Annotated in this window: 96 protein-coding genes (1 of these 96 running past the window's edge); 54 read left to right on the top strand and 42 right to left on the bottom strand. The window is 58.7% G+C overall.

Translation table 11 applies throughout. The features are described from left to right. Together SLH49_RS18050 and SLH49_RS18045 are read left to right on the top strand one after the other, a co-directional pair. On the top strand, positions 1-1,012 hold the 3' portion of the coding sequence (locus tag SLH49_RS18050) for a biopolymer transporter ExbB (protein ID WP_320270641.1). Its footprint begins 71 nt before the window's first position; 1,012 of the gene's 1,083 nt are visible here — the last part of the coding sequence; its start codon lies off the left edge, out of view; its stop codon occupies positions 1,010-1,012. A gap of 3 nt (positions 1,013-1,015) precedes the next feature. Then, positions 1,016-2,710: a peptidoglycan -binding protein gene (locus tag SLH49_RS18045; RefSeq protein WP_320270551.1), complete on the top strand. Its 1,695-nt coding sequence runs from the start codon at positions 1,016-1,018 to the stop codon at positions 2,708-2,710. 177 nt (positions 2,711-2,887) lie between these two features. Here SLH49_RS18045 and clpA read toward each other — a convergent pair whose 3' ends face one another. Continuing rightward, on the bottom strand, positions 2,888-5,215 hold the full coding sequence (gene clpA, locus SLH49_RS18040) for an ATP-dependent Clp protease ATP-binding subunit ClpA (RefSeq protein WP_320270550.1): 2,328 nt from the start codon (positions 5,213-5,215) through the stop codon (positions 2,888-2,890). A gap of 180 nt (positions 5,216-5,395) precedes the next feature. Then, positions 5,396-6,169, bottom strand: coding sequence for a hydroxyacylglutathione hydrolase (gene gloB, locus SLH49_RS18035; protein ID WP_320270549.1), 774 nt, complete (start codon positions 6,167-6,169; stop codon positions 5,396-5,398). Positions 6,170-6,234: 65 nt separating this feature from the next. Between gloB and SLH49_RS18030 the strand changes: the two genes are divergently transcribed. Further along, positions 6,235-7,011, top strand: coding sequence for a class I SAM-dependent methyltransferase (locus tag SLH49_RS18030; protein WP_320270548.1), 777 nt, complete (start codon positions 6,235-6,237; stop codon positions 7,009-7,011). Positions 7,012-7,038: 27 nt separating this feature from the next. Here SLH49_RS18030 and SLH49_RS18025 read toward each other — a convergent pair whose 3' ends face one another. Together SLH49_RS18025 and SLH49_RS18020 are read right to left on the bottom strand one after the other, a co-directional pair. Then, positions 7,039-7,551 (bottom strand): CAP domain-containing protein, encoded by a 513-nt coding sequence (locus SLH49_RS18025; protein WP_320270547.1) that lies wholly within the window; start codon positions 7,549-7,551, stop codon positions 7,039-7,041. A 148-nt stretch (positions 7,552-7,699) separates the two neighbouring features. Further along, positions 7,700-8,221 carry a hypothetical protein gene (locus SLH49_RS18020; protein ID WP_320270546.1) on the bottom strand — a complete coding sequence of 174 codons (522 nt, stop codon included), beginning with the start codon at positions 8,219-8,221 and terminating at the stop codon, positions 7,700-7,702. A gap of 202 nt (positions 8,222-8,423) precedes the next feature. On the opposite strand from SLH49_RS18020, the gene SLH49_RS18015 reads away from it, so the two are divergent. Together SLH49_RS18015 and SLH49_RS18010 are read left to right on the top strand one after the other, a co-directional pair. After that, positions 8,424-9,821: a hypothetical protein gene (locus SLH49_RS18015; RefSeq protein ID WP_320270545.1), complete on the top strand. Its 1,398-nt coding sequence runs from the start codon at positions 8,424-8,426 to the stop codon at positions 9,819-9,821. A gap of 41 nt (positions 9,822-9,862) precedes the next feature. After that, the gene (locus SLH49_RS18010) at positions 9,863-10,951 is read left to right on the top strand and encodes a class I SAM-dependent RNA methyltransferase (protein WP_320270544.1); all 1,089 of its coding nucleotides are present in this window, start codon (positions 9,863-9,865) and stop codon (positions 10,949-10,951) included. Between the two features lie 28 nt (positions 10,952-10,979). Here SLH49_RS18010 and dxs read toward each other — a convergent pair whose 3' ends face one another. From dxs to SLH49_RS17945, 13 genes are all read right to left on the bottom strand, one after another. After that, positions 10,980-12,905 carry a 1-deoxy-D-xylulose-5-phosphate synthase gene (dxs, locus tag SLH49_RS18005; protein ID WP_320270543.1) on the bottom strand — a complete coding sequence of 642 codons (1,926 nt, stop codon included), beginning with the start codon at positions 12,903-12,905 and terminating at the stop codon, positions 10,980-10,982. Between the two features lie 175 nt (positions 12,906-13,080). Further along, positions 13,081-13,314 carry an RC-LH1 core complex protein PufX gene (pufX, locus tag SLH49_RS18000; RefSeq protein ID WP_320270542.1) on the bottom strand — a complete coding sequence of 78 codons (234 nt, stop codon included), beginning with the start codon at positions 13,312-13,314 and terminating at the stop codon, positions 13,081-13,083. 10 nt (positions 13,315-13,324) lie between these two features. Next, positions 13,325-14,251 carry a photosynthetic reaction center subunit M gene (pufM, locus tag SLH49_RS17995; protein ID WP_320270541.1) on the bottom strand — a complete coding sequence of 309 codons (927 nt, stop codon included), beginning with the start codon at positions 14,249-14,251 and terminating at the stop codon, positions 13,325-13,327. A gap of 14 nt (positions 14,252-14,265) precedes the next feature. Beyond that, on the bottom strand, positions 14,266-15,096 hold the full coding sequence (gene pufL, locus SLH49_RS17990; protein ID WP_320270540.1) for a photosynthetic reaction center subunit L: 831 nt from the start codon (positions 15,094-15,096) through the stop codon (positions 14,266-14,268). A gap of 126 nt (positions 15,097-15,222) precedes the next feature. Continuing rightward, positions 15,223-15,378 (bottom strand): light-harvesting antenna LH1, alpha subunit, encoded by a 156-nt coding sequence (gene pufA / locus SLH49_RS17985; protein ID WP_320270539.1) that lies wholly within the window; start codon positions 15,376-15,378, stop codon positions 15,223-15,225. Between the two features lie 12 nt (positions 15,379-15,390). Beyond that, positions 15,391-15,546: a light-harvesting antenna LH1, beta subunit gene (gene pufB / locus SLH49_RS17980; RefSeq protein ID WP_320242013.1), complete on the bottom strand. Its 156-nt coding sequence runs from the start codon at positions 15,544-15,546 to the stop codon at positions 15,391-15,393. A gap of 147 nt (positions 15,547-15,693) precedes the next feature. Next, complete coding sequence (pufQ, locus tag SLH49_RS17975) at positions 15,694-15,918, bottom strand: cytochrome PufQ (RefSeq protein WP_320270538.1); 225 nt, start codon at positions 15,916-15,918, stop codon at positions 15,694-15,696. Next, complete coding sequence (gene bchZ / locus SLH49_RS17970; protein ID WP_320270537.1) at positions 15,915-17,375, bottom strand: chlorophyllide a reductase subunit Z; 1,461 nt, start codon at positions 17,373-17,375, stop codon at positions 15,915-15,917. Before bchZ ends, pufQ begins: the two co-directional genes overlap by 4 nt. 73 nt (positions 17,376-17,448) lie before the next feature. Continuing rightward, positions 17,449-19,053: a chlorophyllide a reductase subunit Y gene (bchY, locus tag SLH49_RS17965; protein WP_320270536.1), complete on the bottom strand. Its 1,605-nt coding sequence runs from the start codon at positions 19,051-19,053 to the stop codon at positions 17,449-17,451. Positions 19,054-19,169: 116 nt separating this feature from the next. Then, on the bottom strand, positions 19,170-20,174 hold the full coding sequence (locus tag SLH49_RS17960) for a chlorophyllide a reductase iron protein subunit X (RefSeq protein WP_320270535.1): 1,005 nt from the start codon (positions 20,172-20,174) through the stop codon (positions 19,170-19,172). Then, positions 20,171-21,109 (bottom strand): chlorophyll synthesis pathway protein BchC, encoded by a 939-nt coding sequence (bchC, locus tag SLH49_RS17955; protein WP_320270534.1) that lies wholly within the window; start codon positions 21,107-21,109, stop codon positions 20,171-20,173. Before bchC ends, SLH49_RS17960 begins: the two co-directional genes overlap by 4 nt. Before the next feature lie 110 nt (positions 21,110-21,219). Further along, complete coding sequence (locus tag SLH49_RS17950; RefSeq protein WP_413785309.1) at positions 21,220-22,209, bottom strand: methyltransferase; 990 nt, start codon at positions 22,207-22,209, stop codon at positions 21,220-21,222. A 158-nt stretch (positions 22,210-22,367) separates the two neighbouring features. After that, positions 22,368-23,243, bottom strand: a complete 876-nt coding sequence (locus SLH49_RS17945) for a polyprenyl synthetase family protein (protein WP_320270532.1) — start codon at positions 23,241-23,243, stop codon at positions 22,368-22,370. 88 nt (positions 23,244-23,331) lie between these two features. Between SLH49_RS17945 and crtD the strand changes: the two genes are divergently transcribed. The 3 genes from crtD to SLH49_RS17930 all read left to right on the top strand — a co-directional run bounded on the left by crtD (position 23,332) and on the right by SLH49_RS17930 (position 26,788). Beyond that, positions 23,332-24,894: a 1-hydroxycarotenoid 3,4-desaturase CrtD gene (crtD, locus tag SLH49_RS17940; RefSeq protein WP_320270531.1), complete on the top strand. Its 1,563-nt coding sequence runs from the start codon at positions 23,332-23,334 to the stop codon at positions 24,892-24,894. After that, entirely contained in the window at positions 24,849-25,718 is an 870-nt protein-coding gene (gene crtC, locus SLH49_RS17935) for a carotenoid 1,2-hydratase (protein WP_320270640.1), read from the top strand. Before crtD ends, crtC begins: the two co-directional genes overlap by 46 nt. A gap of 89 nt (positions 25,719-25,807) precedes the next feature. Beyond that, positions 25,808-26,788, top strand: a complete 981-nt coding sequence (locus SLH49_RS17930) for an OmpA family protein (protein WP_320270530.1) — start codon at positions 25,808-25,810, stop codon at positions 26,786-26,788. A gap of 97 nt (positions 26,789-26,885) precedes the next feature. On the opposite strand, the gene SLH49_RS17925 is transcribed toward SLH49_RS17930, so the two are convergent. From SLH49_RS17925 to SLH49_RS17900, 6 genes are all read right to left on the bottom strand, one after another. Further along, on the bottom strand, positions 26,886-27,605 hold the full coding sequence (locus SLH49_RS17925; protein ID WP_320270529.1) for a GGDEF domain-containing protein: 720 nt from the start codon (positions 27,603-27,605) through the stop codon (positions 26,886-26,888). Positions 27,606-27,716: 111 nt separating this feature from the next. Beyond that, on the bottom strand, positions 27,717-28,352 hold the full coding sequence (locus SLH49_RS17920) for an ATP-binding cassette domain-containing protein (protein WP_320270528.1): 636 nt from the start codon (positions 28,350-28,352) through the stop codon (positions 27,717-27,719). Next, positions 28,345-30,069 carry an ABC transporter permease subunit gene (locus tag SLH49_RS17915; protein WP_320270639.1) on the bottom strand — a complete coding sequence of 575 codons (1,725 nt, stop codon included), beginning with the start codon at positions 30,067-30,069 and terminating at the stop codon, positions 28,345-28,347. The genes SLH49_RS17920 and SLH49_RS17915 overlap by 8 nt, the downstream gene beginning before the upstream one ends. A gap of 48 nt (positions 30,070-30,117) precedes the next feature. Further along, the gene (locus SLH49_RS17910; protein WP_320270527.1) at positions 30,118-31,317 is read right to left on the bottom strand and encodes an ABC transporter substrate-binding protein; all 1,200 of its coding nucleotides are present in this window, start codon (positions 31,315-31,317) and stop codon (positions 30,118-30,120) included. 12 nt (positions 31,318-31,329) lie between these two features. Continuing rightward, positions 31,330-31,938 carry a CDP-alcohol phosphatidyltransferase family protein gene (locus SLH49_RS17905; RefSeq protein WP_320270526.1) on the bottom strand — a complete coding sequence of 203 codons (609 nt, stop codon included), beginning with the start codon at positions 31,936-31,938 and terminating at the stop codon, positions 31,330-31,332. 99 nt (positions 31,939-32,037) lie between these two features. Next, on the bottom strand, positions 32,038-34,038 hold the full coding sequence (locus tag SLH49_RS17900) for a hydantoinase/oxoprolinase family protein (RefSeq protein WP_320270525.1): 2,001 nt from the start codon (positions 34,036-34,038) through the stop codon (positions 32,038-32,040). Positions 34,039-34,139: 101 nt separating this feature from the next. On the opposite strand from SLH49_RS17900, the gene SLH49_RS17895 reads away from it, so the two are divergent. Beyond that, positions 34,140-34,820 (top strand): class I SAM-dependent methyltransferase, encoded by a 681-nt coding sequence (locus SLH49_RS17895; protein WP_320270524.1) that lies wholly within the window; start codon positions 34,140-34,142, stop codon positions 34,818-34,820. Here the strand turns inward: SLH49_RS17895 and SLH49_RS17890 are convergent. From SLH49_RS17890 to SLH49_RS17880, 3 genes are all read right to left on the bottom strand, one after another. Beyond that, the gene (locus tag SLH49_RS17890; protein WP_320270523.1) at positions 34,792-35,196 is read right to left on the bottom strand and encodes a GtrA family protein; all 405 of its coding nucleotides are present in this window, start codon (positions 35,194-35,196) and stop codon (positions 34,792-34,794) included. The two genes, SLH49_RS17895 and SLH49_RS17890, sit on opposite strands and share 29 nt — an antisense overlap. Further along, entirely contained in the window at positions 35,193-36,986 is a 1,794-nt protein-coding gene (locus tag SLH49_RS17885) for a hypothetical protein (protein WP_320270522.1), read from the bottom strand. Before SLH49_RS17885 ends, SLH49_RS17890 begins: the two co-directional genes overlap by 4 nt. A gap of 167 nt (positions 36,987-37,153) precedes the next feature. Further along, positions 37,154-38,908: a hypothetical protein gene (locus SLH49_RS17880; RefSeq protein WP_320270521.1), complete on the bottom strand. Its 1,755-nt coding sequence runs from the start codon at positions 38,906-38,908 to the stop codon at positions 37,154-37,156. Positions 38,909-39,149: 241 nt separating this feature from the next. Here SLH49_RS17880 and SLH49_RS17875 point away from each other — a divergent pair, with 241 nt between their 5' ends. Together SLH49_RS17875 and SLH49_RS22400 are read left to right on the top strand one after the other, a co-directional pair. Continuing rightward, positions 39,150-40,307 (top strand): glycosyltransferase family 2 protein, encoded by a 1,158-nt coding sequence (locus tag SLH49_RS17875; protein WP_320270520.1) that lies wholly within the window; start codon positions 39,150-39,152, stop codon positions 40,305-40,307. A gap of 370 nt (positions 40,308-40,677) precedes the next feature. Next, positions 40,678-41,043: a Stf0 family sulfotransferase gene (locus tag SLH49_RS22400; RefSeq protein ID WP_413785308.1), complete on the top strand. Its 366-nt coding sequence runs from the start codon at positions 40,678-40,680 to the stop codon at positions 41,041-41,043. Positions 41,044-41,330: 287 nt separating this feature from the next. On the opposite strand, the gene SLH49_RS17870 is transcribed toward SLH49_RS22400, so the two are convergent. The 5 genes from SLH49_RS17870 to SLH49_RS17850 are packed head-to-tail and all read right to left on the bottom strand — an operon-like array spanning position 41,331 to position 54,908. Beyond that, positions 41,331-42,266: a hypothetical protein gene (locus SLH49_RS17870; protein ID WP_320270519.1), complete on the bottom strand. Its 936-nt coding sequence runs from the start codon at positions 42,264-42,266 to the stop codon at positions 41,331-41,333. Next, positions 42,259-42,888: a 4'-phosphopantetheinyl transferase family protein gene (locus SLH49_RS17865; protein WP_320270518.1), complete on the bottom strand. Its 630-nt coding sequence runs from the start codon at positions 42,886-42,888 to the stop codon at positions 42,259-42,261. Before SLH49_RS17865 ends, SLH49_RS17870 begins: the two co-directional genes overlap by 8 nt. Further along, the gene (locus tag SLH49_RS17860; RefSeq protein WP_320270517.1) at positions 42,888-47,471 is read right to left on the bottom strand and encodes a MupA/Atu3671 family FMN-dependent luciferase-like monooxygenase; all 4,584 of its coding nucleotides are present in this window, start codon (positions 47,469-47,471) and stop codon (positions 42,888-42,890) included. The genes SLH49_RS17865 and SLH49_RS17860 overlap by 1 nt, the downstream gene beginning before the upstream one ends. Positions 47,472-47,474: 3 nt before the next feature. Further along, a complete protein-coding gene (locus tag SLH49_RS17855) occupies positions 47,475-48,464 on the bottom strand; it encodes a glycosyltransferase family 2 protein (RefSeq protein WP_320270516.1) in 990 nt (329 codons plus the stop codon). Beyond that, positions 48,465-54,908, bottom strand: a complete 6,444-nt coding sequence (locus SLH49_RS17850; protein WP_320270515.1) for a type I polyketide synthase — start codon at positions 54,906-54,908, stop codon at positions 48,465-48,467. A 284-nt stretch (positions 54,909-55,192) separates the two neighbouring features. Between SLH49_RS17850 and SLH49_RS17845 the strand changes: the two genes are divergently transcribed. Next, positions 55,193-55,993, top strand: a complete 801-nt coding sequence (locus SLH49_RS17845) for a YdcF family protein (RefSeq protein ID WP_320270514.1) — start codon at positions 55,193-55,195, stop codon at positions 55,991-55,993. On the opposite strand, the gene SLH49_RS17840 is transcribed toward SLH49_RS17845, so the two are convergent. From SLH49_RS17840 to SLH49_RS17830, 3 genes are read right to left on the bottom strand one after another with little or no spacing between them, the layout of a single operon-like run. Continuing rightward, positions 55,983-57,188 (bottom strand): glycosyltransferase family 4 protein, encoded by a 1,206-nt coding sequence (locus tag SLH49_RS17840; protein WP_320270513.1) that lies wholly within the window; start codon positions 57,186-57,188, stop codon positions 55,983-55,985. The genes SLH49_RS17845 and SLH49_RS17840 overlap by 11 nt on opposite strands. Then, positions 57,185-58,246 (bottom strand): glycosyltransferase family 61 protein, encoded by a 1,062-nt coding sequence (locus SLH49_RS17835; RefSeq protein ID WP_320270512.1) that lies wholly within the window; start codon positions 58,244-58,246, stop codon positions 57,185-57,187. The genes SLH49_RS17840 and SLH49_RS17835 overlap by 4 nt, the downstream gene beginning before the upstream one ends. Next, a complete protein-coding gene (locus tag SLH49_RS17830) occupies positions 58,243-59,355 on the bottom strand; it encodes a DegT/DnrJ/EryC1/StrS family aminotransferase (protein WP_320270511.1) in 1,113 nt (370 codons plus the stop codon). Before SLH49_RS17830 ends, SLH49_RS17835 begins: the two co-directional genes overlap by 4 nt. Before the next feature lie 385 nt (positions 59,356-59,740). On the opposite strand from SLH49_RS17830, the gene SLH49_RS17825 reads away from it, so the two are divergent. Beyond that, the gene (locus SLH49_RS17825; protein WP_320270510.1) at positions 59,741-60,586 is read left to right on the top strand and encodes a glycosyltransferase; all 846 of its coding nucleotides are present in this window, start codon (positions 59,741-59,743) and stop codon (positions 60,584-60,586) included. Here the strand turns inward: SLH49_RS17825 and SLH49_RS17820 are convergent. After that, on the bottom strand, positions 60,583-61,023 hold the full coding sequence (locus SLH49_RS17820) for an NUDIX hydrolase (protein ID WP_320270509.1): 441 nt from the start codon (positions 61,021-61,023) through the stop codon (positions 60,583-60,585). The two genes, SLH49_RS17825 and SLH49_RS17820, sit on opposite strands and share 4 nt — an antisense overlap. A gap of 77 nt (positions 61,024-61,100) precedes the next feature. Here SLH49_RS17820 and SLH49_RS17815 point away from each other — a divergent pair, with 77 nt between their 5' ends. From SLH49_RS17815 to SLH49_RS17780, 8 genes are all read left to right on the top strand, one after another. Next, entirely contained in the window at positions 61,101-62,093 is a 993-nt protein-coding gene (locus SLH49_RS17815; RefSeq protein ID WP_320270508.1) for an Hsp33 family molecular chaperone HslO, read from the top strand. After that, positions 62,086-62,670 (top strand): CoA pyrophosphatase, encoded by a 585-nt coding sequence (locus SLH49_RS17810; RefSeq protein WP_320270507.1) that lies wholly within the window; start codon positions 62,086-62,088, stop codon positions 62,668-62,670. Before SLH49_RS17815 ends, SLH49_RS17810 begins: the two co-directional genes overlap by 8 nt. Beyond that, positions 62,667-63,797: a CCA tRNA nucleotidyltransferase gene (locus tag SLH49_RS17805; protein ID WP_320270506.1), complete on the top strand. Its 1,131-nt coding sequence runs from the start codon at positions 62,667-62,669 to the stop codon at positions 63,795-63,797. Before SLH49_RS17810 ends, SLH49_RS17805 begins: the two co-directional genes overlap by 4 nt. After that, entirely contained in the window at positions 63,790-64,371 is a 582-nt protein-coding gene (locus tag SLH49_RS17800) for a LysE family translocator (RefSeq protein WP_320270505.1), read from the top strand. Before SLH49_RS17805 ends, SLH49_RS17800 begins: the two co-directional genes overlap by 8 nt. A 45-nt stretch (positions 64,372-64,416) precedes the next feature. Further along, entirely contained in the window at positions 64,417-66,261 is a 1,845-nt protein-coding gene (locus tag SLH49_RS17795) for an ABC transporter ATP-binding protein (RefSeq protein ID WP_320270504.1), read from the top strand. After that, the gene (locus SLH49_RS17790) at positions 66,258-68,090 is read left to right on the top strand and encodes an ABC transporter ATP-binding protein (RefSeq protein ID WP_320270503.1); all 1,833 of its coding nucleotides are present in this window, start codon (positions 66,258-66,260) and stop codon (positions 68,088-68,090) included. The genes SLH49_RS17795 and SLH49_RS17790 overlap by 4 nt, the downstream gene beginning before the upstream one ends. Next, a complete protein-coding gene (locus SLH49_RS17785) occupies positions 68,091-69,290 on the top strand; it encodes a class I SAM-dependent RNA methyltransferase (RefSeq protein WP_320270502.1) in 1,200 nt (399 codons plus the stop codon). Positions 69,291-69,395: 105 nt separating this feature from the next. Continuing rightward, positions 69,396-69,866: a L,D-transpeptidase family protein gene (locus tag SLH49_RS17780; protein ID WP_320270501.1), complete on the top strand. Its 471-nt coding sequence runs from the start codon at positions 69,396-69,398 to the stop codon at positions 69,864-69,866. Here SLH49_RS17780 and SLH49_RS17775 read toward each other — a convergent pair. Then, positions 69,863-70,414, bottom strand: coding sequence for a CAP domain-containing protein (locus tag SLH49_RS17775; protein WP_320270500.1), 552 nt, complete (start codon positions 70,412-70,414; stop codon positions 69,863-69,865). The genes SLH49_RS17780 and SLH49_RS17775 overlap by 4 nt on opposite strands. Positions 70,415-70,589: 175 nt before the next feature. Here SLH49_RS17775 and SLH49_RS17770 point away from each other — a divergent pair, with 175 nt between their 5' ends. Further along, positions 70,590-71,171, top strand: coding sequence for a L,D-transpeptidase (locus tag SLH49_RS17770; protein WP_320270499.1), 582 nt, complete (start codon positions 70,590-70,592; stop codon positions 71,169-71,171). A gap of 73 nt (positions 71,172-71,244) precedes the next feature. Here the strand turns inward: SLH49_RS17770 and SLH49_RS17765 are convergent, their stop codons facing one another. The 4 genes from SLH49_RS17765 to SLH49_RS17750 form a co-directional block, all read right to left on the bottom strand. Further along, positions 71,245-72,558, bottom strand: coding sequence for a serine/threonine-protein kinase (locus SLH49_RS17765; protein WP_320270498.1), 1,314 nt, complete (start codon positions 72,556-72,558; stop codon positions 71,245-71,247). 305 nt (positions 72,559-72,863) lie between these two features. Next, on the bottom strand, positions 72,864-74,588 hold the full coding sequence (locus SLH49_RS17760; RefSeq protein WP_320270497.1) for a hypothetical protein: 1,725 nt from the start codon (positions 74,586-74,588) through the stop codon (positions 72,864-72,866). 110 nt (positions 74,589-74,698) lie between these two features. Further along, a complete protein-coding gene (gene hemH, locus SLH49_RS17755) occupies positions 74,699-75,784 on the bottom strand; it encodes a ferrochelatase (protein WP_320270496.1) in 1,086 nt (361 codons plus the stop codon). A gap of 53 nt (positions 75,785-75,837) precedes the next feature. Beyond that, positions 75,838-76,662, bottom strand: a complete 825-nt coding sequence (locus tag SLH49_RS17750; RefSeq protein ID WP_413785306.1) for a methyltransferase domain-containing protein — start codon at positions 76,660-76,662, stop codon at positions 75,838-75,840. A 22-nt stretch (positions 76,663-76,684) separates the two neighbouring features. Here SLH49_RS17750 and SLH49_RS17745 point away from each other — a divergent pair, with 22 nt between their 5' ends. From SLH49_RS17745 to SLH49_RS17590, 32 genes are all read left to right on the top strand, one after another. Then, on the top strand, positions 76,685-77,407 hold the full coding sequence (locus tag SLH49_RS17745; protein WP_320270494.1) for a double zinc ribbon domain-containing protein: 723 nt from the start codon (positions 76,685-76,687) through the stop codon (positions 77,405-77,407). Between the two features lie 32 nt (positions 77,408-77,439). Then, entirely contained in the window at positions 77,440-77,697 is a 258-nt protein-coding gene (grxC, locus tag SLH49_RS17740; RefSeq protein WP_320270493.1) for a glutaredoxin 3, read from the top strand. Further along, on the top strand, positions 77,694-78,524 hold the full coding sequence (locus SLH49_RS17735; protein ID WP_320270492.1) for a carbon-nitrogen hydrolase family protein: 831 nt from the start codon (positions 77,694-77,696) through the stop codon (positions 78,522-78,524). The genes grxC and SLH49_RS17735 overlap by 4 nt, the downstream gene beginning before the upstream one ends. Beyond that, positions 78,524-78,967 (top strand): MarR family winged helix-turn-helix transcriptional regulator, encoded by a 444-nt coding sequence (locus tag SLH49_RS17730; RefSeq protein WP_320239721.1) that lies wholly within the window; start codon positions 78,524-78,526, stop codon positions 78,965-78,967. Before SLH49_RS17735 ends, SLH49_RS17730 begins: the two co-directional genes overlap by 1 nt. Before the next feature lie 352 nt (positions 78,968-79,319). Next, on the top strand, positions 79,320-80,600 hold the full coding sequence (gene urtA / locus SLH49_RS17725) for an urea ABC transporter substrate-binding protein (RefSeq protein WP_320270491.1): 1,281 nt from the start codon (positions 79,320-79,322) through the stop codon (positions 80,598-80,600). A gap of 67 nt (positions 80,601-80,667) precedes the next feature. Further along, on the top strand, positions 80,668-82,608 hold the full coding sequence (gene urtB, locus SLH49_RS17720; RefSeq protein ID WP_320270490.1) for an urea ABC transporter permease subunit UrtB: 1,941 nt from the start codon (positions 80,668-80,670) through the stop codon (positions 82,606-82,608). Positions 82,609-82,700: 92 nt separating this feature from the next. Then, a complete protein-coding gene (urtC, locus tag SLH49_RS17715; RefSeq protein WP_320270489.1) occupies positions 82,701-83,867 on the top strand; it encodes an urea ABC transporter permease subunit UrtC in 1,167 nt (388 codons plus the stop codon). After that, positions 83,864-84,613 (top strand): urea ABC transporter ATP-binding protein UrtD, encoded by a 750-nt coding sequence (urtD, locus tag SLH49_RS17710; RefSeq protein WP_320270488.1) that lies wholly within the window; start codon positions 83,864-83,866, stop codon positions 84,611-84,613. The genes urtC and urtD overlap by 4 nt, the downstream gene beginning before the upstream one ends. Next, a complete protein-coding gene (urtE, locus tag SLH49_RS17705; protein ID WP_320270487.1) occupies positions 84,606-85,301 on the top strand; it encodes an urea ABC transporter ATP-binding subunit UrtE in 696 nt (231 codons plus the stop codon). Before urtD ends, urtE begins: the two co-directional genes overlap by 8 nt. A gap of 528 nt (positions 85,302-85,829) precedes the next feature. After that, the gene (locus SLH49_RS17700; RefSeq protein WP_320270486.1) at positions 85,830-86,645 is read left to right on the top strand and encodes a hypothetical protein; all 816 of its coding nucleotides are present in this window, start codon (positions 85,830-85,832) and stop codon (positions 86,643-86,645) included. Continuing rightward, positions 86,646-87,209, top strand: a complete 564-nt coding sequence (locus SLH49_RS17695; RefSeq protein WP_320270485.1) for a phosphotransferase — start codon at positions 86,646-86,648, stop codon at positions 87,207-87,209. Between the two features lie 18 nt (positions 87,210-87,227). After that, complete coding sequence (locus tag SLH49_RS17690; protein ID WP_320270484.1) at positions 87,228-89,180, top strand: type VI secretion system Vgr family protein; 1,953 nt, start codon at positions 87,228-87,230, stop codon at positions 89,178-89,180. A gap of 9 nt (positions 89,181-89,189) precedes the next feature. Next, on the top strand, positions 89,190-89,768 hold the full coding sequence (locus SLH49_RS17685) for a DUF6931 family protein (RefSeq protein WP_320270483.1): 579 nt from the start codon (positions 89,190-89,192) through the stop codon (positions 89,766-89,768). Position 89,769: 1 nt separating this feature from the next. Next, complete coding sequence (locus SLH49_RS17680) at positions 89,770-90,066, top strand: PAAR domain-containing protein (protein WP_320242904.1); 297 nt, start codon at positions 89,770-89,772, stop codon at positions 90,064-90,066. A gap of 284 nt (positions 90,067-90,350) precedes the next feature. Continuing rightward, complete coding sequence (locus tag SLH49_RS17675; RefSeq protein ID WP_320270482.1) at positions 90,351-91,145, top strand: hypothetical protein; 795 nt, start codon at positions 90,351-90,353, stop codon at positions 91,143-91,145. Beyond that, positions 91,142-93,226 carry an MFS transporter gene (locus SLH49_RS17670; RefSeq protein WP_320270481.1) on the top strand — a complete coding sequence of 695 codons (2,085 nt, stop codon included), beginning with the start codon at positions 91,142-91,144 and terminating at the stop codon, positions 93,224-93,226. Before SLH49_RS17675 ends, SLH49_RS17670 begins: the two co-directional genes overlap by 4 nt. Next, positions 93,219-94,226 carry an ABC transporter substrate-binding protein gene (locus tag SLH49_RS17665; protein WP_320270480.1) on the top strand — a complete coding sequence of 336 codons (1,008 nt, stop codon included), beginning with the start codon at positions 93,219-93,221 and terminating at the stop codon, positions 94,224-94,226. The genes SLH49_RS17670 and SLH49_RS17665 overlap by 8 nt, the downstream gene beginning before the upstream one ends. Then, positions 94,223-95,602 (top strand): ImpA family type VI secretion system protein, encoded by a 1,380-nt coding sequence (locus SLH49_RS17660; RefSeq protein WP_320270479.1) that lies wholly within the window; start codon positions 94,223-94,225, stop codon positions 95,600-95,602. Before SLH49_RS17665 ends, SLH49_RS17660 begins: the two co-directional genes overlap by 4 nt. Before the next feature lie 50 nt (positions 95,603-95,652). Then, positions 95,653-96,174: a type VI secretion system tube protein Hcp gene (locus SLH49_RS17655; RefSeq protein WP_320270478.1), complete on the top strand. Its 522-nt coding sequence runs from the start codon at positions 95,653-95,655 to the stop codon at positions 96,172-96,174. A 19-nt stretch (positions 96,175-96,193) separates the two neighbouring features. After that, positions 96,194-96,703 carry a type VI secretion system contractile sheath small subunit gene (gene tssB, locus SLH49_RS17650; protein ID WP_320242916.1) on the top strand — a complete coding sequence of 170 codons (510 nt, stop codon included), beginning with the start codon at positions 96,194-96,196 and terminating at the stop codon, positions 96,701-96,703. Beyond that, complete coding sequence (gene tssC / locus SLH49_RS17645) at positions 96,703-98,184, top strand: type VI secretion system contractile sheath large subunit (RefSeq protein ID WP_320270477.1); 1,482 nt, start codon at positions 96,703-96,705, stop codon at positions 98,182-98,184. Before tssB ends, tssC begins: the two co-directional genes overlap by 1 nt. Positions 98,185-98,194: 10 nt before the next feature. Then, positions 98,195-99,604, top strand: a complete 1,410-nt coding sequence (locus SLH49_RS17640) for a type VI secretion system contractile sheath domain-containing protein (RefSeq protein WP_320270476.1) — start codon at positions 98,195-98,197, stop codon at positions 99,602-99,604. Beyond that, a complete protein-coding gene (locus tag SLH49_RS17635; protein ID WP_320270475.1) occupies positions 99,605-100,009 on the top strand; it encodes a hypothetical protein in 405 nt (134 codons plus the stop codon). Between the two features lie 3 nt (positions 100,010-100,012). Further along, positions 100,013-101,812, top strand: a complete 1,800-nt coding sequence (locus tag SLH49_RS17630; RefSeq protein ID WP_320270474.1) for a type VI secretion system baseplate subunit TssF — start codon at positions 100,013-100,015, stop codon at positions 101,810-101,812. Next, positions 101,803-102,759: a type VI secretion system baseplate subunit TssG gene (locus SLH49_RS17625; RefSeq protein WP_320270473.1), complete on the top strand. Its 957-nt coding sequence runs from the start codon at positions 101,803-101,805 to the stop codon at positions 102,757-102,759. Before SLH49_RS17630 ends, SLH49_RS17625 begins: the two co-directional genes overlap by 10 nt. Before the next feature lie 12 nt (positions 102,760-102,771). Then, entirely contained in the window at positions 102,772-105,345 is a 2,574-nt protein-coding gene (gene tssH / locus SLH49_RS17620; RefSeq protein WP_320270472.1) for a type VI secretion system ATPase TssH, read from the top strand. A gap of 1 nt (position 105,346) precedes the next feature. After that, on the top strand, positions 105,347-106,069 hold the full coding sequence (locus SLH49_RS17615) for a transporter substrate-binding domain-containing protein (protein ID WP_320270471.1): 723 nt from the start codon (positions 105,347-105,349) through the stop codon (positions 106,067-106,069). Continuing rightward, positions 106,066-106,956, top strand: a complete 891-nt coding sequence (locus tag SLH49_RS17610; RefSeq protein ID WP_320270470.1) for an FHA domain-containing protein — start codon at positions 106,066-106,068, stop codon at positions 106,954-106,956. Before SLH49_RS17615 ends, SLH49_RS17610 begins: the two co-directional genes overlap by 4 nt. Beyond that, complete coding sequence (tssJ, locus tag SLH49_RS17605; RefSeq protein ID WP_320270469.1) at positions 106,953-107,501, top strand: type VI secretion system lipoprotein TssJ; 549 nt, start codon at positions 106,953-106,955, stop codon at positions 107,499-107,501. Before SLH49_RS17610 ends, tssJ begins: the two co-directional genes overlap by 4 nt. Then, positions 107,498-108,820, top strand: a complete 1,323-nt coding sequence (gene tssK, locus SLH49_RS17600; protein ID WP_320270468.1) for a type VI secretion system baseplate subunit TssK — start codon at positions 107,498-107,500, stop codon at positions 108,818-108,820. The genes tssJ and tssK overlap by 4 nt, the downstream gene beginning before the upstream one ends. Before the next feature lie 2 nt (positions 108,821-108,822). Beyond that, positions 108,823-109,695 carry a type IVB secretion system protein IcmH/DotU gene (icmH, locus tag SLH49_RS17595; protein WP_320270467.1) on the top strand — a complete coding sequence of 291 codons (873 nt, stop codon included), beginning with the start codon at positions 108,823-108,825 and terminating at the stop codon, positions 109,693-109,695. After that, positions 109,692-113,357: an ImcF-related family protein gene (locus SLH49_RS17590; protein WP_320270466.1), complete on the top strand. Its 3,666-nt coding sequence runs from the start codon at positions 109,692-109,694 to the stop codon at positions 113,355-113,357. The genes icmH and SLH49_RS17590 overlap by 4 nt, the downstream gene beginning before the upstream one ends. A 286-nt stretch (positions 113,358-113,643) precedes the next feature. Here the strand turns inward: SLH49_RS17590 and SLH49_RS17585 are convergent, their stop codons facing one another. Together SLH49_RS17585 and SLH49_RS22395 are read right to left on the bottom strand one after the other, a co-directional pair. Then, positions 113,644-114,933: a serine hydrolase gene (locus tag SLH49_RS17585; protein WP_320270465.1), complete on the bottom strand. Its 1,290-nt coding sequence runs from the start codon at positions 114,931-114,933 to the stop codon at positions 113,644-113,646. Positions 114,934-115,177: 244 nt separating this feature from the next. Continuing rightward, on the bottom strand, positions 115,178-115,343 hold a 166-nt coding region (locus SLH49_RS22395; protein WP_413785311.1), incomplete at its 5' end, for an antibiotic biosynthesis monooxygenase family protein.

Below are 115,343 nucleotides of genomic sequence, written 5' to 3'. Positions count from 1 at the left end.
CTCCAACCCCTACCTGAACGGCGTCATTCTGGCCGTGTTCGTGCTGGGGGTCCTGTCGTGCATCAATCAGGTGTTTCTGCTGATCAAATCGGTCCGCTGGATCGAACGTTTCGCCAATGAGGCGGGTGGGCACAGCTACGTCGCCGCACCGTCCTTGCTCGCGGCACTTGCGACACTCTTACGGTCGCGCGGTGCGCGGACTCAGATTTCGTCCACCTCGGCGAGGTCGATCCTTGATACCGTTGGACAGCGGATCGACGAAGACCGCGAGATCACCCGATATATCGGTAACGTTTTGATTTTCCTAGGTCTTTTGGGTACGTTTTACGGCCTCGCGACCACGGTACCCGCACTGGTCGAAACGATCCGGTCACTCAATCCCGGCGATGGCGAAGATGGCGCCGACATCTTCGCGCGCCTGCAATCGGGGCTTGAAAGCCAGCTTGATGGGATGGGCACCGCCTTTTCAAGCTCGCTTCTGGGCCTGGCCGGGTCGCTGATCGTCGGCTTGCTGGAGCTTTTTGCAGGCCACGGCCAAAACCGGTTCTATCGCGAGCTCGAGGAATGGCTGTCAACGATCACCCGCGTCGGCATTGACGGAGATGAAGGGGCCGGTGCCGATAGCGGTGTGATGGGCGCTTTTGTCGATCAACTGGGTGAGTTGATGGACACGATCCAGATGATGATGGGCCAGAACGACGCGGACCGCGAGGATACGGACAAGCGCTTTGCCACGCTGGCCGCGGCGGTCGAACGGCTCGCGCAGGCCAATGTGACGCAAGGCAGTCATGATCTGCTGACGCGCGTGGCCGAGGGCCAGGAGGCGTTGATCAAGAAACTCGACGATAGCGGGATGGACGGGATCGATGCGGAAAGCCGCATGCGCCTGCGCTCGATTGACGTGCAGCTTTTGCGCATTCTCGAAGAACTCTCCGCTGGGAGGCAAGAGACCATTGGCGATCTGCGCGGCGATATCGCCACGCTTGCCAGCGCCATTCGTGAACGGGGCTAAGCCATGGCACTAAGCCGCAGGTCATCGAACAGGTTCCAGAACGCGATCTGGCCAGGTTTCGTGGATGCGATGACGGGGCTTCTGCTGGTCCTGATGTTCGTGCTGACGATCTTTATGGTGATCCAGTTCGTCCTGCGCGAAACGATTACGGGGCAAGAAAGCGAGCTGGACCTTCTGACGAATGAAGTGGCGGCACTGACCAGCACTTTGGGGTTGGAGCGGGCGCGCTCTGCCGCTCTTGACTCGGATCTGGACGCGGCCAACGCGCTGGCCCAGCAGCAATCCGGGCGCATCGCTGCATTGATCGCCGAACGTGATGCGCAAGGTCAGGCACTCGCTGAGGCTCGCAGCCAGATCACGGAATTCGAGGCCCAGGTGGCTGGGTTGCTGGCCGAGCGGAGCGACGCGCTGGCCAACATCGCCGGGCTGGAGGCTGAACAGGAACGCCTGTTGTCTGAGCAAGAGGCGCTGAACCTCGCTTTAGCGCAGGCGCGTACCGAAATCGACGAAGGTACTGAAGCCGCCCGCCTCGCCGCCGCACGGCGAGAGGCGCTTGAGGCATTGATTGCCGATCTGGAGACCGAGAACGACGCAAATACCGCAAGGATCACCGAATTGGAGGCAGGGCAGCTCGCCGATGCGGCCGCCGCAGAGGCTTTGCGCGAACGTCTGGCTAATGCCGATACGGAATTGACCGCCATGACGCTGAACCTGGAAGAACAGAGGCAAGAGGCAGAAGAGACACTGACGCTACTTGCAGCGGCGCGGGCAGCGCAAGCCGAACTCGAAGCGCTGCAAGGAACGCAGGATGCCGAAAATGACGACCTCTTGCGGCAATTGGCAGAAGCGCGGGCGGCTTTGGCGACGCAAACCGCCAATGCCAGCGCTGCCGAGGAGCAGGCCGTACTATTGGCGCTGGCAAATGAACAACTCGCCGCGCAAGAAGCTGTTTCAGCCGAAAGCCAGCGGCAGGTTGCGTTGCTGAACGCTCAGATCACAGAATTGCGCGGTCAGGTCGGCAATTTGCAATCCCTACTGAACCTCGCCGAGGAGTCAGATCGTGAAGCACAGGTGCAAATTGAAACCTTGGGCGCGCAATTGAACACCGCGCTAGCGCGGGTCGCATCAGAGGAACGTCAACGCCGTGCGTTGGAAGAGGCTGAACGCCTCCGGCTGGAGGCCGAGGCGGCGCGGCTGGAAGAGGAGGCGGAGCGTCTCGCGGCTGAGGCCGAGAATCTGTCGCGCTTTAAATCCGATTTCTTCGGACAATTGCGTGATGTGCTCGAAGGGCAAGACCGGGTGCGCATCGAAGGGGACCGGTTCATTTTCGCATCCGAAGTGCTGTTCCAACCGGGCCGCGCGCAATTGTCGCCTGCCGGCCAAGCCGAGATTTCCAATATCGCAGATATCCTGCGCAGCATCGCCGACGATATTCCACCCGGCATCGACTGGGTGATCCGCGTTGACGGTCATACCGACAATATTCCGGTCGGCGCAGGCGGACGCTATCAGGATAACTGGGAACTGAGTCAGGCCCGCGCACTGTCGGTCGTACGGTTCATGTCTGAGGAGCTGGGTATCGCGCCTGAACGCCTTGCGGCGAATGGTTTCGGTGAATACCAACCGCTCAACCCCGCCAATACACCTGAAGCACGCGCACAGAATCGGCGTATTGAACTCAAACTGACCGAACGCTGACGCAGATTTCCCGTCTCTTCGAGGGGGGAGCAGATTTTTTAGAAAAATCTGGGCAAAATCCTTTCAAGGATTTTGACACCGCTGGGCCAACAAGGTGCACAACATCAATTGCATGGCCAGCCACATCACCAAAAAGCGGCGCTAGTTACGCGCCGCTTTCTTCAATTCGAAGGTCGCTTAGTCCGCCGTCAGTAGTGGTGGCTTGTCACCACGATCCGTGATCTTGCCCTGCTCAGGTTCGACATATTTTAGGTCGAGCGCACCTTTCTTCACGCCAACCTTCACGATGCCACCTTTCACCAGCTTGCCAAAGAGCAACTCTTCCGCCAGCGGCTTTTTGATGTTTTCCTGAATGACACGGCCCAGCGGACGCGCACCCATCTTTTCATCATAGCCCTTATCGGCAAGCCATTCGGCGGCGGCAGGCGTCAGTTCGATATGCACATTGCGGTCAATCAGCTGTGCCTCAAGCTGCAGCACGAATTTCTCGACCACCTGCATGATCACCTCTTTCGGCAGAGAGCCGAACGAGATGACCGCGTCCAGACGATTGCGGAACTCCGGTGTGAAGGTCCGTTCAATGGCGGCGGTATCCTCGCCCTCGCGGCTTTCGCGGCCAAAGCCCAGCGCGTTCTTGGACATCTCTGCGGCACCCGCATTAGACGTCATGATGATGATCACATTGCGGAAATCGGTTGTCCGCCCATTATGGTCGGTCAGTTTCCCGTGATCCATGACCTGCAGCAGGATGTTGTAGACATCCGGATGCGCCTTTTCCATCTCATCAAGCAGCAACACGCAATGCGGGTTCTGATCAACGCCATCGGTCAGCATGCCGCCCTGATCGAAGCCGACATAGCCCGGAGGCGCGCCAATCAGACGGCTGACCGCGTGCTTCTCCATGTATTCCGACATGTCGAAGCGCAGCAGCTCAACACCCAATGTGCTGGCGAGTTGTTTGGCCACTTCGGTCTTACCAACACCGGTTGGCCCGGCGAAGAGGTAGTTGCCGATAGGCTTTTCGGGCTCACGCAGGCCCGCGCGGGCCAGTTTGATGGCCGATGACAGCGCTTCAATCGCGTTATCCTGGCCAAAGACAACCCGCTTGAGCGTCTTTTCGAGATCCTTCAGAACTTCGGCGTCATCCTTGCTGACATTCTTGGGCGGAATGCGGGCGATCTTGGCCACGACATTCTCAATCTCTTTGGCACCAATCGTCTTTCGGCGCTTGCTTTCGGTCACCAGATGCTGAGCCGCGCCTGCCTCATCGATCACGTCAATGGCTTTGTCTGGTAGCTTGCGGTCATTGATATAGCGCGCAGACAGTTCCACAGCCGTCTTGATCGCATCAGCCGTGTATTTGATGCTGTGATGCTCTTCAAAATATGGCTTCAACCCTTGCAGGATCTTGATTGCATCCGGCACCGAAGGCTCGGTCACATCGATTTTCTGGAACCGGCGCGACAACGCCCGGTCTTTCTCGAAATGCTGGCGGAACTCTTTGTAAGTGGTTGACCCCATGCAGCGCAGCTTGCCGCCCTGCAAGGCCGGTTTCAGCAGGTTGGATGCATCCATCGCACCGCCCGATGTCGCACCTGCACCAATGACAGTGTGAATCTCATCGATGAAAAGGACGGCATCCTTGTGATTTTCCATCTCGGTCATCACAGCCTTCAGGCGTTCCTCAAAGTCGCCGCGGTAGCGGGTTCCGGCCAGCAAAGCACCCATATCGAGACTGTAGATGGTCGCTGAAGACAGCACTTCGGGCGTTTCGCCATTCACGATCTTGAACGCAAGACCTTCGGCAATCGCCGTCTTGCCCACGCCGGGATCACCGACCAAGAGCGGATTGTTCTTGCGGCGGCGACACAGAACCTGAATGCAGCGTTCCACTTCGTGCGCGCGACCTATCAGTGGGTCAACATCGCCCTTGGTAGCTTTTGCGTTCAGATCGACGCAGTATTTTGCAAGCGCGCTCTCTTTTTCATCGCTCTCACTGCCGACATTCACCGTCTCAGAGTCTTCGGGCGTGCCAGTCACGGGGCGCGATTCCCCGAACGCTGGGTCTTTTGCCACGCCATGGGCGATGAAATTGACGGCGTCATAACGGGTCATATCCTGTTCTTGCAGGAAATAGGCCGCGTTGCTTTCGCGTTCTGCAAAGATCGCAACCAGCACATTGGCACCGGTGACTTCATTGCGACCGGAGGATTGTACATGGATCGCCGCACGCTGAATAACGCGCTGGAAAGCGGCAGTCGGCACAGCCTCGGACCCTTCGACATCTGTAATCAATGTCGACAGATCATCGTCAATGAACTCTTCCAGATCCTTACGCAATTCATCGAGATTGACCGAGCAGGCGCGCATCACGCGGGCCGCGTCTGGTTCATCAATCAGCGCAAGAAGCAGGTGTTCCAGTGTCGCCAGCTCATGACGACGTTCGTTCGCAAGCGCCAGGGCCCCATGAATGGACTGCTCGAGTGTTGTCGAAAATGATGGCACGTCTTGTGCTCCTTCATATCGGGGGTCAGCCTGTGATCTGCACACGCCAACCGTGGCCTCTTATCCTTAAGGTTTGGTTTTCTACACAAACCTTCAAGGACTTTTTTCCGTTTGCGCATCACAAATCGCGTGATGCCTTGCATTTCATCTGCTTTTGAACACGTTGACACGACATCGTGGTCAAAATTTGTCTTTCGCGGCGCGAACATGGGCAAAGACATCTTCGTCCGATGCATCCGCCATACCCAAAACACCCTTAAATGCAGGGTCATCCGCACGCAGAAATGGGTTTGTCAGCATCTCTTCACGCAAGGTGGAGGGGATTGTCGGTTGGCCATCCGCGCGGGCCTGAGTGATGCCTTCAATACGTGAGATAAGCTTTGGATTGTCCGCGTCAACCGACAGCGCAAAGCGTGCATTTGCCGCGGTGTATTCATGGCCGGAACAAATCTGCGTGTCTTCGGGCAGCGCGCGCAGTTTTTTCAGGCTTTGCCACATTTGCGCGGCGTTCCCTTCAAACAAGCGGCCACAGCCCAGCGCCATCAGGCTGTCGGCCGTAAACGCATAGCCAGCGTCGGGCATGTGAAAGGCGACATGGCCAATCGTGTGGCCCGAGACATCGATGACATGAGTTGTCTGCCCACTGACCGTGATCGTATCGCCCTCGGCCACCTGCAAATCCAGCGGCGGCAGGCGGTGTGCATCAGCCTTGGCCCCAATCACGCGCGCTCCGGGGCGCAGTGCGTCGACCGCACCGATATGGTCATGGTGATGATGCGTGATCAGGATGTCGCTTAGCGTCCAGCCACGTTTGCGCAATGCCTCTCTGATCGGGCCTTCTTCCGGGGCGTCGATAAGGGCGGTCTCGCCCGTCGCGTCATTATGGACCAAAAAGGCGTAGTTGTCGGCAAGACAGGGCACCACGACGAGTTCGGCGGATGGGGCGTTTGCCATGGCATTTTGGCCTTTTCTGTTGATATGGTCGCGGCACAGCTTTGCCCAAGGGACCTAAAACCGCAATGCATCTTGATGTGCTTGATCTGCGAAACTTCTACTACCGCAGCGCATTGGGCCGGGCCGCGCAAAAGGTGATCCGGGATGAGTTGGTGAGGCTCTGGCCCGATTGCAAGGGGCAGATGGTTGTCGGCTTTGGGTTTTCTGTCCCCCTTTTGCGGCCATTCCTGAAGGATGCACGGCGGGTTGTCGGCCTGATGCCGGGGCCACAGGGTGTGATGCCCTGGCCGCCCGATGGACAAAATGTCAGCGTATTGTGCGAAGATACGCTCTGGCCGATCGAGACGGGCCATGTGGACCGGCTGGTCTTGATGCACGGGCTGGAAACGACAGAGCATCCCTCTGCCCTTCTTGATGAGGCATGGCGTGTTTTAGGGCCGGGTGGCCGCGCGGTCTTTATCGTGCCCAACCGGGCCGGGCTTTGGTCGCGGTCTGATGCAACACCCTTTGGCTATGGGCGGCCCTATTCGCTGAGCCAGTTGGATGCGCAGTTGCGGCGACATCAATTCGTGACGGAACGAACCATGTCTGCGCTTTATCAGCCGCCATCGTCACGCAGGCTCTGGCGCAAATCAGCAGGATTCTTTGAAAAGGTGGGGCACAACATCCCCATGGTTGCTGCAGGCGGCGTGCTGATCGTTGAAGTCAGCAAGCAGATGGTCGCACCAACGCGCCCGGGCTTGGGCGAGGCTGTCAAGAAGCCGTTGCGCGCTCTAGAAGGGATGGCGAAACCGCAGCCGAAACCTGAAACAGCGCGCACCAGCAGATCGTCTGAGACGTAAGGTCCGGCCGAATTTGCCGCTGAACTACTACCGTTCTGTTGCGAAGACCAAGGCCCAGTATTGGTTTGAGCCCGACCCAGCTTTAGCCAAAGCGAAATCCTCAAAGTTCGGGTTCACATTGTTGGCCTGATGTCCGGGTGAGTTGACCCAGGCATTCAGAACGGCCTCTTCATTGCGTTGGCCGCGGGCGACGTTTTCACCCCAGGTGATCCAATCATAGCCTTCGCGGCGGATGCGCTGACCTGCATTTGACCCATCACTGCCGGTATGCGTCAGGCGGCCCATCGAAAGCATGTCATTGGCATGCGCTTGCGCTGCTCGGCCCAACCGAGCGTCATATGTAAGCGGCGCTGCCCCATTCGACGCACGCACGCCGTTCAGCATACTTTGAAAAGACCCATCGACCGAAGGTGTATCCGGTAAAGATGGTGTTGAAGGGCCGGTACCGGAGGACGACACATCAACCGGTGAACCGCCCCCGCCGCCACTACTGCAGGCAGCGATAGCAAAGGCGCAAAATGCGATGGCGATGGTACGCATGAAACTACTCCTTGATCAGGCCCCCACCATTACGTCAGGAAAAATTCAGTCAACAAGACCAATGCTTTGGCAGGGTGCAATCCAGCAAGAACATGCCAGCGACCGCATTGGCTCACGCAAGCAATCGCCGATGCAGCCTGCATGCGTTTTAGTCAGGATTTACCAGCACAAGCACCCAACGTTGATCCGATCCTGAACCAGCTTTGGCGAGACCAAACAGTTCAAAGTCCTCGAATGTCAGGTCTTCTGCATCGCTTCCGTCCCCCTGACTCCCGTTGGTTGCCCATTCATCCAGAACGGTGGTCGTCGTGAAGTCGCCCTGCGCAATGAATTGGCCGATATCCTGCCAAGTCAGCCCAAGTTCATTAAGGGTATCCCCAATGTCCTTTTCGCCACCCATCGGCGCCGTGGTCCCTTGCAAAAAAATGCTCAGGTAATCCTTTTCGAACATGTCGTTTGCGTGAATCTGGGCCGCCCGTCCTGCAGTGGCGTCATAGTCCACCTCAGTACCGGCCATGCGCATACCGTTCAGTTGAGTCCCAAAATCCATATTCATCGACACGTCCGGGGTATCCGGTGTCAGATCAACGCTTGAATCAGATGAGGAGTCCCCGCCACCGAGGCAGGCAGACAGGCCAATAAGCGCAGCAATAGAAAGGATCTTCTTCATACGGTTCTCCCTTACCCCCGAACATGAGTGCTAAAGGCTTAAGAGCCTTTGGAAAATAGAAAGTAAAATGAGCTACGGGTGAGGCGATTATCCGCCGATCCATCCGCGCGCGGTTGCGGATTTGTTTGCAAATCATCGTCGCACTTGCGTCAGGCAGATTTCACGCTAAGCCGGTCTATCAATTCAGGAAGGTAAGATCAGCGTGCTGGAACAGTTTCGTTTTTGGGTCTTTTGTTGCGCTGCGATGCTGATCGGGTTTTCAGGGCCAGTAACCGCGCAGGCAACATCCGCCGCAACACAGGCAGAGGCTGAGGCCGCTTTGGTCGGGGGTAACCCAGCGCGGACAGTTATTCTGGCGAACCAGCTTTTGGAGGACAATCCTGACAGTTTCGCAGCGCTCTTCCTTTTGGCGCTTGCCCAATCGGACTTGGATCTACCGCGCGAGGCTGCCGCAAGTGCGGGCCGGGCCTATCGTGTGGCATCCAGTGAAGAAACCCGGCTGCAAACCGCGCGCCTTGCAGCAACCGCGCATTTCAGGGCCAAACAGTACGCCCGCTCGGAATTCTGGTTCCGCCGTGCGGCCAACCATATAGCGACCGAGGATGATGCCGAAGCCATCGTGCGTGGCTTCCAGCGCGCCCGTGAGGCCAACCCGATTACCACGCAATACACCGCCTCCATCGCGCCATCGGACAATATCAATGACGGATCCGACGCTGCGCGGCTATGTTTTGAGAACCTAGATGGCACCTGCTTCATCGAGCTTGATCTGCGCGAGGACCAACTTGCCCTCTCCGGTCTTGAATACAACGGCAGTGCCAGAATCCAATACGAGCTCAGCAAAACACCTCGCCAAACGACAACCATCGGCGGTTTGATTTTCGGACAAGGTGTCGTTTTTTCGGATGAAACCGAAACGCTGCTTTCCGAATCTGAAAGCGAAATTGTCCGTGACTTGCGGCCAAGTGACTTTGCGGCCTTTCTGGCTCAGTTTTCGCTGGAACAGCAGCAAGCCGACTTCAGCCCGCTCGGGCCAACGCGGATCGCTTACAATTATGGTAGATACTGGAGAGGTGGCGACCTCTTGGTGGACTACCACGACCTGATCTTGGGCCAGATCGTACCGTTCGAAGGCGGTCGTTCTTTTGCCCTTGAAAGCTCCGTGCGGCAACAACGCGCCCAAGCGCCCGGATTGATTGATAGCACGATCTACAACCTCAGTGGCTCTTATCAGTGGCGTTTTGACAACCGGGATGTCACGACGCTCACTCTGGCCAGCAAATACAATGATGCGAGCGAAGAAAGCACATTTGTCGAATATCGACTGCGATCGGATTACGCCCTTGGTCGGCAGATCTTCCAGACCCGCTGGTCGACCTTTGCCGAAATCGGATATCGCTCGTTCGACGAATTTTCGAGCACGCTTGACGGTCGCCGGGATCGGTTTGCAAGCGCTGGAGTGACAGCGGTGTTCGAGGAGGTCTCTTACTTCGGCTTTTCGCCTAGCATGTCTTTGTTCGCAAGCCGAACAGACTCGGACGTGTCTTTCATCGATTCCAGCAAGGCATCGCTCAGCTTCGGGATCGCGTCGAATTTCTAGGCCGGTTGCGTCCGCCCGTTGATCCCGCTTATGGACGGGCGATGACAGACCGTCTTGAGATTTTCCTTGTGGGCACGCCGGGGCTTGAGCATGTCCTGCGGGCCGAGGCTGTTGCAAACGGGTTTGCCGGTGCCACGGTCACAGCGGGCGGCGTGACCCTCACAGGGGGCTGGCCCGATGTGTGGCATGCGAACCTTGTGATCCGTGGCGCGACAAGGGTGCTGGTGCGGATCGGGTCCTTTATGGCATTTCATCTAGCGCAACTCGATAAACGGGCGCGTAAATTTCCTTGGGCCGAGGTGTTGTGCGCGGACGTCCCCGTGCGGGTTGAGGTCGCGACCTCGCGCAAGTCCAAGATTTATCATGCCGGGGCCGCGACCCAACGGATTGAGGGCGCTCTGCGCGTGGCAGGCTACGAGGTCAGCAACAATGCACCCGTGACCATCAAAGCACGGATTGACGACAATCGCGTCACCATCAGCGTCGATACCTCCGGCGAGAGCCTGCATAAGCGCGGCCATAAAGAGGCGGTCGGCAAGGCCCCGATGCGTGAAACACTGGCGAGTCTCTTTCTGCGGGAATGCGGTTATGACGGCAGCGAGCCGGTGCTCGACCCTATGTGCGGGTCGGGGACCTTTGTGATTGAGGCGGCAGAGATCGCTGCAGGTTTGCTGCCAGGCCGGTCCCGCGATTTTGCCTTCATGCATCTGGCAACGTTCGACCCTAGTTGGCGTTGGGTGGGTGAAACCCACGCGCCCAATATGCATTTGCACGGCTCTGACCGGGATGCCGGCGCCGTGCGCATGGCAGCGGAGAATGCCGCAAGGGCGGGTGTCGGTGATCTGACCACATTCACCAACCTCAACGCCGCCGATATCCAGCGCCCCGACGGGCCGCCCGGCCTTGTGATCTGCAACCCGCCTTATGGTGGACGGATCGGGAACCAAAAGATGCTCTACGGCGTCTATGCTGGACTTGGGGAGGCGCTGAACGCGCGGTTTGGCGGCTGGCGTGTCGGTATCGTGACCAGCGATACGGGGCTGGCGCAGGCGACGGGCCTCACGCTGACCAAAGGTCCGCCCATCCCGCATGGCGGGCTGAAAGTGCGGCTCTTTCAGGCCCTGTTATGAGCAGTCTCAATGGGTGCAAGCACCCATCCTACGCCACACCGACCGGTGAACGTTTCAGTTTCACGCCTGCGGCCTGCATCGCGGTGGCTGCGATGTCCACCGCTGTCAGCCCGGCATCGGCATACATCGCCGCAGGGTTGGCCTGATCGATGTAACGGTCCGGCAGCGTCATCGTGCGGAGCTGGCAGCGCCCGTCGAGCAGGCCGTCATTCGCGAGATCATGCAACACCATGGCGCCGAACCCCCCGCGAGCGCCCTGTTCGACCGTCACCAACGCCTTGTGGTGGCGCAGAAGCTGCCGGATCAGGTCGCGGTCGAGCGGTTTGGCAAAACGGGCATCGGCGATGGTTGCGGTGATACCTTGCGCGGACATCTCATCGGCCGCTTTGCGGCACTCTTCGAGATGCGCGCCGAAGGACAATAAGGCGATATCCGACCCCTCTTGGACGATGCGGCCCTTGCCGATGGGGAGGATTTCGCCGCGTTCGGGCAGGTCGATGCCGACGCCCTCACCCCGTGGATAGCGGAAGGCGATGGGGCCCTTGTCATAAGCCGCAGCAGTGCGGACCATATGCATCAGTTCAGCCTCGTCGGCGGCGGCCATCACCACCATGTTTGGTAAGGCAGAGAGGTAGCCGATATCAAAAGCCCCGGCATGGGTCGGGCCATCCGCCCCCACCAGCCCGGCCCGGTCAATCGCGAAACGCACGGGCAGGTTCTGCAGGGCCACGTCGTGGACCACCTGATCGTAGCCGCGCTGCAGGAAGGTTGAATAGATCGCGCAAAACGGTTTCAGCCCGCTCGCGGCCATGCCTGCGGAGAAGGTCACTGCGTGCTGCTCCGCGATGCCCACATCAAAGACGCGATTCTCAAACCGCGCGCCCATAATGTCGACACCAGTGCCGGATGGCATCGCGGCGGTCACGGCGACGATACTTGGGTCGTGCTGCGCCTCGGTCGTCAGGGCATTGCCGAAGACCTTCGTGTAGCTTGGCGCATTTGGTTTGGATTTCGACTGCGCGCCGGTGGCCACGTCAAATTTCGTCACGCCATGCCCGCAATCGGCGGCGCCCTCAGCGGGCGCATAGCCTTTGCCCTTGGTCGTGCAGACATGGATCAGAACGGGGCCTGTCGCCCGTGTCCGTGCGGCGCGCAGAACCGGCAGAAGCTGTGACATGTCATGCCCGTCGATGGGGCCGACATAGGAAAAGCCCAGCTCTTCAAAGAGCGTCCCCGAGCCGCCCGATTGCATGCCCGTCACCAGACTGCGGGCGCGGCGTGCGTGGTCGCGTAAGGGACCGGGCAACGCTGCCTCGAACCCCTCGGCCATCTTGTGTAACTCGCCCATGGGCGACGCATAGAGGCTTGAGAGGTATTTCGACATCGCACCGGTTGGCGGCGCAATCGACATCTCATTGTCGTTCAGAATGACGAATAGACGACGCCCCTCTGCCCCGGCATTGTTGAGCGCCTCATAGGCCATGCCCGCACTGATCGACCCATCCCCGATCACCGCAATCGCATCGCCCGTGGGCATGCCCATGTCTCGGCCCACGGTGAAGCCCAATGCGGCTGAGATTGATGTGCTGGAATGGGCGGCACCGAAAGGATCATAGTCACTCTCAGCGCGTTTGGTGAAGCCAGACAACCCGCCCTCTTGCCGCAAGGTGCGGATGCGGTCCCGGCGTCCGGTGAGGACCTTATGCGGATAGCATTGGTGGCCCACGTCAAAGATTAGTTTGTCGCGCGGCGTGTCAAAAACCGCGTGAATTGCCACGGTCAGTTCAACCACGCCCAAGGACGAGCCCAGATGCCCGCCAGTTTGCGAGACGGCCGAGATTACCTCTGCCCGCACATCATCGGCCAGATTGGCAAGGGCTGTATCGTTCAACCGTCGTATGTCGGCAGGACCCGCGACAGTATCAAGAAATGGGGTTTCAGGGCGATGGGTCATGACGGCACCTTTGGAATGAAAAAGCGTCGCAAATGGGCGAACCCAGATGCGACGCTAGTCTCCTGTAGCCAACAGGAAGGGAACTGGAGCTCTAGGCCCCAAGTGACGGACCAGCCAGGGAGGGAGGTCCGACGGCGAAGAACAGGGCGGCAGCGTCGCGCGCCGCCCCGTTCAATCAGGTTAACTGCACCAGCGGTGCTTCAATCGTCAGCGATGACCGGTTGATCGGGTCCGGCGTATCGCGACTTTCCTCTGGCAAGGCGCGCCCGATCCAGGCCATCACGGCAATCAGGAACCAGACCGCCAGCAGGAATACCGCTGCATAGCCCGCGCCCTTGAGCATCAAGAGCGTGACATCGGCGGTCAGCCGCGACTTTTCACTGACATCGAGGATGTTTTCGTTTTTCATCTCTCTCTCCTTAATCGAGCGGTGCGTAGCCGTGCTCTTGCGCCCAGACGAACCAGTTATCCACAACCGTGCCGGTCAGAAGGATGCCGATGCCGCCGGTGAGCGTTGTCAGCACCGCAAACCACCAGGCCCAGCGGTGGATACCCTCCATCGTGGCGTTAAAGCCCATGGTCCAGCGCCAGAACAAAGCTGCCCGCTCGGTCGCGGTACCCCGGTCCACGATCTGTTCAATCTCGCGCTCACCACCGAAGCGGCTGACCGCGAGGATCGTGGCACCATGCATCGCGAACAGCAGGGCAGAACCATAAAGGAAAGCGATGCTCAAAGCATGGAACGGGTTGTAGAAGAGGTTGCCGTATGTGATCGAGAAGAGGTTCGTCCAGTCGAGGTGACTGAAGACTCCATATGGCACCATCTCGGACCAGTCGCCCATCAGGATCGGGCGGAAGAGCCCCAGCACCAGGAAGAGCCAGATGGCAGAGGCAAAGGCCCAGGCCACATGTTTGCCCATGCCCAGCGCCTCGGCCCGCAGATAGGTCCGCACCCACCATGTCAACACCGAGACCAAAAGGAAGAACGACGCGATCATGAAGTAACCGCCGTCATCCATCGGAGGCATGCCAAGGCCATAGCCGGGCGAAGGCGGATCGAGCGAGAGCCAGAACAGATCCCGCATGAAGATCGCCGGGTTGTAATCGGCCTGCGCCCAGAAGGACATGCCGACCATCACGAACCAGATCAGACCGGTCGCAAGCGAGATCACCCCGAACGAGCCCAGATAGATCGGCCCCAACTGCGCATTCCCGAACCAGCCGAAGAGCTTTGAGAAACGTGCATTCTTGCTGCGGTCGATCCCGCTGCCGTCATATCCGGCGACCCCCATTTCCGGAGGGCCCTGGACCTGAACCTGGGTGAAGATGTTTTGATATTCAGCCATTGTTCATACCCTCCTTAAAGGTCAACCCACCAGGGCAGCTCATAGTACCAATCCCACCAGACGATCCATTCCTCGAACCAGACCGTGCCGGAAATCACGATGCAGACCGCGCTCCAGAAACCTGCATTCAGCGCCAGGAACAGGCCCAGCCGGTGAATGCCCAAAGGCCCGATGGAGTAACCGATCAGATCACGAAAATAGGTGTCTTCATGATCAGGTGATTTGATCTCCTGCCCCTTTGGCGGGTTCACGGCGGAGAGAACCAAGGAGCCATGCAGAGCGAGCGCCAGACACGTTGTAAAGAAGAACGTGATCGCGACCATGTGGGCGGGGTTGTAGTGGAAGTTACCATAGGTGTAGCCCACGTTGTTCACCCAATCGAGATGGCTGAAGATGCCATAGGGGAATGCGTGGCCCCACGCGCCCAACAGGACGGGGCGGATCACCACAAGCGTCACATAGGCGAAAATCGCCACGCTGAAGGCAAAGGGCACATGATAGCCGATCCCGAGCTTGCGACAGATCTCAACCTCGCGCATCGCCCAACTAACAAAGGCGCCGATGGCACAGATCGTGATGATCTGCCACAACCCGCCTTCCATGAGTGGTGCCGGACCCAGCCCGTATTCAAGGGGCGGCGGATCGATTGAGATCAGCCAGGGGTTCCAGGTTGGGCCCTGGCTCGCCCCGTAAAATATCAATATCGTCCCAAGGACGGCGAAAAAGAACGTCGTGACCCCGAAGAAGCCAACATAAAATGGCCCCACCCAGAAGTCGAACAGATCACCGCCTACCAATGTCCCGCCACGGACCCGGTATTTTCTTTCGAAGCTGAGCTGCGCCATCTTCCTACTCCATTTCCGACAGGCCCTGCATCCCCGTTCGGGTGCGCCCTGTCATCATCTTGCGTCGGTGTTTGCCACGGGCGGAAACGGGCCCGCCCGTAGCGAATTTATGTCGACAAAAGCCGGTTACTGTCCGCCAAAGGCGAGCGAGAACCAGTTTGTCGTTTCGTTGCTGAGCAGCACGAGGTGAATCATCGCTGCCAGCAGGAACAGGAAAACGCCCTGCGCCACGAAAACACGGCGTGGGTCGAAGACCAGCCAGATTTTATAGAACTGTGCCATTCAAGCGCCCTCCTACCAGCTGAACCAAGGCAGCTTGATGTATGTGAGGAAGTGAGCGATCACAGCCACAACTGTGAACAGCCCAAAACCGCTCATATACACCGCATGCAGCTCTTGGGCCTGCTCGTCGGTGAGACCTGTGAAGGACAAGTCAGATTTGTCAGCCATGTTTTGTCTCCAAAATTTGGGTCTGACGCCGCGCACCCCCCGCGGCCGGGTTACGACAGAAGCTCTTCCTCTGCCCCAATCCATCATCCCGGGGGGGAATGATGAACATCGGATGCCCACGGGTGGGCAAATGGTTGGCCTTCAGATTCATGCGTTGAATATCTGCGGCGTGATGATGCGGGCCTGTGTCCAGGCCTTTGCCAGTGGACCTTTTTCTGGCAGTTCAAACCGGCGTGCAGCGGCCAGCACCCAGGTCAGGGTGCAAAGCGGCAATGTCGCCAGAAAAATCAGCGTGAAATAGGCGTAGTATTCCCGTTTCGGAGGCGCGGACCGGACCCTGGTCATCGGGGCATCTGTTGTAAAATCAGTCATGTGCGTCCTCCGGTAGATGATTGCAGTGTTTCGACGGTCTCAAGGACCACCCGGTCGTTGCCGGCATCGAGTGCCGCCCGTTCGGCTGCGTCCCGCAGCGTCTTGGCGGCTGAAATGCGTGTGAGGATCGGATGGGATGCCACGATCTCATCCAGTTTGGCCTGCGCATCGGCATCCCATGGGAAGTCCCGGCGCAAAGGCGTGAGCGTCGCATCGCCCGCATCCATATCGCTGGCGAGTGGCAAGATGTGGAACAGCGCATCAAAGAGGCCGTTGCAGACCTCTTGGAGCACATAAGTAGCACCCGCATAGCCCATGAAGGGCGTACCTGTGGCCCGCCGGATCGCAGCACCAGGGAAACTTGCGGGGATGAAGACCGGCTGCGGACCATGCCCAGCCTGCATCTCGGCCATATAAATCTTTTCGTTGATCGACCCGAAGACGATCAGTGGACGCTTGCTGTGCATCAGGTTGCGCACTTCGTCATTGTTCGTCTTCTTGCCGCGTGAGCGGGCGACCGCAAAGGCGCAAGGAAAGCCCAGATCACCTTCGAGGAAATGCCGGACGCCTCTTGCATAGGTTTCGGTCGCCACAATCGCGAATTCCGCCGTGGCGTAGAAATCCTGCGTAACCGACCGCCAGAGGTCCCAGACCGGTTTGATGGTAGAATGCTTCTCACGTTCGATGAACGGCTCCGGGTCCAGCCCCAGAAGCTCGCCCAGCTTGCGGAGGAACTTTGTGGTGCTGTCGATGCCGAAGGGCGCCTGCAGGTAGGGCTTGCCCAGCACCTCGCACAGACCGCGCCCGAACTCGCGATACATGGTGATGTTCACATCCGCATTCACCAGATTGCGCATCTCGGCCACATGGGCACCGAGCGGCATGACCATATTGACTTCGGCCCCGATCCCCTCAACCAGCCGCCGGATTTCCGCAAGGTCCGAAGGCATGTTGAAGGCGCCATACATCGGCCCCAGGATGTTCACGCGGGGCTTGGCACCGTCCTCACGTGTCTTCTCAGGCGGCATCCGTCCCTTGGTCATGCCGAATTCAGTGAAGATCCAGGTCATCGCGCGGTCCGCACATTCCCATTGATCCTCATCAATGGTGCGCGGCAGGAAGCGCTGAATATTGGTGCCCTGCGGGGTGACACCGCCGCCGATCATCTCGGCAATGGAGCCCGTCACGACAACCGCTGGCAAGGCAGGGTCAAGCGTGTCCCAGGCACGTTTCATCGCGTCCTCGGTCCCCTCGCCCATCTCGCTTTCGCTGAGACCCGTCACGACAATCGGTAATTCATGCGGCGGCAGACCGTCGGTGTAGTGCAGTACCGAGGTGACCGGCAGGTTCTCACAACCTACGGGGCCATCGATAACCACTTGCAGGCCCTTTACGGCGCAGAACGCATAAACTGCACCCCAATAGCCGCCAGCGCGATCATGATCGGTGATCAGCATCGCGTGCCTCCCACGCCCGAAAAGTCTTCGTGACGAAGACTTTTCCCGATTGAAGAATTTTGGCCAAAATTCTTCATATCATCTGCTCCGCTTGTGCAGCACGCGCCATCTTGTCGAGCTTCTTCTGATGCTGCGCACGGAAATCAGGCCGCAGGTTGGGTGCGCCTTCCCAGACGCCAGCGGTGTCCTCGGCACCGACGCCTTCAAAAAAGGCGCGCATCTTGTCCATCTTGCCTTTGCCGGCGATGGCGGCATTGACCACCTGAGCCAGCGAGCCCGCACCCGCTGGCCCCATGAGTGGCCGTGCTGAAATCAGATTTGTGAAGTAAAGCGCGGGGATGCCATGTTCCTTGGCGTGCTGCACGACAGGCGTTGTGCCAATCGCCAGATCCGGCTTGATCGCGTCAACTGCCGCCAGATCATCCTCCAGCGAGGCCCGATAGGTCACCTTCACGCCGCGCGATGCAAGCCAGTCAGCATCGTCCTGCGACCACCGTGTCTTGGGGCATGCCGTACCGACATAGGGCACATCCGCACCGCTTTCGATCAGCAGACGCGCCACCAGAAGCTCGGACCCTTCATAGCCTGAAAGCGTGATCGTGCCTTTGATCTGCGCACCCTTCAGCGCCTCGTTGATTGCGGGCAGAAACGCGTTCTGTGCAGCCGCAATCTGAGCCGGCGGAACATTAAACGCCTCGCCCACATTCAGAAGCCAGGCAGCCGTGCCGTTATAGCCTACGGGGGCCGAACCGATCACGGGGCGGCCCGCTGCCTCAAATTCACGGATGGACGCGGTGTAGAACGGGTGGATCGCGGCCACAGCCCCACAGTCAAGCGCTGCATAAAGCTCCCGCCATTCCCGGCTGGGCACGACCGGGCCTGCGGCGAGGCGCAACGGCGCCAGCATCGCGCCGATCATCATCGGATCCGCAGGGAACATCTCGCCCAACAGTGTCACGGTCGGGCGGTCGGATTTGCCACCCACCGGCGCCTGCACCGGACCTGCGGCGGCTTCCTCCCGCGCGTAGTTCAGCATCGCCCCGGCCAGCACATCCTTGGCCTCGGCATGGGTGGGCACGCCGAAGCCGGGCACGTCGATGCCGACAATCCGCACACCGTTGATCTCTTTCGGCAAAAGCCGCAGCGGCACGCCGGAGGCCGTCGGCACACACAGGTTCGTCACCACAATCGCGTCATAGCGATCCGGGTCAGCCATATCGTGAACGCTTTCACGGATATCCTCGAACAGTTTGCCGGTCACCAGCGTCTCGGAATTGAACGGCACATAACCGACCGAGCGCCGCGCGCCGTAGAAATGCGACACGAAGGTCAGCCCGTAAACGCAACAGGCCGAGCCCGACAAAACCGTTGCCACCCGTTTCATCCGCAGGCCCACGCGCAAAGATCCGAAGGCCGGGCACATGCTTTGCGGCTGGTCATGGGGTCCTTGCGGATAGTCCTTGGCGTATCGATCCAGAATGTCGGATTTTCCCGCTACGCGTGCGGCGGCTTCCATCTTTTCTGCACCAGACACACAACCGCCAGTCAGCGCCGTTTGTTGCGCTTGATCGGACAAATCCTCTGACACCTCATCGCGCGCGACACCTTCGATGATCTGGACATTGCCCGCCTCATCATAGCCGACTTCATAGCCTTGGGTGTCAGGCTCATGCATCATAGCAAGCGGCCTCCGTCGACGGTATCCGGCGAATATCATCCAACAGCCGACGAATCTGATCCGGCCGCGCCGTGGCCAACATCCGTCGCACATCGTCCGGCAATGGCTTCATGCGCTCAGGCGTCATCATAGATGACCTCCAGGCTTTCTTTCGGCTTGGCATTCTTGCCGCGCATGTCGACATCCGTGGCTGGGACGAGTTCGTAGTCGGCACCCGTGTCCTTACTGTCAAAAAGGCCAAGCAGCCCGTCCTGATCGAGCGGCGCCGGGCGTACCGGCGGCGCATCAGCAACCGCCTCTGCAAGCCCTTCGAAGAGTTCGCCCCATTGCCCCTCGCGGGTGCCAACGATCTGATAGTTTGCGGACTTCTTCCTCAGGTCGTCATCTTGCGGAATTGCAGCAAGGACAGGAATGTCAACTGCCTTAGCGAATGCCTGTGCCTCGCCTGTACCGTCATCTTTGTTGATGACAAGTCCGGCGACCCCAACATTACCACCAAGTTTTCGGAAGTATTCGACTGCCGAGCAGACATTGTTAGCAACATAAAGCGATTGCAGGTCATTTGATCCTACCAGAATGACTTTCTGTGCCATGTCGCGGGCGATGGGCAGGCCGAAGCCGCCACAGACCACGTCGCCAAGGAAATCGAGCAGCACATAGTCGAAATCCCAATCGTGAAAGCCCAGTTTTTCGAGGAGCTCAAAGCCGTGGATGATCCCACGCCCGCCACAGCCGCGGCCCACTTCGGGCCCGCCAAGCTCCATCGCGAAGACGCCACCGCGTTTGAAGCAGACATCACCGATCTGCACCTCTTCACCGGCCAGCTTCTTTTTTGAGGATGTCTCGATGATCGTGGGGCAAGCTTTGCCACCGAAAAGAAGGCTTGTCGTATCCGATTTCGGATCGCAGCCGATTAGCAGCACCCGCTTGCCCATCTCGGCCATCATGTGGCTGAGATTGGCCAGCGTGAAGGACTTCCCAATCCCGCCTTTCCCGTAAATCGCGATAATCTGGGTCTTGGAGGTCGGCTCGCTCTGCGGCACCTCCAGCGAAGGCTCAACCGCCGCCTCAGCCCGCAGACGCTGGTCGAAATCCTTCAGGTTCGGTATTTCGTCCTTCATGCGGTTCCCCAGTTCAGTATCATTTTCAGGCAAGCCGGATCGGTGAACGCAGTCTTGTAAGCCTCAGCAGCGGTTTCTGCAGGCCGCTGATGCGTGATCAGATCAGCCAATTCGAGCGTCCCCGCCTCAACCAATGCCTTGGTCGCGACCATGTCATCAGGCGCCCATTCCGCGCTGATGCGGAACCGCGCCTCTTTCATGAAGGCGGGAGGAAAGGCGAATTGCAGCGGGTCGGTGTAGAACCCGGCCAGAACAATCTCGCCGCCCTTGGCGATCCGGCCCACCAGATCATTCAGCAGATCGCCCCGTCCGGATGCGTCATAGATCGAGGTGTAGTCGCGCCGCGTATCCGCCTCTGGCGTGATGACGGCGTAGCCATCGGCACCTTCCATGCGGGTTTCATCGATTTCCCAAACCGTCGGCGCAGGTGCGCCTGCCGCGATCGTCAGACGCGCAAGCAACCGCCCCAAAACGCCGTGACCCACGATAAGGTCGGGCACCGCCTTGCCGGGGCCAGCGATCGCGTGGCGCGCCGTTGCGGCCAGCGCCAGTAAGGCGCCTGCCACACCCAGACCACGGTCAATCCGGGTCACGCGCGATGCGTCAGTAACAATCGTCTGGGCCGCGGCACCGAACAAACCATGCGCACCCTCGTAGCAGTTTGCCCCGGGGACAAAGACATGTTCGCCAACGCGAAAACCGCTTTCGGGGCCTGCTTCGACGACTTCGCCCGCAGCCTCATAGCCGGGGATCAACGGATAGCCCATACCGGGGAAGGGCGGCATCTCTCCTGTCCAGAACAGTTTTTCCGTACCGGTGGAAATGCCGGAATGCTGAATCGCGACAACCAGATCCGCCGCCTTTGGCGCGGTCACACCCACCTGATCCAACGCCAAAGCGCCGGGAGCATTCAGGATAACGGCCTTGGTTTCCAACGTTTTCTCCTCAATGTTGCGAAGCCTTCAGACTCACCGCGCAACACGCTGTCCTTACGGTAGTTTAGCTTGACATGACCCAGTGTCAATTAGTTTGGACACATAAAGTGTCAACTTTGCTTTACACCTGTGACGAGCGACGTCACAAATGGACGGCGCGATTTCGGCATCTGGATGTCGGTGAAGCCAGCCTGACGCAAAAGCGCGGCGATCTGGTCGGCGGACCGAGCCTTTCCCGTCCGCATCGCCATGCAATATATCGCATAATAGGCATCCCCCGCGCGTTGAGGCCGGTCTCCGCCTGTCATCGGTTCGGACACAAGAAGCGATCCGCCATCCGGTAAAGCCTCATAGACGGATCGCAAAAGCGCGCTGACCGTGTCGTCAGCGTGATCATAAAGAACACGCACGAGGCTGATCAGATCAGCCCCTTGCGGTAGCGGGTCATCGCGAAATGATCCTGGCGCGATCATCACGCGCTCGGACAGCCCAAGATCGGCAAAACGCGCCTGCGCCGCAGGCGCGACAGCAGGCAGATCGAACAACGTCATGCGTAGATTGGGATAGGCCCGCCCGATAGCTGCTAGAAACGCGCCAGAACCGCCCCCGACATCCATAATGTGGCGTACACCGTTCAGCGAAACAGTGGCGAGGGTGTCTTCGGCAACCAAAACCTGACTATCAGCCATCAGCTGTGAATACGTGTCCGCCACTTTCGGATCGGTCGCGCCCGACGCCCCAAAGACGTAAGGCCAGAACTCGGCCAGTTCCGTTTCGATCTCGCCCCGGAAAAAAGCCACCGGGTCGGCCAGATCGAGGTAGAGCACGTCATGGTGCGAGATCATGCCCGACAGCCCCGGCACACCGGCAAGGGCAGCACCACGGATCGTCAACGCATAAAGCCCCGACTTGCGCCGCTTCAAGAGACCCAAGGCCACAGCCGCAGACAAAAGCACATGCATCCGGTCCAGCGGGACCTCGGCTTCGGTCGCCAGCGCATCTGTCGTCATCTCATGACGCAAGAGCATCTGCGGGATGTTAAATTCCACAAGCGCCTGCAGGATCTGGCTGTGACAGAACCCCGCCACCAGATCAAACATCGCCTCACCTTCCGACCGGACCAAGCGTCGGGTCAAAGGAAACCGGGCTGCCCATTTCTGAAATCTGCGGGATGCAACAAGACGTGTCAGGCGGGATGCGGCGCGCGGGCGCCGAGGGGCGTGGGCCACCTGTGCCCCGTGAAGTTCGAGGTTAACCACTACTCGCCCGGCACGGTGCGCCGGGAACGCGCGCCGTCCGGCACAAGCTTGTCAGCATAGGCGCGCACCATTTGCGCGAGCGCCGCCTCGCCGGGACATGCGGGGATCGAGGCGATGGCACCGCTGAGGATATCGTCAAAGCGGCTGACCGCCCCTGCAACGCCCAAAGCCGCGACCGCATTTGGCCGGCCATGCAAATCGTCCTGCCCCGCAGGCTTGCCCAAGGTTGCCTCGTCACACAGGGCGTCGCGCAGATCGTCGGCGACCTGAAACGCCTCACCAATGCGAGCGCCAAGCTCTTCCCACGGCTCGGCATCTTGTCCGGCCGCGACGGCGCCCATCTGGGTCGCCGCGATGAACAATGCGCCGGTCTTGGCCTGATGATAGGCGGAAAGATCGATCTGATCCTCACTCTCCCACCCCTGGCCCGCGCAAATCCCAAAGGGCATGCCGGTGCGCGTGCCGAGGATATCGATCAGCGCCAAAGCCCGGTCAGCCGGGGCCGTGCGCGCCAAAAGCTGGAATGCCATGATGATCAGGCTGTCACCCGTCAGCACCGCCAATGGCTCGGAAAAGGCCAGATGCAGCGCCGGTTTGCCGCGCCGCATGGCCGCGTCGTCGAAGCACGGCAGATCATCGTGAACAAGGCTCGCGCAATGGATCACCTCAAGGGCCACAGCGGCCGTATTCGTCAGCGCAGGATGATCATCACCACAGGCCATGGCCACCGACGTCAGGATCGTTGGTCTGATCCGCGCCCCGCCTGGGGTCACCGCATATTCCAGCGCCGCGGCAAGCTTGGACGGGGCGATACCACCTTGGCCAGAGGCAATGGCAGCGGCCATCGTTGTTTCGATCCGCTCTGCAATCTTCATCTGCGTATCCCCTTTGGACTTCATACTGTCCATTTTAGTTTACATGTGTCAATGTAAATCAAATGGGACAAGAGAGTCACAAAACGCAATGACTGTGCGCGAGGCCAAAGTGGTGGTGATTGGCGCTGGCATTGGCGGATTGGCAGCCGCCCTGCGGTTGAGCCATCAGGGATGTGATGTCACGGTCTGCGACATGCATGGCGCACCCGGCGGCAAGATGCGCACAATGCCTTCTGCCGCAGGGCCGGTGGATGCGGGGCCAACCGTGTTTACGATGCGCCACGTTTTCGACAGGCTTTTTGCCGATGTGGGCGAGGCGTTGGATGAGCACCTGACGCTCAAACCCCTTACCACATTGGCGCGACACTATTGGGATGACGGTGCAACGCTGGATCTGGTCGCCGACACGGATCAGAGCCTGCAGAACGTGACCCGCGCCTTTGGCGCAAAGGCCGGGCGCGAATTCGCGGCATTTTCGTCACGAGCGCAGCGTCTTTTTGACGGCTTTGATGGGCCGATGATGCAGACCGCCACACCGCAGCAAAGGGCGGTGACAGCAGCGGTGCTACGACAGCCGCACCTGATCGCCGATATGGCGCCCCATAGGAGCCTCGCGGGTCTTCTGAAAACGACATTCTCCGACCCGCATCTCGCGCAGCTCTTCGGACGCTACGCCACCTATGTGGGTGGATCGCCCTACCAATCGCCAGCGATTCTCTCGTTAATCTGGCAGGCAGAGGCGCGCGGCGTCTGGTCGGTTGAAGGTGGCATGCACCGGCTTGCCACCTGTCTGGAGACTTTGGCTAAAGCGCGCGGGGCCACTTTCAACTACAGCACCAAGGTCAGTCGGATCGTCCAGCAAGGCGGCAAGGTGACGGGTGTTGAGACGGCGCAAGGTCATTTGCCTGCCGATATCGTCCTCTTCAACGGAGACCCGCGCGCCCTGGCAACCGGACTTTTGGGAGAGCCTGCACAAAACGCTGTCAAAAGAGCCCATGTCACTCCGCGCAGTCTTTCGGCTTATGTGCATGCTTTCGCGGCCAAGCCACAGGGTAAAGCGCTCGCCCATCACACGGTCTTTTTCGGCCACGACCCGGGGGCAGAATTTGACGCCCTAGCCAGGAGCGAGATGCCCAAGGATGCCACACTTTATCTTTGCGCGCAGGATCATGGCAACGTCGCAGCAGACGCGCTGCAACGGTTTGAGATCATCATGAACGGCCCGCCGATCCCGCGCGACCCAAGTAAGGAAACAGCCCCATGTCAGACACAGATTTTCGACCGGTTCCGGCAATTCGGGCTGAGCTTCAGCCACGCGCCCGGACCAGAAACGCTGACGACACCACACGGCTTCGACGCGCTGTTTCCGGCGAGCCAAGGATCCCTTTACGGGCGCAGCCCGCATGGGCTGATGGCGGCCTTCAAACGCCCGACGGCGCGGACAAAGATACCGGGGCTTTACCTTTGCGGGGGCGGGGCGCATCCGGGGGCGGGGGTGCCGATGGCGACACTCTCCGGCCAGCACGCGGCCGCGGCGATCATGACGGACCTTGCTTCCACCTCGACGTCCCGCCAAACGGCTATGCCTGGTGGTATGTCGACGGGATCAGCGAATGCGGCCGCAAAGCCGTCTCTGTCATCGGGTTCATAGGGTCGGTCTTTTCGCCCTGGTATGCGTGGTCGGGGCGCAAGGACCCGGCCAATCACTGCTGCATCAACGTGGCCACCTATGGGCCGGGTGGCCGGTTCACTATGACCGATCGCGGACGCGCCGCACTGAACACCACGCCCGATACGTTCCAGGTCGGGCCATCTGCCATGCATTGGACCGGTGAAGAACTGATCATCGACATCAATGAGATCAGCAGCCCACCCCTGATCAGTCGAGTGCGTGGGCAGATCACCGTTACGCCTGACGCCATGACCAGCGTTGAACTGCCGCTGACCCCAGATGGCACCCATATCTGGCGCCCTTTCGCGCCGTCTTCTGACATCAAGGTCGATCTGGAGGCGAAAGGCTGGCAATGGTCCGGCCACGGCTATTTCGACGCCAATTTCGGCACCCGCGCGCTGGAGCAGGATTTCAGCTTTTGGACCTGGGGTCGCTATCCTACCCAGACCGGTGCCACCTGCATCTATGATGCCGTGCGGCGGGATGGGACAACGCTGGACACCGCGATTGCGTTCAACGGCAAGGGCGATGCACAGATCGTCGAGGCCCCACCGCGCACGCGGTTTCGGCGGTCGCTCTGGCAGGTGATGCGCGAAACACGCGCCGACCCTGGCACAAAGCCGAAACAGGTGCTGAACATGCTCGACGCGCCATTCTATTCCCGTTCTGCCGTGCAGACCCAGCTCGACGGAGAGGTCGTGACCGGCGTGCATGAGGCGCTCGACCTCAACCGCTTCCGGTCGCCCTTGTTGAAGCCGATGCTGGCTGTCCGGGTACCCCGACGGGCGGGTTGGCGCTTTTAGAGCGGTCATGCGGCGGAAACTCTGGCAGTAATTCCAATGCGTGCTAACGTTTCGACATTGATCGTTTGTCATTGCCACAGGATGATATCATGCACGGATTGCACCTGATTATTCTGAAGACTCTCCTCATCACCTTCTTCCTACCCAACGGTCTCGCGGCGCAGGAGCCGACCGTTGTGCAGCCTTTCGAGGGCAGCGAAATCTCAGCCCAATACGCCGCAGATTTTGACCAGATCACAATCCTGATCGACGATGAGACCGAAAACGAGACATATTCTCGTCTGTCGATAGAGGGCATCACGCGCGCTACGCTGGTGAACGGGCCGCGTGACAAATCAGTGTTAGAGATTTCGCGCAGCTTTGAAAATGCATTGCAGGAGGCTGGGTTTGAACTTCTGTTCGCGCGCCCGCTTCAGGCGACACCTTATCCTGATGCTGGGTCAGGATCGCGCTTTTGGGTCCGCGATCTGAAGGACGTAAACGGGAACCGAACATTTGCTCCGATCGGAGATGCGAACAATGTCGGCACGATCCTGAACTATCTTCAAAGCGCATCCGGCTATTACCTCTCTGCCCGGCGCGAAACGCCGACTGAAGAGGCCTATTTCGCGCTGACGATCTCGGCTGATCGGAGCTACTACAGAATGGAAGAAGTCACGCGGGCGATCATGGCCGATGACACCGTGACGATCAGCGAACTGGGTGTCACATCAGACATGGACGCCGAAGGCAAGGCGATCCTTTATGGTGTCCAATTCGACGTGGGCAGTGCTGTGCTGCGCCCCTCATCCACCCCATCCATCGAAATCATAGCCAATGTGCTGCGCGAACGCCCCGGCAACTTCTATGTCGTCGGCCATACCAGCGATACCGGATCGTTCGACCTGAACATGCAACTCTCCCAAGATCGGGCCGCGGCGATCATCGCGGCCCTTGGGCAGGATTACGGTATCGATACGGCGCGGCTGCAGCCCATCGGTGTCGGCCCAGCAGCGCCGCTTGCCTCGAACAAGAACGAGGCCGGCCGCCAGTTGAACCGCCGCGTGGAACTGGTCGAGCGGCTGGAATAGACCGGTGCGCCCCGACGCAGCACTTTCTGGCGATCCCCGACGGGCAGGTCGCGTGACCTTCAGCGCGCAAGAACCAGCGAAACGGACTGTCGGTGCGTCATGCAACGGCAGAGCGCAATTCTTTGGCACTGCCACCATCGGCTGAGGGCGGGGCCATTATGTAGCGTGCGCGCCCCGCCGCCTTTGCCCGGTAGACGGCCTGGTCAGCGACTTTGAACGCCTCATCCCGTGAGACCGCATCCGCGCACACGCCTACAGAAGACGTCACCACAAGCGTTTCGTTCGGGGTCGCCGCAAATTCAAAGCCCGCGCTGACCCGCTCTGCAATTGTTTCGGTGATCTCGCGACTGACATCGTTCAACAGGATCGCAAATTCCTCACCACCAATACGCGCGCATGCATCCGACTGACGTAATGTCTTGCGCAAATGCTGGGCCATCTCTTGCAGGCAGCGGTCGCCGGTCTCATGACCAAATGTATCATTAATCGCCTTGAAACGGTCGATGTCAGCAATCAGAAGGGCCTGCCCCAATGAAATGTGGTCGGCACTATTATCCATGAACCAGCGCCTGTTATGCAGTCCGGTCAGCAGGTCACGCGTAGCTTGAAGATAGAGCCGCTTTTGCAGCGAATGTAGATGACCGATCAGCAACAGTGCAAACGTGCACATAGGCAAGGCGGTGAAGCTTGCATCAGCAAGGTTTTTCCAGAACGAACTGTGGCCCGCCCCATCCTGAATGATGTCGCGGACATGGTTCAGAACCCCACAGATCATCAGGAATATGCCCAGCTTGAAAAGGAAATCCAGCTTTCCCACGGGGGCCGTTATTCTAACAAAACGCTCCAAATGATGCTCCGCACTAATACAGAGACAGCTTTGCAGGAATGTTGTTAATACTTATCTAAGCCAAACGGGCATGCGGCCCATCTAAGCACCCAAATTGATGATCTTACCGCCTGCTGCTTTCGCGTCTTCAGCGTCATGGGTGACCATCAAAACCGGCAACGCGCGGGCTCTGGCCCTGTCGAACACCATATCGCGCACCTTTGCGCGGCGTTCGGCGTCCAGTCTCGAAAACGGCTCATCCAGCAAAAGCCCGCAAGGTTCTGACAGGAGCATGCGCATCAACGCAATCCGCGCCTTTTGCCCACCAGAGAGCGTAGCCGGGTCGCGGTCGGCGAACCCGCTCAGGCCAACCTCTTCCAGGGCCTCTTCGATCTTGGCCTTGCGTGCGGCGGCAGTGTCGCCCGGTTGCAAGCCGAAGGCCAGATTGGCACCCACAGAAAGATGCGGAAACAAGAGATCATCCTGAAACAGGATCCCCACACGGCGCTGATGCGGCGCGGCGTGGGTCACGTTGTGCCCGTCCAGCCAAACCTCGCCCTCGGCCACGAAATCGGGTGCCAGCGTGCCGGTGATGAAGGCCAGAAGCGTTGATTTGCCAACACCTGACGGCCCCATGATCGTGAGGACTTCTCCAGGCGCGACATCATGGTGGACCGACAGGAGCGGCGCACCGTCTTTCGAAATTGTCACATGGCGCAAAGACAAACCTTTATCCATGCCGCAGCCCTTGTCTGTTGCGCCAGACCAGCGCAGGGATCAGCAGAGCCAGCGCAAATGGCACAAGGGCCGCGCCCGTCTGCATCAAACCATAGACCGCGATGGCCCGGCGATCACCGCCGGAGGCGAGTGCCACCGCCTCGGTCGTCAGCGTCGCCACGCGCCCACCACCGATAAGCAGCGTCGCCAGATATTGCCCCACCGAGACCGCCAATCCGACGGCAAGTGCCGTCAGAATAGGCCGCAACAACATCGGCAGCCTGATGCGCCACAGAACACCATTTGGACTGGCCCGCAAAGCCGCCGCAATCGTGCCCATCCGCGTATCCCATGCGCGATAAGGGTCGGCGAGCGACAGAAAAACATAAGGCAGCACAAAAACGAGATGCGCCAGTATCACCGGTAACCGTCCGGCGTCGGCGCCGATATTCAGCATCAGCGTCTGCAGGCCCGGTAGAAACGCGGTCTGCGGGATCAAAAGTGGCAGGTACAACAGCCATACGGCGCGTCTGCTGAAGGTGAGACCGTAGCGGTGCTCCGCCTCAAGACAGCCGATAGTCAGGACCAGGGCGACAGAAGCCGCAACAATCGCGATCAGTGCGGTTTCAGCCATTGCGTCCTGCGTGCCGGGGCCAAAGCGCATCCAGTTGCGCCATGTGAACTGGTCGGGTAGCGCATCGGGAAAGCCCCAGAACCCTGCAAAGGACCAGATCGCAAGGACGCCAAGACCGAGCAAAACAGCAAGGGCGCAGGCCGCCCCGCTCAGCAAGGCAAGGCGTGCTACCAGCGGGTCAAACCGTCCGCGCGCACCAGACGCGATCCAGCGGCGGCCTAGTCGTGCGATCACCCATTCCCCGAGGCGCCAAAAGACCAAGGCTCCAACGACCAATGCCAGCTGCACAAGCGCACCCGCCGCCCCCTCAAGTCGCATCGCAAGATCAGGGTCAGACATCCACTTGACGATCTGAACGGACAAAGGCGGCGGTGTGTTCGGCCCCAGAATGACCGCGACATCCACAACAGACATCGCATAGGCCAGCACCACATAGACGGGGGGGCGTATCTGGGCATAGACGCGTGGAAAGACTGTTTTCAGCCAACCGGTCACTCTCCCATATCCCAGGGCTTGCGCGACCGTCACGCTGCGCCGCGCATCGGCTTGGCCCAACGCCGCCAACGTAATCAGAAGCAGAAACGGCACCTCTTTGACAATCAGGCCCGCCGTCATGGTCAACCCCCAATTGTCCTGCACGATCAGCCAGTCCGGCGGCCTTTCCCAGCCGGTCAGGCCGGGTGACATGACGCGTGACAACCAGCCCGATGGCGCGATCAGAAAGGCAAGTCCAAAGGCCGCTGCCGCATGCGGCACGGATAAAAGCGGAGACAAAAGCCTCTCAAGCACTCGAAACGCGCGGGTGCCCGACCAGCCTGCGGTAACCAACATGACGATGGCCAGCGATATCGAGGTGGCGAGCAGCCCGGTCGTGACCGACAAGAGCATCGCGCGCGGCAGCCCCGGCCACGCCACAAGGTCTCGGAAGGGATCAAGCGATGGGCCAATCTGCCCTGCGGCGGGCAAATGGCCAAAGGCAGGCAAAAGCGTTCCCCAGAGCCCGGCAAAGACTGGCCCCAGCATGGCCAGTAGTGTCAGCGCAGGCAGCAATAACAAAAAGCGCCGTGACCGGATATGCCCCAGCCAACCTGTATCGCCTGCCATATGCAGGCGATGCGGCATTTGGCGAGGGTCACTCAGGAAGAACACGTGCTACTGCGCAACGCCATAGCGGTTCATCCAGTCATCGGCGATGCGTGTCATCCAGCTGGGATGCGGTTCGGCCTGAACGGTGCCGAGCTCCGCCGGGGACAATGTCGCGATGCCCAGCTCCAGCGCATCGAACAGCGCGCGATCATCGGCTGAGAGCGCGTCCATGTCGAGAACGGTACCGTAGCCAAGGATATTCGGGTCCTGCGCGCGAGCTTGCGCCTCGGGCGACATCAGGAAATTTGCAACCACCATCGCCCCTGCTTTCGACCCGGAATTGTAGGGGATCGCCACAAAGGACGCGTTGCCGATTGTACCTTTTTCCAGCACGAAAGTGCGCACCGTGTCTGGCAGTTGATTATTCGCAATGGCTGCCGTCGCCTCGCCAGGGCTGAAGGACACGGCCAGATCAACCTCTCCATCCGCGATCAGTTGCAATTGCGCTGGCCCCGTCGCCGGATAGGCACGACCAGCGCGCCACAAAGTCGGCGTCAGTGCATCCAGAAACGTCCAAAGGGGCTCTGTCACCGCATCGTAGTTTGCGTCTGTTGCCGGTGTTGCGAGTGCCGATGGATCATCCATCAGATCGACCAGCGCCTGTTTCAGGAACGTTGTGCCGAGGAAATCCGGCGGTTGCGGATAGGTGAACCTGCCCGGATTGGCGGCGGACCACTCAAGGATCGCATTCATGTCCGCCAAGGGCGCAGGAATGTCAGCCGTGTCATGAATGAACACAACCTGCGCCATGGCCCACGGGCTTTCGAACCCTTCGGTTGGCACAGTAAAGTCGGTCTGAACGGTCTTGCCATCCACATCGACAAAGGCCCAGTTCGGCAATTGCTCGGCATAGGGGCCAAAGAGCAGATCAGCCTCTTTCATCGCAGCAAAATTGGCACCGTTGATCCAGATCATGTCGACAGCGCCGTCATCGTCTTCGCCCGCCTGCTTTTCGGACAAAACCCTGGTGACAGCATCGGCGGTATCGGTCAGCTTCACGTGCTCAAGGGTGACGCCATAATCCTCCATCACGCGCTGACCGACCCATGCAATGAAGTCATTGGTCGTGGTCGATCCGCCCCAAGCGTTCCAGAACACGGTCTGGCCCTCGGCCTCGGCTGTGACGGCATCCCAGTCCGCTGGGTTGATATCCGCCAGGGCTGGCACCGGCGCCAGCAAGGCGGCCAAAAGGGCAAGATTTTTCATAAGTGTCGTCCTTTACGTCGTGTAGATTTGCTTGGCGGCGTAGATCCGCAATGTGGCGGTGGCAAAGCATAAAGTGCCAAACACCCATGCCAGCGGCGAGAAATACTGCGGCACAAGGCACAGGATGACGAAGAAGATGATCGTCTCCGTCCCTTCCAGAATACCGTTGGAGTAGTAGAGCGACTTCTGCCCCTGCGCGTCGGTCTCGTGCCCATGCTTTTCGGCGAGGATCGCGTAGCCCAGAAAGCTCGTGCCGTTGAAGTAGAAGGACGCCAACAGAAACGCCCCAGCCGCGCCGTTGGCGGCAGGATCATACAAAACGAAGGCCATCGGGATCGCCCCGTAGAACAGAAAATCAACTGCGATATCGAGATAGCCACCAAAATCGGTTTTGCGTGTGGCGCGCGCGACGGCGCCATCCAGCCCATCGGCCAAACGGCTTGCTAGAAGTGGCAGCAACGCCCAACCCGGCGCGCCAAGGCCAATCAGAAGTGCCGCAAACAACCCAAGCGCGAGTCCAATCAAGGTGACACCATCTGCTGTAAACCCGCGCGCCGCGAGGCCCTGCCCGATCTGGTTCAAGGGCGCATCGATGATCTGGCGTGCGTGGCGGTCAAGCATAGAAGGTGCATTCCAAAGACTGGCATCTTGTCGCTGATGCGCCGCGTTGACGCAATCACGCTGACAAGAAAGTGACAAACCCATCCCGGATTGACACATTCAGGCGACCGCAATGCGAGGGCGGCCGCTGGCCACAACCTCAAGCGTTGCCTCGATAAACATGCGTTGGCCGTCTAAGGTGATCTCGTTGATGTCGCGGGTCACATCAATGCGTATCTCTTCAACACCGGCGCTACTTGCTGCGTTCTTCACCTGCAGGGTCAGCGCGTTTTGCAAGGCATCTATCGCTTTGTCGCGGTCATCATAAGTCTGCGGCGCATCCAGATGCACCACATAGCGCCCGGCGCCTGCCGCCGTAACAGTGCCCTTGGCGCGCATCTGTACCTGCCCCACGACAGCCCCAATCGCATTGGCCACTTCCGCGTGGTCGGGAATGATCATACGCGTTCCCAATCGTTGCCCAACCGCATTGTAGTAAGTGGTTGCGGATGCTCCGAGACCGACAACAGGCACACCGAGCGATAACTGCATTTGAACAAGGCCCGCATGGCGGTCCAGCCCGGCCTTTATGGCTGGATGCTGGACCAAGGGCGCGGGATCGGGCCAGCCCCGATCATCCTCGGCAAAGGCGGCAGCGAGAAGACAATCCACCGTTTGCGCCCTCAGTTGAGCGACAATTATGTCCGCCAGTTCCTGCGAACCCGCAGCCAAACGCTCGCCATTGCCAAGGCGTTTGCGCGCGAATAGCGCGAGCGCTTTTTCGGCAGCAACAGCATCCCAGGTATCGAGATGTCCCAACACATGCGCGGCATCGGAAGGCGTGACGCCCGCAAGCATGACAAAGCCGCGGGCGATCAGTCGCGCGAGCGCTGGCTGTTCCATCCGCGACTGAACCGCCTGGCCCAGCCGCCGCGGGCCGTCTGAAAGGCGGTTTACAATAGCGCTTTCGCGCGCATCCAGCGCCTCCGGAATATCGTGCCACATCGGCATAACGAATTGCCCGCCATCCGGAGCCGGGATATCCAACGCCAGCGCTCGGTCGAGCGCGCGGTGCACAAGATCTGGAAAAGCGCTTGCGGCCAATGCGATGGGCATGCATCGTCTTGGACCTAGCGTCAGCGCACTTGCGCCCCCTTCATTCAGGTGGACTTCGCTATCGCCGCCAAGTCCCGTCGTGCGCATTGCAACCGCCTCAACCATGGTGCGAAAAGGCCCGACACGGGCACCCTCGGGGTCAATCTTCGGGCGCCCATCGCGCAACAGACACACATCCGTTGTTGTTCCGCCAATGTCGCTGACCAGCGCCTCTTTTTCGCCGGTAAGCCATGCCGCCCCAGCGACCGATGCGGCCGGGCCGCTGAGGATCGTCTCTATCGGTTTCTCCCGCGCCAATGCGGCTGAGACCAGCGCGCCGTCACCACGGACAACCATCAGCCGTGCATCGATGCCGCTTGCGGACAAATACGCCTCCGTCGCCGTGATCAGATTGTCGATGAGGCCGATCAGACGCGCGTTCAAAACGGCCGTCAGCGCGCGTTTCGGCCCGCCCAAAGCGGTCGACAATTCATGCGAACAGGTCACGGGTTTGCCCGTTCTGGTTCGGATGGTATCCCGCGCGGCGATCTCATGTGCAGGATTGCGGGTTGCAAAGCGTGAGGCGACGGCAAAAGCCGTCACGCCCGGATCAAGATCGTCCAAAGCACTTTCCAAGGCGCCAAGATCCAGTGGTGCGCATGCAGCACCCGCATGATCATGACCACCAGCAAGGACAACTACCGGATCACCGCGTAGCGCCGCCGTCAGGCCAGCGCGGCCCAATTCTGCCGCATCAAACCCGATGAAGATCAGCGCGATCCGGCCACCCTGCCCCTCAACAAGCGCGTTCGTCGCCAGCGTTGTGGACAATGACACGAGAGCGATCTGATCTGCTGCAACATCGGCCCTGGTCATCGCGGCATCGATGGCTGAGCCGATCCCCGGCGCCAAATCGGGACGGGTGGTTAATGCCTTGGCCTTGGCAATCACCGTGTCGGTCAACTCGTTGAGAATAACTGCATCGGTATAGGTCCCACCCGTATCCACGCCCAAAAGAAATGTCATTTGTTAACCCGTCAAATCGCGATCACCGCAGCTAAGCGGGCAGCACCCGGGAAATGCAACGTCAATTCACCACTTTTCGGCCAAAAACGCGGCGCAATGCGATGTCACCCTTTACCTTGATTGTCACCTATCCCAATGTCTGGACGTCACGCGCTATGGAAAAGTCACTGATGCTGAAAAAGACCCTTGGCCAGGCTCATGAAAAGCTGGTCTTCAACCGACGCGTCCGCGTGCTTGTGGAACAGATCGGGGCGTTGCTGCCAGCGAATGCGCAGATGCTAGATGTAGGCACAGGCGACGGGCAGATTGCAAAGATGATCGGCGAGATGCAGGAAGGCACGGAGGTTCAGGGCATCGACATCATGCTGCGCGAGACGACGCATATTCCCGTAACACTTTTCGACGGCACCAAGATCCCGATGGAGGACAACAGCGTCGATGTGGTGACATTCGTCGACGTGCTGCATCATACAGATGATCCGCAGATTCTGATCAGCGAGGCGTCACGCGTGGCCCGCAAGGCGGTGATCATCAAGGACCATCTGAGCGAGAACAAGCTGGATCACCTAACCTTGCGTGTGATGGACTGGGTCGGAAACGCGCCACATGGTGTGGTCTTGCCGTACAATTATGCGCCGCGCAAAGACTGGGATACGTGGTTTGCCACCGCCGGTCTTGAGACGGATCACTTCGTGACTGACGTCCCGCTTTACCCTGCACCTGCAAAATGGCTGTTTGGCCGCAAGCTACACTTTATCGCGCGTCTGACGCCGACGGCCTGAAGATGATATAGCGGCAGATCAGAAAGCTGATCACTGCTGCACTTCCCGCAGTGACGAGAAAAATCGCGGTATCAATCCAGAAATCCTTGGTCACGAAACGGCTGGTAATCGTCGAGACGACCGCAAGGCTGGCCACTTGTGTGCCCGCATAAATCAGCATCGCAAACCGCCCCGTCTGATCCGCCCGGAAAGCCACGTTCTTTTGCGCCCAAAAGGCCAGTGGGATGCAGATCAGATAGACCAGAACGCTGGTCAACAATGGCGGTGCATCCGCAAGGCTGATCAAACCCGCCGTCACAAACGCATAACCCAGACTAAAACTCCCCCCTACGGCGAGAAAGCGTAGAAACGCTCCGACCGGGGAAGAATTTGTCATTCAGTCACCACTTCAAGCAGCACCTGATTATCATCATCCAGAGACACTGAGCGCAACCAATCAACCTCTTCTCCCGCAGCAAGAGCACTGACAAATTCTCCAGAATAGCTTGTGTTTGCACAAAGCAGAAAGTGCGTAGCGCCGCTTTCCGCCAGATGTTCGCGCAATTCCTCTTCTTCCATCCCGAATGGTGTCACTGCATTGAATAGGGCCTCCGCACTGGTGTGATAACCACCTGAAAGGACATCATGATGCGTCAACCAAAGGATATGTGGGGCGAGATTGAAGTGGGGAAGTATCACGGCCTTTGGCACCGCATTCAAGGCAAGCACTGAAGCATAGCTGCGGCAATCACCAATGCCAGGCGGGTCTTCTGGCTCCTCTGGCAGAAGCGGCGCGAGCGCGGGAGTCACGGTGCCAGGAGAGATCAGTAATGTTGCGAAAACAAGGCCCAACAAAGCCATCGTTGCATCACGTTGCTCAAAATAGGCGCGAAACATCCGTGCAAGAATGAAGCCAACAAAAAGCGGTATGATCGCAGCCGACATCGTAATCGCGCGCATCTGATAAAGCGACATCAGTACACCCACGATGCAAAGAAAGCCCAAACCAGCAAAGACTACGAATTGTTCGCCGGTGAATGACATCCGCTTTGTCGAAAGGTCTTCAATCACAAAATACGTAATCGTCCCCAGGGTCAGCAGCACCGGCAAGATCATAGGAGCTGCATCAAGAGGGTTTTGCTGTGTAAACAGCCAAAGTGGCAGTGCCTCGCCAACCCCCCTGCTAATAAAATCCTGAAGCTCCTGCGGCAGATCGCCATAAGGACCGGTCAAGCATGTGATCAGCATCGGCCATGCCAACACAATACCACCAGCGCTGATCAGGGCAGTGACAAAAAGATGTTGCAGGGGCCGCCTGCCACTAGGCCAAAGCAAAAGCGGCAAGGTACTGGCGATCGTGGCAGTCCAGATCACGGACAGAACCGTCGGGCTGAGCCTATCACACATTGGCATCATCCGCTCCGCCGGCGCTGTCTGACCCAGCCAAAACAGAACGCTGCCGACTGACAGCGCCCCGCAAAAGGTCATCAATGCCATACGGGACGCTGTCGATGCAGACAGAAAGCTGCGCGCGAAAAATACAACACCGACGGCAATGACAAATATCAACGCTTCAAGGCCGACAGCCAGCGAAAATGCTGCTGCAAGGCCGCCAACTAGGCCAGAAGCGACCGACCGATCCGGCCAAACCGCACTAAGCGCCATGACCATCATCATTAGCATCTGGATGTTGTGGTGATCCAGATTTCCAGGACCGGCGTGCCAACTGCCTGTCACCGGCCACAGCACAAGACTAAGCACCGCAAAACAAGCCGCATATGTGCCAAAAAGGCGCCTTGTACCCATCGCGACGACCGCCAATGCAATCAATTGAATCATCGCTGGCCAGATCATTGCACCCAAAAGCTCAGCTGTGGGCATTGAAACGATGTAGGACAATGGCAGAATTATTGCAGCAATGGCTGCATCAACATAGCGCGACCAGTGAAGTGGCATGCCCTCAGGCGGCAGAACACGATATTGCACAACGTCAAACCACCCTTGGCCCGCGATCAGATCACGAACCATCACTAGCCGCATGACATCGTCATTGCCTTGCTTTGCAAACTTTTCGGCAAGATCGAAACTGGCAAAAACGGCCTGTCCCACAATCAGAAAAACGGCGGCAATGATGGTCACTCGCAAAGGCGCTTCTCGGAACAGGGTTTGCAAAGCTCTGATAGACATTATTCAGTACATATCTCCTAAGCCCACATTCCCGATCAAAAGGTGCCCTGGGCAACGTGTCATTGGACATAGGCTATTGCCACCTTTCGTTGCTTTGACAAGCGAGCGCGATAGCGAAATGTGTATCGAGTCCCGAAACGTGCTATACCGAAACTGACAAATAAGTGTCATTCCGGAAGCACTTCAAACAGCATTGGATGCGGATCCGAGAGAGGGATACGACGCAGCCAACCCACATCCGTCACTCCTGCAGAAAGCGCTGTGACGAAAGCGCCGGGATAGGTCGTGTTCCGACAAATCAGAAAGTGTGTTGCATGTGTCGCCGCAAGATAGTCCTGCAAATGCTGTTCCTCCAAGCCAAATGGTATCACACCATTGGCCAAGGCCGTCGCACTTGTATGAAACCCACCCGATAGAGTGTCGTGATGCGTCAGCCATAGGATGCCCGGCGCAGAGTTGAAATCCGTCATCAAGAGTGCTGGAGGCACCTCATTCAATGCAATCAAGGCATCATAAGTCCGGCATTCCGCGCCACCGGATAACGGAGCCCGTGCTTGCGGTAGGAGAGGATGCAATACTATGGAAAGGGTTGATGGCACGATAAAGATCATGATCGATACCAGTCCGCCAAAGGCCGCCCCAATAGCCCTTGTTCTTAGGTAACAGCCCAAAAAAAGCGATAGGAAGTACCCGGCAATGATCGGTATGATCGCTGCTGACAGCGTTATCGCACGCATCTGCACAAGCATCATGCCAAAGCCGATCATGCTCAGAAAACCAAATCCAAGGAGAGCGGTACGCCGTTCTGATGTCATGCTTTCCACGTGCCAATTATTGAACAGATTGAGTCCAATAAGGATTGGCGCGACCGTCAGTGCAGGCAGGAACAGCATTGTCGCCGCAGGATAATGCAAGAAATACCTTATTCCCGGCAGCGCCTCGCCAACACCTTCGGAAATAAAGTCCTGCAAGTGCTGCGGCAGATTTCCATAGGGACCACCGAGGCACTGGGACAAAAGCGGCCACGCGACGATTGTGCCGGTTAAGGCAAGCAGAAATGTCGCGAGAAATCGCCAAGATGCGTTGGCTTTAGAGCGCAAGATGATAGCGGGCAAACTGCTTGCCAACGCGGCAATCCAGACAAGCGCAAGCACCGGTGTGCTCAATCGATCGCACATGGGACGCAGCCATTGATCTGGTGCTGTTTGCCCTGCCCAAAACGCAACACTGCCAATGGACAGGGCAGTACAAAACGCCAAAACCGCTGTTGTTGCCCCATCCGTTTGTGAAAACAGCATGCGTGATAGCATGATGGTGCCGACGCCCAGAGCGAACGGAAGGGTTTCTAGCCCAACAGCCAACGAGAAAGCGGCGGCCAGACCACCGAGTGTTCCTGCTGCGAAAGGGCGACCAGGCCACACTGCGCAAATCGCCATCAGTGTCATCATCAAAATCTGAACATTGTGATGATCGATGTTCCCTGCGGCCGAATTCCACCCACCGGTCACCGGCCATAATACAAGGCATATCACTGCAAAACAGGCTGCGACGGTCCCGAAAATCCGTTGCGTTCCAAAGGCAATAATTGTCAAGGAAATCAGTTGGATGAGTGCCGGCCAGATCGAAGCCCCAAGCAGTTCGGCAACAGGCATCGGAAAGATGTAGGACAAGGGGACGATGATCGCAGCGATGGCGGCATCAATGTAACGCGACCAGTGCAGAGGCATCCCATCGGGTGGCAAAATCCGGTATTGCACAACGTCATACCAACCTTGCCCCGCGATGAAGTCGCGTACCATTACAAGGCGTAGAATGTCGTCATTGTCCTGCCTTGCAAAGTTATCCCAGAGATTCAGGCTGAGAAAAACAGATTGCCCGATTACAAATACTGCCGCCAAAAAAACGGTGACATGCAAAAGCATTCTGGGGCTTGGCGACTGGTTCCATCCACGCGGCAATGGTAAGCAGGGTCCTTGTTTGTATCGCGACACGCAAGTAACACGGGCCTGTCTTACTCAATATGGCCGAGTTGAGGCATATGGCATGAGCCAGCAATTTGTTGCGCAATCACAACGAGATGACCGACCCAAACCTTATCCGAGCCCGAATTACGCCCCAATCCGTGTCTAACACGCGCTTTATGAATCAGATGACCCTGCAGATATGACCGAACTCACCATCCTTATGCCTTGCTTGAACGAAGCGGAGACGCTTGAGACATGTATCGTCAAGGCGAATGACTACCTTAAGCGCTCCGGTGTTGATGGCGAGGTGCTGATCGCCGATAACGGCTCGACCGATGGCAGCCAGGATATTGCTAAGGGGCTTGGCGCGCGTGTGATTGATGTGCCGGTCAAGGGATATGGCGCCGCCTTGGGGGCGGGAATCAGCGCCGCCAAGGGGCGTTTTGTCATCATGGGTGACAGCGACGATTCTTACGACTTTTCCAACCTCGACCCTTTCGTGAAAGAACTGCGCGACGGTGCCGATCTGGTCATGGGTAATCGTTTCAAGGGTGGGATTGAAAAGGATGCAATGCCGCCGCTGCATCGCTATCTGGGTAACCCCGTGCTTTCGGCAGTAGGTCGCATCTTTTACCACACACCAGTTGGCGATTTTCACTGCGGGCTGCGTGGATTTTCACGCCAGGCTATCCAAGGCTTGCATCTAAACACACCCGGCATGGAATTCGCCTCTGAAATGGTGATCCGGGCCACGCTCTTTGATCTTGATATCCGTGAGGTGCCCACCACGCTCAAACCCGATGGTCGCTCGCGCCCACCGCATCTGCGCAGTTGGCGCGACGGCTGGCTGCATCTGAAGCTCTTGCTGACATTCGCGCCCTATTGGCTTTTTTACTATCCTGGGTTGGTGATGTTCTGGGTAGGGCTGGTCGGCTTCCTCGCACTCATGCTAGGCCCCGTCGTGGTTGGCGGCATCACATTCGATGTGGCGACAATGATCCTTGCTGGGGCGTTGCTCCTCACCGGGTTCCAGATGGTCTGTTTCTACATTCTGTCCCGGATTTTCGCGGTGCGATTCAACTTGTTGCCAACATCTCGCCGGTTTGAGCGACTGCGGGCCAAAATCACGGTCGACAACGCCTGTATTCTCGGTGGCATCCTACTCTTGACCGCCATGATCGCGACCCTTTCGGGTGTCTTCAGCTGGGGTGCCACCGGCTTTGGCGATCTGGACGCGCGTGCAATTGTACGCCCCACCACGCTCGCCGTTGTCTGCGCATCACTTGGCGTGCAGAGTATCACAACCGGTTTCCTCGCTTCGATGCTGCAACAGGAAATCCGGCCTGATCCGAAATAGGCGAGAGCTCATCTGATCTCGTGCTGAAAGTGTCATAAACCTCAGCTACTTGGCTTACACTGACAAGTGAGATAAGCGATGTTGCGCGGCGTCCCAAAAACCCATCTAATCTGCGCGACACCGCATAGCGGAATCACTATGCTGTGCAAATCACTGGATGCGACAAAAGTTGCTAGTTAACCAAGCTCGCATTTCCATGAACCATCGATCGACACTTAGCTCAAGTACTACGGGTTCGATTGTAGGAATTGTTCGGCAAGAGCGACGACACCAGCGCCATCTTTGACGCAGCAATGAAGCGCGGCAAAGCACGTACCGATATGTTCGGCCTGCCCGTCCAGCAGCGGAGCTTCCCGTTCTTGGGTAACAGTTGGCGTTACTTTTCCCTGGTCGAGAAATCGGTTTAGGGCGGCTTGAGGCGGATTTTGTACCTGCGCTCTTTACTTATCTGCATCCTCAAGGTCGGCTTGATCAGGCGATATCGCGCCTGCGCGCCGAACGGACAGGTCTGTGGCACAAAAGGGCCGATGGCACGGATCTTGAAAGGCAAGCAGCAGGGTGCGAAAATCGATGTGATCCGAATGCGGTCGAACTTGCAACGGTTGCGAAATCCGAACATCTTTGGCGGGCCATGGAAACCTCGCATCAGACAAGAATTCCGCCAAGCTCAATTGCGCGACATGGCGCAAATGCGCAGATGAAGTGGCACGAGATGAACGCGAGCGGCGAGCTGTAGCCCTGTCCTGGCCCCCAACGCTCTCATTGATCAAAGACTAAAGATCCCGCAGTTCCGCTAAGAGCATGCCGACCCATAGCTTCTTTTAACTCATCATAGTTGTTTTTCGCCAAGTTGCTCGGTTCAGATGAAGTTGCGGACGCCGCCTGCAACGACGCTGAGCTTTGTTGCTTAAATACGTAACGGCTACGCCCGGAATACGCCTAAGTGACCTTCACCACTGCGTGGCGCCTTCAAAGGTTTGGGTTCGAGATCAACCCGATGTTGCTGATCGCGATCCGTCTCCGTTAACCACCTGGAGCGGCAACACCAGTCATGGGCGAGGATGTGACCACCTCCCAAACGACATGTTGCATTGCTTCGGCCACCTCCGCGCCGACATCATCCGCGGATGAACCATTGGCACGCCGCATTTGGTGAGGCAACCCGACAGGCGAGCGTTGATATAGCACAGCGTAGTGGGTCAGGGCCATCAGATAAGCGCCGTAGTCGTTGTAGTGGATTTTGTCGATGAACAGATCATTATGCGTGCTCAGCGGGCCGATGGGGCCGTGCTGTTCCAGATGACGTGAAAATGCGGCCATGACCTGTCCGCCCGGGATCACGTAGATAGGTTGTGGATTTTCAATCCGCGCCAGCGCAGGGCGCATGATCCCATCTTCCCAATAAAGTGCTCTGTCCCGGTCAATCCGGTTCAGCCAGCCCTCCTCATCGTCGAGCTGGTGCCATGTTTCGTAGAGATAGACCGACAGGTTGTTGGCGGCTGCCTTGCCCGCCCAATTACCCAGATGAATCGGACTGTCGAAATAGCGGATCGCATCCTTGATCTCGACCATTTCAGTGAGGATCAGCGCGTCATACTCACCAGACTCCACTGCCTCATGTGCATCGCGATAGGCAGGGTGGCTGTTCTCCGTCTCGAACCCGTTAATCGGCTCATCAGGGTCCCAATGCGACTTCAGCGTCGCACCCCAGCCAAGTTGGCTGGCATAGCCGTGCCCCTCACCCGCTAACTGCGCGAGCATCGCTGGCATGTTGCGGCCCACAAGGCTGTGGCCGATGTGGAAAACCTGCCGTTGGCCTTCCGGTGCCGGCGCGGGCGAGGTGTAAAGGGCGTTGAAGCTTTCGGTATCCAGCGGGGCCGGGTCGCGCAGGTAAAGACCAAGGGCGCCGAGGATCACGAGGACGGGGGTAAGAACGAAAAGAACAATACGTTTAAACATAAGCGACAGATAAGATCATGCCCTCTCGGATCAAGATTGATCCGGTGCATTTGGGCAGGTTTGCGGGCAGTTCGGCGTTGAAATTTGCGCCATCGAAGCGAAGGGTCACGGCCTTGAAACCGATGACTTCCCGGGTGAGCGGGAATTGCGCCTTGTAGACGGCTTCTTTGGCGCTGAAAATCTGTTTTGCAGCCAAGTTCGGGTCAGGCTGGGCAGGCAGCCAGTTTTGCTCCTCTGCGGTGCAGATCATGGGGATCAAGTCAGGATCAAGCGGCGTGGCTGGTTCAATATCAATGCCAATCGTGCGGTGCTGACTGGTATGCGCAACCGTCGCGACGCAGCAGGTGGCGCAATGTGAGATGGAGCCGATCAGCCCCTCTGGCCATACCGGTTCGCGCTGATTGCCTTGGGGAATGGCTGCTGGCGTTACACCCAGCGCGCTCATCGCCTCACGCGCGGCGCGGCGTCCGGCGGCAAAGTCGCGTTGGCGTTTCTCGACGGCGCGGGCGACCGCTGGCGTCTCTTCGGGCCAAAGCCCGTCTGCTGGGTCACGCGGATCGGTGACGCCGACACCAAAATCGGGGCCCAGCATATCCTGCAGAGCCGCCCTAATCTCTTCCATCACCTGTTCCGACGACGTGCCGCGCGCATTTCGCGCCGCCGTGCCATGGCGTCTTCCAGCGATCCGCCTGCCATCGCGGGTTCGGGTGTTTTGGGTGGCGTTGGTGCAGCGGGCGCGGGTTTTTCGGCTGAGGGGGCCGTCGCGGGCGCGCCCACTTTGGACGCCACGATCTTGGATAACGCGCCAAGCGTGGGTGCGCGGAAGATGTCGGTGATCGACAGTTTTTGCACGCCCATAGTCGACCGGATTTCCCGATGCGCCTGCACGGCGAGCAATGAATGCCCACCAAGATCAAAGAAGCTGTCCTTGGGCGTGATTTGCGTGACGCCAAGGATGGAAGACCAGATTTCTGCGATCTTGTCGGTGATCTCGCTTTCGGATGACAGTTTGACCGGCGCGCTCGGCGCGCTTGGTTTCGGCCTGTCGGTCGCCGCGGCAGGTTTCTCCGCCTGACCCAGAACAGGCGCGGGCAGCGCTTTGCGGTCCACCTTCTTGTTCGGTGTCAGCGGGAAGGCCTCCAGCGTCACGAAGTGGCGGGGTACCATGTAGTCAGGCAGGACCTTGAGGAGGTCACCACGCAACGCGCTCTCATCCACTTTGCCGTCCGCCAGCAGATAAGCGACAAGCTGAACAACACCCGGCGTATCCTCGCGCGCAGCGACAACCGATTGCTGCACGCCATCCTGCTGGTCGATAACACTTTCGATCTCGCCCAGTTCAACACGGTAACCGCGCAGTTTGACCTGAAAATCGGCGCGCCCAAGGAAATCGAGCCGTCCATCGGGTCGCCAACGAGCCAAATCGCCGGTGTTGTACATCTTGCCCCGGCCCGGCCCGTCGTTGTCAAAAAACGGGTTAGGAATAAACCGTTCGTCCGTCAGTTCCGGGCGTTGGAAATAGCCGCGCGTAACTCCAGCGCCCGCGATGTAGAGCGTGCCTGCCACGCCGATGGGGCAAGGCTGCATGTCGTCATCCAGCACATAGACCTGGGTATTCGCGATAGGTGTGCCGATGGGCACGGCGCCATGGCCGGGTTCGGCGGTTTGGGTTGTGGACCAGATCGTTGTTTCCGTTGGGCCATACATGTTTTCCACATGCCCGCCAGTCAGCGTGCGGAGTTCCTCGGCGAGCGCGGCGGGTAGCGCCTCACCCCCGACCATCATGTGGTCAAGCTGGGCCAACGCCGCGCGCGCCTCATCATTCATGGTCAGCATCTGCGCCATGGCGGGCGTGCATTGCATATGCGTGACCTTGTGCCGGGTGATTTGCGCGGCGATGGAATAATCGTCGCTCGCCACGCCCTGATTGCTAGCGGCCACGACTTCGGCCAGCGGCTTCAGACCTTCCAGCACTTGCTCAACATCGATGCCATAGTCGATCAAGCAAGCCACCTCGGTCACGCCGATGGCTTTGACCTGCTTGACGCGCTCGATGGCATCATCAACGGTGCCAAAGAGGCCGCTATCGTTGAAATACCGCTCAAACGCGAATTCCAGGATGCCGTCCATCTCGTCTTCATCAAGCGAGCCAAGGTCGATCTGCATCGGGTTTTCGACGCCCTTGGGTTTTTTGAAAGCCGGGAAAGCCCAGGCATATTGCTTGATCAGGCCAGCGGCGGCGCGCAGGTAATCCTTCATCGGCTCACGCGCGATCTCGCGGGCCTGGTCGCGGGTTTCGGCCAGAAAGCTGTGCAGCATCAGCGTGACGTGGAAGTCATCGGGGTTGTGCCCCGCCGCACGGAGCGCGTCGTGATAGATGCCGATCTTTTCAGCGACCTCCTCGATGCTTTGGCCGAGCAGGTGGGTCAGGACGTTGCATCCATTGGTGCCTGCCTCTCTCCACGTTTCGGGATTGCCAGCGGTCGTGACCCAGACGTTCAGCTTTTTCGAAACAGGGCGTGGCTGCGTAACCACCTCGTGCATTTCGCCGTTCTGTCGGGGGAAGCCCACGGCCTCACCGGCCCACAGCTTGCGCAGATCGCGGATCGCATCGAACATCGCGGGCTTGTTTTTGGGCGGCGTGTTTTCGGGCCGCAGGACAAAGTCATCGGGCTGCCAGCCGGATGCGATGGCAAGGCCGGTGCGCCCGTTGGTCAGGTTGTCGATGACCGCCCATTCCTCGGCAATCCGCGCGGTGTGGTGCAGCGGGGCGACGCAAGAGCCTGCGCGCACGGCGAGGTTCTGGGTGACGGCGGCGACGGCAGCGCCCGTCACGGATGGGTTTGGGTAAGGGCCGCCGAAGGCGTGGAAATGCCGTTCGGGGGTCCAGACCGCGCAGAAGCCGTTTTTGTCGGCGAATTGCGCGCCTTCCAGCAGGGTGCGGTATTTGTCGCGACCCACGCCATCGTCGTTGCCCCAATAGAACAGGCTGAAGTCCATGCCGACGCCGGGTGCGCTGCTATCGCCAGCCACCAAAGCGCGGTTTTCGTCGCCCGAGATGACGACCTTGAAGCCGCGTGCGAGGGTCCAGAAGAGTTCCAGCACCGAGATGTCGAAGGACAGCGACGTGACCGCCATCCAGACACCGGGCGGGTTGTAGGCGATGCGGTCATCCATGCCAGTGAAGAAGTTGGCGACGTTGCGGTGCTCGACCATCACGCCTTTGGGCTTTCCGGTCGAGCCTGAGGTGTAGATCATATAGGCCAGATGCGCGCCGGTGACTTCGCTTGTGGGGTTGTCGGTGTTGCCAGCGGCGGGGAGCTTATCGACCATGACGGTCTCTGCGCTCGTCTCTGGCAGATCATCGGCGAGCAGGCTGTCAGTCACGATCACTTTCGTGCCGCTATCTTCGATATAGAGCGCCGTGCGGTCGGGGGGATAGGCTGGGTCCATCGGCAAGTACGCACCGCCCGCTTTCATGATGGCCAACGCGCTGATCAGCAAGGCCGAGGACCGCCGCAGATGCAGCCCGACGATGACATCCGGGCCAACGCCCTTATCCTGCAGGATAAGCGCCAGCGCATTGGCGCGGGCGTTGAGTTCGGCATAGGTCAGCCTTTCGCCCTCAAAGGCCAGAGCTTCAGCATCGGGGGTCCGGGCGACTTGTGCCTCAAAGGCCTGATGGATACAGAGATCAGCGGGAAAATCAGTCTCTGTCGCGTTCCAATCGTGGAGGACCTGCTGGCGCTCGGTTTCGGGCAGGACGTTTGGCGTTTCGCCCTTGGCGATTTGCGCTGCCATATGATCCAGCCGCGCGGACATCAGGTTGGCTACATTTTCGCTGATCTTGCCAGTGTCCGCCGTCAGGGTTGTGCCAGCAACGGTCAGCGCCGTGCCTGCGATATGTCCGGTATCCGCAAGGCCCAGAGCGGGCATCGCAACACCACCGGGGATGCGCGCGAGGAGATCGGCGGCAAATGGGCCGCGCGCTGTCGCTGTCGACAAGTCATCACCTGACGCAACTGGAACCCAATCGTTCAGGTAGCCGGGATGGTCATGTGCCACACCTAAGGCGAGCGTGACCGGATCATCTGAGAGCGCGTCGCCCAACTGGCCTAAAGCCATCGCGAGGTGGTCTGCGTCGCCGCTCAGCGGCAGGCTGATCACCTCACCCTGCGCGCCGCCCATATCAATCAAGGGGATCGTGGCCGGGGTAATGGCGGATAGCGTTTTGCGCCACTTGCCTTCCTGCTTCAGCGTGGGTTTGAGGGTGGCCGTCAGCGCCTCGGTCTCCGCTGGAGACAGCGCAGGCAGGTTGTCACCGGCCTTCGCGACGTCCGTTGCTGACACGGGCTGACCCGTGGCGGCGCGCAGCCCGCTCAGCGTTACTGGTGCGGTCGCGGTAGCAATGGTGATACGGTCATCTGTCACCGCGATCACGGTGCCTGCGGCGGCGTCCGAAGTGGATTTCTCGGCCACAGCCTTGCTGACAAGGAACACGCCTTTGCCGGTCGCGATCTTCGGGCACAAGAGCGGGTTCCAGTAGTCGCCATGATCCAGCGCGCGCACCAAGGTCGTTATCTTGCGCGCGGTCTGGGTGAAATCAATACGCCCAGCGCCTGCGGGCCGGTCGTTCTTGGCAAAATAGCTGCGTTGCGACAGGTCCTGTTCCGTCACGACAGGCGTATCGCTTGCCAGTTTCTCCAGAACCGTCGGGAAACTGTCGATGGCAGCGGCATAGCATTTGGTGTTGAGCGTTAGGACCGTTTCATCGGGGGCCACGTCAAAGAAGCTCTGCGCGAGCAGCCCGCCTTCATCCACGCCGCCTGCAATTATATGCCAGCTGATCCCGTACTCCGCCTCGCCAGCGAGAAGCGCCCAGACGGGCGCGTTGAGCCCTGCGTAGCGGGGCAGCGGGCCGTCGTGGAAATTCACGGCACCGCGTTTTGGCAGGGCCAGAACGGTGTCAGGGATCATGTCGAGATTGGCGATGGAGAGGAGCCAGTCGAAATGCATGTCCCCCAATTCCGCCACCAGATCGGCATCCGACGATACAACCGTCAGCTCATGCCCCTTGGCCCAGCTGGCAATATCCGGGTTACGCGTGACCACAGCAGCAATGCTGTGACCCGCATCGCGCAACATCTCGCTGCATTGAATGGCGAGGGATTCGTTTCCGATAATGACGGCGCTGAAAGAAGACATAAATTACTCTCCGATTTGCGGCGCTGGCTGGCTGGGCCTTTGCCGCTGAAACTGAAAAAGTGCGGCCGCATCGTGCCGCAATAATGTGCGCAGGAAATATGGTGCGCGTGCATTGTCCTTGCCGGTCAGCTTGCCGCGCAAAAGATGCAGGCTGCCACCGATCAAATGCAGGATTGTGGCGCATGCGGCATAGGCGCGCCCGTGGTTTTTGGTGAAGTAATGCCAGCGCGAATTGAACCAGTAATCTGGCACGCGCTTCCATTCCTTCATACCGGTTGAGACGGAGCCGAGATGCGTGACCACGCTTTCGGCCACAAACATCACGCGGTGCCCGGCCTTTTGCGCACGACGGCAGAGATCCGTTTCCTCAAAATAGAGAAAGAAGGTTTCGTCAAAAAGACCGATCTCATCCAGCACATCCTGCCGCATCATCACACTGGCCCCGGCCAGCCAATCGACCGGGGTGCTCTCGGTCAGTTCAACCGGAACGCGGTAGGATTTCAGCAGTTTGGAGATTGGTCCGAAATGGATCGACCCTTCAAATTCGCTCCAGATCGATGGAAAGCGAAAGGTTGTGGTGTGCTGGATTTCATCCTCGCCTTCTATGAAGCTGCCGGCGAAACCGGTGCCGGGCGTCGTGTTCAGATGGTCATAGAGCACCCGGATCGCGTCCGGTTTCGGGAAGGCGTCGGAATTCAGGATATAGACATAATCCGGCCTGCTCCCGTCCGACAGGCCAGCCCGGATACCGACATTGTTCCCTGCGCCATAACCTCCATTACGCCCTGACTGGATGACGCGCGCTCGGTTCCAGCCATGGTCGCGTATATGGGCGTTCATCATCTCAAACGAGCCGTCCTGACTGTCGTTATCAACGATGACGATCTCACCCGGCAGAACCTCCATCGCGACCCGCGCGGCCTCAGCGGCCTTCAATGTCATCTGCGCCGTTTTGTAATTCAGCACGATGGTCAGGATTGTCGGGTCGGTCATCTATTCGGCGGCCTGCTTGTAGGCTGGTGTCATGGGTTGGTCGCCCGACCGTTCCAGGTAGCGGCGGATGCGGGCGGCGAGGACGCGGACATTGGGTTCCAGCACCATGCTGTCGTGATCGCCGGGGACCTCGAAGACCTCGATATTTGGCACGAATTTCGTCCAGTCGTTATCGGGGTAAAGGTAGACACGTTCATGGCTGATCAGCCGGTCACCAACAGTCCATTTTGCAACCAGCGGCGGACGGAAGAGCGCAAGCGTCCCGTCCCAAGGCTTGACCTGATACGCGCCAACACTTTCAAGGAACGCGTCCTGAATGGCGAGGTTGTGGAATTGTTGACCCTGATCGGCGGTCTCTTCGCGCCCGCGCCGCTTTTCGATCTCCCATGCGATGCGGGATTGCGCCCATTCGACCGCGTATTTCGGGCCCTTCGCCGCGATGTCCTGCAGCTTGATCCGGAATTTGTCGCCGCGTTCGATATCCGGGCGGACGGGAAGCGGCGTGTCGAGCATGACGAGCGCGGCCACCTCTTCACCTTCGGCGCGTAGTTGATGGGCAATCTCGTAAGCGGTGATGCCGCCACCCGAGAAACCACCCAAATGATAGGGCCCATGTGGCTGCACTTGCCGCATCTCGGCGATGTAGTCCTTTGCCGCCGCCTCAATCCTGCGGTGCGGTTCTTCATCGCCCAGAAGGCCGCGCGCCTGCAGGCCGTAAAAGGGCCGGTCACTGCCGATGAGATGCGCAAGATGGCGCAGGTTCAAGACGTTGCCGAACATACCGGCGACGAGGAAGAAGGGCGGTTTGCGCCCGCCATCGCCCTGATGCATCGGCACCAGATGAGTGAAACGGCGGGTGGGTACCTTTGGGGTGGCGCTCATCGCCGATGGCCCTTCGCTGTCTGCAGCACCACCGCGTTCAGCGATGAGCGCAGCAATTTTGCGGATCGTCGGAGCCTCGAATAACACCGAGATCGGGAAATCGACCTGGAAGGCTTTGCGGATCTGCGCGAAGAGCCGCACGGCGATCAGGGAGTGGCCGCCGAGATCGAAAAAGCTGTCCTCTGCTCCAATCTGATCGACGCCCAGAAGGTCTTGCCAGAACCCGGCCAGACGTTCCTCAATCGGCCCATCGGGTTCGACAAAGTCGCTGTCGAGTTGGGGGCGCGAGAATTTCTGGCCGTCCTCGGCATCATCGTCATCCTGTTGTCCCGCCTGTGCAATCAGGCCGTCGAGATCAAGCGATGACAGGATGATCTGCTGATGCGGGCTGATGAGCGCGCGCAGGAACAGGTCCGCCCCTTCCTCGGCGCGGATACCTTGGGACAGGTTGTGGCGCAGACGCTCTTCGGCGGGAGAGAGCGGGCGCGCGGTTTCGTCTTCGTCCCGCGTCGCTGTCGCTTCTTGGGCCGCGAAATCGACCACGTCGGTCATCTGCCGGATGGAGAACCCTTTGATGTCGACGCAAACCGTTCCATCGGGGGCGGCCAGCGTGATGTCAAAGCTCGCGATTTCCGCGTCTGCGTTGTTGTCACCCGCATTGCGGACCCAGCTGACCACCTGCGCAGGTAGCGGCGCATAGACCTTCACCGACCGATACGACACGGGCACCCAAAGGTTCTGCGCTTGATAGCCCGCGATCAGCTTCATCGCCCAGCCTGTGGCGAGGTCCATCATGCCGGGATGCAGGATATAGCCCGCGTCTGGGTCGTGAGCTGCAATTTCGGGCAATTTCAGAGTCGCCAGCCCCGCGCCCTGCCCAAAGGCTGTGGATTGCAACACACGCCAGCGGGGACCGAATTTCAGATGCGCCTCTTGCGGGGAGGCGATCCAGCCCAATTCGCCCGCTTCAATCGGCGCACTGCAGCGTTTGGCAATGGCATGGATATCCAGCGGCTCTGGCGCCGCAAGCGGCAGGATTTGCAGGCTGGCTTGCGCGTTTTGGGTAAAGACCCCGTCTGTCCCGCTCTCTACCGTGAACTCGTAACCCGCATCGCTTCGCGGTAGCGTCACGCGGACATCGACCTGAGCGTCGTCAGGCACCGCGAGGGGGCGGAGGAAGTAGAGATCGCGGATCTCGAACGCGGCGGTTTCGCCCATGTCGTTCAGCGCTTCAGCCGCCATTTCCAGATAGCCGGTGCCGGGGACAAGGGCGTCGCCCGCTTTGGTGCGGTGTTCGTCGAGGAACCAGCGATCGGTCACGCCATATGTCGCTGTAAAGGTACGGTGCCCCGCCCGGTCAAACGTCGCGCGGTCTAGCATTGGCGCGCTGGTGTCGGTGAACGGGGCCAGTTCAGCCTCGCCCATCCGCATCTGCATGGCGTCGGCGGCCATGCCCACATCAGCCCAGATGCCCCAGTTGATCGCGCGCACGGTGGTTTTGTCTCCGCTGCGCGACTTGGCGTAGGCGTTGAGATATTCGTTGGCGGCCACGTAATCGACCTGCCCGATGGGGGCTGTCGCGGTGGAACTGGAGGAGAACAGGACGAGCCAGTCGAGATCGCCATCGGGGAAGACCTCTTCCAGCACTTGTGTGCCGTGGATTTTGGGGGCGAAGACGTCTTCGATACTGGTCACATCCTTGGCCATGATCGGCGCGTCGTCGATATGACCTGCTGCGTGGATCACGCCGTTGACGGGGCCGAATGTGGCCTCAACCTGAGCGCGGGCATCGCGGATGTCTTCGACATTGCTCACGTCAGCGGCGATGGGCAGGACTTGACCGCCCAACGCTTCGAGCGATTGGATGGCCTTGATCCGGCGGGCGAGCGGAGCATTGGGAGCAGTGTTCTTCAGCGTTGTGTCCCATGCCTCGCGCGGCGGCAGTGGGCTGCGCGCGATAAGGGCGATCCGGGCGTTGCATTGTTTGATCAGCGCCTCAGCGAGGGTCAGGCCGATGCCGCCGAAGCCGCCGGTGATCATATATACGCCATCTTGTTTCAACACGGGCAGTTGGCCGTCATCGGGCAAATCAGTCAGCGCGGCTGGCTTGTAGGTCAGCTCAAAGCGTTTGCCGCCCCGGATCAGTGCTGTGCCATTGCCGGGATCGGCCAATGCCTCTTCGAGGATGTTGTCCACCAACTTGCCGAGATCGCCTTGGGCAAACCTTTTCTTGCGACCAATGCGCTCTGGCAAGGACAGATCAAGCGTGCTGACCGAAAGATTTGGATACTCGCGCGGGATGACACGGGCCGGACCAGCGAGCGTTGCCTTTTCAGGATGGGCTAGCGCCTCATCCTTATGCTGCATCGCACCTGTGGAGAGTGCGCAGATATGGATGTCGTCGCCCAAATCCTCGCCGCCAATAGCCTGAGCAAGGAAGAACATGCTGTAGAACCCCTGCTCCTGCACCCGGTGGAAAAAGCTGGAACCGGGGCGGAAGCTCTCATCCCCCGTGATCATCCAGCCATGCAGGATGCGGGTGGGGATCAGGTCGCGTGTGTTAAGGTCCGAGATCAGCAGATCATAGCTTTCACGGCCGCGTTCAGGGGCGATGAAATAGCCGCCTTCACCGTCGCGTGCGAAGGTATCGCCGGGGCGGACGGTGACCACATCATGCCCCGCATCGCGCAGGCGCTGGGCGGCCTTTGCCGTCAGGCCCACATCGTCAACGAAAATCAGCCAGATCTGCTTTTCCGCCTCGGACAGATCGCCGGTTACATCAACATCGCAAGCCGCATAGCGGGGCAGCCAGGCAGGGCGGTAACCCCACCCATCGGGCGCGTCGCTGCGCGTCAGCCAGTCGTTGGTCTCATCCGCCGTCACCGTGCCCGGCTCGATGAAATAGGCTGCATGCTGGAACGCATAAGTCGGCAACGGCACCTTCACGCGCCGTGCATCGCCCCAGATCTGGCCCCAGTCGAAGGTGCCACCTGTTGCCCAGATCCGGCCCAGCATCGCCATAAAAAACGCGTCATCGGCGATATCATCTTTGGGGTGGCGCAGGCTGCTGACGACCTGATTGGCGGTGACGGTGCCATGCTGGCCTGCGAGCGACGACATCGCGCGGCCCGGCCCGACCTCGATGAACACACGCTCCGGCTTTTCGGCAAGCGTCGTCAGGCAATCGGCGAAATGTACCGTGCCGCGAAGGTGGTCGACCCAGTAGTCGGGGTCCTGTGCCTGATCATCGGTGATCAGTTTGCCGGTGCGGTTTGACGTGAAGGGGATCTGTGGCGCATGCAGCTCAATCGACCGCAGGTAATCGCCAAACTCCTGTAGGATCGGCTCAAGCATCCGCGAATGCGCGGCGATGTCGATCTGGATGCGCTGGCAGTCGATCTCTTTTGCCTTGAGCTGCGTTTCCAGCATGTCGAGCGCGGCTTGCGGGCCGGTCGCGACGCTCAAGGACGGTGCATTGACTGCGCCAAGGTCGAGATCTTCGCCCAAAAGCGGTTTCAACTGATCGGCGGGCAGGGCGACCGACAGCATGCCGCCTGCGGGCACCGTGTCGAAGAGCTTACCGCGCAGGTGGACAAGGCCGATGCAATCCTCAAACGACATCACGCCGGCGACGCAAGCAGCCGTGTTCTCGCCCATGGAATGCCCGGTCAGTGCGCTGGGCTGCACACCCCAGCTCATCCACAACTGCGCCAGCGCATATTCCACGATCATGATCAGCGGCAGTTGCACGGATGGCTGGGTCAGCTTGGCATCCGCCTCGGCCTCTTCCCCAGGTTCGGGCAGCCAGAGCGTGCGGATGTCGTAATCGAGCTTGGGTTGCAGGATTTCGAGGCCCTTGTCCATCCATTCGGCAAAGACAGGCTCGGTCTCGTAAAGGTCCCGCGCCATGCCGGCGTATTGCGCGCCGCCGCCGGGGAACATGAAGACGTAATCGGGGTCCTCGCCCACCACATTATGGGTGAAGGCGCGGCGCGGGTCGTTCTTTTCCAGCTGCGCGGCAGCGTCTTCATGGGTCTCGGCGACGATCACCCTGCGACGTTCAAAACCGCGCCGCCCCTTGTGGAGCGTCCAGGCGACATCGGCGAGGTTCTGGTCTGGGTTCTCGCGCAGATGCTGGGCGAGGGCCGCGCAGTTCGCATCCAATGCGGCCTTGTTGCGGCCTGACACGGTGAGAATCTGGAACGGCCAGTCAGAGTCTTCTGACGCGGGCAGTTCCGGCGCCTCTTGGAGCACGACATGGGCATTGGTGCCACCCACGCCCAGCGAGTTCACACCCGCGCGCCGCGGTCCCTTGTGGCTGACCCAGTCGGTCAGCGTGTCGTTCACGCGGAAAGGCGAGGTTTCAAAATCGATGGCCGGGTTAGGTTTTTCATAGCCCAATGAGGCGGGGATTTGTTTGTGATGCAGGGCGAGCGATGTCTTGATCAGGCTGGCAACCCCGGCGGCTGTGTCCAAATGGCCGATATTGGTTTTGACCGAGCCAATGCGGCAGAACCCAACCTCGTCCGTCGTTTCGTTGAAGGCTTGCGTGATGGCCGCGACCTCAATCGGGTCGCCCAGATAAGTGCCGGTGCCGTGGCATTCGATGTAATCAATCGTGTCTGCAGGTGTTTCGGCGATCATATGCGCTTCGGCAATCGCCTCGGCCTGACCATCGACAGATGGGGCAAGGTAACCGGCTTTGGCCGCGCCATCGTTGTTGATCGCAGAGCCTTTGATGACGGCCCAGATGTGGTCGCCATCTGCAATCGCATCTTTCAGGCGGCGCAAAACGACAACCCCGGCGCCAGACCCGAACACGGTGCCTTGGGCGCGGTGATCAAAGGCGTGGCAATGGCCGTCGGGGGACAGAACCTCGCCTTCCTTATAGATGTAACCGCGGTCCTGCGGTAATTCGATGGTCACGCCACCGGCCAAGGCAGTGTCGCATTCGCCCGACAATAGTGCCTGCGTCGCGTAGTGTGTGGCAACCAGCGAGGTCGAGCAGGCGGTCTGCACGTTCACGCTGGGCCCTTTCAGGTCGAGGATGTGGCTCAGCCGCGTTGACAGGAAATCCTTGTCGTTCCCGGTATGGCGCAACAGGAACATGCCGACGTTGTCGACTAGTTTCGGGTTCGAGCAGATGTTGAAATAGAAATAGCTGCCCATACCGCAGCCCGCGAAAACGCCAATCGGGCCATCCGCGTTCTCTGGCATATGGCCCGCGTTTTCGAGCGCTTCCCACGACACTTCCAAGAACCTGCGATGCTGAGGGTCCATGATCGCGGCTTCTTTGGCAGAGAGACCAAAGAACTCAGTGTCGAAGTTCTGATAGCCAGCAAGTGGTGCGGCGGCAGGCACGTAATCGGGGCGGTTCAGACGATGCGCCGCCTCACCGGCCGCCAAAAGCTCGTCGGCGCTGTAGTGGCGGATCGACTCGATCCCGTTCTTGAGGTTGTCCCAATAGGCCTGAACCGTGTCAGAGCCGGGCAAATGGGCGGCCATTCCGACGATGGCAATGTCAGTCTCAGCCGCGTCAAAACTGGATACATCGATACTCATGACACCAACCAGGTCACGTAGGGTAATGTTTTCGATAAAGGGGTTAACACTGGCAAACCTATGGCAATTTATGATCAGTATAAAGGCTTTACGTCGTTAAAAAGAAACCTGGGCAAATCATGACTTGACGGGACAAATGGATTCCCGTCGAAATACTAGCATGTGTCGTGCGGGCCTGTGACCCCTAATGATGCAGTCGCAGCATTTGGCCTTTTGCGCTGTGTCTTTTGCCACAAAGTGCTGCCTGCGCGCGCAAATATTTTGATTTGGATGCGTTTTTTATCATGCTGCGAAGTGTCATCGATTTTGTGACGACCCCCTCAACCCTGTTCCTTTTGCTGATTCTGTTGGCGCTCATCGCGCTGCTTTTGCACTGGCGGCGGACGGCGATCACGTCTCTCACTTTGGGGCTGACCGGCTTTGTCACTTTTGGTTTCACCAGCCTTAGTGAGGTCATGATCGCGCCGCTTGTGACCCGCTTTCCGCCCGTCGATCTCGCAGAGGCTGAGCCACCCTATGGACTGATTGTGCTGGGTGCCGGTTTGAACGAGGTGCATGCGCGCCATAATGGCGCCTTGTTGGAGCTTGAAGACGGTGGAGAGGCGGTCCCGACGGCTGCCTTGCTGGCCCAGCGCTATCCAGATGCGCGTATTATCCTCAGCGGTGGCAGCGGCACCAATTTCCCACCGGAACCCTTGCGTGGCGTGGATGGGATGCGGCGGGTACTGATGGAATTTGGCGTGGCCGCGGACCGGATCATGATTGATCCAAATGCGGCCACCACAGCGGCGCGGGCGCGCAACACGCTGGACCTGATCGGAGAGGATGCCGATCAGATCTGGTGGGCGATTACGCCCGCGCACCGGATGCCGCGGCTGATCGGGTCTTATCGCGCTTTGGGGTTCGAACCTGTTCCCTACCCCGTTGATTTCAAATGGATCCCGCCATTCGATCCGACCTATTTCTACGACTTCAGCAATGGGCTGCGGCTTACCGATGCCGGGGCGCATGAATGGCGGGGACTGCTTTTCTATTATCTTACCGGCAGGACCGAGACCTTCTTTCCCGGTCCCATCACTCCTTAAGCGCAGCGGGCAGGCGGCTGATCTCAATCAAGTGCCGGGTGCGGCGCACCATGGTTGCCTCGAAAGCATGTTTGGCGGCAAAGGTGCGAGCGTTTGTCGCTGCGTCCGCCAGCTCAGCCCTGTTTTTGGCAAGCCGTGTGACCGTATCTGCGAGGGTCGCGATATCATGCATGGGCGTGGCCCACCCGGCCTCAGATATCTCGATGATGCCTTTCAGTGCCTCGTTATCATAGCCCACAATCGGCACACCGCAGGCCATGACCTCGGGATAGGTGCTGGATGGATCACCTTGGGGATGGCAACAGACAAAGAGGTCCGCCTGCTCTTTCAGCGTCGGCACCCATTCGGTTTCGAAATCAACGACACCGCGCAAACGCACAAGGTCGGACAGGCCCATGTCGTTGATTTGCTTGGCGATATTGTCGCGCAGGGGTCCGTCACCATAGATGTCGAGTGTGAAGTTCACGCCACGCTTGCGCAGCGCAGCGGCAAAAGGCACGAGGTCCAAAACACCCTTCATCGCCACGAGACGCCCGCCGAAGATCAGGCGCAGGGACCTGTCGGACGTCAGACTATCTACTTTGCGCGCCAACGCGGCATCAGAGATGACGGCATCCCGCGGCACGCGGTTGTCAAAGAACAAGAGCGTATTCGCAATGGCATCCTTGTAGGCGTTATAGGTTGGCGTACCGCTGCATTGCAGCCCGGCGGCCAGTTTCAGCACCTCTCTGCGCTTGCGCTCAGCGTTTAGGGTCCAAAGCTTGCGCCGGAACCGCAGAATCGGGTTGCGCGTCTCGGACCGGATGATCTGCAACTCGGTCTGCAAAGAGTATTCGCTGACAAATGCGATGGGCACGTCGAGCTTCTGGCAAAGCTCTGCTGTGGGCAATTCATAGGGCGAAAGAAAGCCCGACACGAGGGCTGCGTTCTTGATCCGTGCGGCAAGCGCTTCGGGTTCGGTGGGCCGCATCTCCAGCGTTGTTTCCGCTTCGCCCGGTAACACCTCAACCTGATCCATGTCGGTTGTTGGCGTATCGGTCAGCGCGATCAGGCTGGTCACAGGACCGGGCCATGTTTTGGCATAGGCGGCGGCACCGTTGAGGTACTTTTGCGTCAGAACGAGACCCCCACGCGGACCGCGCGTAGCCTTCAGAACTGGCAGAATGATCAGCTCATTTTGGGCAGAGGCTTTCATGGCATCACACGGTCCAGGAACCGTTGGAAACTGTCCAGATCAATGTGAAAACCACCATCGGACGCATCACCCACGAAAAAGCTGAACTGGATACCCACACGGTCAGTGAACTCCTTAAACGCCATGGCAAAACGGTCGGGCGGCTGCAACACCAGCAAAGTGCCGGCGCGTGCCATGCTGTATGCCACATGCGAGATATGACTGCCCTCAACACTGATCACAATCGGGGCATCCAGTGTCTGCTGCGCAATCTCTTCCGCGGTCAGTTTCGACGGTTCCACTATGTCGAACCCACGGATGCGCAACATGTCTTCGAGTTCGGTTTCGTTGGAAAGAATGCGTGCCTCACCTGTTTGGCCACGTTTAAGGTAGATGCCCGCCGGTGCATCGGCGTCACGCGGCTTCAGATGATCCCGCAGGCGCTGATGCAACGTTTCGTATCGCGCACCTCGGCCCGAGTTTTGGCCAAAGTCATCGTAGAAGGTCAGCCGACGCACATGCGCATGTTCAACAACCGGCGGCGCGCGCAGATCAAACAGCGCGCGGTATCCGGCCTCATGACTATACGCCCTTGTTGGCATTGCGATCGCGTGGGTGTCCTGATCCGTCAGTAGCTCTAGTGGCAAACTGTCCTTCAAAAAAGGGCCGAAAAATCGACTGCCGGAGAAGCAAGAGACGAGCGCAGCGCTGTCAATCCCCTGACGCGGGGCCCGAAAGGACTGCCACAATTTTTCGTCGCCGTAGCTGGGATCGTATTGGGTGACCCCTTTGTAGACGAAGGGGCCGAAGATCGTCACGTCCTCCACCACATGTGCAACCGTTGCGGCATGCGTGGTTTGACCAGCTTCGATGAGGGCGGTTTCAACGGGCCAGCTGCGCCAGGGTGAAAGGCCGGTGATCTTGTCGAGCGCATCGTCGGGATAGATGGCGGGTGGGACGGTTGCCGTTTCTGCCGGGGCGAGCGTGATGGTCTGTTGTGCGAGGTCGCGCAAGTGACCAGGGCGCTGTCCTAGCAGCCTGCGGCCAAGCCGCTCTACCATCGGCCAGTTCAGTGTCATCGTCCCTTGACCAGATCAATGATCCTGTCCTGTGTTGCCGGATCAAGGTCAGCATAAAGCGGCAGGCAAAGGATCTGTTCTGCGACCGCGCGGGCGACTGGCAGACCCTCGGGTGCGGCCGAGGGGAGCGTGTTGTAAGGGTCAAGATCCGAGATGAGCGGGTAGAAATAGCGACGGGCAAAGATGTTTTCCGCCTCTAGCCGCGCCAGAAGTGTGTCGCGGTCCGTCTGATAACCCGGGCGCAAGAGGATCGGGAAGGCGTAGTGGTTATGCCCCTCCACACCTGTGGGGCTGACGCAGTACAGGTCTGGCACGTCTTTCAGCGCATCATGATAGCGTTGTGCAACCTTCGCGCGCTCGGCCAGGACAGCATCAATCCCGCAAAGCTGCGCGAGGCCAACAGCCGCGCTGAGTTCGTGCATCTTCGCATTTGTTCCAATCGCCTCAACCGTCTGTGCATCGGCAAAACCGAAATTGGCCAGCCGGTCGATGGCACATTTCGTTTCGTGGTCGGGTACGATGACGGCACCACCTTCAAATGTGTTAAACACCTTGGTGGCGTGGAAACTGAGCACCGACATATCGCCATGGCGCAGGATCGATTGCCCATTGCGGCACACACCAAAGGCATGCGCCGCATCATAAATCAGCTTCAGCCCGTGGCGTTGGGCAACATCTGCAAGGCCATCAACATCGCAGGGAATGCCAAAGGTATGGACCGGCAGGATCGCGCGGGTCTGCGGCGTGATCATCTTTTCGACCTGGGCGGGGTGGAGGTTTAGCGTCACAGGATCGATGTCCGCAAAGACCGGTTCAGCCCCTGCGATGCGGATCGCATGGGCGGTGGCCACAAAGGAAAACGGCGTGGTGATCACCTCGCCGGAAGTGATGCCAGCCTGCTGCATCGCGAGAACCGTGCCGAGCGTCGCATTCGCGACAAGTGCTACATGATCCACTCCTAAATGATCCGCCAAAGCGCTCTCAAATCTTCGGAGCAATGGACCGAAATTGGTGAGCATGCGCGTATCCCAGATCTGCTCCAGCAGCGGCATCAGATCAGACAAAGGTGGGATTGATGGGCGCGTCACGTAAACAGGCGGGCGTGTCATTGACCGCTCCCCGCAGACGAAAAATCATACTCTTGTTTTGGCAATGCAACAAACAAACGAGAAACCATAAAACGATGAAGTATTCGGCATGCTGACATATGGCAATTAAGGCTGTCCATACCTTTCCGTAGCGTCAGGTGAAGGTGTTTGGATCTTTGACGGTATTCGCGCACGTTATGGTTGCGCCTTGCTATGGAGTCTTGAAAATAAGGTGTAATCTGTGCGTTTTGTCACGCTCTGCTTCGGTGGAAATGTGCGCAAATCCTTGCGCCGTTTTCCCTGATATGAATCACTCAGGCGTAGCGCATTCTGTTTCTGTCATTCTTGCATGACAGCGCCGGGGGCGGCATATGCAAAAGGAAGGTCGCGATAAAGGATCAAACCGGTGCTGAGTGTCATTGTTCCGAGTAACAACGAGGAAAGCTGCATTCAGAACTGTCTTGACGCGATTGTCGCGCAAACTGACCTGCCGGATGGCCATGGCATCCAGGTCATTGTCGCCGCCAACGGCTGCACGGACCAGACGGTGAGTCTCGCCCAAGCGAAGGAAGTCGCACTGAAAGAGGCAGGCTTTGACTTGCTGGTGCTGGATATTCCCGTTGGGAACAAGATGAACGCGTTGAATGAAGGTGACGCGGTCGCGCGCCACGCCACGCGGGTGTATCTGGACGCGGATATCGTGATTAGCCCGCGTGTTCTGACAGAACTCTCGGACCTGCTCGCTGCCGACAAACCCGTCTATGCCAGCGGCGCGGTCCGCGTTCCACGGTCCAAAAGCATCATCAGCCGCGCCTATGCCAAGGTCTGGACCAGCCTGCCCTTTGTGCGCGACGGGGTGCCGGGGATCGGGCTTTATGCCGTGAATGGCTTGGGCCGTGCCCGTTGGGCCGAATTTCCAAAAATATACGGCGATGACCGCTTTGTCCGGCTGCAGTTCAAACCGCATGAACGGCTCAAAACCAACGCGACTTATGATTGGCCCCTGCCTGAGGGTTTCGCAAACCTCGTCCATGTCCGCCACCGCTGGCGCGAGGGGAATGTGGAACTGGCCGAGGCATTTCCGGAACTGGAAGACAATGACAGCGAGTTCAACAAGAGCTTCGGCAATATGCTGCGGCTATTGAAAACACCGTTTTCGTCGGCGGTCTTTGTGACAGTCTATCTTGTCAGCAATGCAAGGGCGCGCCGCAGCAAGGCAAGCGGCGGCTTTGTCTGGCGGCGCGGGCGCTAACGCCTCATGAGCTGCCGGATAAACGACGCATCGCCCATGTTGTAAACCATGCCTGCCGCATCCTCGGCATCCAGCCAAAGCGGGATATGGTCCGGCTCGGTCGGTGGCCCCAAAGGGCGGACCGGATGGGCGAGATAGATGTGGCACAGCTTGTCCGCGTAAATCCCGTATTCCGGCATATAGGTGAACCGCCGAAACGCCCCGATCCGGCGCGGGTGGCTAATGCGCCAGCCCGTTTCTTCGAACACCTCCCGGTGCAGGGCACGGATCGGGCTTTCCCCCGGATCAACGCCGCCACCCGGTAGCTGGATCTCATCATGTGGCGCGCCCTGGTAGGTCAAAAGCAGCTTCCCGTCTCGCGGCAGAACCGCGTAAACACCGGGCCGCTGGACATATCGCTTCCCGTTTCGCGGCGCATCGCCATACCGTCTGATCATAGCTCACCCTCTTGGAGGCTGCCTTGCCCCGCCTATATAGGCGCGGTATGCCAACTCCTGACATGTAAGGAAAGCCTATGAGCCTCGGCCAGCAAATCGCCTGGGACGATACCGTCCTGCCGTTTCAACTTGACGCATCCGACATTCGCGGTCGGGTGGCGCGTCTTGATGGGGTGCTGGAACAGGTGCTGTCGCAGCACGACTACCCGCCCCTGATTGAAGGGCTGGTGGCCGAGATGGCGTTGCTGACAGCACTGATCGGGCAGACGGTCAAGCTGCGCTGGAAGCTGTCCTTGCAGGTGCGCGGGTCAGGTGCGGTGCGCCTGATTGCGACCGACTATTACGGCCCCAAAGAAGACGGCCAGCCTGCGCGCATCCGTGCCTATGCGTCGTATGATGCCGAAAAACTGGATGAGGCCGCTGATCCGTTTAGCCAGATCGGCCAAGGTTACTTCGCCATTCTGATCGACCAGGGTCAGGGGATGACGCCCTATCAGGGGATCACGCCGATTGCGGGCGGGTCATTGTCGGCCTGCGCACAGACCTATTTCGCGCAGTCCGAGCAATTGCCGACGCGGTTCCAGCTGACCTATGGCCAGTCGCAACTGCCCGGCCAGGGCACCCATTGGCGCGCCGGTGGCGTGATGTTGCAGCATATGCCCAAAGCCTCGCCCCATGTGAGCGGCGAAGGCGGGTCGGGTCAGGATGGGTTGCTGGAGGCGGTTGATATCCTGAACGATGACGAGGGTGAAAATTGGGTGCGTGCGAATACGCTGCTCGACACGGTTGAAGAGATTGAGTTGATCGGCCCCGCCGTGGCGCCGACGGACCTGCTCGTGCGGCTGTTTCATGAGGAGGCGCCGCGTGTCTTTGACGCCCAGCCAGTGAAGTTCGGCTGTTCCTGTTCGGCAGACAAGGTCCGGCAGAGCCTGTCGATCTATTCGGCCAAGGACATCGCCACGATGACCACCGAAGAGGGCACCGTGACCGCAGATTGCCAGTTCTGCGGTGCGCATTACGCGTTTGACCCTGACACGTTGGGGTTTGAGGCCAAGGACGCCAGTGCCTAATCTTGAAGAACGTCTGCGCGACGCATTGTCCAAAACGGGTGATGCGTCCTCGGACTTTGACCTGAACCATGATGTAAAAGTCCCCGATTGGGATCTGACGTCTGCGGGTGTTCTTGTGGCTGTGCGGGCAGAACGCGAGACGGTTATCCTGACCAAACGTTCGGCTCGGTTGAAGCATCATCCGGGCCAGATCGCCTTTCCCGGCGGCAAGCAGGACCCTGATGATGCGACCGTCACTGATGCCGCCTTACGCGAGGCAGAGGAGGAGATCGGACTGCACCGCGACCGCCCACGGGTGCTGGGCACGCTGCCGCCGCATCAGACGGTAACAGGCTATCAGGTCACGCCGGTGCTTGCACTGCTGGAGGGCGCTTTCGACCCGGTCCCGGAAGCTGGCGAAGTCAGTGAGGTTTTCGAGATCCCGCTCGCCCATCTCGCGCAGCCTGCAATGTTCCGCGTCGAAGGACGGCGCTGGCAAGGGCGCAAGCGGCACTATTATACCGTGCCTTACGGCCCCTATTATGTCTGGGGCGCGACCGCCCGCATCTTGCGAGCGCTTGCGGATCGGTTGTTATGACCCGGATCATGGCCGACTGGATTACGCAGGACTCATCGCAAAAGATATGCCGCCTGTTGACGGATGCGGGGCATCAGGCGTGGTTTGTGGGTGGTTGCGTACGCAATGCGCTGTTGGGTGAGCCGGTCGCCGATCTGGACCTGTCGACAGATGCCTTGCCGGTTGAGGTGACCGCATTGGCCAAAAAGGCAACGCTGAAGGTCATCCCCACAGGCATCGAACATGGCACGGTCACCGTTTTGGTGGATCACATCCCGTTTGAGATCACCACCTTTCGCCGGGATGTCGCCACTGACGGCAGGCGCGCCACGGTCGCTTTCGCTGACAATATGAAAGACGACGCGCGGCGACGAGATTTCACGATGAACGCACTTTATGCTGGGCCTGATGGCGTGGTAGCCGACCCGCTCGGCGGTCTTCCAGACCTACTCGCGCGGCGCGTGCGGTTTATCGAGGATGCGGATCAGCGGATCAAAGAGGATTACCTGCGCATCCTGCGGTTCTTTCGGTTTCATGCGTGGTATGGCCATAACGGTCCAGACCCCGATGGCCTCGCCGCATGTGCGGCCAATATCGACGGGTTGCGCCAGCTGTCGGTGGAGCGTGTGACGAGCGAAATGTTGAAATTGCTCGCGGCACCTAACCCGGCGCTTGCGATGGCATCGATGGCGGCAACCGGGGCGCTTGTGCAGATACTTCCCGGTGCTGACGCAACGACACTCGCGGTGCTGGTGCATGTTGAGGAACAGGCAAGGCTGTCGCCCAAGCCAATGCGCCGCCTTGCGCTACTGGGAGGTGAACCTGAAACGCATTTGCGTTTGTCGAAGGAACAGTGGCGATATCTCGAACAGGTCCGGGCCGAGATGTCGCCCGCTGAAGCCGCCTATCGCTTTGGCGCTGATATCGGGATGGACCGGCTGGCCATCAACGCCGCTTCACTTGGTCACGAGATCGCCGCTGAAGATGCGCAATCGGTGCGACGGGCTGCCGCCCAGACTTTCCCCCTGACCGCCGCCGATCTGATGCCCGCGCTTCAGGGTCCCGCCTTGGGCAAGGCACTGAAGGCGGCGGAGGCGCGCTGGATCGCGTCGGGCTTCACTTTGACCAAGGCCGATCTGCTTGACTGAATTCCTGCCCCTGATCGGTTTTGTGTTCTTCGGGCTGTTCTCGCCGGGGCCGAATGTGATCCTGCTGACCACATCGGGCGCGCGGTTCGGCTTCCGCAGAACCTTGCCCCACATTCTGGGCGTGGCCGTTGGTGTGGGGATCACGGCGGGTGTCACCGGCTTTGGCATCGGGGCGCTTTTGCAGGTACAACCTACGCTCACGCTGGTCCTCAAGATCGCGGCGGCGGCCTGGATACTTTGGATGGCCTTTAATCTATGGCGGGCTGATCCGGCCACGTCGAAAGAGCGGGACAGACCGTTCACATTCATCGAGGCGGTGCTCTTTCAGTGGGTCAATCCCAAGGTCTGGGCGGTGGCCCTGAGCGCGATGGCCTACGTGCCCGCACTCCCGCCTTCGGGTCAGGCTACGACACTCGCGGCGACATTTTCAGGCCTGAATCTAGGGGTCTGTCTGTTCTGGACGACGGCAGGCGCGCTCCTGTCATATCTGCTGACCAATCCCCGCGCCTGGCGTGTCTTCATGCGCGTCATGGCGCTCGCCTTGGGCGTGTTTTCCCTTCTGGTTTTCCTTTAGGTCAATCCCTGTTATGTGAGCCTTATAACCCGATAAGGCAGACCAATGTTTCGATTCTTCGAAGGCCTGGTCGATCCCTATACCGCGTATCAGGAGACCGACACGCCGCCCAAGCGGCTCTACCCGTTTCTGCGGAACTACGCAGAGCCGTTCAAAGGTGTTTTGATTGTCACCGCGCTTGGCTCCATGGTCATTGCGGCAGTGGAAATCTGGCTGTTGGGTTATGTCGGGCGGCTGGTTGATACACTCTCAAGCGGACCGCCAGCCGAGGTCTGGACGCGGCACGGGGTGGAGTTCATTCTCGTCGCACTTTTCATCCTGACCCTGCGCCCGATCCTGCATATCGCGCAAGTGATGCTGTTGCACCAGACGATCCTGCCGAACTTTACGACGCTCGTGCGCTGGCGGGCGCATAGGCACGTGCTGCGCCAGTCGGTCGGCTGGTTTGAGGATGATTTCGCAGGCCGCATCGCCAATCGGATCATGCAGACGCCGTCCTCTGCTGGTGAGGTGATGTTCCAGCTCTTCGACGCGCTCACCTTTGCTGCGGCCTATGTGGTCGCCGCCGCAGTGCTGCTCGGGCAGGCCGATCCGCGGCTGATCATCCCGCTTCTGTTGTGGCTGATCCCGTATCTTTTGCTGCTGCGCTGGGTGGTCAAGCGCATTGGCCCGGCATCCGAGGCCGCATCTGACGCGCGCAGCAAGGTCACGGGCCGGATTGTCGATAGCTACACCAACATTCATTCGGTCAAGATGTTCGCCCATCACGACCGCGAAATCGCCTATGCCAAGGACGCCATGGAGACGAGCCGCAAGACGTTCCAGGCCGAGATGCGGCTTTATACGATCATGGATGTGGGATTGATGGTCCTGAACGGCCTGTTGATCGTGGGTGTTGTCGGCTGGTCCATGTGGCTTTGGGGCCTCGGTACCGCGACGGTCGGTGTTGTGGCGGTGGCCACCACACTCGCGCTGCGCCTCAACGCGATGTCCGGTTGGATCATGTGGGCCACGAGCAATTTCTTCCGCGAGCTCGGCGTCGTGTCTGAGGGCATGCAGACGATTGCGCAGCCGATCAAACTGCTTGACCAGACATCAAATGCGCTGGGGGTCGAGGCTGGTGAGATCCAGATAAGCGCCCTTTCTCACCACTACGGGAAAGAGGCTGGCGGGCTTGACAATATCAACCTGACAATCCGGCCCGGTGAAAAGGTCGGGTTGGTCGGGCAGTCGGGCGCGGGGAAGTCGACGCTCGTGAAGCTCTTGCTGCGGTTTTACGATGCTGAGAAGGGCACGATTGCAATCGATGGCCAAAGCATCGCGGATGTGAGCCAGGACAGCCTGCGCCGCAATATCGGGATGGTGCAGCAGGACAGTGCGCTGTTGCACCGGTCCGTGCGTGACAACATCATCTACGGCAATCCGGAGGCGAGCGAGGATGACATGATCACCGCGGCCAAGAAGGCCGAGGCGCATGACTTTATCCTGGGCCTTGAGGACAGCGAAAAGAACAAAGGCTATGACGCAAAGGTCGGTGAACGCGGCGTGAAACTCTCCGGCGGCCAACGCCAGCGGATCGCGCTTGCGCGGGTGATGCTGAAAGACGCGCCGATCCTGTTGTTGGACGAAGCGACCAGCGCCCTAGATAGTGAGGTCGAAGCGGCAATCCAGCGGACGCTTTATGGTATGATGGCGGGCAAGACCGTTATCGCCATCGCCCATCGGCTGTCCACGATTGCGCAAATGGATCGGATTATCGTCATGGATCAGGGGCGCATTGTCGAAGAAGGCGCGCATCAGGCGCTGTTGGCGGCGAATGGGCAATATGCGCGGTTCTGGGCGCGGCAATCGGGTGGTTTTCTGGGCCAGGACCTTGGTGCAGCCGAATGAAGCCCGAAACCTGGATCGATCCGTTCGCGCGAGCGGCTGAGCCGCCGCCCAACACCCTGCTCGCCTTTCTGCGCTGGGCCATGTCAGGCAGCTTTCGCGTCGTGGGTCTGGCAGGCCTCGCCTCTTGCCTTGCTGGCGTGCTTGAGGTGATGACGGCGATCATTCTCGGCATGGTGATCGATGCGGCTTTGGACTCATCAGCGGAGGGCTACTTCTCTGCCAACACCTGGCTGCTTTTGGGCGCTCTGGGGTTCTTTATCTTCCTGCGCCCTGTGGTTTTTGGCGTCTCTGGCGTGATGCAATCGGTGGCGATGGCACCCGCACTGAACAACCTGACCCTGTCGCGGTTGCATCGGCACACGATGGGCCAGGCAGTCACGTTCTTTGACAACGACTTTGCGGGCCGTATCGCGCAAAAGCAGATGCAAGCGGCCCGTGCCATGACCGAACTGACGGTGGATATGATCCACACGGTTGCCTTTGCGCTGGCTTCTGTCGTGGCCTCGGTCCTGCTCCTGCTTACGATTGATCTGCGGGCATCGCTGCTGCTGGCGCTTTGGGTGACGGCCTATGTGTTGATCCTGCGGTATTTCATGCCGCTTGTGCGTGCCCGGTCCAAGGAACGCGCGGCGAAGCGCGCGATGGTGACGGGTCAGGTCGTGGACACGGTCACAAACATCAAGACCGTCAAGCTTTTCGCCCACGACGATCATGAGGATCGCGCCGCCATCGATGCGATGCAAAGCTATTGGACCGCGGCCGTCAACTGGGGTTGGATGGCGTCGGCCTTTCGGTTTTCGATGATGGCATTGGGTGGTATCCTGCCGGTGCTGCTTGTGGGGTCGACGCTGTATTTCTGGACGACTGGCTCCGCCACGCCGGGCGATATCGCCGCTGCCGGGGCGATTTCACTGCGTCTTGCACAGATGACGGGCTGGGTCAGTTTCACACTGATGGGCATGTATTCGAATGTGGGTGAGATTGAGGATGCGATGAACACCCTCAGCCCGGCCCATGGTCTGGTAGACGCGGAAGATGCCAAGCCGCTGATCGCCGATCAGGGTGCCATCGCCCTGCGCAATGTCAGCTTCAGTTATGGCGGTGGCCCCGGTGGGCTGCATGATGTGACGCTTGATGTGAAACCAGGTGAAAAGCTGGGGCTGGTTGGGGCGTCAGGCGCGGGCAAGTCCACCTTGGTGGCGCTCCTTCTGCGACTTTACGACACTGAAGAAGGTGCTGTTGAGGTGGACGGCCAAGACGTCCGCGCCGTCACGCAGGAAAGCCTGCGCCGCCAGATTTCCATGGTCACGCAGGAAACGGCGATGTTCAATCGCTCGGCGTTCGACAACATCCGCTACGGCAATCCAGACGCCGATCAGGCCGCGATTGAGGCGGCGGCCCAGCAGGCCGAAGCTCATGAGTTCATCGCTGGTCTGAAAGATCACAATGGGCGGACCGGCTATGACGCACATCTGGGTGAACGTGGTGTGAAACTGTCCGGTGGGCAACGGCAGCGGATCGCCATCGCCCGTGCGATCCTCAAGGATGCGCCGATTTTGGTGTTGGATGAGGCGACGAGTGCGCTTGATTCCGAGGTGGAGGCCTCCATCCAGCAAGCGCTAGAACAAGTGATGCAAGGCAAGACAGTGATTGCCATCGCCCACCGCCTGTCGACCCTCGCGCGGATGGACCGGATCGTGGTGCTGGATGCGGGCCGGATTGTTGAGGAAGGCACGCATGACGAACTGCTGGCCAAAGGTGGGCTTTATGCGCGCTACTGGAACCGGCAATCGGGCGGGTTCATCAACGTCAAGGCCGCGGCGGAGTAAATGCTGACTATCGAAAGTGTCACTCATGCGGGGCTGGGCCGGGCCACGGATGGGCAATTGGTGCCGCGAGCCCTACCGGGAGAGGTGGTTGAGGTCGCGGCAAATGGCACCGTCCGCATCATCACGCCCTCCGCCGACCGAGTCGCCGCCCCCTGTCAGCATTTTAAATCCTGCGGCGGTTGCGCGATGCAATATGCCAGCGACAGCTTTGTCGCGGACTGGAAGCAAGAGATCGTGCAAAAGGCCCTGCAGGCGCGCGGGATCGACGTGGCCTTTCGCCCCATCGCTACCTCGCCTGCACAATCCCGCAGGCGGGCGAAATTCTCAGGTCGGCGCACCAAAAAGGGCGCGCTTGTGGGCTTTCATGCCAAGGCGTCCGACATGGTCATCGCTGTGCCCGATTGCCAGCTTGTCGCCCCTACCCTGATCCAGACTTTACCCGCGCTTGAGGCGCTGACGCTTCTGGCCGCTTCGCGCAAGGGCGAGATTGATCTGACGGTGACCGAAACCGAAGTTGGGGCAGACGTGCTGGTGACCACCGACAAGGACCTGACCCCGCAATTGCGGATCGAGCTTGCCGCACTCGCCAACCAATACGCGCTCTCACGCCTTGTCTGGAACGACGAACCGGTGGTCACGCTGAACCCACCCGCGCAGGATTTTGGCGGAACGGCGGTCACACCGCCACCCGGCGCGTTCCTGCAAGCCACGCAGCACGGGCAGGATGCCCTGTGGCACGCGGTCGATGAGATCACGACGGATGCCCGCCGGATCATCGACCTCTTTGCAGGCTGCGGGACCTTCTCCCTGCCACTGGCCAAGCGAGCCGAGGTCCACGCGGTCGAAGGCGAAGCATCAATGCTGACCGCACTCGACCGTGGCTGGCGCGAAGGCCATGAACTGCACAAAGTCACGACGGAAACGCGGGACCTCTTCCGTCGCCCGTTGGAGCCCGATGAGTTCCGCCCCTTCGACGCCGCTGTCATCGACCCCCCGCGTGCGGGCGCAAGCGCACAGATCGCGACCCTCGCCATATCGGATCTTAAGACAATCGCAATGGTCTCCTGCAACCCTGTCACCTTCGCGCGGGATGCCGCGACGCTGATCGACGCGGGCTTCAAAATGCCCTGGCTGCAGGTCGTCGATCAGTTCCGCTGGTCCCCGCATGTGGAAATCGTGGCACCTTTCACAAGGAAATGAGCTTTTCAGGCTTTCTTTTCCTCCCTTTAGCCACAATTTCCTGCCATAGTGAAAAAAACGGCGCAGACCGGGACAGTAGGCAGTGTAATGATTTCAAGACGATCGATGATGGTTGGGGCCGCCTTGGGCCTGGCCGGATGCGGTGCGGCGGTACAGCAATATACCGGACCACAAGTGACACGCATTCAGGTGTTTAAGGGGCAGCGGACGATGCAGCTTCTGCATCAGAACGCGCTTTTGAAGCAGTACAGCTTTGATCTAGGCTTCGCACCCGTAGGCCATAAGGTTCACGAAGGTGATGGACGCACTCCGGAAGGTGCCTATCGTATTGATCGGCGTAATCCGAACAGCCGCTTTCATCTTTCTTTGGGAATCTCCTATCCCAATGCCAGCGATGTGGCCTACGCGCGGTCCAAGGGGCTTGATCCGGGCGGCGATATCTTCATTCACGGCACGCCAGAGGCCTGGCTAGGCACGCCCGATTGGACCTGGGGCTGCATCGCCGTGAAGAACCACGAGATGGACGAGATTTACGCGATGGTCGAGAACGACACGAAAATCTTCATCTACGCCTAAGAGATCGTGCTGGGGATGGGCTGCGTGACCGTCGGATCACTGCCCATGTTCAACGTCCACCAAAGCTTACCTGCCGGTTCCTGAAACCAGGCAAAGCCCATGAACCGCGCATCCGGGTCAACAATGACCGCGCGGGTGTCGGGCTGGTTCATCCAAGCCGCGAGCGTCTGCAGTTCGGTCTCATAGGATTCAGAGATGTTCTCGCCCAAAAGCCGTCCGGGGAAACCGGCGCGGCGGGCACGGTCGAGCGGGCTCGACGCGTCAGAGCCAAACAGCCACGGGCGGTTCTGCACCGACATATCGCGCGAATGGGTCGCTGCGGCAGCGTTCAGACGTGCGTCAAGCTGAACAGGTGGCACACCTGCCCGGGCACGCACGGCATTCACGCTGTCGAGCATGCGAAATTGGACGGCGGCCTCATCCTGCGGGCGGATGCGATAGACAGAAGGCAACGGCAGGCCGTCAGGCCCAAGCGGACGGCTGGGTGCGCCACCGCAGGCCGCCAGACTCATCAGAGCCGCTCCCATCAGAAACTTGCGTCGATCCATGCCTTCATTCGCCTCATTTCGCGTTTGTCGTTCCTTATCGACATTGCACTGACACTTCAAACACACATGTTTACGCCCATCAGCCCGTATGACATTTCTTTGAATTGCGGTGACATACCAGACACATTAATTTTCGGCCTTGAAAGATTTTCTGACTCAAAAATCGGAGCATGCCATGAAGAATGCACTGTCGCGCCGCGGTTTTCTGGCCGGGTCTGCCGCGATGATCGGGACAGGCGCCGCCGCCCAGACGGCGGGCACAACCGAAATGGAAAGCGATATCTCGCAAGGGGTCCAGCGCAATATTTCGAGCTTTCGCTCGCTCGACTGGCGGCCTTACTTTGACAACCTCGACAATGGGGCGATCCTTGTCGATATCCAGTCGCGTGCGCTGCATTACTGGTCAGAGGATGAGTCGATCTACAAGCTTTATCCAACCAGCGTGCCCTTGACCGAGGATCTGACACGGACGGGTCGGACGTCGATCACGCGCAAGGTCGAAGGGCCAAGTTGGGCACCGACCCCGGCGATGAAGCTGCGCAACCCAGAATGGCCTGACTTTATCGGTCCTGGCCCGGACAATCCGCTGGGCACGCATGCGCTGCACCTGACCTGGCGCTACTACCGCATTCACGGCACACATGATACGCGCAAGATTGGCCGCCGGTCATCGAATGGCTGCATCGGTCTTTACAATGAGCAGATTGCAGAACTCTACAACTTCTCGCAGGTCGGAACGCAGGTGCTCCTTATCTGAGGTCCGCAAAATAGTAGTGAAAAAAAACAGGGCGCCACGGGGCGCCCTTGTTGTTTGAAATGACTTCGTGCGGCTAGTTCATACCGCGCCGAAAGATCCGGTCCGAGATAAAGGACCGAATGCGCGAACGCTGCTGGATGGGCTCCGGCACAATGACAGGCATCTGTTTTGGCGCGCGTGGCTTGCTTGGTGTGGTCGCCTCAGGCTCAACACTCTTCGGCCGCTCGCGCCGGTTCTTTTTGGTTTCGATGGTTGAGGTTTCGGCGTTGAACTCCTCAACCCATTTTGGCGCTGTGACACGGGGCTGGCTCGTGACTGGCTGGCTTGTCAGCGTCTTTCCTTCACGCGGCTGCGAATTGCGCACGAATTCGTTCGTTTCGCTGACCAATCGTGTCAGCGTCTTTTCCAGCTTGTTGTCCTTGGGCTGCTGGATCGGTTTTGAGAGCGTGAGTGGCTTTTCAGTTGAGATCAGCGCCGACCATTCGCGGGCCGTCTGTATGCGGTCCTTAGGCAGGATGCGCATCGCCTTGTCGATTGCCGCGAGGAATTCGGGTTCATATTCATCAAAACGTCCCGCTAGTGGCACGCATGGGTCAGGGTTGTTGCCTGCAAATTCAGCCATGCGGGTTTGGCTGTTGGGCGGGGCAGACCCGGTGATCAGGTGATAGAATGTGGCACCGAGCGCATAAAGGTCACTGCTGGGTGATTGTTTGCCACCGGCAAAGTAAAATTCCTGCGGCGAGTACCCGTCTTTGACAACCAGAACCGCCGAGAGCGCGCGCGTCTCGCGGCTCGCCTCTTCGCGGGCAGCGCCAAAGTCGATCAGAACCGGGCTGCCCCACTTGTCGAGCAAGATATTGTCCGGCGCGATATCGCGGTGCAGTAGGTCGTTCTGATGAACCAGATCGACCGCGTCGAGCACCTTGATCAGCGTGGCCTTCACCTGCGCTGGCGAAAGCGTCTGCGATTTGTCCTTGATGATGTCGAGCAGATCGCGGCCATCGATCCGATCAAGCACTAGATAGGCGGTTTCATTGTCTTCAAAGATGCGATGGACGCCAACAATGTTCGGGTGGCGCATCTTGGCGATGCTGCGCGCCTCGCGCATGAACATCTCGACAATAGCGCGGTATTTTTCGTGGTTCGAATGCGACCGAACGAAGACGCGGTTTCCATTACGGCGGCAAAAGACTTCGGGGAAGCATTCCTTGATCACAACGCTCCGCTCCAGGTAATTATCCTGGGCGAGGTAAGTGATGCCAAAGCCGCCATTGCTGAGTGGTCGCGTGATGGTGAACTGATCGCCGAGCAGAGTCGTACCGTTCGGAAGCGCTTCGCTTTGCTCCGAAGGAGTATCCGTGCCTTTCTGCTTTGTCGCGGTCGCCATGTTTCACCAAACTCCGCCTAAAAATGCGGTCCCAACACAAAAACAAGCTAAGAAAATTTCGTTCTGAAATATGGTTTGTTTGCGGCTTCCATTGGAAAAGTTGTGGGTTTTTAGATTAATGCAATGCAACGAGCGTGATTTTTACATTTAAATCAGATGCTTGTGAGGGCATGACTTTGGGTAACCTTTGCGGGACGGCTGAGCCTAGGCGCAACTGACGGGTGATCCTTTCAGGCGCGTTTCCGCCGCTTGCCAAAGTGATTCTGATGCGCCCTAAGCGTGAAATTCGCGGGGAGGTTTTCGCCTCAGCGCGATGAAAGACGGTTAAGCCTGATCGGATCATCGCTGAAAAAGATGCTGATGCCGGGCCGGATGGTCAGCGTGTCCCCCTCGCAGGTGTAGCGTGCGGCTAACGGGTCTTCGTCCGTGACCGGCTCGTCGGTCGAGACCTCCTGGCTTTCCGGGCCGGAGCCACCCACGCTGCCGGTAATCGTCGCCTCCCAGATATTGCGCTCGGTACACAGCGACATCCGACGGCCATTCGTACCCCAGCGCCCGCGATCTTCGTTGACGCGGATATCCATCGTGATCTCAAATTCATTCGCGCCGTCATTGCCGCGCCCGGACATCGTCATGGGGCGATTGCTGGAAAAGGTGCCGTCCGCCGCGAATGTGTAGGTTTCCGTGTGGACATCGACCTGATCAATCGACCCGCCGCCCATGGTCGCAAAGCCTCGCATCATGCTCATGAAGGGTGAGCTGCGAAAATCCTCGGCAGCGTCCAGCACTTCCCAATGGCCGACCACGCATTGATCCACGCCGCCCAGCACCGCGCCGCAAGCGAGCGAACAGGTTTCTTCGCGGAACTGCACGCCATATTGATAATCGTCATCGGTGTCGGAAAACCCAATTACAACAAAGGTGTGCGTATCCTGACAAGGGACCTCAACCTCGAACCCATCCGCCATGTTGCGCCAACCGCGTGTCGGATTGCCGCTTTCATCAAGTTGGGTCCAATAGGCGATGGTGCCGGGCTGCCCGGTGATGGCCCAGACACCCGAACTTAGCGTCACATGATGCCGCATCATCTGCGCCCGCCCGCGCGGGGCCAGCACATCGGCATTGTCCGTCTCAGGCGGGATGACAGCGGCCTCGACCGGGGCATTGCGCGTTGGGGCAACTCGCCGCCTGTCGCGGGTGAAGATGTTGCGTTCCGTGTAAGTGATGGCGAATTCCACCCATTGCGCCGGGGTCAGTGCATCAATGACACCTTCGACGGTTTCCGAGATGTCCGGCAGACCTTGCAGATAGGGGATAATGGCGTCGACCCCCCGGCTTTGCGCAAGCCAAGCGAATAGTACCCAGGCCTCGTCTTCCAACTCATTGAACGGGATGCGCGCGACGTTGTCTTCAAACCGGTCGACAAAGCTGTGGGTCACCCCGGAATAGACCTGATGCTCAAACCATGTGGCAGAGCCTTCGATGGCCCATTCAGGGCTTGCCAGGTAAAGATTGGTCGCCATCGCCGCCTGAATGCAGTGGAAGAATTCGTGCGCCACAGTCGGCCCGATTTCGGCGGCCCAATCTGCTGCCGACCATGACGTTTCCAGCAAGACGACGTGGCAGACGCCGCCCCGTGATAGGGTCTCACCATAAGCGCCAGAGCCATCCGCGCTTGGCCCCGCGACGATGAACTCAACCGCGCGTCCCGGATCGACCGGCCCCGCCGCCAAGAGCGACGTTGCGCTGTCCGTTTCCTGCAAAGCGGTGAAGACAGCATCCAGAAAACCGGGCGGTACCGCCGCGTCCGCTGCCGCGGTCACCCGCGCCGGGACACCTGTTGTCGGTAAAGTGCCTTCCCAATGGGCGTTGCAATCTCCCAGCGCCAAAGCCAGTTGGTCAGGATATCCGTCCCGCGCAAACCCGGCCAATGAGGCTGAGCATTGCTCAGTTTGCGCCAATAGCGGCGGGCTAAAAAAGAGAACCGTGAATAAGGCAAAGGCGAGAGTGGAAAGGGATTTGCGCATCATGACCTCGGCAATCGTCAGCCCGGATGAGCGCGAGCAAGCCCTATCATCCGGCAAACACGTCTTGTCAGGTCACTCTATCGCCAAAACGCTCACGATCAACGGCGCCGACCCTAACCAAGCCAGCCCTTGAGGTTGCGCTCAATCACACCGGACAGGGCATCGATATGGGCCGGGTCGTCGTTGAGGCATGGAATGTAGGTGAAATGATCGCCGCCCGCCTCTTCAAAGCTTTCCTTGATCTCTTCGTTGATCTCTTCGAGCGTTTCGATGCAGTCGGCAGAGAAGGCCGGTGCGCAGACGGCAATGTTTTTGACGCCCTCTTCCTCGGCCAGGCGCGCGACCTCTTCGACCGTGTAGGGTTTCAACCATTCTTCGGGGCCGAAACGCGACTGGAAGGTGGTGACAATCTGCGTGTCGTCCCAGCCCAAGCGTTCTTTCAAAAGCCGTGTCGTTTTCTGGCATTGGCAATGATAGGGGTCGCCTTCGCGCAGGTAGCGTTCCGGGACGCCGTGATAGCTGCAGATCAGCTTTTCCGGTTTGGTTTCAGCTGCGGCATAGGCGCGTTCGATGGATTGGGCGAGCGCTTCGATATAGGCGGGTTCGGCGAAGTAAGGCTCAACCACGCGGGCGACGGGCTGCCACTTTTCCTCCATCAACGCGCGAAAGAACTGGTCATTGGCGGTGGCTGATGTGGCGCCAGCGTAATGGGGGTAGAGGGGGAAGAACAGGATTTTGGTGCAGCCCGCCTCGACCATTTCGCGGACCTTGGATTTGGTTGAGGGGTTGCCGTAGCGCATGCAGAAATCGACGCGTACGTCGTCGCCGTAGCGGGCGACCATCTGCTTTTTGATGGCCGCCGTCTGCTGTTTCGTGATCGTCATCAGCGGGCTTTCATCCGCCTCTTCATTCCAGATGGATTTGTATGCGGCGCCCGACGAAAAGGGCCGTTTTGACAGGATCACAAGCTGCAAAAGCGGCTGCCAGATCCAAGCGGAGTAATCGATGACGCGCTTGTCGGACAGAAATTCGTTCAGGTAACGCCGCATGGACCAGTAGTCAGTCGCATCTGGCGTCCCGAGATTGGCCAATAGGATGCCAACGCGGGCCGGTTTGACGGGCGGGTGATCCGCCTTGGCATGCACCGGGCATGTGGCGGGGCGCTCTTCGGCTTGGCTTTGTGCGTCAAACATTTTCATTGCCCTCTTAGGTAGCGCGCTTGGCGTGTTATTTAAATGGGATACGCGCGGGATCAATCATTGGACCTATTTAAGGGCGTCTCAATCGTTCCCAATGCGTCGGCCAGTCGCGCCTGCGCGCTGCCGGGGCGCAGGGGTTGCTGTTGTGTGTCCGATGGGGCCCAGCCTGTGAGTGTGATGATCTCAAACGTTGCATCGACGCGGTTATCGGCGTTGCGGAAATGCTCGGCGTAGATTTGTGAGGCTTTGATAAGGGTCGCGCGGCGTGTGGTGTGTTTGATCCGCTGGGTCAAAGCGTTGTTTTCGCCCATTTTTCGTAGGTCATGCATCAAATGAAACGCGTTGGCATAGCTGACATTGAGCGCGTTGCTGTCGGCGACTGGCATCGCAAAACCGGCCCGTTGCAACAGCCCGCCAAGGTCGCGGATTTCGCCCATCGGCGCGATCCGGGGGGAGAGGCCGCCGGTGACCTCGGCCTCGGCCTCCGCCAGTGATGTACGCAATTCGTGCAGGGTCTGGCCGCCAAGGAAGGTGCATAAGAGCAGCCCGTCAGGTTTCAGCGCGTGGCGGGATTGGACAAGCTGGCCGACGGGATCATTGGCCCAGTGCAGACACATGGCGTGCAGGACCAGATCATGCGCTTGCGGCTGCAGGTCCAGCATCTCATCATCTGCGACAATCGTGGCATCGGGAAAGCGTGCGCGCCAGAAATCGGGGAAACCAGTGACAACCGCGATGGATTTAAAGGTTCTGTTAACCTCGTTCAGTCTTTCCTGAAGCGCGTCAGCCGCGTGATCCTGCAGGAAAAGCGCATCAGGTTCGGCACGGCTCCGATTGCGCAGAAGCGCTGCGCGGTCAGTGATTTGCGGCATATTCATGCGCGTCATTTAGGGTGGTTTCATGCGGTTGCAAAGCGTCATTCGGGCCATTTACCCCGCGCAATGCGTCGCTTGCGATGAACCGACCGAGGCTGAGTTCGGACTATGCGGTGCGTGCTGGCGTGAGACGAAGTTTATCGGCGGATTGGTCTGCGACACGTGCGGCGTGCCCTTGCCGGGTGAGGATACGGGCGAAGTTGTGCAATGCGATGATTGCATGACCATTGCGCGGCCATGGGACAGGGGCCGGGCGGCCCTGATCTATACCGGCATCGGGCGGCGTTTGGTGTTACGCATGAAACACGGCGACCGCACCGACCTTGCGCGACCCGCGGCCATGTGGATGACCCACGCGGCGCGACCGCTTTTGCGGGGTGATACGGTGCTGGTGCCGGTACCGTTGCATTGGGCACGGCTGGCGCGCCGCCGCTACAATCAGGCAGCACTGCTGGGCCATATGCTGGGGCGCGTGCTTGAGCGGCCGGTCTGTGCGGATGCGTTGCTGCGGCCCAAAAAGACCACGCCGCTTGAAGGGCACAGCAGGGATGCGCGATTTGAGACGCTGTCCGGCGCGATCATTCCGAACCCCAAGCGGCAAGGCCAGATTGCGGGTAAATCGGTTCTCTTGGTGGACGACGTGATGACGTCTGGGGCAACGCTTGCCGCCTCTGCCGAGGCTGCGCGCACTGCCGGTGCCGCAAACGTGTCGATTGTTACACTGGCAAGAGTGGTTAAAGACGCCTAGATCAAGGGAAAATCCAGTGCGGGACCACGAATATGGCCAATGTTGAAATCTACACCAAACCCACTTGCGGCTTTTGCTTCATGGCAAAACGCCTGCTGCAATCGAAAGATGTGAGCTTTGCCGAGGTCAATATCTCGGCCCAGCCGGAGCGCCGCGCCGAGATGATCCAGCGTGCCAATGGCGGCAGTACCGTGCCGCAGATCTTCATCGCCGGCACCCATGTGGGTGGCTGCGATGATCTGATGGCGCTTGAGCGTGCGGGCAAGCTGGACGCATTGCTGGCTGCATGAAGGCCGCACTGCTTCAACTGAATGTCGGCGATGATCCGGCGGCAAATCTGCCCCGGACATTGGATCTGATTGCCGAGGCGGCGGGCAAAGGTGCGGGTTTTGTCCTGACGCCAGAGGTGACCAATTGTGTTTCGCAGAACCGCAAGCATCAGGTACGCGTGCTCCAGCAAGAGGCGGACGATCCGACCCTGCATGCGCTGCGCGAGGCGGCGATCCGCCATGGTATCTGGCTGTCGATTGGGTCGCTCGCGTTGAAAACGGATGATCCCGATGGCCGTTTTGCCAACAGGTCATTCCTGATTGACGCCGCTGGGCAGATCGTGGCCCGCTATGACAAGATCCATATGTTTGATGTGACCGTGTCAGACACCGAAACGTACCGTGAGTCGGCGGGGTACCGCCCCGGCACGCAGGCCGTCGTTGCCGACACACCCTTTGCCAAGATCGGGCTGAGCATTTGCTACGATATTCGCTTTGCCTACCTCTACCGCGCGTTGGCGCAAGCTGGAGCGGAGGTGCTTTTAGTGCCCTCGGCTTTCTCGCCTGTGACGGGTGCGGCCCATTGGGAGCCGCTTTTGCGCGCCCGCGCCATCGAGACCGGGTCTTACGTGCTGGCCGCCGCGCAGACCGGGACGCATGCGGCGCAATCAGGCAAAGCGCGCACGACTTATGGGCATTCCATGGCGATCTCGCCCTGGGGTGAGGTTTTGCTGGACATGTGCACCAAGCCCGGCGTGGGTTTGGTTGATCTTTCCCTCGCGGAAGTGGCACAAAGCCGAAAACGTATCGCGGCCCTGAGCCACGATCGCCCATTTGAAGGCCCTTGATGTCCGACGCCTCTGACAGTCTTGCCGTTTCGCTTTTCAGCGAAATCCTGATGGTGGACCAACTGGCCCGCGCCAATGTCGCGCGGGTGCTACCCAAGGGTATGGAATTGTCGCACTTTTCCGTGCTGAACCATCTGGCGCATGCGGGCGTCGAGCGGTCACCGGCGCAATTGGCCAAGACCTTTCATCTGACCCGCGGGGCGATGACCAATACGTTGCACAAGCTCGAATGGGCTGGCTGGGTCCATATTCGCCCGGATTGGGAAGACGCGCGGCGTAAGATGGTGGCGATCAGCCCGTCCGGCCAGGCCGCCCGCGATGCAGCGCTTGCCGCGATTGCGCCGGTCATTGCCGAAGTGGTTCAAAAGGTCGGCAATGACAAAATTCGGGCGGCTTTGCCTGTCTTGCGCGAAATGCGGTTGAAGCTCAGCGTGGTGGAGTGACGGCTCGCGCGCCCGGCTTGGCAAGCGAGAATCCTGCCCTATGCCTCGTTCTTCTCACGGAACCGCCGTGCGATTAAAGCATGAGCATTTCGTCATCATTCGCCCAATAATTCAGCGGAATGCTGGGGTCATTTCTCGAACTGCTTAAATCTCTGGCCAATTTTAGGCGTTTCACGTCACTTGCAGTTGCTCACCAAAAGGCGAGCCGCGCGGATGGCATCCCGGCAGATCGCTACACCCGCGCGACGACAACATCACTGCTGCGGTTCCTGCCTTCGGGGATTGGCTTTTCGTTGAAAAGGTGCCTGGCGCCTCTTTTGAAATCCGCAGCGACAATGGGGACCTTAAGTCTATGACGATTAAAACTTCTGCTCTTGCTTTGACAGCCCTTCTGGGCACAACGGCCATGGCTGCCGCCGAATGCGCTGACCCGATCAAGGTTGGTGTGCTGCATTCGCTGTCGGGCACGATGGCGATCTCTGAAACCACGCTGAAAGACACGATGCTGCTTTTGATTGAAGAGCAGAACGCCGCAGGCGGCTTGCTGGATTGTGAGATTGAGGCGGTCGTGGTCGACCCCGCCTCTGACTGGCCGCTTTTTGCGGAAAAGGCGCGCGAATTGCTGACCGTGCACGAGGTGGACGTGATCTTCGGCAACTGGACATCCGTGTCGCGTAAATCCGTGCTGCCAGTGATTGAGGAACTGAACGGTCTTCTGTTCTATCCCGTGCAATATGAGGGCGAGGAAAGCTCCAAGAACGTGTTCTACACCGGTGCGGCGCCAAACCAGCAGGCGATCCCGGCTACCGACTATTTCCTTGAGGAACTGGGCGTTGAGAAATTCGCGCTTCTGGGCACCGACTACGTCTATCCGCGCACCACGAACAACATTCTTGAGGCTTACCTGCAGGATAACGGCATCCCTGCCGAAGACATCTTTGTGAACTACACGCCTTTCGGCCATTCCGATTGGGCGACGATTGTGGCTGACGTGGTCGCGCTGGGTGCTGACGGCAAGCAGGTTGGTGTGATTTCCACCATCAATGGTGACGCCAATATCGGCTTCTACAAGGAACTCGCCGCTGCCGGTATCTCAGCCGATGATATCCCCGTTGTCGCCTTCTCAGTGGGTGAGGAAGAGCTTTCGGGTCTCGATACATCCGACCTTGTCGGTCACTTGGCTGCATGGAACTACTTCCAATCCGCTGAATCGGAGGCCAATGAGGCTTGGGTCGCAGCGTGGAAAGCCAAGATGGGTGAAGAGCGCGTGACCAACGACCCGATGGAGGCCCATTACATCGGCTTTAACATGTGGGTGAATGCGGTGACCGGTGCGGGCACGACGGATGTCGATGCGGTGCGTGAAGCCATGTATGGTCAGGAATTCCCGAACCTGACCGGTGGTACCGCCGTGATGCTGCCAAACCATCACCTCGCCAAGCCTGTCCTGATCGGCGAAATCACTGCCGATGGTCAGTTCGACATCATCAGCCAGACCGCGGAAGTGCCCGGCGATGCCTGGACCGACTATCTGCCTGAATCGGCTGTTCTGAAGTCCGATTGGGAGACACTGGGTTGCGGGATGTACAACACCGAGACCGAGACCTGCGTGCAGCTGACCTCGAACTACTAAACGAAAACCGGTGCGGGGCGCGTTGCGTGCCGCATCGAAACGCCTGACAGACCGGCTCAAGAGACCCATGTTCCGACGGATTTTTCTGGCCCTTGCGCTGTGGTTGACGCTGCCTGTGATGGTTCAGGCGCAAAGCGTGCAGGACATCCTGCAAACCCACGCAGAAGAGGTTCTGAAACCTGGCCGCCGGTCCGTGGGCGTGGTGCTGGACGACCTGATCGCCAGTGGTTTGCCGCAAGTGGTCCCGTTTCTGGAGGCCTGGCGCGACCGCGAGATTGTGCAGCGCGAAAGTGATGGCTTGTTCTTCCGCGTGATCGCCGAGGGCGATACGGCCACGATCGCGGACCTCGATACCGGTGCCGAGGAGCAAGCCGCCGAGAACGACTTGACCGAATCCCGCCCGAATGGCGGTGTGCGTCGCGCGATTGGCGACGCGCTGGTTCAATTCCAGCTTTCCGACCCCGATATCGCCAAACGGCAGGCCGCGGTGGACGCCATTGCCCGCAGCATGGATGTGAGCCAGCTTGAGCCGCTGCGAGCCTCCATCGAAGGTGAGCCGGATGCTGCACTGAAAGCGGTCAAAACCCGTCTGGCGGGCATGCTTGCAGCCCTGTTTGCCGACACAAGCGAGGAACGTGTTGCCGCGATTGACGCGCTCTCGTCCGACCTCTCCGTCGATGTCCGCGCCGTGCTCAACCGGATCCTCGCCACGGAAGATGCGGTCGCCGAAGCGCTCCCTGAAGATGCCAATGTGGCTGAAGTGCTGGTGGTTGGCGGTGACCTGAAGCAGGCCGATGCCTACGCACGGCTTGTCGCTGCTAACCTTGCCCCGCCCTTGGTCTCAAACGACGATATCCGCGATGCCCTGATCGCCAATATCGCGGGTGGCGAAGTGGGCGGTGTACCGATCCACGCACTCGATACCGACGCGGCACGCGGGCTGGCCTATGATGCACTTGCGCGCGATGGTCTGGTGCCGGAACGGGTGAAACCGCAGGCGCAAATCGATGCTGTCGCCGCCCATGTCTTTTTCGCATCTTACAGCGAACCCGACGTGGCCGCAACTGATGCCGCCCGCGCCGCCCTTGACGCGATTGAAACGCGCGTCGGCTTTAGCCAAGCCGCCGATCTGGGCCTTGATGCCCTCTCGCTCGCTTCGATCTATTTTCTCGCCGCCATTGGGCTGGCCATCACCTTTGGCGTGATGGGTGTGATCAACATGGCCCATGGCGAGTTCATCATGATGGGCGCCTATACCGGTTTTGTCGTCCAGCAATTCGTGCCCGATTACACGGTTTCGATCGTCATCGCCCTGCCGCTGGCCTTTGCGATTACCTTTGGCGCGGGTGTGGCGATGGAACGACTGGTGATCCGGTATCTCTATCACCGCCCGCTGGAAACCTTGCTCGCCACCTTTGGCATCTCAATCGCCTTGCAGCAATTGGCCAAGAATATCTTCGGCACACAAGCCCGCCCGTTGACCTCGCCTGAATGGCTCGACGGAGCGCTGGTCATCAACGATGTCATTGCCATCAGCTATATCCGCATCGCGATTTTCGTGATGGCGCTGATGTTTCTCGCCCTGATCCTTTTCGTCCTCAAACGCACGCGGCTTGGGCTGGAGGTACGCGCCGTCACCCAGAACCCGGGCATGGCCGCCTCGATGGGGATTAATCCGGATCGGATTAACATGCTAACCTTTGGCCTTGGTTCCGGCATTGCCGGGATCGCAGGCGTCGCGATTGGCCTTTATGCCAAAGTCACGTCTGAGATGGGCGCAGATTACATCGTCCAATCCTTCATGACAGTCGTCGTTGGTGGCGTTGGCAATGTCTGGGGCACGCTCGCAGGTGCCTCACTCATCGGGTTTCTGCAAAAGGGGATCGAGTGGATGAACCCCTCGAACACCCTCGCAGCGCAAACCTACATGATCCTCTTCATCATCCTCTTCATCCAGTTCCGGCCCAAGGGCATTGTCGCCCTCAAAGGTCGGGCGGCAGCGGATTAACCCCATGTTCCATCTTCATCTTGGCCAAAAAACTCTGGGGGTGTCTGAGGGGGCAAAGCCCCCTCAGCGTGGCGACGCCGAAGGCGGCGCAAATGCATAAGTCATTCCTCGCGCAGAACCCATCCGTCCTGTGGTTCATTGCGTTCCTCGCGCTCTTCACCATTGCGGTGACCATCCTGTCGGAAGCCACAGGCATCGGCCTGATCTCCACCTCCTTCGTCAAGACACTGGGCAAGACGCTGTGCCTCTGCCTTGTGGCCATCGCGATGGACGTTGTCTGGGGTTATTGCGGTATCCTCAGCCTTGGGCATTTCGCCTTCTTCGGCATTGGCGGCTATGCGATTGGCATGTGGCTGATGTATGCGCGCACGGAAATCATCGTGCTGGAAAGCCTCGCAGCACAGGCGATCCCGCCCACGCCGCAAGAGATTTCGGATGCGATTGGCAACCAGATTTTCGGCGTCGTCGGTAGTTCGGAGTTCCCGGCGATCTGGGCCTTTGCCGATAGCCTCGCGCTGCAGCTTCTTTTCGTCGTGCTGGTGCCGGGCCTGCTTGCGCTGGTCTTCGGTTGGCTCGCCTTCCGCAGCCGGGTGACAGGTGTTTACCTGTCGATCCTGACACAGGCGATGACCCTGGCACTGGCGCTCTACCTCTTCCAGAACGATAGCGGCCTGCGCGGCAATAACGGTCTGTCGGGCCTGCAGAACATCCCCGGCTACGAGGACGTCTCTCAGGCCACAATCTCGATCATCTTCTTTATCGCTTCCGCCATCGCACTTGGCGCGGGCTATGTCTTCTTTGCCTGGATCATCTCCGGCAAGATGGGCAGCGTGATCAAAGGCATCCGCGATAACGAGGCGCGGGTGCGGTTTTTGGGCTATCATGTGGAGAGCTACAAGCTCTTCGTTTTCACGACCACCGCTGTGGTCGCCGGGATCGCAGGCGCGCTTTACTACCCGCAGGCTGGCATCATCAATCCCGGTGAAATTGCCCCCATCGCGTCGATCTATCTTGCCGTCTGGGTCGCCATCGGCGGGCGCGGGCGGCTTTACGGGGCGGTGATTGGGGCGGCCTTTGTCTCGCTTCTCTCCAGCTGGTTCACTGGCGGCGGAGCACCCGATATCAACCTTGGTTTCTACACGATCCAATGGACCGATTGGTGGCTTGTCCTGCTGGGCGTTTCGTTTGTCGCCGTCACGCTCTTCTTTCCCAAAGGGATCGGCGGCCTTTTTGACTACCTCGTCAGGAAGCCGTCATGAGCATGCTTTTGGAGGTTTCCGGCGTCTCTGTCTCGTTTGACGGGTTTCGCGCGATCAACAACCTGTCGATCAACTTCGCCCCGACCGAGCTGCGCGCGATTATCGGGCCCAACGGCGCGGGCAAGACGACATTCATGGATATCGTCACCGGCAAGACGAAGCCGGATGAGGGGACGGTAATCTGGGGGGATCGCAACATCTCGCTTTTGGGCATGTCGGAAAGCAAGATCGCGATGGAGGGGATCGGGCGTAAATTCCAGAAACCGACTGTGTTTGAGGCGCAAGCGGTGCGCCAGAACCTCGCAATGGCGCTGAAAAACCCGCGCGGGCCGTTTACCGTGCTGATGCACAAGAAAACCAAACGGAACGCGGAACGGATTGAGGCCGTGGCCGCGCAGATCGGCCTGTCCGACAGCCTGACCCGCGTGGCAGGGGAGCTGAGCCATGGGCAAAAGCAATGGTTGGAGATCGGCATGTTGCTGGCGCAGGAACCGCGCTTGATGCTGGTCGATGAACCAGCGGCAGGCATGACGCCGGAAGAGCGCGAAAAGACCACCGATATCCTGAAAGAGGCGGCCAAGACGCGGGCGGTTGTGGTGGTGGAGCACGATATGGAATTCGTTCGCCGCCTCGATTGCAAGGTGACCGTGCTGCATGAGGGTTCGGTTCTTGCTGAGGGCAGCCTCGACCATGTGACGTCAAATCAGACTGTGATCGACGTCTATCTGGGGCGCGGCCATGCTTGAGGCCCGCCATATCGATCTGAAATACGGGCAAAGCCAGATCCTGTTTGATGTGTCGGTCACGGCTGCGGTCGGGCAGATCACTGCGGTGATGGGCAATAACGGCGTCGGCAAGACGAGCCTGTTGAAGGCGATATCGGGTCGACACCCGTTTGCGGCAGGCGAGGTGCACGTGGGCGGGTCACCGGTGGCACTGTCCTCGGCCTATAACGCCGCCCGCGCGGGCATCGCTTATGTCCCGCAAGGCCGCGAAGTCTTTCCGATGATGAGCGTGCTTGAAAACCTCGAAACCGGTTTTGCTTGTCTGCCCAAGACTGATCATCATATTACGGATTACGTCTTCGACCTCTTCCCGGTTCTGCGCGACATGCAATCGCGGCGCGGTGGCGACCTGTCAGGCGGACAACAACAGCAACTGGCCATTGCCCGCGCATTGATCACCCAACCGAAGGTGCTGCTGCTCGATGAGCCGACGGAGGGCATTCAGCCCAACGTGATCCAGCAGATCGGCGATGCGCTGGAAACACTGCGCGATCAGGGACAGATGGCGATTGTCCTGGTCGAACAGAATGCCGATTTTGCCTACCGTATCGCGGACACATTTACGGTGATGGAGCAGGGACGCACTAAGCGAACGGCCGATAAATCCACCTATGACAAAGACGCGTTGATGGCTGATCTTGCACTATAACTATGCATCGTTCGGCAGGCGGCCAGTGATTTCTGCAACGCCAAAACTGCTTTCCGCAAGCTCTTCACTTTTTGTTATGAGCGTAAATGATCTTTGTTTTGGTTCATGTTAGACGTTGAGCTGCTCACATATGCGGACATTAAGGTGATAACACCAATCGCCTCAGTTTTTGGCCATATGTCCAGTGGTTTCTATCAACGGCGAAAAAGCCCGAGATACAGATGTTTCGCACGCTGCATTAGCGCAGGAAAAGTGAAGAAGCCGCAGGCTTATCAGAACATCGTACCGGAGTAACAATTATCATGGGCGCCAAGTAAGCTAAAAGTGCGAAGGCATTCTGAGTTCATCCTCTAATTGTTCTTGACTAACTCCGGGCGCGGGGGCACCATTTTTCAGAGTAGTTTTGGTCTTTTTCGTTTTGCTTTTAACAACAACGGGATATAGCCGCCCAAATCTTGGTGTGTGAACCGCTACTGAACCTAAACATGATCGGCGCAAGACGACACTTTTTGAACACTGGAAAACCGAATGCCACTTGGCAATGAAGAGAAGTACGATGTCGGCGAGACATTGACCTGGGCGGTTGCTGAATCAATCGGTGAGGCGCTGGACATCACTGCTTTGTCAGTCGCGCTAGCGATCACCAAGTTGATCTACGATTCCGGTAAGGAAGTGCATGGCTACGATCCAAGTGCGCCCCCCAACCCACAATTTCTGTTGAACGGGTTTGACAACGCAGCTTCGCCGCGAAGTTCAAAGTATATGAAACATCGGACCTACAAAAAGATCGGTAGCGCAGGTATTGGAACAGCCGGTAAGCTGGCCTCTACCGCAACTGCAGTTGATGTAGGCGGCCTTGTGCAGCATTCTAATGCGACCGGATCGACATTGATGCACCTTAAGATGCTGCGAGAGATTGCGGCGCGCTATCCCAAGAGCCGGACGATCCAATATTGGCTGGAGGTCTGCATGAAATGCAAGATCATGAAGGCTGGCGTGCGAGGAGGGCAGTTAGTTACCGCCGCAATTCCTGTCGGCCCCGTCGGCATCGCCTCAGATGTTGTCGCTGGGCTTGCGAAGGTGGGCATTGCCGCCACGATGACCGGCGCAGTCAACCGCGTTGCGATGGAGTTGCATTGGCGCGCAAATGTGGAGATGCGCCTTGGCGGCAGCAAGCGGTTCGGTGGTAACTCCCAAAAGCCCAATGGACCGGCGAGTGCTGTGTACTTTGAGATCTTCCGACGTCGGGGTGCCACGCGCATCTTTGGCCAATACGATGTGCCTCGGCTGATATCCGAAGCGGGTGGCTGGATCCCGCTGCGCGACAAACTCCTGCTGATCTGAGTGCGAGGATTGCACGCAGACCAGACAGAAAATGGGAGTGCTGCACTTGCGTCCAAATGGAAGTTTGGACCGGGTGGTGAAGTCTTCACCACGGCAACTACTGCAGCGGGTGAGGCGCTTCTTGAAAACGAGGCGCGCGCCTTGCGCCTGCTGGATGGTGATGTGGCACCGCGCTTTGTGAGCCTTGCCCGATCAGCTGAGGGTTTGACGCTCACGCGGTCCTATGTGCCGGGGCCAACGCTGACCGAAGTGCCGCTGTCCGAATGGATGGAACTGCTTTCGGATTTTCGGCAAAAACTACAGGTCGTTCACGATGCAGGTCTCATTCATGGGGACATAAAATCGTCAAACTTTGTTGTCACGAACCGCGGGTTGGTGATCATTGATTGGGAGCATGCGATGCCCATTGGAACGGATTTGGCATCATGGCCTCACAGACCCGCTTCCCTCGGCACATCCGCCCCGGACATGATCTGGGGTCGTGGGCAGGCCATTCCGGAGCTTGACTATTATTCATTGAACAGGCTCGAAGAGCAGTGCGCTGGTGCGCGCGAAGAATCATAAAAAGGGCTGGAAGGCGACATGGCGGAAAACAATACTGCGGACGTTCTTGCAACCATCGGAAACACCAAAGACATCGTGGTCGCCGGCTTTCGGTTTGAAGAACGTCTCTCAGAGGTACCGAGTTATCATCTAACCGTTGCCCATGATCCCAAATCGTTGAAAGACGTGGTCGGGCAGGTTTGCAAGATCGCGCTTGATGCTGATGCCTACATGTCGCTGACACCACGCGATTTCGCAGGGATCATCATGTCAGCAGAGCGGTCGCAAGACGCTGATGGTCGCGCCCTCTTGGACCTGACAGTGCAACCGTGGCTCGGCATACTTGGCCTGAGCAAGGCGAGCGCGATCTATCAAAGCATGACCTCGCTCGACATTCTCAAAGAGGTTCTGACGCGCAATGGTCTTGCCCGCGCGCAGGTGAAGGGCAGCAAGCCCAAGGTCAAGCGGGACATGGTCGTTCAATACAATGAAAATGACCTTGATTTCGTGCGCCGGATCCTGGCCGAGGAAGGCTTTGCCTTTTACTTCCACGACGGGTCGGCGGCGGACACGATGCTGTTGCATGATACGTCGCTGCCTTATCCCGACAAGCCAAAGGTCGTATCACTGACCGATGCGCAGCTTGGCAATGTCGAACTGGAAGAGGCTATGTCGCTGTCCCTGAACCGGACGCTCAGGCCAGATACCGCCGCGCTGACGCATTATGATGCCGAGACGGCCAAATTTGCGAAAGGCGGCCCCAAAGCGTCGAGCGAGGCGAAGACGTCCGAAAAGCCAACGGTCACCGAATACCGGGCCGTGACGGTCGGGAAGCTGGCAAGTGACGAGATGACTGTTCTAGTCAATGCCGAACAGGCACCAGAGGTGCTCTTGCGTGGCACAACAGAACATCCGGGCCTCTTCATTGGTCAGGAAATCGACGTCGCAAGCGATAGCGCCAGCGAATTCCACGGACGCTTCACGCTGATCGAGGTGGTCTATGCGCCAACTCGTGGCAATGCGGTGAGCTGTCAGTTTGTTGCCGTGCCGAAAGACCATGTTGCCGCCCCGAAACGCCTGCCAAAGCCGCTCATTGCGGGTGTGCATAATGCCGAGGTTGTGGGTGCGTCGTCCTCTGCCAAGGCCGGCGATATCTCTTGCGATGCCGAGGGCCGGGTGAAAGTCCGCTTTTTCTGGGATGGCGATGCACAGGCCAGTGCGTTTCTGCGTGTGGCCGAGCCATTCGCGGGCAAGGGATATGGCGCGCAGTTCACACCGCGGGTCGGGCATGAAGTGCTCGTGTCATTCCTGCACGGGGACCCGGACGCGCCCGTGATCACGGGACAGGTCTACAACGCAAAGAACAAGCCGCCTTTTGCCCAGAAGGACACCAAGAAATCGGGGATCGTCACCAAACTGGACGGTGGACAAAACGAGCTTGAGTTCACCGACGAGAAGGGTAAAGAGCTGCTCGCCATGCGCGCGGCCAAGGATTACGAGCTCATCGTGCCGGAAAATGTCGTTCGCAAGATCGACAAGTTGGAGACCGTGACCGTCGGCGAAACCTCAACGCTGAACATCAAGAAGGACTGGAAAGTCACGGTCGACAAGGCGATTGCCGAGAAAGCCGACAGCCGTAGCGCCGATATCGCCAAGAAAGACGAGATCAGCGCCAAGGAAATCGCGCTCACCGCGACTAGTAAGATCACGCTCAAGGTTGGCAGCAACTCCCTTGAGCTGTCGTCAAGCGGGATCAAGATCAACGGCATGAAGGTAGAGATCGCCGGCAAGAGTAAAGTTGATGTCAAGAGCAATGCCGCACTTAATCTCGAAGGTCTTACAGGCAAGTTGGCTGCAAAGACGACAATGAATATTGAAGGACTTCAACTCACCGCCAAGGGCAAGGTTCAGGCCAAGGTGGAGGGCCCGATGTGCGAGCTTTCCGGAACTGGCATGGCCACCGTCAAGGGCGGTGTGGTGATGATCAACTAGGACAACGTTTTGCTGCGTAAGATACCATTTGACGATAGCGCCGAACTGCTCTCGCGTTTTGCGGTCAGTGATGAGGCCGCTGAAGTCGTCGTTACCCAGGATCCACCGGAAGTCACCCTTGGAAAGCTCAAGGAAAGCGGCTCATTCGTTGATGTCGCCAATTTCTTTGCCTTTGGCATGCCGCCACGGGAAGGCGTGTGTTGGGCCATTGCCGTTTATCGCACCATGCGGCCCGAGCTTGACGAGAGCGAAAGCAACGTTCTGGCACTCGCCGAACGATGGGTAAAAGACCCTCAGGAAGGAATCCGTGTCCGGTTGATGGATATGTCGGAAAAGATTGACAACGAAACAGCGTTGCATTGGCTTTGCAGTGCCGTGGCCTGGAACGGGTCGGGCAGCATGGGGCCGCCCGATGGCCCGGTTGTGTTGCCGCCAAAGGGCCTTCACAGCTCGGCGCTATTGGGGGCCGTTTCGCTTTTGATGGACGGCACGGAAGAAGAATTCGAACGGCTGCAGGACGTGGCCTACCAGACCGGGCTGGAGGTCGCTCAAGGCGGCTGGCCGACCATTTCGCAGGAAGGTAGATAACATGCCCGGACCTCCCGCTGCGCGCATCACCGATATGCATGTCTGCCCTATGGTGACGGGTGTGGTGCCTCATGTCGGCGGCCCGATACTCGCGCCCTCGGCGCCGACGGTTCTGATCGGCAAACTACCGGCAGCTGGCATGGGGTCGACGGCCACCTGCGTCGGTCCGCCCGACACAATTGTGAAGGGGTCGGCAACGGTTCTGGCGTCGAAAAAGCCCTTGGCGCGGGTCGGCGATACCTGCTCTCACGGAGGGACCGTCGTGATGGGATGCTTCACCGTTTTGGTGGGCGGTTGAGTTCGACGAAGGCCTTTGGCGAACGTTCTCGCATTTTCGTATCGATACGTGCGGATTAGCACAAAATCTGACGTTACCATCTGTTAACCAATCGTTGATACCGGGCACGCAGGCATCCGAAAAGGCTGCGCGCTCCAAAATGAAAACTACAAAGCGCAACAGCGCAGTTTACACAAAGCCATGGAAGGCCAGTCCCCAATTTTGACCTTACTGCCTTTGAGTCAATCTAGCCGGGACAAACCGGCGACAAACAAAAAACATAAATGTACGTGATTGGTGCGAGTATGGAATGGCAAGTTTTCAGAGAGCTTTACCTCAAGGTACTCCTCTCGGTGTTCACAGTGATCGTTGCAATGCTCCTGCTTCAGGGGGCATTGAATCAGTTGAAACTGCGCGCGTTGGTTGCAGAGGCAACCTCGTCAAGGCAACAGATTTCGGCGAGTTCGATTGAAAGGTCGGTTCTTCAGGCCGAGGCATTGGGTTTTGCAATCGACGAGATGACCGGCCTCCAGGATCTTATTGATCGGGAGCGCGCTGACGATCCCAGCATCGTCCAGATCGCTATCGTCTCTCCCATTGGCGCACCACTTCTGTCGTCAGGAAGTGCTGAAACCACGCGTGAGGAAAACGATCGCGTGCTGCGTCGTGTGATCGGTTCGCAAGAGAGGATGACGCGCTTCGATGCGGGTGAGCGGCTTTATACCGGACGCCTGCTTTTCGACTCCAGTGGCGCGATCATGGGCGCCATCGTCATCGTCGCCGAGACCGACGCATATATGGCAGAAGCGACGGCATCCTTGTCGCAGATGCGCCTGGTTTACTTGTCGATTTTCGTATTTGTCGCGGTGCTCCTGGTCCCCTTCGTGATGCTTCAGTTTGCAGGCATCAGGCATGCTTTCAACGTGTTGGATCCGCGTGCCGCTGATGCGCCGGATTTCCGTGAACGGGATGGCGGTTCACCAGAGGCTGCCGAACTTCAGGCCATGCTGAAAGAAGGCGCGGCCAAGGTGGATGAGTTGCGCGGTGAGCTTGATAAGATTTCCAGTCAAGAGCTTGGTTCCAAAGGTTTGTCGTCATGAGTAAAGCGAAAAACACTGGTCAAACCCGCCTGATCGCGGGCTTTTCCCGCAGGCTTGTCCTGACCACAACAATCGCCATGATCATTGTGGCGATCCTGAGTTTCGGCGCGACAGTTGTGCAATTCAACAATGCGCTCAAGCCCTACCTGATCGAAAAGGCCGAAGCGGTTGCGACCTCTGTGTCGCAAGACATTGAATACGCTTTGGAAATCGGCATTCCCTTTGGCGAACTCCGCGGCCTTGAGGAGCATGTGGCTGCTCTGGTCGAAGAGCACGCCGAGATCAGTGCGCTTGAGGTGATGACGCCCGAACAGCTTGGGTCGGCGAACCTTGCCGAGTCGGCGCTTGAGTCTTCTGATCTTGCGGACGCGCCTGAGGGCTGGGCGGGAAGTGCTGCCGCCTCTCTGACAGAAGTCGCCGTTATGCTGACGGGCGCAGACGCGTCCGCCGAGATTGTGGTCGTTGATATCGTCGCAGAAGGCCGCGTTCTGGCGCAGGTTCTTGCCACGGTCGATGACGAATACATCAGCGGCAAGATGACATCGGTCTTTTTTGACACGCTGGTCATCCTGATTGCCGTTTCGCTTGTGGCTTTGGAAGTCGTTGTCGTCTTCTCAAACAGCCAGCTTTCCGAACCGTTTCGCCGTGCTGAGAATGCTCTGCGGCGGCGTGCCGACGGGGATTTGCGGGAATACCAGATTGGCCGTGGACGCGGTCGCATCGCGGCCTTTATCGAGGCGCTGAACGCCCAGAACGCGCGGCTGCGCGACGCGGTGAGCCGCGCGCTTTCTGCGACACAAGACGCGGCGCGCAAGGCCTCGTTGCGGGCATTTGCGGACCGCACAAGCCTCTTTGTGAAAGAGCCGCGCTCCAGTGCGTCGATCATGGATGCACGGATCCCGCTTTTTGTCTTCTGCTTTGCCGAAGAGCTTCAGAAGTCTTTCCTGCCGCTCTTCGTGGCCGAAAACTACTCCGAGAATGATCTTTTCGCGCGTGACATCATGATGGGTCTGCCGATTTCGGCGTTCATGTTCGTCATTGCTGCATTTACGCCGTTCGCCGGTCGCCTGGTGGACAAGTTCGGAAACAAGACGCTGTTCCTGGCCGGTCTGGTCCCTGCGATCTGCGGCTATTTCATTTGCTACATGGCCTCCAGTGGCAACGAGATCCTTTTGGGTCGCTCGATTACCGCTGTCGGTTACGCGATCATCACGATCAGCTGCCAAAGCTATATCGCCGCTGTTGTTGTTGCCGAGAACCGCGCGCGGGGCATGGCGATTTTCGTGGGCGTCCTGATGACTGCCACAATGTGCGGCACTGCGATCGGTGCGATCCTTGCCGATTGGCTGGGCTACAAGCCCGTCTTCCTTGTCGCCATGGTCTTTGCCGCCGTTGCCGGGGTCATGGGCTGGAACATGCTGTCCACCGATCTGCCCGCGCCCGAGAAAAAGGTCGTGCCGGCAGGCATGAGCAAAAGCCCTCTTGCAACGCTGATGCGCAACACGCAATTCGTGCTGATCGTTCTGTTCTGCGCGATCCCGGCCAAGATCATCCTGACCGGCTTCCTCTACCTCTTTGTGCCGATCTATCTGGCGAGCCTTGATGCAACACAGTCTGAGATCGGGCGCATCATGATGCTCTACTCGCTGATCATCATTCCGATCAGCCCACTGGCCTCCGGCTTTGCTGACCGCCTCGGCAAGAACCTGTGGATGGTGATCTTTGCGACAATCGCGTCGGGTATCGTGCTCTTGGGTCTCTACCAGTCCGCCTCGGTGGCCATGGTGCTGATCGTGGTCGCAGCGCTGGGTGTCGTGCATGCCTTCCTGAAAGCGCCGCTGATCGTGGCGGCCATGGAAGCGGCTGAAAGGAGCCCCGATATCACACGCACAGGCGCGCTCAGCCTTCTGCGCACCAGCGAACGTATCGGTTCGGTCATTGGTCCGGTGGTGGTTGCTGCGATGCTTGTGGTCCTTGACTACGGACAAGTCGCGGCGATTCTGGGCATCACAGTTTCTGTCCTTGGGGGCGTGATGGCCCTCCTCTCACTTCGCCGCGGGAGCTCGGTTGCCCATGCGTAGGTTACTTCTCACCGCTTGTGCCATCGTCAGCTTTGGCTTCTCTGCTGCGGCTGAAACAGAGTTCGATGCGACTTCGCCTGCGAATGTGCACATGGTGGTCTGGCGCGGCTGTGAAGATGCCTGCAACGCCTTCATCCGCTACTTTGAAGATCGCGACTTACCCGTAGAGGTTGAGGTCACCGACGTTGCACGGGACCGCGATTTGCTGCCAGGCATTCAGGAAACGTTAAAGGCCCAAGAGCCCGATCTCGTTGTGACATGGGGCACAAGCGTGACACGGGGCATCCTGGGCACGCGTGCGAATTACGGGGAAGAAAGTGCATTGGGCGACGTGCCCGCTCTCTTTATGATTGTTGCCGATCCTGTCGGTTCCGATATTGTTGAAAGTTACGAAACAACCGGACGTCCGCTGATATCAGGTGTACGCAATCGCGTGCCCGAAGAGGTGCAGATGCAACTGATGTTCGAATATTACAGACCCCAAAGGCTGGGCGTCATCAATGACCCGGGTGAGCTGAACTCTCAGCTCAACACGGCCAAGCTGCAGGCGATCAGCGGCGGGTTGGAGTTCGAAGTCATCGAAGAGCTTTACACGCAGGACGCGCAAGGCGAGGTCGACCCTGCCCAGATTCCAGTAGCTATGGCAGCGCTGAAGGAAAGGGGTGCCGAGGCGATCTATGTCGGGTCGAGTTCTTTCAACCTTGAGCATCAGGACGCGTTCGTTGCAGCGGCGACTGAGTTGGATCTGCCTGTCTTCAGTGCCTACACGCAGATGGTACGCGACAGCGGCGCGCTGATGGCCGTAGGCACCAGCTATGCCAATGTTGGCCGCCTGGCTGCTGTACAGGCAGAGCGCGTGCTGCTGGAAGGTGACACTCCCGGCGCGTTGCCGGTGCAATCGCTCAGCCGCTTTTCCGTTATTCTCAACATGCAATCGGCACGTGCGCTTGAGCTTTATCCCCCGCTTTCGCTTCTTGGCATTGCGGAGGTAGTCCAGTGAACCATCTAGAGGCACCCATTCCCGGCGATCTGCCGTTCGGGATTTACCTCAAGGGTGACCGCGCGACATATCGCGGATTGCGCAACCTGTTCAACGCATCGCAAGCGGCGTGGAGAAGCTATTCCGAGACACCTGAATCTCTGCAGAATGAAGAGCTCGAAGGCGCGAATACAACGGCTTGGATGGCGCTGTCTGAAGCGTGCGAAAAGTGCCTGATCGAGACCTCGAAGGACCTGGAGATTCTGTCCTGGTTTGTCGCAGCACAGCTTCACGGGGCCAGACCGCTGCCAAAAACGGCCGAGGCGATGGCGGTTCTCACAAATCTGGTGGAACAATCCGTCGCCGACATGCAGCCGGCGCCGCCGCCAGAAAAGCTGAAAGCCGACACCGATGAGGGTCGTGCTGCCGAAGTTGCCGAACTGAGGCTAAGACCCTTCATCCAGCTATTTGGTGAGGTTGAAGGATCGGGCCTGTTGAACGCACCTATCACCAATCTGCCGCTTTTGGGTGAGGTCACATATGGCAGGGCAATCTCTGCCGAGAACGAAGGGGCCATGGACCCACTTCGCGCCGAAGCAGCCGAGGTTATTGGCGCCCAGGCAGAGACTTTCACGCAGTTGGTCGAGGCTTTGCAGGAGCTTGAAAAGCTAATCCCGCGGCTTGATACGGCTGTCAAAACCTATGCCAGCGCGCATGGTCAAACGCCGCCTTTGATCGGCTATGGAACACGTCTGGTCTCCGACGTTCTGCGTGTCTGCCAGCTTCTTGTCGAAGGGCTAGGCTTTCCATGGCCGGGCGAGGAAGAAGAGGCAGCGGCAGAGACAGAAGCTAATGCCGAAGCAGCTATGGAAGATGCGCCAACCGGCGGCGGGCCAGCCAGAAAGGGCGGTGGTTTCAGCCTGAATGCAGATGTTGGAAACCGGCACGAAGCGCTCATGGCGATTGCACAACTTGCCAAGTATTTCCGCCAGACCGAGCCGCATTCTCCGATATGTCTGCTGCTCGACCGTGCCGTGCGCTGGGGGAACCTCAGCGCGGCTGAGCTTTACCGCGAAATTCTGACCGAAGGCAGTGTCGGCATGTCTCAGATGGCCCTGATGACGGGGCTTGAAAGCCAGGGGTTTTCGGACAATTTCGGACGCCGCGGGGCGTCGCCCGCAGGCGGCGTCGAACATCCGACACTCGACAATTACGCAGCTGCAGTCCCGGCACCTTCGACAGTGCCGACGCCCGCTGCCGCAGCGCCAGCACCCAGCCAGCCGCAACCCGCGACATCAGCGCCCAGCGAAGTGGCACCCGAGCCCGCGCCGCAGGCTGACCCAGAATCCTCGACAGATCCGGAAGACGATCTACCGATGGAAGATTTCAAATGGTGAAATCAAGTTTAACCCTCTCTCTTAAACCCACTCCAAATAAAAGGTGAAAAATGGCTAACATCTACATGCGCATTGACGGGATCAATGACTTCAAAGGCATGGCAAGCGTCAAAGAAATTGCAAGTAAGAAGGGCTTTTTCCCCATCGGGTCTTTCTCTCTCGGTTTCAGCCGCTCTGTGTTTGTTGCAGTCGGCTCGGCCGGTGATGCAGAAACGGGCGTCCCGACCCTTGGTGACGTGTCTGTTGAGCGTGAAGCAGACAGCGCATCAGGCATTCTCGAGACGCTGTTCTTCGCCCCCGGCGACAAGGGTAAGACCCTTGAAATCGTTGAAACAAAAGCGAAAAATGACGGCTCTGGCTTGATCCCAGTGCAGATTATCACGATGGAAGAAGCACGGATTTCAAGCTATTCGGCAATGCCGGGCAGCAATGCTCTGACAATTGCGTTCACGACACTTTCCATCACCCACTACTACGAAGATGCCGCAGGCAAGGTCGAAAAAGGTGATGTCGTGAAATTTGACCTCAAGCTTGGTAAGCTGGAATCTGGTAACCAAGACGCGATGAAGTAGCGCCAAGGAGGTAGAAACCATGGCACTGAATGCACAACAAAAACGCGTAAGTAAAAACCGCGTTAGCATTACTTACGACGTGGAAGACGGCGGCTCCAAGCAAAGCAAGGAACTGCCATTTGTCACAGCGATGATCGGGGGCTACTCCGGTGATCGCGAAGACAAGGAAGATCTGGAAGAGCGGACGTTCTATGGCGTCGACAAGGACAACTTCAACGAAGTGATGTCTCGCGTCGGGCCGCAGTTGACCTACACTGTCGAGAACAAGGTGCAGGACGACGGGTCCGAGTTCGAAGTGAACCTCGATTTCAAATCGATGAAAGACTTCGAACCAGATGCGATCGTCGACAAGGTCGAGCCGCTGCGCAAACTCGCGGAAACGCGCGAAAAGCTCATGACACTGGTGGCGAAAGCTGACCGGTCGCGTGATCTTGAGAAGGTGCTGAAAGAAATTCTGCAGGACGCTGATCTGGTGAAATCGCTTGGCGAAGAACTCGGCGTCGAACCAACAGAAAAGGGTGAGGGCTAATGTCAGAAGCAGAAGCCGCTGGCGGCGCAGCCGCCGGCGAAACAAAAGAACTCAGCCTCCTGGATCGTGCCTTGGAGGCCACAACGCAGACACCCGAAGACACCACGAAAGAGCTTCTTTCGGTCCTCGCCGGACAGGCGATGGACGGTCAACTGGTGTGGGACCAGAATGTCGGCGTGACAATCCGCAAGGCCGTCGCCGAGATCGATAAGATCATGTCAAAGCAGATGTCGGCCATCATGCAGAACGACAAGTTCCAAAGGCTGGAAGGCTCTTGGCGCGGCGTTCAGAAGGTCGTTCGGAACACCGAGCTTGGGCCTCAGCAGAAGATCAAGCTGGTCGACTACAACAAGGAAGAGCTGCTTGAGCAGTTTGAGGATGCACCCGCCGTGGACCGCAGCCCGCTCTTTGAAGCGCTATATCAGGACGAGTTCGGTACCGCCGGTGGTGAGCCCTATGGCGCGCTGATCGGTGACTACTACTTTGGCTATGGCGACGAAGACGTGGCGCTGCTGACATATATGGCGGAAACCGCTGCAGCCTGTCATGCACCTTTCGTTGCGGCGGCTGGTCCAGACATGTTCGAGTATAACAGCTTTGAAAGCTTTGCCGAAGGTCGCCCGGTTGCCGCCGGATTTGACTCGCCCACTTACGCCGCCTGGAACGGTTTCCGTGACAGCGACGAAAGCCGGTATGTCACACTGACCTTGCCATCAACCATGGCGCGTCTGCCTTATGGTGCAAATGGCGGTTCGGCGAAGACGTTCGACTACCACGAGCTTGACACTGATGCCGACGGCAACCAGCGTCCGAAGGACAATAGTGAGTTGGTCTGGTCAAACGCAGCTTATGACATGTCGCTGAAGATGAATGACGCGTTCACGGCCTTTGGCTGGTGCACGGCTATTCGTGGTCTGGAAAATGGCGGCAAGGTCGATCAGCTTCCGAACCTCACATTCAAAAGCGATGCGGGTGACGTGCAGCAGGCCTGCCCTGTTGAAACCAACCTGACTGACGAGCGTGAGAAAGAGCTGTCCGACCTCGGCTTCCTGCCATTGGTGCACTACAAGAATACCAGCCACGCGGTATTCATCGGCAGCCAGACGGCACAGCGGCCCAAGACATTTGTGGACCCTGATGCAACGTCAAACGCTGCCATCTCGGCGCGTTTGCCTTACATCATGGCAGCAAGCCGCATTGCGCATTACCTGAAGGTCATGGGCCGTGACATGCTGGGCTCGAACCTGGAAGCCAACGACATCAAGACCGATCTGCAAGCCTGGATCGACCAGTACACTAATGCTGGCGCAATGGGGAATGCGGAACGCTCGAAAACGCCTTTGGCCGAGAGCACCATTGACGTCATCGAGCAGCCCGGCAAACCCGGTGCCTACTCGGCAGTGGCTTATCTGCGCCCCTGGCTTCAGATGGAAGAGCTGACGACTTCTGTCCGCATGGTAACGAAGATACCTGGCGGCTAAGGACCGGTTTTTGACCGCTAATGTCACAACCTTAGAAGATATACTCTCCGCCTCGGAAGAGGCGGAGAGTGCTGCGCGTGCCGCCGAGGGCGCGAAGCTTGCAGCATTCAAGGCGCGGTATCGTGATGTGGCGCAATTTCGCTCCCTGCTGCTGCGGCTGGTTCTGGACATTGAAGACGTCATCAGCGCACAGCTGACCGCCATCATCGAAGCACCCGAATTTCAGGATCTGGAAGCCCGGTGGATGGGCCTTGCCAGCGTCGTTTGGTCAAAGCCGGACGTCGACAATATCAAAGTAAAAATCCTTGATCTGAGCTGGGACGAGCTTTGCAGAGATCTGCATTATTCGAGCGAAATACGCCGCTCTCAACTCTACACACTACTCGGCTACAACGAACTGGACACCCTGGGGGGCGAGCCGTTCGGCATCGCCATGATCGACCACAATCTGTCGATGAGCGTGGATACCGAGTTCGACGATCTTTATACCGCGCAACTGATCTGTGCGATGGGCGAGGCCTGCATGTGCCCGATCATCATGGGTGTCGGCGATGAGTTTTTTGGCGAGAGCGATGCAGCCTGGTTTACCGACATACGCCGCATATCGAATGTGCTGAATGGCGAAGAGTTTCGGGCTTGGCAGACTTTGCGCAACGTCCCCAATGCCCGTTTCCTCGGTCTCGTCGTGCCGCAAACGCAGTTGCGCGGGCGGTACGAGGATGCTGATTTGGGGTTCCGTTTCCATCAATGGCCCAGCGAAAGCGTGGGGCTTTGGGGCAGCGGGTGCTACGATTTTCTGCGGACCGTCATTGCCGAGTTTAATCGCTGCGCGTGGTTCGGCTTTCTGAAGCTGGTCTCAAACGAGGTTGGTGTCGGCGCTGTACTTGCGCCCACACAACACCCCATCCCTGACTCCTGCGAACGGAGCCTGCGCGCAAAGACGCGCATGACACGCGAGCTGGCACTGGCCTATTCCGACAATGGCTTTGTCGTTCTGGCCGAAAGCACAAAAAGCAACATACCCTATTTCGTCGGCAACAGGTCGGTGACCGATTGCAAGGGCGTGCCGCAATCAGAGATCATCACGCAGTTGCAATCGGTGATGATCGCCTGCCGTATTGTGCATTATGTGAAGGTGCAGATTCGCGCGCTGATCGGGCAAGTAAAAACGGCTTCTGAATGCCAGCAAATTCTGAACGACTGGTTTGATCCTTACGTCTCGCCCTCCAGTGCGTCGGTCGAAGTGCAGGCGCGGTTTCCACTGCAAGGCGCGCGGGTTGAGGTGACCGAGGCCGCGTCAGATACCGCAAGGTTCCAATGCCAGGTCGTGGTGCGGCCACAATACCAGATCGACAACGTCCTTGGGGAAATTCAGCTCAAAACCGATTTCGGCGCAGGCAAGCTTGAGGGGGTTCAATAGGTGAGCTTCGCATCAGCATTCCTTGGACTGCGTGAAAACGACACGACGGAAAAGCGGATTGCCGCAACGGTCGAAAGCGTGCTGCAGTCAATCTCACCCGAATGCGATGTGCCAGATGGTCTGCAAAACGTCAGGTCGTCAAACCTGTGCTACGGTGTCCCCATGCAATGGGCGCTTGGCGACGGCGCGCAAAGCAAGCGCACACGTGGCGTGTTGCGCGAGCGGCTGACCACGTTTGAGCCCCGGCTGAACACGCTGTCGGAGATCGACGTTGTCGAGAATGATCAAGAGAATTCCGTGACTTTCGTTGTGGTCGGCACATCACAGGTCGGTTCTGATACCGAGGCAGTGGATATCGAAAAACGCCTATCGCGTATGGATCAGCACGTGGATAACGGGGGCTGATCGATGGAAGAGATCCTACAATATTTCGAAAATGAACTCGATTATATGCGGCGCTCCTTTGAAGAGTTCGAGCGCGCATTTCCACAAAAAGCCAAGGAATTGGGGATCACGGCGGGGCGCAGCAGCGACCCTGATGTTCAACGACTTGCCGATAGTCTAGCACTGGAAGCCGCACGCCTGAACAAGCGCATGGACGATACCATGCCCGAGACCGCGATTGACCTGATGCGGATGATCGCCCCCGGCTTTCTGTTTGGCGCGCCCAGCTACGCTGTCATTCAGCCTGCGGGCGAAGAGGGCCAGTTGACCGAACCCGTAACTATTCCCAAAGACACCGCCGTGCCGGTCACGCTGGGCGGTGATGTACCCGATTGCCGGTTTTCGGTTGCACGCGACACGGGGCTCGCACCGATAAGAGTTGGCCAAATCAGGCTAGATCGCGCGCCGTTTCGCTATGGCGTGCCAGATCAGTTCCGCGGCTGCGAGGCCGCGCTTACTCTGACGTTGCATCCGCTTGACGCAGGCCAGCCATTGTCCGAAGCGCTGGGAAAAAGCATTGAGCTTTACGTTTCTGCCAGCGGTGGGCGCAAACAGCGTCTGATCGATGTGCTGAGTGGTGAGGTTCTGGGCGTCGCCTATGCCAAGGCGTCCACTGCAGAGACGGTGCAGCGGGACGCCCAAGTGCTGGAGCCAGACGCCCTGGTGCTGACAATGGCGGAAGACTGGACGACCTATCTGCCCAACGACCTTGCGCAGGTCCAATCCATTGCGCGGCTGCGGGACTTTTTTGCGTTCCCGGACAAAGCGTCGTTCTTCACGTTGAAAGACACTGACGGCGGCTTTCAGGCTGTGACCGAGGGGCCTGTTGAGCTGAGGTTTTTCCTCTCCAGCCGTGGGGCGGGCACGCTGGATCAGGTCGGTGATGGGGATATCGCGACCAATGTGGTGCCGCTTGTGAACATCTTCGTCGATGAATCGCTACCCGTCAGGTACGACTACGCGCGCATGCAAGTGCCGATACAGCCGTCGCTAAGCGAGACGATGCCCGTTGACAGCTTGCAGATCCGCGACATTCGCAAGCTGACGGCAGAAGGGGAACAGGCACTGCCGCGTGTGACGTCACCCTCGCGCAGACGTGCGCAGGATCTGCCGGTCTGGCAGGAACGCTATGTCGTGGGCGAGTTTGATCCGTCGCGGCGTGAGGTCAGTTTCTCGGTGACAAGTCCCGTCGGCGAAGATCCTCCAGTCCTTGATTTTGTGGCGTCCATGTACTGCTCAAACGGGCGTGCGGCCATCGCACCCCGTCCTGGTGCGAAGATGTTTCTGGAATCCGAGGCGCTGGCAGACCTGCCCTTCGCATTGATGGATGAGCCGTCGATGCCGGTTGATCCCGACACACGGCCCGAACGGCTCTGGGATGTCATGTCGATGATCAACGGCAACTTCTCGTCGATCTACGAACAACAGACAGCCGCCGAGGCGCTGAAGGAGGCGCTGAACCTTTGCGCACCACAGGGCTACACGGATGCATCAAACGCGGTCTGGGATGTGACGGTCACCCCGACAACGGCACCGGTTCACATTGGCAACAATGTGCTTTTGGCCTCCGGCAACGTGATCGAGGTGATGATCGATCTTGATGCATTGCCGTTTCCCGGCCATGTCTTTGGCGTCGCGCTACACATCTATTTCAGCTCACTCGTCAGCTATGACCGGTTCTTCCAGTTGAAAGTCCGCGAACGTGGCCGGGAACAGCCCTTCCGGGTGTTCCCCCGTATGCATGGGAGCCAGGCATGCGGATAAAGGACAAAACCGCCGAAAGCCTGATCGACCTGCCGCTCTTGCAAGCTGAACGATTGGGGAACACCCATTTGGCGCGTGCACTGGCAGCGGGTCGCTTTGACCCCTATCCGGATGGGACTCATGCTTTGGGCGACAAGGCGCGGCGTGGGACGCTCGCGCAAAATAGCGGGATTACAGAACCAGCCATCGCTGGCGGTGCGCTTTCGGGTTTCGACAGCGCCTTGCCTGATCACATTCAGGCCGCCCTGCAAAAGACACTGCACAATGATGATGAAAGCCTGCGTGCTTTCTTGGCCATGTTTGACAGGCGACTATTAGAACTGCGCGTGCGGGCCGAAAAGGCGCAGGTGCTTGTAGCAACGCAGGACGCGCGTGGCCGCGAGGTCGCCAGTTTCATCGACCGGATCATGCGGATCGTGGGGCGCAAAGGCGACGACACCCGCCACCTGAAAACTGTTTTGCCGCTCTTGTCGCGGGTTCGCAGCCTTGAAGGCCTACGTAATCTGGTGGGCTGGTGGACAGGGCGCGATGTGCGCGTCACGGCCTCTTTCGACGATGTGCACCCGATTGAACCGTTTTGCATGACGCGCCTGAGTGCCCGCGCGCATCAGAGTGCGCGGCTCGGCCAAGGTGCGCTTGTCGGGCGTTTTGGCAAGACACCGACCGGGCGTCTATCTGTCTTTATTCGCTGCGAAAGCCGCGAAGAATTTCGTGAGCTCGCCGACGACATAGAGGGCACCGCTGAGCTGCGTTCAGCGGTACATCAATACCTGCGCGACCCGGTGCCAACGACTTTCTATGCCGACGTGGCGCGCCACATGATCAAGGCACCCATGCTATCCGCAACGCCGCGCCAGGCCGACCAGCTTGGCGCCTACAACATGCTCACACCCCAGCGCGCGCCGCATAAGCGCGCCTTCCTCAAGCTTTCAGAAATTGCCGCATAAGGACCCAGAATAATGGCCAGTCTCACCAAACTTGTATCCCGCCTCTCACCGCAATTGCGTGCATCATTGGAAAACGCGGTGGGCGAAGCGATGAAGCGCAAATCAGCGGCAGTCGAAAACGCACATTGGCTGTTCCACATCATCTTCGGGTCGGACACGGAGCTGCAAAGCTTTCTGGAAGATCAGGGCGTGAGCATGAGCGACCTGCAGGCAGAGTTGGAAAAAGCGATGCCCGTCGGGTCTGGCGACGGAGGCAAGCAACCGACGATCTCAGGTTCCGTTGCCAAGCTGATCGAACAAGCGTGGTTGCAGGCATCGGTCGAGATGGATCTGGGTCAGATCACGCCTGAGATTTTCCTGCTCGCCTCACAACTGCCCAACGCCTTGGGTGCACGGACCGAGCCGCTCTCTGCGCTCAAACCACTGTCGACGGATGCGCTGCGGGACTTCTCCGTGAAACGTGGCGCGACGGTTCCGCGTGCGGTATCAGGTGGCGGTGGTGGCGCCGCTCCGGCTGGTGACGGGACTGCCCTGCAGAAGTTCACCGTCAACCTGACGCAACAGGCCCGTGATGGAGAGCTGGACAAGGTGCTGGGGCGCACAGGCGAAGTGTCGAAAGCAATCGACGTCCTGCTGCGCAAGCGGCAAAACAACCCGATCCTTCTGGGTGCGCCCGGGGTCGGCAAGACGGCCGTTGTTGAGGGGCTGGCGCAGAAAATCGCCTCCGGTGAGGTGCCAGAGCAACTACAGGGTGCTGATCTGGTTGCGCTCGACATGGGGCTCTTGCAAGCGGGGGCCAGCGTAAAGGGTGAGTTCGAAGAGCGCCTGAAGAACGTCATCAAAGAGGTGCAGTCCTCGGAAACACCGATCATCGTCTTCATTGACGAGGCGCATACGATGATCGGCGCAGGAGGGGCAGAGGGGCAAAACGATGCGGCCAACCTTCTGAAACCAGCTTTGGCGCGGGGCGAGTTCCGGACCGTTGCCGCAACAACATTCGCCGAATACAAAAAGTACTTCGAAAAAGATCCCGCACTGTCGCGCCGTTTTCAGCCCATCACAATCGATGAGCCGGGCCGTGATGCCGCCGTCAACATCGTCCGCACCGTCGCAGAGGGCCTGAGCGCGCATCACGATGTGTTCGTCCGGGAGGAGGCCATCAAGGCCGCAGTGGACCTGTCGATCCGCTTCATGCCGTCGCGCCGTTTGCCGGACAAGGCGATCAGCCTGATGGACACGGCCTGCGCCCGCGTTGCCCTGTCGCAGCACGCCCGCCCCGCCCAGATTGAGGCGCTTGAGGAAGAGCTGCGCTTTGTCGAGGCAGAGCTTGCGAAATCGCTGGCGGACGCACGCATGTTTGGCGAACCGGAATTTGACGCAAGCGAGCTGAATTCAAGCATCGAGGACCTGCAGACCACCGTCGCGGATCGCATTTCCATGTGGGAGGATCAAAAAGAGAAAGTCGCTCACCGTTTGGAAGCCGCGCGCGCGGCGATGGACGCGGATAGTGACGAGGCAACGGCAGTTATACCTGAAGCCGATGAAGAAGATGGCGATGCAGAGATTTTCGTCCACCCGTGGGTGACGCAAGCCACGATTGCCGAAGTTGTCTCGGATTGGACCGGCGTTCCCGTGTCGAATCTGGGTGCGAGCGAGGCTGAGCGTCTGCTAGCACTCGAAGATACGCTCAAAGAGCGCGTCATCGGCCAGGATGCGGCGATTGAGGCCATTGCCCGGTCCCTGAAGATTTCCCGAGCGGGTCTCACGGATGCGCGTAAACCCATCGGTGTCTTCATGATGTGCGGCCCGTCAGGTGTGGGGAAAACGGAAACCGCCCTTGCCATCGCAGACCAGTTCTTTGGCGGCGAGGATGCGGTTGTCACGATCAACATGACCGAATTCAAGGAGGCGCACAAAGTCTCCATGCTGCTCGGCGCGGCGGCGGGTTATGTAGGCTATGGCAAGGGCGGCGTTCTGACCGAGGCCGTGCGACGGCGGCCCTATTGTGTGCTGCTGCTCGATGAGATGGAAAAGGCGCATCGCGAGATCCAGGACATCTTCTTCCAGATCTTCGACAAGGGCCATATCAGCGACAGCGAAGGCAACGATGTCGATTTCCGCAACACGATCATCATCATGACGTCAAATGCCGGTGGTGAGGAGATCCGTGACTTCATCGACGCCGCCGATGATGAACCCACATCAGCCGAATTGACGGATCATTTGCGTCCGCTCCTGCTCGATTTCTTCAGCCCTGCCTTTATCGGTCGGACCGAACTGATCGCGTATAAGCCGCTGACGCCAGAGGTTGGCAGCAAACTCACCGAAATTCACCTCAATCGCATCAAAAAGCGCATCAGCGCGCAGTATGGCGCATCCTTCGCGTGGGAGGACAGCTTTGTCGATTATGTGGTCAGCGCCAATTCGGACCCGCTATCCGGTGGCCGTGCACTGGAAGCCATAATCAACAAAAAGTTCCTTCCACGCCTAGCAGAAGAGTGCATATCTCGGGTAATTGATGACAAACCGCTATCCTCCATCACCGTGTCTCACGATGGTGAGGATGTGGTGCTGAGTATGGAGTGAAATGATGTTGTTCTCGCGCCTTAAGACCCTTTTTGCCACTGCGATCTGCGCTTTCGGCGTTTCTAATTCTGCGGTCGCGCAGTCAGAGCCTTTGCGATTGGCGACCCAGATTTTGCCACCCTATCAGATGATTGAAGACAATCAGATGACAGGCATCGCGGTTGAGCGGGTCAAATGCACGCTTGATGCACTGAGCATTCCGTACGAGTTCCATATGACAAACTGGGCCGATGCGCAGCTTGGGACGGAGACGGGGCGTTTTGACGGTTTCTTTGTCGGGTCAGCGAATTCTGCAAGGGCAGAATACTCGATCCCCTCAACGCCAGTCGTGTCGGAAGATCTGGCCTGGTACCTGCCGCTGAATTCCGAGATTGACCCTAACGACGCCGCTGACGCCCTTCGCGCGCGCTACAGTGCCAAGTTCGCGACCTCCAAATGGCGGTATCTGCATCAGAACGGATACAACGTTGTCATGCGTCCCCGGGACGCGGAATCGCTGCTCAATATGTTGCTGGTGGGCGATATTGATGCCGCTTTGGAATACGAATTGATCTTTGCGCACTACATGGAAGACCGTGGCCTGAGCGAAGGTGATTTCCGCAAAATCGAGTTCCGTCGCCAGGACATGAGCGTCCATTTCGCACATCGCTATGTCATGGCTGATCCGCAGTTCCTTCACCAGTTCAATTCGCAAATGCAGATCTGTATCGCGACGGAAGAATGACGCTCAGTGTGCAGATCATACAGGTGCCACCCACCGAGACGGTACCAAAGCGCGAGTTTTACTTGGACGAGTTTCCGGTCACCATCGGCCGGGACTACGCGGCCAATGTCAGCTTGCCTGATCTGTCTGAAAAGATGTCGCGCTCGCACCTTATGATCTTTCGGTCATCGACCGGTCGGTATCAGGTGAGTGATGTGAGCACGAACGGTGCCACGTTGAACGGCGATACGATGCCGTCCAAAACGACAACGCCGCTTGTTGACGGTGATACGCTGGGCCTTGTCGGCTATAAGCTGTTGATCGGGATCATGGAGGCGACCGCTGACGACGATGACGCGCCCGAAGAAAGCGAGCCGACGCTTGATCTGTCGACGGATCTATCCTCTGACGCGCCGCTGATGCCCGATGCCGACGTCGAAGAGGTGCTGGCGGAGCCGGAAGAGGCGTTTTCGAAAGCAGAGGTCGATCTCGATCCGGACCTGATGTTCGATCCGTTCGCGGATGGGCCTGAGATCGATGAAAGCGCCGGCCAAGAATCGGCGGGTGCAAGCGGTGCGCAGGAAGACGTGGCATTTGCTGAAATCGTGCAATTGCCTGATCTGCCGTCGCACAACGCGACCCCGCCCCAACTGCAGGACGCGATGATACAATCGCTGCCCTATCGCGAGAACGTCAATCAGGCGATTGAGCGCGCAATCGACCGGTTTATCGAAGAGCTTGACCCGGCAGTGTTGCAGAAAGACTACGACGAATACATTCCGCGCTTCAGCCGCAGGAAAGCGCGGTACTGGGCCATCCATCTCCGTCAATTTGCCAAACGCAAATCAAGGGGCGACTACCGTCGTGCCTTCATGGCGCTTTTTGCAGAGGAGATCCGTAAGCTATGATGCGATGGCTTGCATTTTTGGCGGTGATGGCGCTGTCGGCTTGCGGCGGTGGCGGCGATGAGGCTGCCGGACCGGTCAACAAGACGCTTAGCGTGCAGGCTGGGCCAAACGTCAATCAGTATAATGACGCGTCAAACCCGGTTGTGATCCGCCTTTATCAGCTTAGCACGCGTTCTGAATTCGAGGCCGCGACCTTCTTTGAGATTTTCGATGACAGCTCACCCGAACTCGCGGGCGTTGTACTGGATCGGCGCAGCTTGTCACCGCTTTTCCCTGGGGAAACACGGCTTGTGGCGTTTGATCTGGTCCCGGACGCATTCTTTTTGGGTGCATTCGCGGAGTTTGCAGATTTCGAAAGGCAGAATTTCCGTGCGGCTGTGCCGATTGACGCAGATCGCCTGGACAACGGTGTGACAGTTTCCGTCACGGCATCGGGTATATCAATCGAGTTCCGGAACCCGTCAGATGCGGTAGAAGGTGAACGGCCAGGTTTCTTCGGGCGCATTCTCGAAGGGGCTGGCGGACTTTTAGGATTAGGCGGATGACCAGCGGAAGCATCGTTTGGAGCGAGGGCATGTTCATTGCCCCGCAGCATTTTCAGCACATGGATCTGGCGCATCAGCGTTATGCCAACGAACTTGCGCAGCTTGATGTCACCGCTGGCGATTACGGCGTCAGTGAGCTTGAGTTCGATGTTGAAGCGCTCAATGTCGGCAAGATCGTTGTGCGTGAAGGGGCAGGGGTCTTTCCTGATCGCCTCTTTTTCCGGCTGGCCAAGGGCCTCGCGCTCGACGTCCCTGACGGCGTGGTCGAGGAAACGGTTTTCCTATCCGTCCCCCTCGCCATCCGCGGCGAGGCGCAATTCGGAGCGCCGGATGTACCCGTTCGCATGGTCAAACATCGCGACAGCCTGCGTGACCTGAATGACCCGCGAAACGATGCAGTCGAAGCCGAACTTGCCGAGGTCGGTGCATGTCTGCGTTTGGGAAGCGCTGATTTCTCGGGATATGCTGCCATTCCCATCGCCCGCATTCTGGAAAAGACTGCCGAAGGGCGCGTTGTCCTTGACCGTTCCTTCATACCCCATGTGCTTTGCCTGCGTGCGTCGAAACTGCTGACCGAACGGGTGGAAGAGATGATTTCGCTCGCCCGCGCCCGCGCTGCAAATGCCGCAGGCCGGGTTGCCGCGGAAACTGACACGCTGAGCGAGGCGAGCCTTCTGGCCGAACGGCTTGAGCTGCAGGTTCTCAATCGCTGGCTTCTGGTTCTCCAGAACGAGGCGCATACGGGAATGATCGGGCCGCGTCGCCTGTTTCTGACCTTGGCGAGCATGGCGGTCGAGCTGGATGCGATCTTGGGGTCGGCTGTTGATGATGATCTGATCTTTGACCCAGAGCAGATGACCGAGTGTTTCGACGGACTGCTATCGTCCCTGCGCCGTAAACTGACGTTGGAAAAACCGGCCAATGTCGTGGCGCTGTCTTGGAATACCGAGCTTTTCGAGAAACGCCGTGTTCTGAGAGTGATTGTTCCCGCAAAGCTGCTGCAGCAAGGCAGGCGCCCGGTCCTTGCTTTGCGTGGCCCCGACAAGGCAGAGGCGCTCGCGCAGCTTGGCCCGCTGGCCTGCAAACTTGCAGGATTGTCGGCCATGCCAGAGCTTGTCGCGCGCGGTCTTCCGGGTGTTGACCTGACGTTGATGCCAATGGCACCGTCAGAGTTGCGCAGCCGCGCCGATGCGGCTTACTTTTCGATCAATACAAGTAGTGAGCAATGGCGACGCTTCCTTGAGAAACGCGAAGCGCTCGCCCTGCATGTTGATGACCGCATCCGTTCTGTCGAAGCAACGCTTTACATGCTGGAATAACCATGAACAGCCAAGTTGCTGACACACCAACAATCACGATCACACCCGAAGGTGCCGCACCCGGGGCAGGAACGAAGCTCGCGCAAGCGTCGCCCAGCGACCTGCAGAGCATGGAACGTGAGCTGGCAAATTATCAGGCCTCCGAGAACAGCCTGATCAATGCGTCTGCCGAGCTGCTTTCTGTCTGTGGCACGCTTTCGCGGCTGAAACCGGGGGAAGAGATCAACTCGACCCGCACAGAACTCGCCCGCGCGATCATTGACCTCAAATACAAAGTGGTGCGTCTGGACTACCCCCCGTCGGTCGCTGAAAACCTTTGCCTTCTCTATGCGATTGTCGTTGATGAGTTCGTTCTGCTGCGCCCCTGGGCCACCGAAAGCGGGTGGGAAAACCGTACCTTGGTCGCGGATCTCTTTGGTTTCCGCGACGGGGGTGACCGGTTCTACAATATTGCTGACCGCGCACTGATGCAGCCCAAAGTCCTGCATGAATTTCTTGAGATCGTCTATATCTTCCTCAAGCTGGGCTATCGGGGCAAATACAACAAATCAGGCGAGCATGAACGTGACAGGGTGATTGACCGCATCGAGACGTCGCTCAACCTTGTCCCGACAGAGAGTGTGGCGGTCTCATCCGGGCGTGATGTCAAAAAGTACCGCCCCCCCGGGCGTGTCATTGCAACAGGTACGAAGATTTTTATTGCCGCATTCATTGTCGCAGCCATCACTTTCGGGCTCGTTGGTTTGCGGGCGCAAACAGAACGCACGTTGCTAGCAGAGTTTCAAGAGAAACGAACAGCGGCAGAAGCAGGTTCTCAGGTTGACTTTGTCTTCTCCAGTGAAACCGGAACACTAGAAGCTGTGCCGCGCCAATGAGATGGGTAACAGTCATAAAAGTCGCCTTGGCGGCGTTTCTGGTCGCGACCGTGCTACAGTTCGGTTGGTTTATCTACCTTTGGCTTTCAGGCAGCAGCTTTGGCCTTTGGCACTGGATCTGGCTTGGCGTCTTATCCGTTCTGGCACTTGTCGTCATTGCCCTGACGATTATCTATCGCAAGCGCATTTGGCCCCATGACCCGGCGGCGGCAGAGCTGCGCGCGCTGAGACAACAAGTCAAACGACAGTTCGCACAAGCCCGATCACGGGCGCGGGTCATCCGGCGCCGCGCTGACGCCGTTCCGTGGAACATATTCATCGCCCATCGCTCTGACACACCCTCAACAGCCATGGCTGAGCTAGGTTATGTGGCGTTTGGTGAACCTGTCAGCCACAAAGGTCTGACCACAACAACGTGGACTTCACCCACCGCCATTGCTTTCAAGGTCGAGATCGATGGCGAGGCAGAGCTATCGCTTGATCTTCTGAACCTCGTCTTCAAGAAGCTTTTCAAGAACCGCCCAACCATGGCTGTGAACGCGGCCTATGCCGAGATTGAGCTTGCAATGCTAATGCAAACGCCTGCGGTGCAGGCGGGCAATATCTCGACTATCAACCGTATCCTCAATGTCGCCGCATACGAATTCGGCATCGATATCCCCATTCACGTCGCGCTCGTGGGCCTGGAACAGGTGCAGGATCTGTCTCGTGCGGCACTTCTGACGGGGCACCTCAATAAGGGTGTTGTTTTTGGGGGCTTCCTGCCGGATGTGGATGGCGAAGTTGATGAGCGTGTGAACGCGCTTTTTGCGGAGATCATCTCCAATCTAGGCCGCAGCCAGATGCCCGCCCTGCAAAAACAGCTTCTGCCTGAATTCAGCGCGTCATTGCTGAATGCGCCGCTGCAGCTGGCACTGATCAACGCGCAATTGCGCCCGCGTATGGCCGCCCTTGTCCAGCCATTTCCACCACGGACAGAGCCGCTCAATCTGCAGAGCATCGTTTTCATTGGCGCGCATGAGACGATGCCCGTCGTTGACCCTCTGGCACAGGTCACGGGGCAGCGCTTTTTCTCGCAAATGCCAGCATTGGCCGCGGTGGACGACGACCGCACCAGCGTCACGGTTGAGAATGCGGGGCTGCTGGCGCGTGCCTATCATGGCGAGAGTTTCCGGGTTCGTCCCAACCGGCGCCAGACGGCGCAACGCGGCCTCAAATCAAGCCTTTGGACCGCCGGTTTGACCGCCCTTGTTGGTGGTTTCGCCTATCTGGTTTGGGAGAATTACAGTTCCTACCGCGCCGTAAACAATAACCTCGAAGCCGCGTTCGACACCTATTTCTCTGAGGTTGCGAACATTTCCACGGATTCAGATTTTCTGGTCCAGCGCACCTTGCTGCTGCAGCCCCTTCGCGATGGGCTGGCGCGGTATGAGCCGTTGAACCAGCAAAATCACCGGGAGCTGCTGCCGGACTGGTCCATGGAGGAGATGTATCGCGGCCTTTATGAGCAGGAGTTGGTTGACGACTATCAGGCGTCCCTGATCGACTTTATGGAGAAAGAGATTTTCGCCTTCAACAGCCTGGGCGACGGGGTCGAACTCATTCAGCTTGCGACGGTCGAGGCCCAGTTGCATACCGATCAGGTCGCGCACAAGGATGCGCTGATCACCTATTACTCCGACGGACTTGCCGAACAGGGCGAGGTCTCCGGCGCATTTCAGAACAGTCTGAAGGGGACCCTGGACGATCTATTCACGCTGAACCAGCCAAGGGCGAACCGCAACGAAAGCCTGCGCACAGTCGTCGCCAACACACTGGCCGGGCTGGACACCGCGGACCTCTTCTATCAGGCGCTCATGCGCCGCCCGGAATACAGCGAACGTATCGACCTGCGCAGATTGGTCGGGCCCCGCTTTTCTGAAGTCTTTATCGAGATCGAGAACCCCGAAGACTATCTTGTCCCTCGCGCCTATACGCGGCCCGGATTTGACGATCTTTTCGTCGATGGCGAGATGGCCGATCTCAACGACATTCTGCGCGGCTATGAATCCGTCATCGGAGAGCTTGATACCGCAGCCGAAAACGCAATCACCCGGCGCGTCGCACAGAACTACACCGGCGATTACATTGAGCGCTGGAGCAGATTCATCATGGCGCTTGAGCTTCGCGCTGCCGAAGACTGGAGCGACGCGCAAATTCTGCTGGCAGCGCTGACAAACACATCCGAAAACCCGATTGATCAACTCGTCGGCGCGATCACGACAAATACCGATATTCAGATCTTCCTGCCTCTGCCACCGGATGCCGCACAAGGCGCGGGTGATGGCCAGGGCGGCGAGGCCGAAGCCACACCGGAACTCGCCCCGCCAACGTCTAGCACGGAAGCAGCAACGGCCTTCAATATTCGATCTGCCTTTCGCGCCTATCTTGACGCACTTCAGCCGGGACAGGATCAGCAAAGCACATTCGATCTGTTCCTGTCATATGCGCGGGATGTGGCGCTTTGGATGTCAGAGGCATCAAACGCCCCAAACGGAACCGGTGCCTACCTCTTTACGCAGTTCCAAAACCCCGGCGCGCCAAACCCGCTGGCCGTTCTGAACTCCTTTGTCACCCGATCTGACCTCGACTTCATCCGCGATTTTGGCCGCAGCATCGTCGCCACGCTGGATGACAGCGCCATGGAATTTGTGCTGGGCCATATCGACAGTGAATGGGAACGCCAGATCCTCGCGCCACATCAGGCCACTCTGACCCAGTCATTCCCGTTTGACCCCGGTAGCGCAACGGACTTCCCGCTTGCCGAGTTTACCGATCTTTTTGGCGCCGAAGGCAAGATCGGGAAGTTCGAACAGGACTTCCTGTCAGGGTTCAAGGCCGCCAATGGGCAGTTCGCGCCACGCAACACCTTCCTGCTCGCCGGTCGGGTTGATCTGACCGATGAGACGAAAGTTGCATTCACACGGTTCAACCAGATCTCCGAGGCGATGTTCGTTGACGGCAAGCCGTTCATGGAATTCAACGTGCGCACCGGCTTCATGGACAATGAACTTAGCCGATTGAGCCTGTCATCCGGTATCACCTTGCACCAGTTCAGCCATGGGCCGGTCCGGTGGGACACCCAATCCTGGCCACTGACCGGTATTCAGGACAGCACTATCGCGTTTCGCATCTTCCGCCGGGCGCGTGCCTTGGTCGACGAAACTTATCCTGGCCCCTGGTCCTGGTTTCGGTTGGCTCAGGATGGTTCCACCTCGCTCAACCCATCTCTTGGCGTCACCGAGGCAACGTTCACGACCGAAGGCGACGCCGCCACGCTGCAATTTGATGCCGCCGTGCGATACAACCCTTTCGCGCCGGGCTTCTTTTCGGACGTATCCGTGCCGCAATCGCTCTTCACGGTACCAGAACCTGTCATCGACGTGGAAGAAGATGAGGCAAGCCGCGCCGAAGAGCTTTTGACCTTGTGGCGTCAGCGCGAACCCGAAGCGACCCAACAGCTGATTACGTTGCGCGGCAGGCAGCTTGATCTGTCCACGCGATTGGAAATTCAGCGCATTCTGACGAATACTGGCTTCTACACCGAAGACCTCGACGGCATCTTCGGGCCCGCAACACGTGCGGCCCTTTTCGCGTGGCGTCAGGATCCCGAGCTGAATTGACGATCACCTTTCTTCGCGACAAGCGGTGGCCATTTTCATGTGCGCTTAAAGCAGGAAGTCATCGAAGCTGAGCGATGTTTCCACAATGTCGCTACGAATGGGTTATCCGACAAAAGATGTTACTTCTGGGGCTTAGTACACCAAGTGCTACTAGGCAGGCAGAGCCTTTGGAAGATCAATAGGATGTCTCCAAAACCCTGCCCCTGTTACATGTGATGGCATAGATACAAGCTAAGCCAGCTCGCAGATTCGAGATACACTTTTCGGATCTGCGCCCGCGTGGCGACTATCGCGAGGGATGTGCGAGGCTGCTGAAGAATGCGCCAAACAAAAGTGCGATGCGCTCCTCCGGAAGTGCTTCATTTGCATTCGCTGAGATGATGGCACATACCTGTTTGCCGCATGGAGTGGTTCCAATTGCTGACAGGTTGAGAACGCCGAATTCGGACCCGCCTTTGAAGCCGACGTTGTCCCAACCGTCGATGGCTACTAGAGGATCAGGCAATCCGCTAAGTGCCGGTGCATTTCGTAGGGATGAAAGCAACTCACACAACTCAGCAGCAGTGAAGTACCACTCGGCCTCCGCCCAGGTCGCGCGTGGCAGAATTCTCTCAGCTCGCGGTAAGGTGGTTTTTGCAATGTCGGCGAGAACATCGCGGCGCTCGTCAGCATTTCCAGACATGAAGCGGCTGCGCGCAGCATCTCCGTCAGAAGCGATCAACCTGAAGAACTCACCAGTTGTCAGAAAAGGCTGATTCCGTGGAGACATTGCCTCGATATTCGCGCGACCAAGAATACGTATGAGCGCATCGGTCGCGGTATTGTCACTCTGCTGAATCATGAGCCCAGCAAGCGTCTCTAAAGTGATAGGGACACCTGGCTGCATCACCTGAAGCACCCCTGAAGGAAGGGATCTATCTTCAGCCCGCAACGAAACGACATCTGCACGGTTCAATGCACCAGATGCGATAGCATCCTCATAAGCTTGAAGAACCGCGAGTTTGAATGCCGATCCAACAGCCATCGGTTCGTCTGCATTATGGGCCACGCGCAATTGCCACAATCCATCGCTACCTTGTTCAGCGGCCATCACCGCGACATTTCCCGTAACTGCATCCAAGATCGCCTCAGAAATGCTGATTGCGTCTGTGCCGGTAGGTTGCGGTGGTTGGAACAGAAGACCGCCTATTCTGCCAGTGCCATCCAAACTGATCTCGACTGGGACAATCGCGTCCTCCAAGCGGATTGTACCTACGCGACCGTCCAGTTGCACGTCGACGAGCATTCCGAAATCGCTCACCAACCCCTCGATAATGCTCTGTATCCGCGACGGCGGTGCGGCCGCGACGAACTCGTTCGTAAACCACTCCGCACGAATTGGTGTTTCTGCGAAAAGACGAATAATCGCGTCTGTCGGACTAGATGTCCTATCCTCCGCCATTGCCATTCCTCCAATGATGGAAATCGCTATCCATCCAAAAGTAGTCAACCTGGCCGCAATCCACACATGCCCCGCCAACAAACGGAACTTGTGCCTAAGAAGCACCAATTCTCTGCACCTTTGATCGTTTCTCATTGCTCTTGCCTTTTGTGCGGTCCTGAACAGCCGGATGTGAAACTGGCGCTAAAAATCTGTCCCGGCTTGTCTGAAGGCGTTCTGCACCTTTTGAAACAAATCGTTTTGGTGAAATAGGCCACGCTCCCGGTATCCCAGTTCCCGTATTTGTATAGCCGCCAAAGAACTATCTATGCCAACGCAATACTCGGAAACACTTTAAGCTCAGTCCACCAGAGAAGGGGACTAAGCAATCGGGTTTTCATCACTTAATGGTCTGGATGACGGCAAAGCCTTCAAAGCGTGGGCTACCCCTGTGCAGTTTGGTAGCACTGCCCGCATCCTTGTGAGCTGCGCGAAACGCCTCAGAGCGCGTCCAGGAACGGAAGGTATCTTCTGACGACCACACCGTGTGTGAGGCATAAAGACGC

It is taken from the genome of Cognatiyoonia sp. IB215446, assembly GCF_033963825.1.
Taxonomy (GTDB): Bacteria; Pseudomonadota; Alphaproteobacteria; order Rhodobacterales; family Rhodobacteraceae; genus Yoonia.
This window is presented reverse-complemented; position numbering and strand designations above follow the sequence as displayed.

Excerpts from the sequence above, each read along its gene's own strand:
- SLH49_RS17585 (WP_320270465.1), bottom strand. The coding sequence starts at position 114,933 with ATGAGAAACGATCAAAGGTGCAGAGAATTGGTGCTTCTTAGGCACAAG.
- SLH49_RS17830 (WP_320270511.1), bottom strand. The coding sequence starts at position 59,355 with ATGACACGCCCGCCTGTTTACGTGACGCGCCCATCAATCCCACCTTTG.
- bchY (WP_320270536.1), bottom strand. The coding sequence starts at position 19,053 with ATGATGCATGAGCCTGACACCCAAGGCTATGAAGTCGGCTATGATGAG.
- SLH49_RS17735 (WP_320270492.1), top strand. The coding sequence starts at position 77,694 with ATGAAGGCCGCACTGCTTCAACTGAATGTCGGCGATGATCCGGCGGCA.
- pufX (WP_320270542.1), bottom strand. The coding sequence starts at position 13,314 with ATGAAAAACGAAAACATCCTCGATGTCAGTGAAAAGTCGCGGCTGACC.
- SLH49_RS17770 (WP_320270499.1), top strand. The coding sequence starts at position 70,590 with ATGAAGAATGCACTGTCGCGCCGCGGTTTTCTGGCCGGGTCTGCCGCG.
- tssB (WP_320242916.1), top strand. The coding sequence starts at position 96,194 with ATGGCACTGAATGCACAACAAAAACGCGTAAGTAAAAACCGCGTTAGC.
- SLH49_RS17730 (WP_320239721.1), top strand. The coding sequence starts at position 78,524 with ATGTCCGACGCCTCTGACAGTCTTGCCGTTTCGCTTTTCAGCGAAATC.
- SLH49_RS17775 (WP_320270500.1), bottom strand. The coding sequence starts at position 70,414 with ATGGATCGACGCAAGTTTCTGATGGGAGCGGCTCTGATGAGTCTGGCG.
- SLH49_RS17760 (WP_320270497.1), bottom strand. The coding sequence starts at position 74,588 with ATGATGCGCAAATCCCTTTCCACTCTCGCCTTTGCCTTATTCACGGTT.
- urtA (WP_320270491.1), top strand. The coding sequence starts at position 79,320 with ATGACGATTAAAACTTCTGCTCTTGCTTTGACAGCCCTTCTGGGCACA.
- SLH49_RS17680 (WP_320242904.1), top strand. The coding sequence starts at position 89,770 with ATGCCCGGACCTCCCGCTGCGCGCATCACCGATATGCATGTCTGCCCT.
- pufL (WP_320270540.1), bottom strand. The coding sequence starts at position 15,096 with ATGGCGCAGCTCAGCTTCGAAAGAAAATACCGGGTCCGTGGCGGGACA.
- SLH49_RS18010 (WP_320270544.1), top strand. The coding sequence starts at position 9,863 with ATGACAGACCGTCTTGAGATTTTCCTTGTGGGCACGCCGGGGCTTGAG.
- gloB (WP_320270549.1), bottom strand. The coding sequence starts at position 6,169 with ATGGCAAACGCCCCATCCGCCGAACTCGTCGTGGTGCCCTGTCTTGCC.
- SLH49_RS18020 (WP_320270546.1), bottom strand. The coding sequence starts at position 8,221 with ATGAAGAAGATCCTTTCTATTGCTGCGCTTATTGGCCTGTCTGCCTGC.
- SLH49_RS17615 (WP_320270471.1), top strand. The coding sequence starts at position 105,347 with ATGATGTTGTTCTCGCGCCTTAAGACCCTTTTTGCCACTGCGATCTGC.
- urtD (WP_320270488.1), top strand. The coding sequence starts at position 83,864 with ATGAGCATGCTTTTGGAGGTTTCCGGCGTCTCTGTCTCGTTTGACGGG.
- SLH49_RS17875 (WP_320270520.1), top strand. The coding sequence starts at position 39,150 with ATGACCGAACTCACCATCCTTATGCCTTGCTTGAACGAAGCGGAGACG.
- SLH49_RS17885 (WP_320270522.1), bottom strand. The coding sequence starts at position 36,986 with ATGTCTATCAGAGCTTTGCAAACCCTGTTCCGAGAAGCGCCTTTGCGA.
- SLH49_RS17745 (WP_320270494.1), top strand. The coding sequence starts at position 76,685 with ATGCGGTTGCAAAGCGTCATTCGGGCCATTTACCCCGCGCAATGCGTC.
- crtD (WP_320270531.1), top strand. The coding sequence starts at position 23,332 with ATGACTGTGCGCGAGGCCAAAGTGGTGGTGATTGGCGCTGGCATTGGC.
- pufA (WP_320270539.1), bottom strand. The coding sequence starts at position 15,378 with ATGGCACAGTTCTATAAAATCTGGCTGGTCTTCGACCCACGCCGTGTT.
- urtB (WP_320270490.1), top strand. The coding sequence starts at position 80,668 with ATGTTCCGACGGATTTTTCTGGCCCTTGCGCTGTGGTTGACGCTGCCT.
- SLH49_RS17765 (WP_320270498.1), bottom strand. The coding sequence starts at position 72,558 with ATGGCGACCGCGACAAAGCAGAAAGGCACGGATACTCCTTCGGAGCAA.
- pufQ (WP_320270538.1), bottom strand. The coding sequence starts at position 15,918 with ATGACTGATTTTACAACAGATGCCCCGATGACCAGGGTCCGGTCCGCG.
- SLH49_RS17700 (WP_320270486.1), top strand. The coding sequence starts at position 85,830 with ATGCCACTTGGCAATGAAGAGAAGTACGATGTCGGCGAGACATTGACC.
- SLH49_RS17610 (WP_320270470.1), top strand. The coding sequence starts at position 106,066 with ATGACGCTCAGTGTGCAGATCATACAGGTGCCACCCACCGAGACGGTA.
- SLH49_RS18045 (WP_320270551.1), top strand. The coding sequence starts at position 1,016 with ATGGCACTAAGCCGCAGGTCATCGAACAGGTTCCAGAACGCGATCTGG.
- SLH49_RS17880 (WP_320270521.1), bottom strand. The coding sequence starts at position 38,908 with ATGCTTTTGCATGTCACCGTTTTTTTGGCGGCAGTATTTGTAATCGGG.
- SLH49_RS17630 (WP_320270474.1), top strand. The coding sequence starts at position 100,013 with ATGGAAGAGATCCTACAATATTTCGAAAATGAACTCGATTATATGCGG.
- SLH49_RS17590 (WP_320270466.1), top strand. The coding sequence starts at position 109,692 with ATGAGATGGGTAACAGTCATAAAAGTCGCCTTGGCGGCGTTTCTGGTC.
- SLH49_RS17795 (WP_320270504.1), top strand. The coding sequence starts at position 64,417 with ATGTTTCGATTCTTCGAAGGCCTGGTCGATCCCTATACCGCGTATCAG.
- SLH49_RS17665 (WP_320270480.1), top strand. The coding sequence starts at position 93,219 with ATGCGTAGGTTACTTCTCACCGCTTGTGCCATCGTCAGCTTTGGCTTC.
- SLH49_RS17625 (WP_320270473.1), top strand. The coding sequence starts at position 101,803 with ATGCGGATAAAGGACAAAACCGCCGAAAGCCTGATCGACCTGCCGCTC.
- SLH49_RS18025 (WP_320270547.1), bottom strand. The coding sequence starts at position 7,551 with ATGCGTACCATCGCCATCGCATTTTGCGCCTTTGCTATCGCTGCCTGC.
- SLH49_RS17845 (WP_320270514.1), top strand. The coding sequence starts at position 55,193 with ATGCTGCGAAGTGTCATCGATTTTGTGACGACCCCCTCAACCCTGTTC.
- urtC (WP_320270489.1), top strand. The coding sequence starts at position 82,701 with ATGCATAAGTCATTCCTCGCGCAGAACCCATCCGTCCTGTGGTTCATT.
- SLH49_RS17840 (WP_320270513.1), bottom strand. The coding sequence starts at position 57,188 with ATGAAAGCCTCTGCCCAAAATGAGCTGATCATTCTGCCAGTTCTGAAG.
- SLH49_RS17815 (WP_320270508.1), top strand. The coding sequence starts at position 61,101 with ATGAGCCTCGGCCAGCAAATCGCCTGGGACGATACCGTCCTGCCGTTT.
- SLH49_RS17750 (WP_413785306.1), bottom strand. The coding sequence starts at position 76,662 with ATGAATATGCCGCAAATCACTGACCGCGCAGCGCTTCTGCGCAATCGG.
- SLH49_RS17950 (WP_413785309.1), bottom strand. The coding sequence starts at position 22,209 with ATGTTTGATCTGGTGGCGGGGTTCTGTCACAGCCAGATCCTGCAGGCG.
- tssC (WP_320270477.1), top strand. The coding sequence starts at position 96,703 with ATGTCAGAAGCAGAAGCCGCTGGCGGCGCAGCCGCCGGCGAAACAAAA.
- SLH49_RS17960 (WP_320270535.1), bottom strand. The coding sequence starts at position 20,174 with ATGAAGGACGAAATACCGAACCTGAAGGATTTCGACCAGCGTCTGCGG.
- SLH49_RS17835 (WP_320270512.1), bottom strand. The coding sequence starts at position 58,246 with ATGACACTGAACTGGCCGATGGTAGAGCGGCTTGGCCGCAGGCTGCTA.
- SLH49_RS17805 (WP_320270506.1), top strand. The coding sequence starts at position 62,667 with ATGACCCGGATCATGGCCGACTGGATTACGCAGGACTCATCGCAAAAG.
- SLH49_RS17895 (WP_320270524.1), top strand. The coding sequence starts at position 34,140 with ATGTCACCCTTTACCTTGATTGTCACCTATCCCAATGTCTGGACGTCA.
- SLH49_RS17850 (WP_320270515.1), bottom strand. The coding sequence starts at position 54,908 with ATGAGTATCGATGTATCCAGTTTTGACGCGGCTGAGACTGACATTGCC.
- SLH49_RS17820 (WP_320270509.1), bottom strand. The coding sequence starts at position 61,023 with ATGATCAGACGGTATGGCGATGCGCCGCGAAACGGGAAGCGATATGTC.
- SLH49_RS17855 (WP_320270516.1), bottom strand. The coding sequence starts at position 48,464 with ATGACCGACCCGACAATCCTGACCATCGTGCTGAATTACAAAACGGCG.
- dxs (WP_320270543.1), bottom strand. The coding sequence starts at position 12,905 with ATGACCCATCGCCCTGAAACCCCATTTCTTGATACTGTCGCGGGTCCT.
- SLH49_RS17785 (WP_320270502.1), top strand. The coding sequence starts at position 68,091 with ATGCTGACTATCGAAAGTGTCACTCATGCGGGGCTGGGCCGGGCCACG.
- SLH49_RS17905 (WP_320270526.1), bottom strand. The coding sequence starts at position 31,938 with ATGCTTGACCGCCACGCACGCCAGATCATCGATGCGCCCTTGAACCAG.
- SLH49_RS17690 (WP_320270484.1), top strand. The coding sequence starts at position 87,228 with ATGGCGGAAAACAATACTGCGGACGTTCTTGCAACCATCGGAAACACC.
- SLH49_RS18030 (WP_320270548.1), top strand. The coding sequence starts at position 6,235 with ATGCATCTTGATGTGCTTGATCTGCGAAACTTCTACTACCGCAGCGCA.
- hemH (WP_320270496.1), bottom strand. The coding sequence starts at position 75,784 with ATGAAAATGTTTGACGCACAAAGCCAAGCCGAAGAGCGCCCCGCCACA.
- tssH (WP_320270472.1), top strand. The coding sequence starts at position 102,772 with ATGGCCAGTCTCACCAAACTTGTATCCCGCCTCTCACCGCAATTGCGT.
- tssJ (WP_320270469.1), top strand. The coding sequence starts at position 106,953 with ATGATGCGATGGCTTGCATTTTTGGCGGTGATGGCGCTGTCGGCTTGC.
- SLH49_RS17865 (WP_320270518.1), bottom strand. The coding sequence starts at position 42,888 with ATGGAAGAGATTAGGGCGGCTCTGCAGGATATGCTGGGCCCCGATTTT.
- urtE (WP_320270487.1), top strand. The coding sequence starts at position 84,606 with ATGCTTGAGGCCCGCCATATCGATCTGAAATACGGGCAAAGCCAGATC.
- SLH49_RS17890 (WP_320270523.1), bottom strand. The coding sequence starts at position 35,196 with ATGACAAATTCTTCCCCGGTCGGAGCGTTTCTACGCTTTCTCGCCGTA.
- SLH49_RS17945 (WP_320270532.1), bottom strand. The coding sequence starts at position 23,243 with ATGAAGATTGCAGAGCGGATCGAAACAACGATGGCCGCTGCCATTGCC.
- grxC (WP_320270493.1), top strand. The coding sequence starts at position 77,440 with ATGGCCAATGTTGAAATCTACACCAAACCCACTTGCGGCTTTTGCTTC.
- SLH49_RS17675 (WP_320270482.1), top strand. The coding sequence starts at position 90,351 with ATGGAATGGCAAGTTTTCAGAGAGCTTTACCTCAAGGTACTCCTCTCG.
- SLH49_RS17910 (WP_320270527.1), bottom strand. The coding sequence starts at position 31,317 with ATGAAAAATCTTGCCCTTTTGGCCGCCTTGCTGGCGCCGGTGCCAGCC.
- SLH49_RS17780 (WP_320270501.1), top strand. The coding sequence starts at position 69,396 with ATGATGGTTGGGGCCGCCTTGGGCCTGGCCGGATGCGGTGCGGCGGTA.
- SLH49_RS17870 (WP_320270519.1), bottom strand. The coding sequence starts at position 42,266 with ATGTTTAAACGTATTGTTCTTTTCGTTCTTACCCCCGTCCTCGTGATC.
- SLH49_RS17860 (WP_320270517.1), bottom strand. The coding sequence starts at position 47,471 with ATGTCTTCTTTCAGCGCCGTCATTATCGGAAACGAATCCCTCGCCATT.
- tssK (WP_320270468.1), top strand. The coding sequence starts at position 107,498 with ATGACCAGCGGAAGCATCGTTTGGAGCGAGGGCATGTTCATTGCCCCG.
- SLH49_RS17930 (WP_320270530.1), top strand. The coding sequence starts at position 25,808 with ATGCACGGATTGCACCTGATTATTCTGAAGACTCTCCTCATCACCTTC.
- SLH49_RS17915 (WP_320270639.1), bottom strand. The coding sequence starts at position 30,069 with ATGGCAGGCGATACAGGTTGGCTGGGGCATATCCGGTCACGGCGCTTT.
- SLH49_RS17900 (WP_320270525.1), bottom strand. The coding sequence starts at position 34,038 with ATGACATTTCTTTTGGGCGTGGATACGGGTGGGACCTATACCGATGCA.
- SLH49_RS17790 (WP_320270503.1), top strand. The coding sequence starts at position 66,258 with ATGAAGCCCGAAACCTGGATCGATCCGTTCGCGCGAGCGGCTGAGCCG.
- SLH49_RS17670 (WP_320270481.1), top strand. The coding sequence starts at position 91,142 with ATGAGTAAAGCGAAAAACACTGGTCAAACCCGCCTGATCGCGGGCTTT.
- SLH49_RS17920 (WP_320270528.1), bottom strand. The coding sequence starts at position 28,352 with ATGGATAAAGGTTTGTCTTTGCGCCATGTGACAATTTCGAAAGACGGT.
- pufB (WP_320242013.1), bottom strand. The coding sequence starts at position 15,546 with ATGGCTGACAAATCTGACTTGTCCTTCACAGGTCTCACCGACGAGCAG.
- icmH (WP_320270467.1), top strand. The coding sequence starts at position 108,823 with ATGAACAGCCAAGTTGCTGACACACCAACAATCACGATCACACCCGAA.
- SLH49_RS17655 (WP_320270478.1), top strand. The coding sequence starts at position 95,653 with ATGGCTAACATCTACATGCGCATTGACGGGATCAATGACTTCAAAGGC.
- bchZ (WP_320270537.1), bottom strand. The coding sequence starts at position 17,375 with ATGCTGATCACCGATCATGATCGCGCTGGCGGCTATTGGGGTGCAGTT.
- pufM (WP_320270541.1), bottom strand. The coding sequence starts at position 14,251 with ATGGCTGAATATCAAAACATCTTCACCCAGGTTCAGGTCCAGGGCCCT.